Origin of the sequence: Pseudomonas syringae group sp. 243L2 (assembly GCF_032587875.1) — a bacterium.
GTDB lineage: Bacteria > Pseudomonadota > Gammaproteobacteria > Pseudomonadales > Pseudomonadaceae > Aquipseudomonas > Aquipseudomonas amygdali.
The window spans coordinates 1-115,343 of the sequence record NZ_JAWHPL010000004.1; the positions used below are offsets into that span (position 1 = coordinate 1).

At 58.6% G+C, this 115,343-nt stretch carries 88 protein-coding genes and 1 pseudogene (1 of these 89 running past the window's edge); 23 read left to right on the forward strand and 66 right to left on the reverse strand.

The genetic code is table 11. The annotated features are described in order from the left end of the window. Positions 1-522: 522 nt before the first annotated feature. The 3 genes from RYB66_RS02680 to RYB66_RS02690 form a co-directional block, all read right to left on the reverse strand. On the reverse strand, positions 523-1,488 hold the full coding sequence (locus RYB66_RS02680; RefSeq protein WP_316893731.1) for a L,D-transpeptidase family protein: 966 nt from the start codon (positions 1,486-1,488) through the stop codon (positions 523-525). A gap of 112 nt (positions 1,489-1,600) precedes the next feature. After that, positions 1,601-1,882, reverse strand: a complete 282-nt coding sequence (locus RYB66_RS02685; protein ID WP_316893733.1) for a hypothetical protein — start codon at positions 1,880-1,882, stop codon at positions 1,601-1,603. Between the two features lie 56 nt (positions 1,883-1,938). Then, entirely contained in the window at positions 1,939-2,544 is a 606-nt protein-coding gene (locus RYB66_RS02690; RefSeq protein ID WP_005753444.1) for an arylesterase, read from the reverse strand. 10 nt (positions 2,545-2,554) lie between these two features. On the opposite strand from RYB66_RS02690, the gene RYB66_RS02695 reads away from it, so the two are divergent. Both RYB66_RS02695 and RYB66_RS02700 read left to right on the forward strand, forming a co-directional pair. After that, positions 2,555-3,238 (forward strand): ABC transporter ATP-binding protein, encoded by a 684-nt coding sequence (locus RYB66_RS02695; protein WP_004664748.1) that lies wholly within the window; start codon positions 2,555-2,557, stop codon positions 3,236-3,238. Next, on the forward strand, positions 3,238-5,754 hold the full coding sequence (locus RYB66_RS02700; RefSeq protein ID WP_316893735.1) for an ABC transporter permease: 2,517 nt from the start codon (positions 3,238-3,240) through the stop codon (positions 5,752-5,754). Before RYB66_RS02695 ends, RYB66_RS02700 begins: the two co-directional genes overlap by 1 nt. Positions 5,755-5,791: 37 nt before the next feature. On the opposite strand, the gene greB is transcribed toward RYB66_RS02700, so the two are convergent. The 5 genes from greB to RYB66_RS02725 all read right to left on the reverse strand — a co-directional run bounded on the left by greB (position 5,792) and on the right by RYB66_RS02725 (position 9,260). Beyond that, positions 5,792-6,265 carry a transcription elongation factor GreB gene (gene greB / locus RYB66_RS02705; protein WP_002553012.1) on the reverse strand — a complete coding sequence of 158 codons (474 nt, stop codon included), beginning with the start codon at positions 6,263-6,265 and terminating at the stop codon, positions 5,792-5,794. Between the two features lie 47 nt (positions 6,266-6,312). Further along, the gene (locus tag RYB66_RS02710; protein WP_002553011.1) at positions 6,313-6,642 is read right to left on the reverse strand and encodes a hypothetical protein; all 330 of its coding nucleotides are present in this window, start codon (positions 6,640-6,642) and stop codon (positions 6,313-6,315) included. A gap of 104 nt (positions 6,643-6,746) precedes the next feature. Further along, positions 6,747-7,055, reverse strand: a complete 309-nt coding sequence (locus RYB66_RS02715) for a hypothetical protein (RefSeq protein ID WP_005746096.1) — start codon at positions 7,053-7,055, stop codon at positions 6,747-6,749. A 242-nt stretch (positions 7,056-7,297) separates the two neighbouring features. After that, positions 7,298-7,732: a DoxX family protein gene (locus tag RYB66_RS02720; RefSeq protein WP_002553009.1), complete on the reverse strand. Its 435-nt coding sequence runs from the start codon at positions 7,730-7,732 to the stop codon at positions 7,298-7,300. 106 nt (positions 7,733-7,838) lie between these two features. After that, positions 7,839-9,260, reverse strand: coding sequence for a transglycosylase SLT domain-containing protein (locus RYB66_RS02725; protein ID WP_016981047.1), 1,422 nt, complete (start codon positions 9,258-9,260; stop codon positions 7,839-7,841). A gap of 180 nt (positions 9,261-9,440) precedes the next feature. Here RYB66_RS02725 and RYB66_RS02730 point away from each other — a divergent pair, with 180 nt between their 5' ends. The 3 genes from RYB66_RS02730 (at position 9,441) to RYB66_RS02740 (ending at position 12,204) form a co-directional block, all read left to right on the forward strand. Then, positions 9,441-10,277, forward strand: a complete 837-nt coding sequence (locus tag RYB66_RS02730) for a TatD family hydrolase (RefSeq protein ID WP_057404355.1) — start codon at positions 9,441-9,443, stop codon at positions 10,275-10,277. A gap of 84 nt (positions 10,278-10,361) precedes the next feature. Further along, complete coding sequence (locus tag RYB66_RS02735; protein ID WP_057404354.1) at positions 10,362-11,837, forward strand: methyl-accepting chemotaxis protein; 1,476 nt, start codon at positions 10,362-10,364, stop codon at positions 11,835-11,837. Positions 11,838-11,961: 124 nt separating this feature from the next. Continuing rightward, the gene (locus RYB66_RS02740; RefSeq protein WP_005732441.1) at positions 11,962-12,204 is read left to right on the forward strand and encodes a hypothetical protein; all 243 of its coding nucleotides are present in this window, start codon (positions 11,962-11,964) and stop codon (positions 12,202-12,204) included. Between the two features lie 13 nt (positions 12,205-12,217). Here the strand turns inward: RYB66_RS02740 and RYB66_RS02745 are convergent, their stop codons facing one another. The 12 genes from RYB66_RS02745 to kdpF all read right to left on the reverse strand — a co-directional run bounded on the left by RYB66_RS02745 (position 12,218) and on the right by kdpF (position 26,496). After that, entirely contained in the window at positions 12,218-13,015 is a 798-nt protein-coding gene (locus tag RYB66_RS02745) for a thioesterase family protein (RefSeq protein WP_316893740.1), read from the reverse strand. Positions 13,016-13,136: 121 nt separating this feature from the next. Then, positions 13,137-13,898, reverse strand: coding sequence for a CHAD domain-containing protein (locus RYB66_RS02750; protein WP_016981042.1), 762 nt, complete (start codon positions 13,896-13,898; stop codon positions 13,137-13,139). Positions 13,899-13,922: 24 nt separating this feature from the next. Then, positions 13,923-15,932 carry a DUF3488 and transglutaminase-like domain-containing protein gene (locus RYB66_RS02755; protein ID WP_316893742.1) on the reverse strand — a complete coding sequence of 670 codons (2,010 nt, stop codon included), beginning with the start codon at positions 15,930-15,932 and terminating at the stop codon, positions 13,923-13,925. Next, entirely contained in the window at positions 15,929-16,912 is a 984-nt protein-coding gene (locus tag RYB66_RS02760; RefSeq protein ID WP_316893744.1) for a DUF58 domain-containing protein, read from the reverse strand. Before RYB66_RS02760 ends, RYB66_RS02755 begins: the two co-directional genes overlap by 4 nt. After that, positions 16,882-17,799: an AAA family ATPase gene (locus tag RYB66_RS02765; protein ID WP_002553000.1), complete on the reverse strand. Its 918-nt coding sequence runs from the start codon at positions 17,797-17,799 to the stop codon at positions 16,882-16,884. The genes RYB66_RS02760 and RYB66_RS02765 overlap by 31 nt, the downstream gene beginning before the upstream one ends. Before the next feature lie 393 nt (positions 17,800-18,192). Beyond that, complete coding sequence (locus RYB66_RS02770) at positions 18,193-18,471, reverse strand: hypothetical protein (RefSeq protein WP_002552999.1); 279 nt, start codon at positions 18,469-18,471, stop codon at positions 18,193-18,195. 97 nt (positions 18,472-18,568) lie between these two features. Then, positions 18,569-19,261 carry a response regulator gene (locus RYB66_RS02775; RefSeq protein ID WP_230018263.1) on the reverse strand — a complete coding sequence of 231 codons (693 nt, stop codon included), beginning with the start codon at positions 19,259-19,261 and terminating at the stop codon, positions 18,569-18,571. Continuing rightward, positions 19,258-21,921: a sensor histidine kinase gene (locus RYB66_RS02780; RefSeq protein ID WP_029240882.1), complete on the reverse strand. Its 2,664-nt coding sequence runs from the start codon at positions 21,919-21,921 to the stop codon at positions 19,258-19,260. Before RYB66_RS02780 ends, RYB66_RS02775 begins: the two co-directional genes overlap by 4 nt. A gap of 66 nt (positions 21,922-21,987) precedes the next feature. Continuing rightward, positions 21,988-22,560 carry a potassium-transporting ATPase subunit KdpC gene (gene kdpC, locus RYB66_RS02785; RefSeq protein WP_004664723.1) on the reverse strand — a complete coding sequence of 191 codons (573 nt, stop codon included), beginning with the start codon at positions 22,558-22,560 and terminating at the stop codon, positions 21,988-21,990. 54 nt (positions 22,561-22,614) lie between these two features. Beyond that, positions 22,615-24,693 carry a potassium-transporting ATPase subunit KdpB gene (kdpB, locus tag RYB66_RS02790; RefSeq protein WP_005746105.1) on the reverse strand — a complete coding sequence of 693 codons (2,079 nt, stop codon included), beginning with the start codon at positions 24,691-24,693 and terminating at the stop codon, positions 22,615-22,617. A gap of 10 nt (positions 24,694-24,703) precedes the next feature. Continuing rightward, the gene (kdpA, locus tag RYB66_RS02795) at positions 24,704-26,398 is read right to left on the reverse strand and encodes a potassium-transporting ATPase subunit KdpA (protein ID WP_316893747.1); all 1,695 of its coding nucleotides are present in this window, start codon (positions 26,396-26,398) and stop codon (positions 24,704-24,706) included. A gap of 2 nt (positions 26,399-26,400) precedes the next feature. Further along, the gene (kdpF, locus tag RYB66_RS02800) at positions 26,401-26,496 is read right to left on the reverse strand and encodes a K(+)-transporting ATPase subunit F (RefSeq protein ID WP_003406089.1); all 96 of its coding nucleotides are present in this window, start codon (positions 26,494-26,496) and stop codon (positions 26,401-26,403) included. A 242-nt stretch (positions 26,497-26,738) separates the two neighbouring features. Between kdpF and RYB66_RS02805 the strand changes: the two genes are divergently transcribed. Further along, positions 26,739-27,002 (forward strand): helix-turn-helix domain-containing protein, encoded by a 264-nt coding sequence (locus RYB66_RS02805; protein ID WP_316893749.1) that lies wholly within the window; start codon positions 26,739-26,741, stop codon positions 27,000-27,002. Positions 27,003-27,081: 79 nt separating this feature from the next. Here RYB66_RS02805 and RYB66_RS02810 read toward each other — a convergent pair. The 4 genes and pseudogenes from RYB66_RS02810 to RYB66_RS02825 all read right to left on the reverse strand — a co-directional run bounded on the left by RYB66_RS02810 (position 27,082) and on the right by RYB66_RS02825 (position 42,050). Then, positions 27,082-31,884 (reverse strand): annotated as a pseudogene (locus RYB66_RS02810) (RHS repeat domain-containing protein). Between the two features lie 91 nt (positions 31,885-31,975). Beyond that, a complete protein-coding gene (locus RYB66_RS02815; protein ID WP_005753400.1) occupies positions 31,976-32,461 on the reverse strand; it encodes a hypothetical protein in 486 nt (161 codons plus the stop codon). Between the two features lie 51 nt (positions 32,462-32,512). Next, positions 32,513-37,702, reverse strand: coding sequence for an imidazole glycerol phosphate synthase (locus tag RYB66_RS02820; RefSeq protein WP_316893751.1), 5,190 nt, complete (start codon positions 37,700-37,702; stop codon positions 32,513-32,515). Between the two features lie 49 nt (positions 37,703-37,751). Then, positions 37,752-42,050, reverse strand: coding sequence for a hypothetical protein (locus RYB66_RS02825; RefSeq protein WP_316893753.1), 4,299 nt, complete (start codon positions 42,048-42,050; stop codon positions 37,752-37,754). 281 nt (positions 42,051-42,331) lie between these two features. On the opposite strand from RYB66_RS02825, the gene RYB66_RS02830 reads away from it, so the two are divergent. The 5 genes from RYB66_RS02830 to RYB66_RS02850 all read left to right on the forward strand — a co-directional run bounded on the left by RYB66_RS02830 (position 42,332) and on the right by RYB66_RS02850 (position 53,044). Continuing rightward, the gene (locus tag RYB66_RS02830; RefSeq protein WP_316893755.1) at positions 42,332-47,563 is read left to right on the forward strand and encodes an RHS repeat-associated core domain-containing protein; all 5,232 of its coding nucleotides are present in this window, start codon (positions 42,332-42,334) and stop codon (positions 47,561-47,563) included. A gap of 356 nt (positions 47,564-47,919) precedes the next feature. After that, on the forward strand, positions 47,920-48,474 hold the full coding sequence (locus RYB66_RS02835; RefSeq protein WP_029240880.1) for a fimbrial protein: 555 nt from the start codon (positions 47,920-47,922) through the stop codon (positions 48,472-48,474). A 107-nt stretch (positions 48,475-48,581) separates the two neighbouring features. After that, a complete protein-coding gene (locus RYB66_RS02840; protein WP_031594897.1) occupies positions 48,582-49,328 on the forward strand; it encodes a molecular chaperone in 747 nt (248 codons plus the stop codon). 36 nt (positions 49,329-49,364) lie between these two features. After that, a complete protein-coding gene (locus RYB66_RS02845) occupies positions 49,365-51,881 on the forward strand; it encodes a fimbria/pilus outer membrane usher protein (protein WP_057404351.1) in 2,517 nt (838 codons plus the stop codon). A 47-nt stretch (positions 51,882-51,928) separates the two neighbouring features. Further along, entirely contained in the window at positions 51,929-53,044 is a 1,116-nt protein-coding gene (locus tag RYB66_RS02850; RefSeq protein WP_016981028.1) for a fimbrial protein, read from the forward strand. A gap of 41 nt (positions 53,045-53,085) precedes the next feature. On the opposite strand, the gene RYB66_RS02855 is transcribed toward RYB66_RS02850, so the two are convergent. From RYB66_RS02855 to RYB66_RS02865, 3 genes are all read right to left on the reverse strand, one after another. Then, positions 53,086-54,618 carry a hypothetical protein gene (locus RYB66_RS02855; RefSeq protein ID WP_316893758.1) on the reverse strand — a complete coding sequence of 511 codons (1,533 nt, stop codon included), beginning with the start codon at positions 54,616-54,618 and terminating at the stop codon, positions 53,086-53,088. A gap of 89 nt (positions 54,619-54,707) precedes the next feature. After that, a complete protein-coding gene (locus RYB66_RS02860; protein ID WP_081003807.1) occupies positions 54,708-56,903 on the reverse strand; it encodes an autotransporter outer membrane beta-barrel domain-containing protein in 2,196 nt (731 codons plus the stop codon). A gap of 321 nt (positions 56,904-57,224) precedes the next feature. Next, a complete protein-coding gene (locus RYB66_RS02865; protein WP_316893760.1) occupies positions 57,225-59,273 on the reverse strand; it encodes a hypothetical protein in 2,049 nt (682 codons plus the stop codon). Between the two features lie 372 nt (positions 59,274-59,645). Between RYB66_RS02865 and RYB66_RS02870 the strand changes: the two genes are divergently transcribed. The 3 genes from RYB66_RS02870 (at position 59,646) to xopAW (ending at position 62,291) form a co-directional block, all read left to right on the forward strand. Next, a complete protein-coding gene (locus RYB66_RS02870) occupies positions 59,646-60,395 on the forward strand; it encodes a response regulator (RefSeq protein WP_005745271.1) in 750 nt (249 codons plus the stop codon). Next, on the forward strand, positions 60,392-61,417 hold the full coding sequence (locus RYB66_RS02875) for a sensor histidine kinase (RefSeq protein ID WP_004664713.1): 1,026 nt from the start codon (positions 60,392-60,394) through the stop codon (positions 61,415-61,417). Before RYB66_RS02870 ends, RYB66_RS02875 begins: the two co-directional genes overlap by 4 nt. 115 nt (positions 61,418-61,532) lie before the next feature. After that, positions 61,533-62,291 (forward strand): XopAW family type III secretion system calcium-binding effector, encoded by a 759-nt coding sequence (gene xopAW / locus RYB66_RS02880; protein WP_005779923.1) that lies wholly within the window; start codon positions 61,533-61,535, stop codon positions 62,289-62,291. 45 nt (positions 62,292-62,336) lie between these two features. Here xopAW and RYB66_RS02885 read toward each other — a convergent pair whose 3' ends face one another. The 8 genes from RYB66_RS02885 to RYB66_RS02920 form a co-directional block, all read right to left on the reverse strand. Then, the gene (locus RYB66_RS02885) at positions 62,337-63,386 is read right to left on the reverse strand and encodes an AI-2E family transporter (RefSeq protein WP_004664709.1); all 1,050 of its coding nucleotides are present in this window, start codon (positions 63,384-63,386) and stop codon (positions 62,337-62,339) included. A 91-nt stretch (positions 63,387-63,477) separates the two neighbouring features. Then, on the reverse strand, positions 63,478-64,296 hold the full coding sequence (locus RYB66_RS02890) for a DUF4892 domain-containing protein (RefSeq protein ID WP_316893762.1): 819 nt from the start codon (positions 64,294-64,296) through the stop codon (positions 63,478-63,480). Positions 64,297-64,435: 139 nt separating this feature from the next. Further along, positions 64,436-65,290, reverse strand: a complete 855-nt coding sequence (locus tag RYB66_RS02895; protein WP_316893764.1) for an alpha/beta hydrolase — start codon at positions 65,288-65,290, stop codon at positions 64,436-64,438. After that, entirely contained in the window at positions 65,287-66,096 is an 810-nt protein-coding gene (locus RYB66_RS02900) for an alpha/beta hydrolase (protein ID WP_316886760.1), read from the reverse strand. The genes RYB66_RS02895 and RYB66_RS02900 overlap by 4 nt, the downstream gene beginning before the upstream one ends. 119 nt (positions 66,097-66,215) lie before the next feature. Next, positions 66,216-66,659 carry a hotdog fold thioesterase gene (locus RYB66_RS02905; RefSeq protein ID WP_004664705.1) on the reverse strand — a complete coding sequence of 148 codons (444 nt, stop codon included), beginning with the start codon at positions 66,657-66,659 and terminating at the stop codon, positions 66,216-66,218. Between the two features lie 60 nt (positions 66,660-66,719). Beyond that, positions 66,720-67,175, reverse strand: a complete 456-nt coding sequence (sixA, locus tag RYB66_RS02910) for a phosphohistidine phosphatase SixA (RefSeq protein WP_004658919.1) — start codon at positions 67,173-67,175, stop codon at positions 66,720-66,722. Then, entirely contained in the window at positions 67,172-67,516 is a 345-nt protein-coding gene (locus tag RYB66_RS02915) for a DUF4389 domain-containing protein (protein ID WP_004658921.1), read from the reverse strand. The genes sixA and RYB66_RS02915 overlap by 4 nt, the downstream gene beginning before the upstream one ends. Before the next feature lie 25 nt (positions 67,517-67,541). Then, positions 67,542-68,567, reverse strand: coding sequence for an NAD(P)H-dependent glycerol-3-phosphate dehydrogenase (locus RYB66_RS02920; protein WP_002552991.1), 1,026 nt, complete (start codon positions 68,565-68,567; stop codon positions 67,542-67,544). Between the two features lie 285 nt (positions 68,568-68,852). On the opposite strand from RYB66_RS02920, the gene RYB66_RS02925 reads away from it, so the two are divergent. From RYB66_RS02925 to fabB, 3 genes are all read left to right on the forward strand, one after another. Then, complete coding sequence (locus tag RYB66_RS02925) at positions 68,853-70,790, forward strand: ATP-binding protein (protein ID WP_316893767.1); 1,938 nt, start codon at positions 68,853-68,855, stop codon at positions 70,788-70,790. Positions 70,791-71,011: 221 nt separating this feature from the next. Continuing rightward, entirely contained in the window at positions 71,012-71,527 is a 516-nt protein-coding gene (fabA, locus tag RYB66_RS02930) for a 3-hydroxyacyl-[acyl-carrier-protein] dehydratase FabA (RefSeq protein WP_002552989.1), read from the forward strand. Between the two features lie 10 nt (positions 71,528-71,537). Next, a complete protein-coding gene (gene fabB / locus RYB66_RS02935; RefSeq protein WP_016982437.1) occupies positions 71,538-72,761 on the forward strand; it encodes a beta-ketoacyl-ACP synthase I in 1,224 nt (407 codons plus the stop codon). Between the two features lie 289 nt (positions 72,762-73,050). Here fabB and RYB66_RS02940 read toward each other — a convergent pair whose 3' ends face one another. Continuing rightward, positions 73,051-73,779, reverse strand: coding sequence for a dienelactone hydrolase family protein (locus RYB66_RS02940; RefSeq protein ID WP_016982436.1), 729 nt, complete (start codon positions 73,777-73,779; stop codon positions 73,051-73,053). Positions 73,780-73,869: 90 nt separating this feature from the next. After that, a complete protein-coding gene (htpG, locus tag RYB66_RS02945; RefSeq protein ID WP_005745258.1) occupies positions 73,870-75,777 on the reverse strand; it encodes a molecular chaperone HtpG in 1,908 nt (635 codons plus the stop codon). A 313-nt stretch (positions 75,778-76,090) separates the two neighbouring features. On the opposite strand from htpG, the gene RYB66_RS02950 reads away from it, so the two are divergent. After that, positions 76,091-76,351: a lipoprotein gene (locus RYB66_RS02950; protein ID WP_002552985.1), complete on the forward strand. Its 261-nt coding sequence runs from the start codon at positions 76,091-76,093 to the stop codon at positions 76,349-76,351. Positions 76,352-76,459: 108 nt separating this feature from the next. Here RYB66_RS02950 and brnQ read toward each other — a convergent pair whose 3' ends face one another. The 10 genes from brnQ to sdhC all read right to left on the reverse strand — a co-directional run bounded on the left by brnQ (position 76,460) and on the right by sdhC (position 89,605). Then, positions 76,460-77,773 (reverse strand): branched-chain amino acid transport system II carrier protein, encoded by a 1,314-nt coding sequence (brnQ, locus tag RYB66_RS02955; RefSeq protein ID WP_005745257.1) that lies wholly within the window; start codon positions 77,771-77,773, stop codon positions 76,460-76,462. A gap of 371 nt (positions 77,774-78,144) precedes the next feature. Further along, the gene (gene sucD, locus RYB66_RS02960) at positions 78,145-79,026 is read right to left on the reverse strand and encodes a succinate--CoA ligase subunit alpha (protein WP_004664700.1); all 882 of its coding nucleotides are present in this window, start codon (positions 79,024-79,026) and stop codon (positions 78,145-78,147) included. After that, complete coding sequence (sucC, locus tag RYB66_RS02965; RefSeq protein WP_002552981.1) at positions 79,026-80,192, reverse strand: ADP-forming succinate--CoA ligase subunit beta; 1,167 nt, start codon at positions 80,190-80,192, stop codon at positions 79,026-79,028. Before sucC ends, sucD begins: the two co-directional genes overlap by 1 nt. A 208-nt stretch (positions 80,193-80,400) precedes the next feature. Beyond that, positions 80,401-81,837: a dihydrolipoyl dehydrogenase gene (lpdA, locus tag RYB66_RS02970; RefSeq protein ID WP_002552980.1), complete on the reverse strand. Its 1,437-nt coding sequence runs from the start codon at positions 81,835-81,837 to the stop codon at positions 80,401-80,403. Positions 81,838-82,007: 170 nt separating this feature from the next. Further along, the gene (odhB, locus tag RYB66_RS02975; protein ID WP_005732400.1) at positions 82,008-83,243 is read right to left on the reverse strand and encodes a 2-oxoglutarate dehydrogenase complex dihydrolipoyllysine-residue succinyltransferase; all 1,236 of its coding nucleotides are present in this window, start codon (positions 83,241-83,243) and stop codon (positions 82,008-82,010) included. 41 nt (positions 83,244-83,284) lie between these two features. After that, complete coding sequence (locus RYB66_RS02980; protein ID WP_004658941.1) at positions 83,285-86,116, reverse strand: 2-oxoglutarate dehydrogenase E1 component; 2,832 nt, start codon at positions 86,114-86,116, stop codon at positions 83,285-83,287. Between the two features lie 259 nt (positions 86,117-86,375). Then, entirely contained in the window at positions 86,376-87,080 is a 705-nt protein-coding gene (locus RYB66_RS02985) for a succinate dehydrogenase iron-sulfur subunit (RefSeq protein WP_004658943.1), read from the reverse strand. A gap of 12 nt (positions 87,081-87,092) precedes the next feature. Beyond that, positions 87,093-88,865 carry a succinate dehydrogenase flavoprotein subunit gene (sdhA, locus tag RYB66_RS02990; protein ID WP_002552976.1) on the reverse strand — a complete coding sequence of 591 codons (1,773 nt, stop codon included), beginning with the start codon at positions 88,863-88,865 and terminating at the stop codon, positions 87,093-87,095. A 3-nt stretch (positions 88,866-88,868) separates the two neighbouring features. Next, a complete protein-coding gene (sdhD, locus tag RYB66_RS02995; protein ID WP_003382006.1) occupies positions 88,869-89,237 on the reverse strand; it encodes a succinate dehydrogenase, hydrophobic membrane anchor protein in 369 nt (122 codons plus the stop codon). Next, complete coding sequence (gene sdhC, locus RYB66_RS03000; protein WP_002552975.1) at positions 89,231-89,605, reverse strand: succinate dehydrogenase, cytochrome b556 subunit; 375 nt, start codon at positions 89,603-89,605, stop codon at positions 89,231-89,233. Before sdhC ends, sdhD begins: the two co-directional genes overlap by 7 nt. A gap of 362 nt (positions 89,606-89,967) precedes the next feature. Here sdhC and gltA point away from each other — a divergent pair, with 362 nt between their 5' ends. Continuing rightward, positions 89,968-91,257, forward strand: coding sequence for a citrate synthase (gene gltA, locus RYB66_RS03005; protein WP_002552974.1), 1,290 nt, complete (start codon positions 89,968-89,970; stop codon positions 91,255-91,257). Between the two features lie 66 nt (positions 91,258-91,323). Here gltA and RYB66_RS03010 read toward each other — a convergent pair whose 3' ends face one another. From RYB66_RS03010 to RYB66_RS03050, 9 genes are all read right to left on the reverse strand, one after another. Continuing rightward, on the reverse strand, positions 91,324-91,935 hold the full coding sequence (locus tag RYB66_RS03010) for an START domain-containing protein (RefSeq protein ID WP_005745251.1): 612 nt from the start codon (positions 91,933-91,935) through the stop codon (positions 91,324-91,326). 57 nt (positions 91,936-91,992) lie between these two features. Then, positions 91,993-92,250: a YkgJ family cysteine cluster protein gene (locus RYB66_RS03015; RefSeq protein WP_004664678.1), complete on the reverse strand. Its 258-nt coding sequence runs from the start codon at positions 92,248-92,250 to the stop codon at positions 91,993-91,995. A 94-nt stretch (positions 92,251-92,344) separates the two neighbouring features. Continuing rightward, positions 92,345-92,986, reverse strand: coding sequence for a translation initiation factor 2 (locus RYB66_RS03020; RefSeq protein WP_316893771.1), 642 nt, complete (start codon positions 92,984-92,986; stop codon positions 92,345-92,347). A 116-nt stretch (positions 92,987-93,102) separates the two neighbouring features. Beyond that, a complete protein-coding gene (locus RYB66_RS03025; protein WP_002552970.1) occupies positions 93,103-94,542 on the reverse strand; it encodes a PLP-dependent aminotransferase family protein in 1,440 nt (479 codons plus the stop codon). Positions 94,543-94,759: 217 nt separating this feature from the next. Next, complete coding sequence (locus RYB66_RS03030; RefSeq protein ID WP_011168312.1) at positions 94,760-95,575, reverse strand: OmpA family protein; 816 nt, start codon at positions 95,573-95,575, stop codon at positions 94,760-94,762. Continuing rightward, entirely contained in the window at positions 95,572-95,925 is a 354-nt protein-coding gene (locus RYB66_RS03035; protein ID WP_004658957.1) for a DUF4398 domain-containing protein, read from the reverse strand. The genes RYB66_RS03030 and RYB66_RS03035 overlap by 4 nt, the downstream gene beginning before the upstream one ends. Positions 95,926-95,935: 10 nt before the next feature. Continuing rightward, positions 95,936-96,763 (reverse strand): substrate-binding periplasmic protein, encoded by an 828-nt coding sequence (locus tag RYB66_RS03040; RefSeq protein WP_316893772.1) that lies wholly within the window; start codon positions 96,761-96,763, stop codon positions 95,936-95,938. Between the two features lie 119 nt (positions 96,764-96,882). Continuing rightward, positions 96,883-97,812, reverse strand: coding sequence for an electron transfer flavoprotein subunit alpha/FixB family protein (locus RYB66_RS03045; RefSeq protein WP_005779946.1), 930 nt, complete (start codon positions 97,810-97,812; stop codon positions 96,883-96,885). Then, positions 97,813-98,562: an electron transfer flavoprotein subunit beta/FixA family protein gene (locus RYB66_RS03050; protein WP_002552966.1), complete on the reverse strand. Its 750-nt coding sequence runs from the start codon at positions 98,560-98,562 to the stop codon at positions 97,813-97,815. A 519-nt stretch (positions 98,563-99,081) separates the two neighbouring features. Between RYB66_RS03050 and RYB66_RS03055 the strand changes: the two genes are divergently transcribed. Continuing rightward, complete coding sequence (locus RYB66_RS03055; RefSeq protein ID WP_005745246.1) at positions 99,082-100,737, forward strand: electron transfer flavoprotein-ubiquinone oxidoreductase; 1,656 nt, start codon at positions 99,082-99,084, stop codon at positions 100,735-100,737. A 47-nt stretch (positions 100,738-100,784) separates the two neighbouring features. On the opposite strand, the gene RYB66_RS03060 is transcribed toward RYB66_RS03055, so the two are convergent. Then, on the reverse strand, positions 100,785-101,678 hold the full coding sequence (locus RYB66_RS03060; protein ID WP_005732389.1) for an AraC family transcriptional regulator: 894 nt from the start codon (positions 101,676-101,678) through the stop codon (positions 100,785-100,787). A 179-nt stretch (positions 101,679-101,857) separates the two neighbouring features. Here RYB66_RS03060 and RYB66_RS03065 point away from each other — a divergent pair, with 179 nt between their 5' ends. Further along, positions 101,858-102,910, forward strand: coding sequence for an NAD(P)-dependent alcohol dehydrogenase (locus RYB66_RS03065; RefSeq protein ID WP_005745245.1), 1,053 nt, complete (start codon positions 101,858-101,860; stop codon positions 102,908-102,910). A gap of 11 nt (positions 102,911-102,921) precedes the next feature. Here RYB66_RS03065 and RYB66_RS03070 read toward each other — a convergent pair whose 3' ends face one another. The 9 genes from RYB66_RS03070 to leuC all read right to left on the reverse strand — a co-directional run bounded on the left by RYB66_RS03070 (position 102,922) and on the right by leuC (position 112,938). After that, the gene (locus RYB66_RS03070) at positions 102,922-103,731 is read right to left on the reverse strand and encodes an IclR family transcriptional regulator (protein ID WP_316893775.1); all 810 of its coding nucleotides are present in this window, start codon (positions 103,729-103,731) and stop codon (positions 102,922-102,924) included. A 76-nt stretch (positions 103,732-103,807) separates the two neighbouring features. Beyond that, positions 103,808-105,118, reverse strand: a complete 1,311-nt coding sequence (locus RYB66_RS03075; protein WP_002552961.1) for an MFS transporter — start codon at positions 105,116-105,118, stop codon at positions 103,808-103,810. 303 nt (positions 105,119-105,421) lie between these two features. Beyond that, positions 105,422-106,600 (reverse strand): galactonate dehydratase, encoded by a 1,179-nt coding sequence (gene dgoD / locus RYB66_RS03080; protein ID WP_255872618.1) that lies wholly within the window; start codon positions 106,598-106,600, stop codon positions 105,422-105,424. Between the two features lie 23 nt (positions 106,601-106,623). Further along, the gene (locus RYB66_RS03085; protein ID WP_005753318.1) at positions 106,624-107,259 is read right to left on the reverse strand and encodes a 2-dehydro-3-deoxy-6-phosphogalactonate aldolase; all 636 of its coding nucleotides are present in this window, start codon (positions 107,257-107,259) and stop codon (positions 106,624-106,626) included. Position 107,260: 1 nt separating this feature from the next. Next, the gene (locus RYB66_RS03090) at positions 107,261-108,265 is read right to left on the reverse strand and encodes a 2-dehydro-3-deoxygalactonokinase (RefSeq protein WP_316893777.1); all 1,005 of its coding nucleotides are present in this window, start codon (positions 108,263-108,265) and stop codon (positions 107,261-107,263) included. Between the two features lie 180 nt (positions 108,266-108,445). After that, on the reverse strand, positions 108,446-109,558 hold the full coding sequence (gene asd / locus RYB66_RS03095) for an aspartate-semialdehyde dehydrogenase (protein WP_002552957.1): 1,113 nt from the start codon (positions 109,556-109,558) through the stop codon (positions 108,446-108,448). A 73-nt stretch (positions 109,559-109,631) separates the two neighbouring features. Continuing rightward, entirely contained in the window at positions 109,632-110,714 is a 1,083-nt protein-coding gene (leuB, locus tag RYB66_RS03100; RefSeq protein ID WP_004658980.1) for a 3-isopropylmalate dehydrogenase, read from the reverse strand. A 147-nt stretch (positions 110,715-110,861) separates the two neighbouring features. Further along, a complete protein-coding gene (leuD, locus tag RYB66_RS03105) occupies positions 110,862-111,503 on the reverse strand; it encodes a 3-isopropylmalate dehydratase small subunit (RefSeq protein ID WP_005753311.1) in 642 nt (213 codons plus the stop codon). 10 nt (positions 111,504-111,513) lie between these two features. After that, entirely contained in the window at positions 111,514-112,938 is a 1,425-nt protein-coding gene (leuC, locus tag RYB66_RS03110; protein WP_002552954.1) for a 3-isopropylmalate dehydratase large subunit, read from the reverse strand. Between the two features lie 145 nt (positions 112,939-113,083). Between leuC and RYB66_RS03115 the strand changes: the two genes are divergently transcribed. Both RYB66_RS03115 and RYB66_RS03120 read left to right on the forward strand, forming a co-directional pair. Continuing rightward, positions 113,084-113,953 (forward strand): LysR family transcriptional regulator, encoded by an 870-nt coding sequence (locus RYB66_RS03115; RefSeq protein WP_002552953.1) that lies wholly within the window; start codon positions 113,084-113,086, stop codon positions 113,951-113,953. Positions 113,954-114,023: 70 nt separating this feature from the next. Then, positions 114,024-115,343 carry the 5' portion of a putative bifunctional diguanylate cyclase/phosphodiesterase gene (locus RYB66_RS03120; protein WP_004667509.1) on the forward strand. The gene runs 870 nt beyond the window's last position, so only the first 1,320 of its 2,190 coding nucleotides appear in the window; its start codon is at positions 114,024-114,026; the stop codon falls past the right edge of the window.

Genomic DNA, 115,343 nt, shown 5'->3' on the forward strand with positions numbered 1-115,343 from the left:
TCCCAGACGCCGCTCGTTCCTCACGCTCCGCGTGGGAATGCAGTTCGTGACGCTCCGCGTCACACAGCGGTTCCGAGACATCAGTGATATATGTTTCTAGCTCAGGTCACCTTTGCGCCCTTACGGCGCCCTACTTTGAGGGACCAAAGTAGGCAAAGTCCTCGCTCCTGTTTCCGGCCCGACTTCGTCGGGTTCCTTCGCCCTGTCACTGATCCGGGGGCCGCCGCAACGGGCCATCCTTGGCCCGGTGCGGCTTGCTCGGCGTCCTGCCTCGCATCCCCCGGATCAGCGTCAGGGCTCAGCCGTCACTAACGTCGCACTCTGCGTCGTCTGTGCCATCGCGGTTGAAAAGCACTGCTCTGGCGGCGGCTGCGCGTAAGGCGTGGATGTTGTGCGGCAGCACAGATGTGACGCGGAGCGTCACGAGTTGCGTGTCTACGCGGAGCGTAGGCACGATGGTCATTCGCCTGATTTCGCAGAACCGTTGTGTAAGGCATAGCATTGGCGCGCGAACAGGTTGGACTACTGAAAAATCACAGGCTCTTCAGCACTCGCAGGCGCTTTGCCCGGTTCTGCGATTTCCACCGGCATGCCGTCTTCGGCCGCAACTACATCGCGTACTACGTCCCAGTTCATGCGCAGGTTGGTGGCCAGGTCGTCACGTTTGAGCAACGCATTAATGACCGCAGTGTGCTTGTCGACAACCGACGGGTTGCCCAGATCATCTACCGGTGTGTGTGCTTCAAGGTAAATCTTGCCGCCACTGATGCCGAATTTGTAGGGCTCGCTGATGATTCGCACGGTCGTACCGACCGGAGCCATGTCGGCCAGTTCCAGCACGTTGTTGTTGTACATGCGGAAACAGCCATGACTGGTGCGCATGCCAATACCGAACTTCTTGTTCGAACCGTGGATCAGGTAGCCGGAAAGCCCAAGACCGAATTTGAACGGCCCCAGCGGGTTATCCGGACCGGCGGGCACTACGTCAGGCAGCGGATCACCATCGGCAGCATGCTCGGCCTTGATCGAGGCAGGTGGCGTCCAGGTCGGGTTTGGCGTCTTGGCCGTTATCTTGGTCACCCCGATGGGCGAACCCCAGCCTTCACGACCGACACCCAGCGGATAGGTATGCACGACATTCTGCCCTTTGGGGTAGTAGTACATGCGGTACTCGGCAAGGTTGATGACTATCCCTTCGCGCGGGCCCGGCGGCAGAATGAAGCGGGTCGGCAGCACGATGTCCTTGCCTGCACCCGGCAACCAGGGGTCAACACCAGGGTTGGCCGCGATCATTTCCAGATAACCCAGATCGTATTTTGTGCCCAGATCAGCAAAGGTGTCCTCGTATTTGGCCTTGATGACCTGCACCTGGCCCACGATGTCCTCGCCGGGCGGCGGCAACGGAAACTCCAGAGCATGGACAGAGCTCGCCGCGCACAGAGCAGCAAGCGACAGACAGCGGGTAACGGCTGGTATGCGCGACAACATCCGGGAAGATCCTTCGGGTAACGACTAAAGAGATGGAAACAAGACCTGAAGTGTACACCGGCCCTTGCAGGATCGGGGATATCTGCGGTTGGCCTTCAGGCAGTCATGACAGCTAGAGCTCAGGCCAGATCGGATTCATGCCCCTGCGCTGCGCATCCATGATGGCCTTGCATAGCGGGCACAGGCGCTCATCGCGCATGGCTTGCAGTTCGACGGCGCGCATCTGCGGCTGGGCAGGCAACAACGTGCCACACAACGTCCGGTCGATCGAGCCGCCCAGCTCCAATTGGCGAGCAATCAGATGGACGCGCACTTCCTGACAGGCGAACAGATCCAGCTGCTCATGGGGCTCAAGCATTTGATAGGCATACAGGGACCAGGCGCGACGCGGCATGGGGGGCTCCAGATCGGGGGCGCCACATTAGCCGAAAGCCCCCGTCCGGGAAAGCCTCAAAGCAGCGGTTTCAGGCTCGGCCAGACATTTTCCAGCAACTTGCCCTGAGCAGCCGCCGCCGGATGCAGACCATCAGCCTGCATCAGTTCGGGCACTCCGCCCACACCTTCCAGAAAGAAGGGCACAAGCGGGACTTTTTTCTGCTCGGCCAGGTTGCTGTAAACCTCTTTGAACGCGTTGGTGTAACGCGGCCCGTAGTTGGGCGGTATCTGCATACCCAGCAGCAACACTTTCGCACCGGCTGCCCGAGAGCTGTCGATCATCGATGAAAGGTTTTGTTGCAATTGAGCGGGCTGCTGGCCACGCAGTCCGTCGTTGCCACCCAATTCGAGAATAACCAGTTCCGGCTTATGCTCTGCAAGCAGCGCAGGCAAACGCGCCTGGCCCCCGGCACTGGTGTCGCCACTGATCGACGCATTGACCACCTTGTCGTCGAATCCCTCCTTGCTCAGACGCTGCTCCAGCAGGCTGACCCACCCCACGCGGGTATCCAGTCCGAAAGCCGCACTGATACTATCCCCAACGATCAATACCGTGCCCGCCAACGCGCCCTGTGACAGCAGCAGTAACCCCAGGCCAGCACTTAAAAACAACGCACGCATCGGATTCTCCATGAGTGAAAGTATTCTCAGTGCCCAAAGCCTCAGCAAAGTAGTCCCCAGCACCGAAGGTGACCTGACCATCCTGCACGAACTCTCCCTGGAACTAAACAAGGGCGACACACTGGCCATCGTCGGTGCATCCGGTTCAGGCAAATCCACCCTGCTCGGCTTGCTTGCCGGGCTTGACCTGCCCAGCTCCGGTTCGGTCATCCTCTCGGGCCGCAACCTGAGTGAGCTGGATGAAGACCAGCGCGCCAGAGTACGCGCCGAGCACGTCGGTTTTGTATTTCAGTCATTCCAGTTGCTCGACAGCCTCAATGCGCTGGAAAACGTCATGCTGCCGATGGAGCTTGAAGGCCGCAAGGACGCCCGCGAAAAGGCTCGCGACCTGCTGGAGCGCGTAGGCCTTGGCCAGCGCCTGACCCACACACCGCGTCAGTTGTCCGGAGGCGAACAACAACGTGTCGCCATCGCCCGCGCGTTTGCCGCCGACCCGGACGTACTGTTTGCCGACGAACCCACCGGCAACCTGGACAGCCACACTGGCGAGCGTATCAGCGACCTGCTGTTCGAACTGAACAAGGAGCGCAACACCACGCTGGTGCTGGTGACTCACGATGAGCGTCTGGCGCATCGCTGCCGCCGCCTGATCCGTCTTGAAGGGGGCCGACTGGTCGCCCCGCTGGAGCCTTGATGGCACGTTTGCCTTTTGCCCGTCTGCTAAGCCTCGCCGCCCGCCAACTGCTGCGCGATGCACGCGCCGGAGAGTTGCGGGTGTTGTTCTTTGCCCTTTTGGTAGCCGTGGCTGCCAGCACCGCCATCGGTTACTTCGGCGCGCGCCTGAACGGCGCAATGCTGTTGCGGGCGACCGAGTTTCTTGGCGCTGATCTGATTCTTGAGGGTTCCAGCCCGGCGCGCGCCGAGCAGGTCGAGGAAGGCAAGCGCCTGCAACTCAAGCATGCGCAGATCGTGATCTTTTCCAGCGTGATCGCCACCGATGCCGGTATCCAATTGTCCAGCATCAAAGCAGTGGATGACGTTTACCCACTGCGCGGCGAGCTTAAAAGCGCAGCGGACCTGTATCAGACCGAGCAGGCTGGCAGCGGCCCCAGGCCCGGTGAAGCCTGGGCCGAGGCACGACTGTTTCCAGCCGTTGATCTGAAGGTCGGTGATGATATCGACGTCGGCTCGAAAACCCTGAAACTGACTCGGGTACTGACGTACGAGCCAGACCGTGCGGGCAACTTCTACAGCCTGACCCCGAGGGTGATGATCAATCTCCAGGATCTCGCCGCTACCGGCGTAGTGCAACCGGGCAGCCGAGTCAGCTACCGGGAAATGTGGAGCGGCCCGCCCGAAGCGCTGGCCGCCTACCGTAAAGCCATCGAGCCGACTCTGGAACCGCATCAGGAAATCAAGGACGCCCACGATGGCAGTCAGCAGATTGGTGGCGCGCTGGGCAAGGCTGAACGTTATCTGAATATGGCGAGCCTGGTGGCCGTACTGCTGGCGGGCGTTGCCGTGGCGCTTTCGGCATCCAGGTTTGCCGCACGGCGCTTCGATGCCAGCGCCCTGCTGCGCTGTCTGGGCCTGTCACGCGGCGAGACCATGACCCTGTTCAGCCTGCAACTGGCGATCATCGGCCTGCTGGCCAGCCTGAGCGGCGCGCTGCTGGGCTGGCTGGCGCAATTGGGGTTATTTGCACTGCTGCAAAATCTATTGCCGGCCGCGGTACCTCCGGGCGGCCTTTTGCCTGCGTTGGCAGGCATGGGCACCGGGCTGGTGGCGTTGGCCGGTTTCGCCCTGCCACCGCTGGCAGCACTGGGTCGCGTGCCGCCGCTGCGCGTGCTGCGCCGTGACATGCTGCCGATCCCCGCCAGCTCATGGCTGGTGTATGGCGCGGCGCTGTTCGCGCTGGGCCTGATCATGTGGCGCCTGAGCCTGGACCTGGTGCTGACCTTTGCCCTGTTGGGCGGTGGCGTCGTCGCCGCGCTGATACTGGGCAGCCTGTTGCTGCTGGCGCTTAACAGCCTGCGCCGCCTGCTGGCCGGTGCGTCGCTGCCCTGGCGGCTGGGCCTGGGGCAACTGCTGCGTTACCCGCTGGCCGCTGCCGGTCAATCTCTGGCCTTCGGCCTGATCCTGCTGTCGATGGGTTTGATCGCGCTGCTGCGCGGTGAACTGCTCGACACCTGGCAAAACCAGCTGCCCAAGGACGCACCAAACTATTTCGTGCTCAATGTGTTGCCATCAGAGAAAGAAAACTTCGCCCAGACCCTGAGCAAGCTGTCCACCCACTCGGCTCCGCTCTACCCAGTAGTGCCGGGACGTCTGACCAGCATCAACGGTGAACCGGTGGGCAACTTCGTGACCAAGGACTCGCGTGGTGAGAACGCCACTCGCCGCGACCTGAGTCTGACCTGGGCCGCCGATTTGCCCGAAGGCAATACCCTGACTGCCGGTAACTGGTGGAAGGCGCTGCCGGCCTCAGGCCAGAGCGACGCGACGCCCGGGGTATCGATCGAGACCAAGCTGGCCGAGAGCCTGAAGATCAAGCTGGGCGACCGCCTGAGCTTCATTGTCGGTGGCCTTACGCGTGAAGCCGTAGTCACCAGCCTGAGGGACGTGAACTGGGATACCTTCCAGCCCAACTTCTTCATGATCTTCCAGCCTGGCACCCTGGCGGATTTGCCCACCACTTACCTGACCAGTTTCTACTTGCCGCCTGGCCAGGATAAACAGATTGTCGAGCTGTCGCGGGCCTACCCGTCGATCAGTATTCTGGGAGTGGAGGCCTTGCTGGCGCAGGTGCGCAGTATTCTTGATCAGGTCACGCTGGCCGTGCAATTCGTGCTGCTGTTTGTTCTGGCGGCCGGTATTGCCGTGCTGTTCTCCGGGTTGCAGGCGACCCTGGACGAACGCATCCGTCAGGGCGCGCTGCTGCGTGCACTCGGCGCAGAGCGGGCACTGCTGATCAAGTCACGGCGCATCGAATTCGGTTTGCTGGGGGCTGCCAGCGGCGTGCTGGCGGCGCTGGGCTGTGAGCTGGTGAGCTTCGTGCTGTACCGCTACGCCTTCTCACTGGAATGGCAGCCGCATCCGTGGCTATTGCTGCTGCCGGTAATCGGTGCCCTGCTGGTGGGTGGCGCTGGCGTATTCGGCACACGCCGCGCACTGAACGTCAGCCCGTTGACCGTACTGCGCGAGGGTTGAGGGCGACTGGCCGGACCACGACGCTGTGCGTCCGGCCTCACTTCTCGTAATCAATGGAATTCACGAACCACAGTTTTTCGCCTTCCGGCGTGTTGACCAGCACCTCATCGCCCTCTTCCTTCTTCAACAAGGCGCGCGCCATGGGCGAGTCGATGGAAATGTAATCGTTGCGCCCGTAGATCTCGTCATACCCGACAATGCGAAATTTCTTGAGGTCGCCCGCTTCGTTCTCGATCTCGACCCAGGCACCGAAGAACACTCGCCCTTCCTGCTCCGGCGAATACTGGACGACACGCATGTCTTCAAGGCGCTTGCGCAGGTAGCGCACGCGCCGGTCGATCTCGCGCAGCAGTTTCTTGTTGTACTGGTAATCCGCGTTCTCGCTGCGATCACCCAACGACGCTGCCCAGGCGACCTTTTGAGTAATGTCAGGCCGGTGCTCTCGCCACAGGTAATCGAGTTCTTTCTTCAGGGCTTCATGCCCGCCCCTGGTGATGATCTTTGTACTCAAGACGTTTCTCCAGCCCTGCAAAAATCAGTTCGACAGGCATAAAAAAGTCAGCGACGCGCCACCTCATGCTGGATGCAGCCGTCGTAATACACCTTGCTGACAGCATCAGGCTTCAAACGCGACTCGCTGTCGTAGGTCTGCTCGGTGATACGCAATGCCATGGGTCGCATCCACTGTTTGGCGAACTTGCGCGCCTGCAGCTTTTGCCGCGCCCCGTAACGGGTAACGCCTGACAGCTTGGAAGCCTGCGCACCACCGGCAATGGTCGAGCCCCAGCGACAAAGATAACGCTCGTTCTCCGTCGCGTTTCTGGCCTGAACGGAAAAAGCCAGCCCGGAAAGCGTCAGGCACGCCAGAGCACAATAGACCAAACGCATGCGAAAACCACCTAATCCTTTGATAAGGCGGCGATTTTGCCTGTCAGTTCACAGGCTGGGGGCCAGCAATATGCCTTCTATGCCAATTGAATACGTCCGCCGTTTCAACCCAGCGTAATCAGGCCCTGACGGGCTATACGCGTCAGCTCACAAATGAGCTGCTCGACGTCGTCAGCCTGCGGCGATTGCACCACCGCCAGGTCGAACTCATCGTTGCCAAAGTGGCTCAACGACGAGTTCGTATCGACAAACTGAATTAGAAACGCACAGTTACCAGCGCCCCGACGAGGCCAGCCATCGAGATAGCGCAACAGCGTAGGCTGATGAGAGCCGCTCAGAAGGATTTTCGGGTTCTTGCGTGACAAGACCGTGCTGATAGGGGAAAGACGAATGAGGGGGCGCAGGTTGTTCATGGTTATATCTCTGCCTCGCAAGATCCGCTGGGCAGCGGTGAGAGGCAACACCGAACCAACGTTTTAGCGGTATTTCGACAAGACCTGAGCCTTGCCAGGCGCCCCGCAAGTAGTTGTTAAATCGGCGCTTGAGCACGCATCCTAGAGAAACGCCCCATTCATTGTCAATTGTCATCCGTGACGCGAGCCTGCAAACGCACAAGGCCCGCCAGAAGCGGGCCTTGCAGGACAAGCATAGCCGGTTATCGGGAGATGACGCGGTCCAGCGACAACTTGCCTGCACCTTCGATAAGCACTGCCAGAGCGCCGCCGAGCAACGCCAGCGCATACTCATAACCGTTATTGGCCATGAAGAACCCGTTATGGATATGCACGGTAAAGATCGCTACCAGCAACAACAGGATCACCACTACCGCAGCCGGACGAGCCAGCAGCCCCAACAGCAGGCCCAGACCGCCAAAGAACTCGGCGCTGCCAGACATCAGCGCCATCAGATAACCCGGTGTCAGGCCCAGGCTTTCCATGTACTGCGCAGTGCCTTCCAGGCCATAACCGCCGAAGGCCCCGAACAGCTTCTGACTACCGTGAGCGATAAAGGCAATACCGACAATAACGCGCAACAGGGTAAGGCCGTAACCGGCGCGAGTGCTGAGAACCGATTTGATCATTGTGTTCATGTGGGTAATTTCCGGGATTGATTAAGTGAACGTGGCGCCATCATAATCAAATTTACTTATGTGAAAACCGCAAATAACAGCACTTAACAATCCAATAAATCGATGATTAGCGTTTTACGGCGGTTTTCGGCCCACTCTTTTCAAGCGAGTCCCGCTCGCGATCAAATGCCAGGTAATACTTGTTCACGCTGTTGACGAACGCGACGACGTTGGCACCGCCCTGCTCCATTGCCACGCGCTCGGTCTGGAAAAACCACTGATCTGGATTGAGCCCCCGCCGCCGCGCTTCCTCGCGCATGCCTTGCACACGCTCCGGCCCCAGGTTGTAGGCGGCCATCACAAACGCCATACGCTCGCGCTCGTTGACTCGGCTGCTGGAGAAATACTTTCGCTGGATCAGCGCCATGTAACGCGAACCTGCACGGATGTTGTCGTCAGCGCTCTGAATGCTCGGTACTCCGACGCTTTTTGCCGCCGACGGAGTGATCTGCAACAGCCCTGTCGCGCCGCCACTGCCCTTGGCCGCCGGGTCGAGCTTCGACTCCTTGAACGCCAGGGCAGCGAGGTCCAGCCAGTCCATACCCTGCGCATCGGCGTGGCGTTGCAGCATCGGACGCAGTTGCTCAAGACGTTGCAGGTTGTTGCGGACCAGCGGGTTGTTGACCTTGTAGGTGTTTTTGTAAGCCTTGGCGAGCACCTGATCCTGCTGAGCCGAAGGTTTATAGCCTTTGAGGAAATCATCGATACTGGCCCGCAGCTGGGTTGCGTTGTCGCGTACAAACCAGCTGATGTCGCCGTGGGTCTGCAAGGTCAGGCCGCGCTCGATACGCAGCTTGGGCATGATCTTCGCCCAACGCTCGGCAATAGGCTGCTCGACCAGTGTCATCGGGTAAATACCGGCCTGGACCATTTCCAGCACATCTTCGACTGCCAGGCTAGGGTCGACCCATTCGATCTTGGCCAGCGGCAGCTTGCGCAGCTCCAGTTGCCGATTGACCTGATGCAGGGCCTCGTCGGCCGCGCTGCCGGTGGGCAGGCTCAGTGTATGTCCCGACAGTTGCTCCACACGCCGTACGTTGCGCTGGCCACGCGTGCCGACCAGCACCAGAGGCACATCATGAATGATCGGCGCACTGGCCTGAACACCTTTGGCTTCGCTGACATCAAGCAGTTCGCCAGGCGCGATCATATCGCCTTCGCCGCGCTGCAACGCTGTCAGTAACTGGTTCTTGGCCTTGGGTATGACTTTGAGTGTGACCTTCTGAGCGCCGCGCGAATGGCTGTTGAGGTACTGTTCGAAGGCTTGCAGGCGATGATATTCGATGCCGATTTCCTGACCCTTGACGTCACCGGAGCTGTTGCGGCTTTGATTGACCAGCACGCGCAGCACCTTGCTGCTGCGAATGGCAGGCAGATCGCGCACCTGCGCGTTGTGCTGCACGGCCTGTGGGCCAGTCTGACGAGCAGAAACCTGCAGCGGCAGCAGCGCCAACAGACACATAAAAGACACAAGCGCGGATCGGATCATTCACTTCCCCAGGGCAACGCCGGAAAAAAACAGGAAAAAGGAAATCTTGAGGTCACGCAGCAGCATCGAACAGCGAAGGAAATCGTTGAACCATCCGGCTCAATCGCTTGAATACCCAGCGTTTTCTTATTGTGGCCGGAGCTCTGGTATGCTCGACAGCCTTCAGCTGGAGGTAGCACCATGCAACTCATCGACATCGGCGTCAATCTGACCAACGCAAGCTTCGCCTCGCAACGACAGGCGGTACTCGATCGCGCCTATGCCGCAGGCGTCGAGCAACTGGTGGTGACCGGCACCAGCGTCGAGGGCAGCGAACACGCCTTGCAGCTGTGTCACGAGCTGGATGAAAGCGCGCAACGCCTGTTCTGCACGGCAGGCATCCACCCGCACTCGGCGAGCGATTGGACCGGTGACACCGAGAAACAGTTGCATGCGCTGCTCAAGGAAAATCGCGTTCGCGCCGTGGGTGAATGCGGCCTGGATTTCAATCGCGACTTCTCGCCTCGTCCGCAGCAGGAAAAGGTTCTTGAAGCGCACCTGGCCATGGCGGTGGAACTGCAATTGCCGGTGTTTCTGCATGAACGTGACGCCAACCAGCGCCTACTGGAGATTCTGCGTGACTACCGCGACCGTCTGCCGGCTGCGGTGGTGCACTGCTTTACTGGCGAACGCGCCGCGCTGTTCAGTTATCTGGACCTCGACCTGCACATCGGTATCACCGGCTGGATCTGCGATGAGCGACGCGGCACGCATCTGCACCCGCTGGTGGGCAATATTCCTCGCGGTCGGCTGATGCTGGAAAGCGATGCGCCCTATCTTCTGCCACGCAGCCTGCGCCCGAAGCCGAAAAATGGCCGCAACGAACCCGCTTACCTGCCGGAAGTCTTGCGCGAAGTGGCTTTGCATCGCGGCGAAAGCCAGGAAGATCTCGCCCGTCACAGCACGGCCTGCGCGCGGGAGTTTTTCGATTTACCCCCCCTGGAACAGATAACCGGCGAAAATCTGCAGCTTTCTTGACCCGCATCAAGGGTCTCTTTGATGGCTGAGGCATCGTGATGGCATCTTGCTGCTACCTCACACGACCATCAAAGAAGACCGCTCATGGGCTCATGGCTTGGCAACCTGTCACTGAAATATAAATTCTGGGCCGTGAATGCGGTCGCCTTCGTCACAACCCTGTTGCTGGTGCTTTACGCCATGCAAGCAGAACAGCAGGCACGAATAGATACGTCACGTCAGGCAGCGCAAGCTCAGGCCCGCTTGCTGGCCGCGTGGCCTGCCGACGCAGTGCTGCCCGCCAGTGATACGTTGCTGACTTACAACAGAGGTCAGACACCGACCTTCAATACCCTCGCGCTGCCGGAACTGGCTGACGCCCGCGACTGGGTTGCGCTGAATAAACCAGCCAACGACAGACTGCTGAGCGGTGCGCAGATCTTCACCCGCAGCACCGGCCAGCAGGTCGCGGTGCTGGCTTTTGCTCCGACCTTCCTGCAGGTATTTCAAGATCGCTTCAGCCATTACGCAGCCGCGGTTTTCGTGCTGATGCTGTTGATGCTCTGCGCCTCGCAACTGCTGATCCGTTTTCTGCTCAGCCAGCTCAACGCGCTCAAGGATGTGATGCTGCACGTCGAAAAAAGCGGCGATCTGGCGGCCCGCGTGCCTAACCGCAGTGACGATGAGGTCGGGCAGATGGCCAAGGCGTTCAATGCCATGCAGGCCGGGTATCAGCGGGTGGTCAATACAGTTTCGCAAACCGCAGGCCGACTCGATCAGGGTGCCGCGCATCTGGCTGCGGGCATGAAGGATGTGCGCCAGGGCATGCTCGGTCAGCAAAGCGAAACCGATCAGGTAGCCACGGCAATCAACGAGATGACCGCCACGGTCCATCACATTGCCCAGCACGCCACGGCCACACGCGACCAGTCGCAGACCGCCGACGCGTTGGCGGGCAGTGGCAAGGAAGTGGTCGACCGCGTGCAGGTATCCATCGCCGGGCTCTCCAGCGGCGTGCAACAGACCGCCGAAATGATCCAGCGCATGGCCCAGGACAGCCAGAAGATCAACGGCGTGGTCAACGTGATCCACAGCATTGCCGAACAGACCAACCTGCTGGCCCTGAATGCCGCCATCGAAGCCGCACGCGCCGGAGAAATGGGTCGCGGCTTTGCCGTGGTAGCCGACGAAGTGCGCAATCTGGCCAAACGGGTGCAGACCTCGACCGATGAAATCACCACGATGGTTTCGACCCTGCAAAGCGGCACCCGCGATGCGGTGGATTTCATGCAGGAAAGCTCGTACAAGGCCGATGAATGCGTGCAGCAGGCCAAGGAAGCGGGCGAAGCGCTGGCGGCCATTGCCGGTGCCGTGGCACAGATGCGCGAAAGCAATACGCAGATTGCCGTCGCCGCGCAGCAGCAAAGTCAGGTGGCCGAGGAAATGAACCGTGCGGTGGTGAGTATCCGCGATGTCACCGAACGCACGGTGGTGCAGACCGTGGACTCGGCCAGCACCAGTGACGAACTCGCCACGCTGGCGGGCGAGTTGAATGCTGCAATCGGCCAGCTCAAGTTGTAACAGGCTATCGCGGCGATAGACAGGCTTGAGTCGTCAGCGATCAGCAAGCGGGCCTATGCTTCAGGCATTGAACGGCGCTTTACGCACCGTCCTGAACAAGCGCTATCTTTAAGAGGACCGCAGCATGAACAAGCCACTTTCCGATCTGCAGCTCAATCAATGGCGTAACAACAACGACAATCAGGAGCACTCGGCCAGCCTGGCCATGTACCTGATTGCCGTACCATTGTTCATTCTGGCGGCCCTGCTGATACTCAACGGCCTGTTCTCCGAGAGCCTGCCATCGATTGCCATCGGTGTGATCGGCCTGCTGGCTGCGCTGGGTTTTCAGCGCAAGGACGCCGCCCGCTCCGCCCGGAAATATTGACCTGCCTTGTCAGTCAGCCAAACACCGTCACCGTCTGGCGGCTGATTGCGATCAGTTCGCCGTCGGGGCTCCACAACGCTGCTGCGGTGTGACCATAGCCATCCCGGGCGTGTTCGATGACTGCGCGATAACTGCACCATTGCAGCGTATCGAGCAATGGCTGTGGCTGGACGAATTCGATGGTCCAGGTCAGCGAACTGCCCGGTGCGGGCTTGTTGAGGTGCGGCAATACCGCAGGCGGCCAGGTGTCGACCAGCGCCAGAATATGGGCCTCGCTCATGGGGCTGGCATGCGCCTCATCACGAAAACGCACATGACCACCAATTGCCGGTGACGGGGTATTGCTGAATGGCATGCCGCCCAGCGCCCAACGAATGTCCATGAAACGCAAGTAGTCGGGCATCACGCCCTTGGCAAAAGGCAGCTCCGGGCATTGTTCTACCGGCTTGAGCACTGGCGCGGCCTCTGCTGCAACCGCAATCATCGACACACGGGGTGCGCCGAAGCTGCCTTGTATCAGGGTCATCACCTGACCGTTCTGCATGGCGCGCCCCGACACCTGACTGACAGCCTTGCCGTGACGCAGAATTTCAACGTCAAAGGCAATCGGTACGCCCGGCTCGGCCGGCCCGACAAAGGTAATCGCCAGCGAGCGAACCGGGCGCCCTTCCGGCACCTCGGCACGCATCGCTTCATAGGTCAGCGCCGCCATCAACCCGCCAAAGCAGGCGCGCCCCTGGGACCATTCGGCAGGGATCGTGACAGCACGCGGGTCGCGACGCACCGCATCGATCAATTCGGAAAAGGTCATGCTTACTCCAGCAAGTCGACACACAAGTGGATGGATGATAACCATCCTCTTAGTCAACGACATGCCGCATATTGGCCATTATTGCGGCCTGAATGACCTATTTCATAAAAAAGCCACTGCCTTAGAAACAGGCCTTGGCCAGCCGCTTGAGCGACGCCTCGGCCTTGCGCTCGGCACGCACGATGCCGATCTGCCAACCCGCAATGCACGGCGCCAGATCCGGCTGCTCTGCAGCCTGCGCCAGCCATTGCAAATGATCATGCCAGTCGCCCAGCTCGCCTTGTGCGGCCTTGAGCCGGGCCTGCATGTTTTTCGGCTGGTGGCTGAGTTCCGGGTACGCTTCGGCGGCGTAACGCACGCGTTTGATCAACAGGCGCAGGTCATGCCGATCATGCCCAGGCTCGGCGATGGCCACACGTAGCTTGCTCCATTGTTTGTCCATACGCTTTTCGATGGTCTTGCGCAGGCCGCGCAACATTCCCTGACGCTGTTGCAAACGCAGTAGCTCCGGGAATTGGTCGATCAGCTTGAGCAGGCGGCTCAGTTCAGGCGACGTCGCAACCCTGGGGCAGGCATTTCCCAAGTACTGGTTGCGCTTGAAAGCGGCCTCGTTCAGGCCCTGCTCTTCGAGAAACGCGGCGAGCACCTGCATGTCACGCAAAGGCGTGGTCAGTTGCCCTACCGCTTTTGCGGCCTCTTCCAGTTCTGCGGCAGCCGGGTTTTCCCGCAGGGGCCGCAGTACGCTACGCAGACGACGCACGGTGGTACGCAAATCATGCAGCGCTTCGCTGTCCGTCGAAACCGCAAGGCGTGCCTGGCACGCGAGCAATTTGACATCCAGCGCCAGCACCTCGGCCACCAGATGATCCACCATTGAAGACATGCAATTCCCCTTCGACACACTCATTCATGAATGCCTGTCCCTGACGGCTGACAACCTCCATGGCAGACGACGACGCAACGTGCTTAATGCATGCCTCAAGCGGCTGGCCGAAGCAAGCCGCCCGGCATAGCGCTGCGCCTGAAATTCGCGGATGAAAGCTTCGATGGCCTCGGCATGCTGCGGAAAATACAGCACCGCTCTGCGGCAGAATGCGTCAGCGCCTTCACCCGGCATACGACGCAGACCATGACGGGCGAGCAAGCGTTCAAATGCGTTGAACACCCGCAGTTGCGAGTCGCTTTCGCGTTGCCAGGGTTTGAACAGCCATAACGCTACCAGCCCCAGTGAAAACAGGGTTCCCAGGACGAAAACCGGCGCCTGGAAGCCAGAAAACCAACGGCCGAGAATTTGTAACTGCTGTTGTCCCTGATAGCCCAGCACCCAGCGCTGCCAGCCATAGTTGAGGTTGTCCCAGCTCAGGCGTATGGCGTTGACCCAAGGCACATTGCGATAGCGTAACGCTGAATAGGGCGAGTCCTGCAGAAAGGCTTCGTCTGCTGCCAGCGCTTGCTCCAAGCCCTGTTCGATACGCTGCGGTGCAACTGCTGCGGTGGGGTCGACACTGAGCCAGCCGATACCCGGCTGCCAGTATTCGACCCACGCATGCGCGTCGAACTGGCGCACGGTCAGGTAGTGCCCGTCGGGGTTCAGTTCGCCGCCTTGATACCCGGCCACGACACGCGCCGGAATACCCGCAGCGCGCAGCACAAAAGTCATTGCGCCGGCGTAGTGGGCGCAAAAACCCTGACGACTCGCAAACAGAAACTCATCAATACTGTCATTGCCCAACGGTGCGGGCTTGAGGGTGTAGTGAAACGGCTGGTCGCTGAAATAACCCAGCATCGCGGCGACCATCGCATCCGCCGTAGTGTAGCGACGGCGCAGTTCAGCCGCCCACTGCCGGGCCTGATCATTCCCCTTGGCGGGCAATTGCAGGTTTTGGCGCTGGACCTGTTCGCTGGATTGCGGGTCGCGAATACTCAGCGGCCAGGAATTGACGGCATATAACAGCGATTGCTCGACGGGACGCCGGCGTTGCAGGCGGAAGTCGCTCATCTGCCGAACGTCCGGCAACGTGGTCTCGGCCACGTCGAGGCTCGGCAACCAGGGCCGACCGCTGGCTTCCATGACAATGCTGTAAGCCAGTGGATCGCCGCGCTTTTCCCACTGCGGGATCTGCACGGTCTGGGCACGTGCCGACTGTGACCAGCGCCGCCCATCGAACTGCTCAAGGGTCAGACCGCGCCAGTACAACTGATTACGCGCCGGTATCGGCCCTTCAAAACTGGCCCGAAATACCAGTGCCGGCGACTTGCTCAGCTCGGCCATGTCGCCCGGTGCCATGTTGTCGGACAGCCCAGTGACGCCCTTGTTGCTCGGTTGCGGCAATGACCAGAGCGGGTCGAGGCGCGGAAAAAACAGAAACAGCACAAGCATCAACGGCACAGCCTGCGCCATCAGCTTGAACGCCAGCTTGAGCGTATCGGTTGATCTGCCAGCCAGATCCGCGTGCTGCAGACCAATCAACGCGGCCAGCAGCGCGCCGACCGGCAGCAGGCTGAAAAGCGCCCACAGCAGGTTGTTTTCAAACAGATAGCCGACCGCCACGCAAAAGAAACCGAGGAAGATCAGCACCCGAGCGTCGCGATGGTTGTTCATTTCCAGCATTTTCAGAACGAATGCCGCCACCAGTAACGCCGCACCGGCATCCAGCCCGACCAGACTGCCACGCGCCAGATACACGCCACCGGCAGTGCCCACCAGCACCCCTGACTTGATCCAGGTGCCGGGCAGCCGCGCGCGCATCCGGAACACCTGAACCCGCCAGCATGTGCAGCCCAGCCACAGAAGCGTGATCGATACCGGCACGTGCAGCGCGAACGGCAACACGACCAATGCCTGCGCCAATAGCAGCCAGGTAAGGCTGACACGCGGAATGGGTGCGCCTGCGAGCGCCTTATTCTTGTCACTCATGATCGATGACCATAAAGCGCCAACGCACGCAGGCAGGCTTCACGGTGCGCATCACCGCTGTCGACCGTGGACAGAAAACCTGGCAGGCGCAAGGCAAACGGCTGACGACGCTGGGACAGCTCCAGTACCCAATAACACAGGCGCGACAAACGCTCCTCGATATCGCCGCCCAGCGCCATGAAGTCCAGGCACAGATCGTGGCCGCTCAAATCAGTGAAGTCCTTGACCAGCAACCCCTGACCACGGGAGTAGGCTTTCCAGTGCAGACGACTGAGGTTATCGCTCGGCTGGTAGCTGCGCAGCCCCTGATAATCATCGACACCGGCACCCTGAGTGGCCTGACCGTCGTCCTCGGCGTGGGGCTGCACGCCTTTTAGCAGCGGCATGGCACCCGACAGTGGTCGCGGATAGATCAAGGCGCTCTGCTCCAGATCCAGCCAGCTCCAGGCGCGGAAAATGCCCAGCGGAAACACACTCTCGACCCGCAGCCTTGGCGCATGCAGCCAGCCGCGCTTTTCGGCAGGCAGGGTCAGTTCCACATCGGTCAGCCCGCGAGGCAGTACATCGCCGGATTGCAGAGCTGTCGCAGTCCAACCCACGCCCAAGGCGTGGTGGGCCTGGCTGGCACTTTCCAAGCGCAGGCGCAATTGCACCGGTTCGCCGACAAACACTGAACGCGCCACACCCGCACTGAGAATCAGGCCGCTGACGTTGCGATACGTGTGCAAAATGGCCAGCACGCCAATCGACAACAACAGAAAGGTCAGCCCGTAGGCCAGGCTGTTTTGATAATTGATCGCCACCAGCAGCATGAGCACGATCACGACCGCAAAGGTCATGCCGGTGCGCGTCGGCATGATGAAGATGCGTCGATGGTCGAGCGTGATGCGTGACGCCGGAGGAATTCGTCTTGCCAGCCAGCGTTGCCAAAACGGTTTGAGCGGCTCGATCAAAGCACCGGCACCTCGCGCAATAACCACTGCACCAGCGCCCCGCCGCCATGCCCGGTCGGGTCGCTGCGCTCGCGCAGCCGATGGCCGACCACCGACGGCAATACCGCCTGCACATCCTCGGGAATGACGTAATCACGCCCCAGCAACATCGCCCAGGCCCGCGCTGCGGCCAGAATCGCCAGGCTCGCCCTGGGCGACAGTCCATAGGCGAATTGCGGCTGGCTGCGGGTTGCCTCGACCAGGCGCAGCACATAGTCGACCAGCGCATCGCTGGCCCGCAACTGCCGCGCATGCGCTTGCAACTGGCCAAGCATGGCGTGGTCCAGAATCGGCTGCAGGCGCGGTAAAAGTTCGCGACGTGACTCGCCAAGCAGCAACGCTTTCTCCGCCGCTCTCGCCGGATAGCCCATGGAGATGCGCATCAGGAACCTGTCCAGCTGAGACTCGGGCAAGGCAAAGGTGCCACCGGAACTGAACGGGTTCTGCGTCGCAATCACGAAGAATGGATCGGGCAACAGACGTGTCGCGCCCTCGATGGAGACCTGCCCTTCTTCCATGGCTTCCAGCAACGCGCTCTGACTCTTGGGCGTGGCGCGGTTGATTTCGTCGGCCAGCACCAGTTCGGCGAAGATCGGCCCGGGATGAAAGGTGAATTGCCCGCTGTCCCGATCAAATACCGAAGTCCCCAGGATGTCACCCGGCAGCAGGTCGGAAGTGAACTGAATGCGCTGATAACTCAGGCCCAGAATTTTCGCCAGCGCATGGCTGAGCGTGGTCTTGCCCATCCCCGGCAAGTCTTCGATCAGCAAATGCCCGCCGCCGATCAGGCAGGTCATCGCCAGCCGTACCTGCACTTCCTTGCCCAGTACCACTTCATTGATGGCGCTCAGGCATGCATCGAGTTTTCTACCCATCGAAAGCCCCTTCCGGCAACTGCTTAATGACTGTGGGACTGCAAGCGATGCTAGTGTCCGAACACTTTAAGATGAGCGTAGGCCGTTTCGCTAGAGTCGGTAGGGATTTGATGTGATGCGAGCATACGGAGCGAGAGGTATCTGGACAAACACTGTGCGGAACGGGCGACGGTTCGCTAGTCCGCGAAGGTGATGTTGAGAGCGATACATCTCCTGCGAATTTAAGGCCCTTTTCGCGGACAAGTCCGCTCCCACGACTTGAACTAGCGTAAGACGCTCCGCGTAAGCATGCCGTTTGCGGCTTTTGATTATCGTGCGACGCTCCGCGTCGGCATGCCGTTCTGGACGCTCTGCGTCCACGATGGCATGTACAACGCGGTGCAGGCTCAGCTATCAGCGGCCAGCGCGGGACTCGCGGATGTAGAAGCGGGCTTTTTCGGCTTTTTCGGTGCAGCCTTCAAATGCTTCGAACTGTTGCTGGGTCTTGGCACCGGTCAGCAGCGACAGGGCCTTGGAGTAACTGACGGTGCCGGCGAAGCCTTCGGCCTTGGCCAGATCAAGCTCGTGCCAGGCAGCGTCTATCTGGGTGGCGCAGCTGTCTCGATACCCGGTCTTGCCAGCGCAACCTGCAAGAACCAAGACAAGCAATGGCAGACAGATAAAGGCTTTCATGGGGGGTGTTACCTCAGGAGTGAATATGGAGTGTGCGGCTTTGACGGTTCGATGCAGTAAAAGTGCCGTGCCACGGGGGTATGGTCGCTTTTTTCATCTAGTGGTCGGCCAGCAAACGATACCCTATTCCAGGCTCGGTGAGGATGAACCTCGGGGCGGTCGGATCGTCTGCCAGTTTCTGACGCAAATGCCCGACCACAATGCGCAGGTAGTGGCTGTCATCGGTGTGGGTAGGCCCCCAGATATCCTTGAGCAACTGCTGCTGGGTAATGACCCGCCCAGGGTGGCGTGCCAACTGCGCCAGCACCGCGTATTCCTTGCGCGTCAGCGCCACTTCGTGACCATCGAGCAGCACCCGGCGATAGGCCAGGTCGACGGTCAGCGGACCGAATTGAAGGGCCGACTCCGGCTTGTCGCTACCGGAAACCTGCCTGAGCAGCGCCCTGATTCTGGCCAGAAACTCCTGAATGCCGAACGGTTTGGTCACGTAGTCGTTGGCCCCGGCGTCCAGTGCCTGGACTTTCTGTGCTTCGCTGGCGCGTACCGAAAGCACCAGTACCGGCACCGCTGACCACTCGCGAAACTCGCTGAGCACTTGCTGGCCGTCCATGTCCGGCAGGCCAAGATCAAGCACCAGCAAATCCGGCTTGTTCAATGCCGCCTGGGTCAGGCCATCCCCGCCAGTGGCCGCTTCCAGCACCCTGTAGCCCTGAGACACCAGACTGATACGCAAAAATTTGCGAATCTGCGGCTCGTCATCGATGACCAGAATGGTTGCCGCCTGGCTCAAGCTGACTCCTCCATTTCCACATCGGGCTGCGCCTGCAATGGCAGGAACAAGGTGATGCGCGTACCCTGCCCGTCAATGCCTTCCTCTACCGTGAGCCGTCCACCATGCGCGCCAATCATTCCCTGACAGATCGCCAGCCCCAGGCCCGTGCCCTGCCCGCCCCGATCACCGCGTGCCGCGGTATAGAACATGTCGAAAATCTTCGCCCGTTCATCCTCCGGAATGCCCGGCCCTTCGTCACTGACCGAGAAGAACAGCTCGCTGTCGAGCACACCCGCCGCCACCTGCAAGCGCCCGTCGACAGGTGAAAAGCGTGCAGCGTTTTCCAGCACATTGACCAGCGCCTGCTCGATCAGCGCCGCATGCACGTACAGCAATGGCAGCTCGCCGGTCACCTGGGTGCTGACCTGCAAGGGTGCCAGCACGGCGCGCAGCCGGTTGAGCGCACTGCCGACGATATCGGCAGGCGACACCCAGTCTCGTGCAAGTTTCAGCGCGCCATGCCCCAGGCGCGTCATGTCCAGCAGGTTCTGGATATAGCGATCCAGACGTTCGGCTTCGTCGCGTGTACCTTCCAGCAGCTCGCGGCGATCCTCCAGCGGGATGGCTTCGCCCAGCGCCAGCAGGCTGTCGATGCTGCCGCGCATGGAGGTCAGTGGCGTGCGCAGGTCGTGGGACACAGAGGCCAGCAAGGCGCTACGCAATTGCTCGGTTTCACCATGCAGACGCGCGGCTTCAAGCTCTTGCGCCAGTTGTGCGCGAGCCAGCGCCTGCGCCAGCGGCTGGGTCAGCGCCGCCAGCAGACGCCGGTGTTGCGCGGTGAACGACTGGCCTTCACGCGCACTGACACCCAGCAGGGCCAGTGGCCCTTCTTCCGCGGTAATCGGCCACCACCACCAGCGCCCGGACGGTAGCGTGCCGGTGCCGCTGCCAGCCGGTTGATCGTGCTGCCAGGCCCAGTCGGCGGCGGCACGTTCGGCTTCCGAGAAGGTCAGCGGCCCACCAGTCTCAACAACCAAACCGCCCTGACCGTCACGATCAACCAGGCACAGATACAATTCCTTCCAGCCGGAAAAATGCTGTTCGGCGGCATTGAGCACCGCTTTGCGATCCGTGGCAGCGGTCATCTTGCGCGACAGGTCGAGCAGTTCGCTGGTCTGTTCCTGAGTATCACGCAACGCCTGCAACTGCCTGCGCTGGCGCGCCGCAAGCTTGCCGGTCAGCGCCGACATCAGCAGGAAGAACAGCAGCGTCAGCACGTCTTCTTCGCGCTGTATGTTCAGGGAAAAACTCGGTGGAATGAACAGAAAGTCATAGGCCAGAAATGACAGCCCGGCACACGCCAGCGCCGGTCCCATGCTGCTGCGCACCGCAACCAGTAACACCGCCGCGAGAAAGATCAGGGAAATGTTGGGCAGCGCCAGCACGCCCGACACACCCCAGGCGACCAGACTGGCAAGCAGCGTGGCCACAAAGGCCAGGCCGTAATCGAACCACACCACTTCGCGAGCCGGGCGTGCGCGAGGCGGTTGATCGGGTAGCTCTTCACTGTCGTCGAGCACCGAGATTTCCAACCCGTGCCCTTCACGCAGCAAACGTGCGGCAACGCCGCCGCCAAACACCCGGCGACGCCAGTGCCGACGCGACTGGCCGACCAGTACCACGCTGGCACGCCGTTCGATGGCATGCTGCACCAGTGTTCTGGCAACCTCTCCGGCACGTAATGAAACCGCCTCGCCACCCAGCCGCTCGGCCAGTTGCTGAGCGCTTTGCAGGCGCGCGCGGGACTGCTCGTCGAGGGTTTGCCCGTCGTCCACATGCACGGCGCTCCACGGCAGGTGGCGACGCTGAGCAACCCGACTGGCGTGACGCACCAGGCGCTCGGCATGGGTATCACCGTCGATGCCCACCAGCATCCGCCCACGAACTGCCGGAGCCGACTGGCCCAATTGCCGGTAGCCCTGCGCCAGATCGTTATCGACCTGCGCCGCAGCGGTCTGCATGGCCATTTCGCGCAGTGCAGTGAGATTGGTTTGCGTGAAGAAAGCGTCGATGGCCGCGCGCGCCTGCTCAGGCACGTACACCTTGCCGTCGCGCAGGCGCTCCAGCAGTTCGCGCGGCGGCAGGTCGATCAGCACCAGGTCGAAAGCTTCCTGCAACACCCAGTCCGGCAGCGTTTCACGCACCTGCACCCCGGTGATACCGCGCACCTGATCATTAAGGCTTTCCAGGTGCTGGACGTTGACCGTGGTGTAGACGTCGATGCCGGCAGCGAGCAGTTCCTGAATGTCCTGCCAACGCTTGGTATGCCGACTGCCGGGCGCATTGGTGTGCGCCAGCTCGTCGACCAGCACCAAAGCCGGTGCCGCCTTGAGCAAGGCATCAAGGTCCATTTCTTCGAGGGTCATGCCGCGGTATTCGGTGCGCAGCAAGGGCTGTTGCGGCACGCCATTGAGCAGCGCTTCGGTTTCCGCACGGCCGTGGGTTTCCACCACGCCCGCCACGACCCTGACGCCCTGACGCAACTGCGCATGGGCCGCCTGAAGCATGGCGTAGGTTTTGCCCACGCCCGGCGCGGCGCCGAGAAAAACCTTCAGCCGCCCGCGCCCTTCGCGGGGCAGCTGGGCCAGCAGTGCATCAGCTCGACCGGAATCACTCACCTTGGTTACCACCCCTCTCTAATCATCTACAGCTTAGTGAATCTGCTGCGAACACGGCGCACTTTGTTACAACTGCGCGTTGCGCGGTGCAGACGGTAACTGATTCAGGCTCATATTCAAGGCCAATACGTTGACCACGGGCGGGCCTATCAGCGGACGTTGCGTGTTGGCGTCGATCAGCGCCTGTACTTTCTCCAGCGGCAACTGGCGCGCCGCGGCAACGCGACCGGCCTGCCAGGCAATGGCTTCAGGCGAGAGATGCGGGTCCAGACCGCTGCCGGACGTGGTCAGCAAGGCCAGTGGCACCGGTTCCTGCGAGGCATTGGCCAGTTTCGCAACGTCCTCTTTCACGCGTGTCACCAGTGCCGGGTTGCTCGGCGCGAAGTTGCTCGCGCCACTGGCTACCGTCGCAAACGCGCCTGCCGAAGGACGCGACTGAAACCACTCATCACCCGTAAACGACTGGGCGATGAGTGCCGAGCCGCGCACTTTGCCCGCCGCGTCGTACACCAGGCTGCCATTGGCCTGCGCCGGAAACGCCACTTGCGCAACCCCGGTGACTACCAGTGGATAGGCCACGCCGGTGATCAGGCTCATCAACACGATCAGGCTCAAGGCCGGACGCAATACATTGGACATCTGCACATCCTCAATCAGGTGAGGCTGCACGCCGACCGGCGTGCAGCACAGGCTTCAAACAAGGCCGAGTGCGACTAGCAGCATGTCGATCAACTTGATGCCGAGAAACGGCACAACGATGCCGCCCAGGCCATAGATCAGCAGGTTGCGACGCAACAGATGCGCCGCGCTGGCGGCCTGAACCCGCACGCCACGCAGGGCCAGCGGGATGAGCACAACGATGATCAGCGCGTTGAAGACGATGGCCGAGACAATCGCACTTTGCGGGCTGGCCAGCTGCATGACGTTGAGCACGCCCAGTTGCGGATAAATCGAGGCAAACAGCGCAGGCAATACGGCGAAGTACTTGGCCACGTCATTGGCAATCGAAAACGTCGTCAGCGCACCGCGTGTGACCAGCAATTCCTTGCCGATCTGCACCACGTCCAGCAGCTTGGTAGGGTCGCTGTCGAGGTCAACCATGTTGGCCGCTTCACGTGCGGCCTGGGTGCCATCGTTCATCGCCATACCGACGTCCGCCTGCGCCAGTGCGGGCGCATCGTTGGCACCGTCGCCGCACATCGCCACCAGTCGGCCTTCGCCCTGCTCCTGACGAATCCGCTCCAGCTTTTTCTCTGGTGTGGCTTCGGCCAGCACATCATCGACACCCGCTTCAGCGGCGATGGCTGCGGCAGTCAATGGGTTGTCGCCAGTCACCATTACCGTGCGAATCCCCAGCTTGCGCAACTCCTCGAAGCGCTCGCGAATACCCGGCTTGACCACGTCCTTGAGATGAATCGCACCCAGCAAACGACCGTTGGCGCAGACCAGCAGCGGCGTGCCGCCGGTCTTGGCAATCTTGTCGACTTCCCGCGCCAGGGCAGGCGGCAGGTCGCTACGCTGCATGTTGATGAAGGCCAGCAGCGAATCCACCGCGCCCTTGCGGTACACATGGCCCTGATAATCCACACCGGACAGACGTGTATCGGCGCTAAACGGTACAGCGGTTACCGAACTCAGGGTGGGCTCGTTCATCGGGTGCAGGTCGCGCAGGAACTCGACGATGGATTTGCCTTCCGCCGTATCGTCGGCCAGCGAGGCCAGCAAGGCGCCCTCGCCCAGTTCCTTCGGGGTCACGCCGGGTGCTGCGTAAACGGCAGCGCAGCGGCGATTGCCGAAGGTGATGGTGCCGGTCTTGTCCAGCAACAGCACATGCACATCGCCCGCAGCTTCCACGGCGCGACCGGACTTGGCGATCACGTTGAGGCGCACCAGCCGGTCCATGCCGGCAATGCCGATGGCCGACAGCAGGCCGCCAATGGTGGTCGGGATCAGGGTGACCAGGAGTGCTACCAAAAACACCAGCGGCAGGCTGCCCCCGGCAAAGTGGGCGAACGGCTGCAAGGTGATGACCACCAGCAGAAAGATCAGGGTCAGGCCGATCAGCAGAATATCCAGCGCGACTTCGTTAGGGGTCTTCTGCCGCTTGGCACCTTCCACCAGCGCAATCATGCGGTCCAGCGTCGATTCGCCGGGGTTGGTGCTGATGCGTATCAGCAGCCAGTCGGACACCAGTCGGGTGTTGCCGGTGACGGCCGAGCGGTCGCCGCCGGATTCACGAATCACCGGGGCTGACTCGCCGGTAATCGCCGCCTCGTTGACCGCCGCGATGCCTTCGATGACTTCGCCGTCGCCAGGGATCATTTCCCCGGCGTCGACACGCACCACATCGCCCTTGCGCAACTCGCTGGCATTAATGGTGCGCAGGCTGCCGTTCTCATCGCGAATGCGCGCCTTGAGCCCTTCGCTGCCGGCCTTGAGACTGTCGGCGCGGGCCTTGCCACGACCTTCGGCCAGCGCTTCGGCGAAGTTGGCGAACAGCACGGTGAACCACAACCACAGGGCGATCTGCACGCAGACCGAAGTTGGCACCTGCGGGTTGGGGATGACGCACAGCACGGTGGTCAGAATGGCAGTCAGTTCCACCACCAGCATCACTGGCGAACGCTTGAGCTGGCGCGGGTCGAGCTTGACGAACGCCTGCACTAGCGCCGGACGCCACAGGGCAGCGATGCCGGTCTTGGCTGACTCGCTGGCGGCCTGAGGCTCGGCAGTTTTTACAGCATCACGTCTTGAAAAATCAGTAGTGCTCATGATCGGTTCCTCAGAAACCCAGGCTCAGGTGTTCGGCAATCGGCCCCAGTGCCAGGGTCGGCAGGAAGGTCAAACCACCCACCAGCAAAATGGTGACGGTCAGCAGAGTGACAAACAGCAGGCCGTGGGTCGGGAAGCTGTTCTGACCCTGTGGTGCGGTTTTCTTCATGGCCAGGCTGCCAGCCAGTGCCAGCACCGGCAGGATGTAACCAAAGCGGCCAATGAAGATCGCCAGGCTAAGCATCAGGTTGTGGAACACGGTGTTGGCACTGAAACCGCCGAACGCCGAGCCGTTGTTGGCCGTGGCCGAGGTGTAGGCGTACAGCAACTGGCTGAAACCGTGCGGGCCGGGGTTGCTGACCGCACCGGCCGGGCCAGGCAGGCTGGCAGCAATCGCGCCCAGCACCAGCACGCCGACCGGCATCACCAGCAAGGTGGCGACCAGCAGCCGGACTTCCTGCGCTTGCAGCTTCTTGCCGAGGTATTCCGGCGTGCGGCCAATCATCAGGCCGGAGAGAAATACCGCAATCAGTACGTTCAGCAGCATGCCGTTGAGGCCCACACCCACGCCGCCGAAAATCACTTCACCGACCATCATGTTGACCAGCGCAACCATGCCGGTCAGAGGGTTGAGGCTGTCGTGCATACCGTTGACCGAGCCGTTGGAGGCCGCAGTGGTAGCGACTGACCACAGCACCGTGCCGGTGGTGCCGAAGCGGGTTTCCTTGCCTTCCAGCGGTGCGGTCTGCTCGACACCGGCGATGTTCAGTGCCGGGTTGGGCTGGTACTCGGCCCACAGCGACACCGCGCCGCCGATCAACAGCAGTGCCAGCATGCAGCCAAGAATCGCGCGGCTCTGGCGCATGTCCTTTACGTAGTGGCCAAAGGTGAACACCAGCGCTGCCGGGATCAGCAGGATCGACACCAGTTCGAACAGGTTGCTCCACGCCGTCGGGTTCTCGAACGGGTGCGCCGAGTTGACGCCGAAGAAGCCACCACCGTTGGTGCCCAGCTGCTTGATCGATATCTGGCTGGCCGCAGGGCCCATCGGCAGGCTTTGATCCGCGCCTTGCAGGGTCAGCGCATCAATGTAATGACCGAAATTCTGCGGCACGCCCTGCCAGACCAGAAACATGGCCAGCACGATACTGATCGGCAACAGCCCATAGAGCGTGGCGCGGGTCATGTCGGCCCAAAAGTTACCGAGGCTCTGCGACGAGCGACGGCTGATACCGCGACATAGCGCGACCAGCACGGCGAGACCGGTGGCAGCGCTGACGAAGTTCTGCACGGTCAGGCCGACCATCTGGCTCAGGTAGCTGAGCGACGCTTCGCCGCTGTAGGCCTGCCAGTTGGTGTTGGTGATAAAGCTCATCGCCGTGTTGAAGGCCAGCGACCACTCCATGCCCGGCAATTGCTGCGGGTTGAGCGGCAGCATGCCTTGCAGCATGAGGATGGCGAACAGCACGACAAAGCCCGCCAGGTTGAACGCCAGCAAGGCCCACATGTATTGCTGCCAGGATTGCTCGGTTTTCGGGTCGACGCCGGAAATTCGGTAGCAGGCCCGCTCGACCGGCCCCAGCACCGGGCTCAGCCAGGTGCGCTCGCCTTCCATGACCCGATAATAGAAACGCCCCAACCAAGGCGCGGGTGCCAGCAGCAGGACCAGAAAGGCCAGGATCAACAGATAATCGTAACTGTGCATGATCACTCCTGACTCTGGTCGGCGCGCAACAGCGCCACCAGCAGATAGATGAACAGCCCGACTCCCATCAGCAGCGAGATACCATCCATAACGCTCATTGAAATTTCCCCCATCAGGCAACACCGATACGGCACAGGCCGCGTGGGGAGATTGTCCGCAGGCAGGGCGTAAAGGCGCGAGATCGACAGGCTGGTCGGGGCGTAAAGAAGCTGTAAAAAAGCGCTACAGCCTTGACGGCGCAAGGCCTTCGCGAACCTCCAGCGCTGTCATTTATGTCAGGTTCGCGTTGGGGATTGCGGGGGTATCGTGGTGCGGCGATCTTCAGGAAAAGGACTTCACCATGCTTCGCGACAACGGAAAACCACCCGGCACCACGCCGCCCTCCCACACCACACCCGCCACTGTCCAGTTGACTGTCAAGGAACGACAAGTCCTGGAATGGGTGGCGATCGGCAAATCCGCGTGGGAGATATCCCGTATTCAAGGGTGCACGGAAGCGACCGTGCACTTTCATACCAGCAATATCCGCCGCAAGTTCGGGGTGACGTCATTGAAGGCGGCGCTGGTGATGGCGATCAGGCAGGGGGTTATTTTGGCGGAGTGAAGTATTTAAAACCGGTGCACCCCACAGGAGGTAATCCCCTGCGTTGTGCACTTGGATGGCGGATCAGCACTTATATTTATTAGTCTGAGTCGAAGGTATATTTATCCTTAGGTTTTCCACGCAGGTACCGGTCCAATCCTACTTTTCCAGGAGCCAGTTTTGGATGCCTTATGTTTTCTACGGTGGGAATTTTTTTAAGCTCTTTTCTGGCAAGTGATAAATCTTTTTTAATCACAGAACGCGCATGAGCAGTCATTCCGGTTTTATCGATATTCTTCCGCATGTATCCTAATGCTTCGACAGCGTTGACTTCTTTGCCAGTAAGAAATTCTGCTGTTTTAAGCTCGTAATTACTTATGGCAGAATCAATTCTACGGCGATAACTTTTGGTAGTCTCAAGCAATCTAGCTACGTCTTTTTGCCTGATGGTTTTTAATGCTGTTACGCTTTTACTCCCACGAGTGGTAAGTAGCTCAGGAATTTGTTCGACGCCTGGAGATTTTGTGGTCAGAGTAGGAGTCTGCTTTAAGGCTCGGTACAACAGCTTGAATGGAGTAAATATCCCAAAGTGCCCCGACGGATCCACCCTGTTCACCGGATCGCCCTCGACATACGCATACCCATTCACCCCTCCCTTGCCAAACGGACTCCAACTATCGGGACTGTTGAAGCGCATCAACACCGGGCTGTAGGCCCGATAACCATTCCCCAGCATTTGCCAGCCGCTATCCGCCTCGGCCAGTTCGCCATTGAACCCCAGTTTACCGAGTGGTGGAGCTTCACCGCTGGCATGGCCGTAGGCCGTATACCTCCTCCGGTTGATCCCGTCGCCACCCACCTCGCCCAGCACGCTATCGCTGCCGTCGGTGGCAAGCAGCAGCGTGTGACCACTCTGCTGTTCGGCCAGCAGGTAGTCGTCGCCACGCATGAAGGTGCTCTGGACATGGCTGCCAAGTTGATTGGCCAGCCCTGCGTCGCTATAGAAACGCAGGTCCCTGTCGTCGCCACGGGTCTCCCCGGTCAGTTGGTCCTGGGGGTCATACTGGTAATGAATGCCGGCCGAGGGCGTGCCTACTTCGATCAGGCGGCCGAGGGGATCGTATTTAAGCGTGCGCCCGGCTTCGTCGGTTTTGAGGTTGCCGTCCAGGTCGTACTCAAGTTTGATTTCAGACGGGTAGTATTTATCATTACTGTTCGTCACCCGGCTCAACTGCACCGGGTCGTCACCTTCGTAAAAATACCTGGCATTGTTGCTCTCGACATTGCTGTCGTCGTCGCTGCCGTCATTGAAGCGGGTCGTGACGACCGTCAGGTTGTTCGCGCCATCGAAAGTGAAAGCCTGCGCGCGGAGGGTCCTGCCATAGGGGTCCACTGGCCGCTGAGTTCCCGTGCATTGGTATTGACCCAGGCGACCGGACGTATCGTAAAGGTAGGTTTCGTCACGGAGTGTTTCCGTGCCTTGGCGCAGGGTACGCTGGACCATGTTATCCACATCATCATAGACCTGAACCATCTGTTGCTCGACTCCGTCGAGGTCAAACGTACGCTTTACTTCCCGACCCAGATCATCATATTCAAGGCTGATCGCGACGGTTCTCTCGCGGCTGCCGTCGGTCTTGTCGGTGGTGGTGATTTTTGCGAGGCGACCAAAGACAGTGTCGTAGTCGAACGTTGAATAGACCTCACCCAGCGAGGTTTCGTAAAGACGACCGCAGCTGTCATAGCGATTGACCTGCTCCTGTCCCAGTACGTCGGTGTAAGACAGCAGCAGGCCCAATCGGCTGTAGCTGTAGAACATGTCGTAGGTCTTGCCTGCCGAGGTGCGCTTCTCGCTTTTCAGCGAGCCGGTACTGTAATACTCGCGATCCAGTATCTCGCCCTGCTCCGAGGAATGAAGCAGACGAGCATTCTGCTTATCGTAACTGTAATCGGCAGCCAAACCCGGCTCCGCAGTCCGGACAGGCCCGGACTCTTTCAGCGGATCAACTTCGCAGGTGGTTTCAGGTTCAGGCACAGCTTCGGACTGCACCCTGCGCCACGGCTCATCGCCCACCTGGGGCTTGTATTCGTAGTCGATTTTCCGCTTGCTGGGCAGGGTTATCGTTTTGGGCTGCAGCAGACCGGGGTCGTAAACAAACGTACGTTTACGCCCCCCGGTGACAGAGCTGACCAGACGATCCAGCCCATCGAACTCCTGCTCTCCCAACACAATGCTTTTGTCGTTGTGCTCGATGCCGATACTGACGGGCAAGTCTTCGCTGCTGTAGCCAGCATAGCTGCGACGCACGATGGCCCTGCTTGGCAATGTGGACTCGATCACCCGATCAAAGACGTCGTAAACAGAGGTGGTGCGCCGCTCGCCGCCCGCTTCCCCGACAATTTCCTCGACACGGCGGCCAAGGCCGTCGTAATGGTACTGGCTCAGACTGACCGAGTTTTCAACCTGATCCTTTCGCTCGCTGCGGGTCGGCTGTTCGAACAGGTTCATCCAGGTCTCGGTGAACTCGCTTTTACCGCCACCGTTGCCTTCGATCCAGCTACGTTGAATCGGGCCCTGCGATTGCGCCGTACCAATAGGGTCGGTCTCTTCGAGCGTCTTGACGCCATCCGGCCCGGTGACGCAGCGCTGCTTGCCCCAATCGTCGTATTCGAAGACGCTCTTGAGCGCCAGATCCTGCTGGCCCAGCCAGTCAAACTCGGTCTCACTGACCATAAGCCCCCACGCATCGTAAACAGCCTCGTAGGTCTGTCGGGGCTTATCGGCGCGTGCAGGATTATCTGCGTCATCCCGTTCCTCACGGACGACTCGGTTGAGGCCATCGAAGTGGCTGCAGGTTTTTACCCCTTTGACGTCGATGAGCGTCTGCATGGCCTGATCAGTCGCGTTGGCACATAGCTGATACTCGTAACTTCTGGTCGCGTTGTAGGTTTCATCATTTGGCGCCACGGTTTCACTCAGCACACGTCGCAGGCTGTCGTAGACATAACTAATTTCCACGTTGTTGTCGTCGCGATTGAGCAAGGGTTCGCCATCGAGCAGAGAATCCTCCAGCGTAATGACCTTCTTCGCGCCATCGAAGCCGGTTACGGTCTGTACGGTTTGCAGCACTGTCGCGGCATAACGGCTGCTCTCAGGGACGCTTTCGGAAGTGTTCTCGGGAGCACTTTCAGTGGTGTTCTTGAGGAGGCGCACAGGAATGCTGTAGGCGTACGCTGTGCTGGTCACCTTCCCACCCATGATCACTTGCTGCAATTTGAGCCGACCGTGCAGGACTGCATTGTTCGGCTCATCGAAGTATTCGTAGGTCGTGCGTTGCTGTTCCTGCTCACCGTCAGTAGCCTGCATCAGTAACGTCTCGCTTTGCGGTGCAAGCCATTTCTGTAGCTGGCCGCCACCCACTGCTGGCAACGCAAGGTAGCGATAGCGGGTGATCAGGACCGGTGCCTTGCCGTAGCCGGATATCGCCGGGGTGACCTTGCTGCTTTTCATCCAGCGGACGAAGCCTTCAGGGTCCTTCGGGCATCCGTCCTCGCCGTCGGCCAGATACCACTCACTGGCCTCGACCACACCGTTGGCCTGAGTCTGAGTGAGCAGATTACCGTGCTCGTCATACGTGCTGCTGACAGTCTCACTGCGCGGCACACTGCCGTCTGACGACAGCCGCCAGGTGGTCTGGATCTCTTTGGGCAGCTGACAGTAGGCAAGCTGAGTCGAAAAGGGTTTTCCCGGCTCGATGTAGTAACGAGTGTCCACCTGCATGACGCTAAGGTTCTTGCGCGTGGTTTCTCGAGTGAGCAGGTGAAACTGGTTGAAGGTTCGTTCGATGCTGCGCTCGGCATCAGCCTTGCCCGCGACCTCGACACGCAATGTTTCGGTGGACGAATACTCGTATAGCTCCGCCCCGAGGTACAGATACAGATTGTCCAGACCATTGTCTTCCCAGGCGATATCCAGCCCTGCGCCCAGAAAATTGTGCTCGCGCCCGGAGCTGTCCTAGTAAGTGTAATAAACGTCCATTTGCGCCTGCCCCACGCCGGGCGTCGTGCGATGGCGCGTGACTCTGGGGAGAGGCACGCGTTCCGCCCTCTCAGGAAACTGATGGCCGCTGTCGGTATAAAAAATCTCTTCCCGGCCGCCAGCGGGTGTTTCCACCGCCGTCATGCATAAATGCTCACGGATCGTGTCGTATACAAAACGCCAGGAGGCAGCATTGTCGGTCGGCAATTCGATACGGTTGACACGGTGATCCGATCCACCCAGCACCATCACGAATGTCGCATCCGGTTCCTCGCCAGCGATCATCCGCAACGTTACCGACGTTTCGTCGCGGCTGATGCCGAGCAGGAGCTGATCCGAGTCATCCTTGATTTCGCTGAGCATTTGATGCCCGCCGAAAGAAGCGTAATCCAGCGTGATACTGTGACCTTCAGGGGCAAATACGCGCACCGGCAGCGCGACTCTGTGGGTGCCGCTGCCGCGCATTTCGAGCTGCTCCACCAGACCGGACTTGTGCATCACCCGGTAGTGATTATCGTCCTCCTTGTACAAGTGAAAGCTGTCGATTTTCTTTTCCGACATCAGCATCTGGCCGTTGCCGGTTTGATCGACCTTGAATGTCTCGCCGCTGCTCAGCGATACGATCTGCTTACCCGGATCGTACTGCGACAATTGCAGGTTCCAGCCAAGACCAAAGCCGCTGTCCTGACGGTTGAGAGGATTATAGTTGAGTGCCAGTGGCATGCCCGGGCCACGCAACCCGTTGGTTTTGACATCGGGCAGGGTGATCGCCACTGTGTATTGCCCGGTGCGGGGGTCAACGCCGCTCTGTACATAACTGAGGAAGTTGAACGCGTTGGAGTGCACTGAAGTCGATGCTGTCATGTTCCATGAACCTCGAACTTTATGTATTAAGATAACCGCCGCCCACGGGGCAACGGTTAAGCAGGTCTGACAAGTCCAGTTGTACTAACAGCTAATCCGATACATCGACACGCACGCAGGACAACTTGCCTTTTATATTTTCATCACCGTCATACGCCTTGATCACAACAACGCCGCGACTGACGATGGTGTCGACCGGTTTGCTTCTGAGCTGGTCGATGGATATCCAGGGTGTTGTAAGGGGGTCGATATAAGTCTCGAGCCCAAATACCCAGCCTCCCGAATCATTACAATCTCTGGATTCCAGGTATATCTTCATGGCCGAGCGCACATTATCCAGCTTGATAAAACTCATCTCATCGTTCGTGCACCCATGATCTTCTTTGTTGAGATAAACCGTGTCGTCCTTGGCGGTAAAGTTGCAGTTCTTGCCTCCGCCATCAGCGTTTGCTGCGAGCATGATCAGTCGAACCGCCTGTGCCGGGGGCTTTGGCACCGGGCTGTGGGACGGGACGAGCGTACAGCCTGTCAAACCCGCAAGCACTACACAGGCAAAGGTTTTACTTAGCGCATTCATAATAATAATGACTCCCTGTCGGTGTGTGGCATCAATGCCTTATTCGGGCTTCTATACCGAATAGAGGGTATGCATGAGACGGTTGCGCCTGCCGACGCCGGTGGCCAGAAAACCGATTCGTCGTTTATGGGCATTGCCCTGCTTATCGAGCAACAGGACTACTATTTCCCCCATCAATTTGTCGCGTGAGTCACCTACCGGGATATATTTAAGGCCCCGGAGGCGGTGCAGGCTGATGACCAGTTTGCCGGTCTCGAATAAGGACATCTTGACGTCAATGTCCAACGTGTGGACATCCCCCATCACGTCCTGGAGCGCTTCGTCAAAGTTCACCTTGCTTACATCACCGATAACCGCAGGGTCGTCGAAAATAAAACCCGTCCAGCTGAACATTTTTTCTTCTTCCAGCTCGCTCTCCCAGAGAATGATCGACGTATTGATCCCGTCACCGTCAGGCTTGGAGGGCAGAAACTTCAGCGTCTCGAAATTCACCCATTGCTGGGTTTCGGGGTTAATGACAGTCAGCGTCCAGTAATCAGTGGTCTCGAACTGGTAATCGAAATGCACATCTTCCCCAAAGTCCGGAGCCCCACTCGACGGCGGATCAACCGGAGGATCTCCGCCATCCCCATGTGCACGCCGCGGAATGAAGGTGTAACTGCGGGCATCGAACCTGGGCAAGTTTCGCGGGGTGATTTCAACCTTGCTGTTGATCTCTTCAACCATCAAAGAGGTCCACCACTTGGCGTTGTCATCCTGAAATTTCGCGTGGAAGACTTTGACGAAACCCGATACCGCCCGGCTGTGCAGGAAGAAGTACTGCGTGATTGTCCGTGACGCATCCAGGCCCGATTCAGCAGCCAAGACGCCGGCCCCGGATAGCTCGAAGCGGTTATATTGACTGCGCACGCGCCACGTTTGGCCATCCCCCTCGGGTATGCCTTCGAGATGGGAGAGTACTGACTCGATACATTGATTGGATTCATCGTCTACCAGACGCATGGAGGCCCTTTCGGTGGGACTCAGCTCGTACTCGATGTTGTTGTGCGGCCTTATCTGGGTCTTGATCTGCAGCCTGAGTTGCTGATAACCGTTGGGGTACAGATTGCCTGTATTACCGTAAGGCGGTGACGAGCCAGGAACCGTGACGATAAACATCGACATTTCTTGCCAACTTTCTTCATCGATGACTTCGGATAATTCGATGACGCTATAGCCGTACGCCATAACCACCCCCTTGCTCAGCACTTCACAGCTCACCACGCTACTGGCGACAAACGCCTGATCGGGCGGCATGAAAAGCCCCTGCTGATCAACAGTGCCTAGCCCACCCGCCACTTTCCAGCGTCGCTCAAACCCAAGCAGCAGTGCGCTGTCATCGTGTAACTGCACCGCTACCTTTGGCCGTGCTCTGGGTACGAAAGCTGGCTCGATACGCAGCGTTTGCTGCCCTTTGGCAATAAGCACCGTAGCGATGCCACGGTCATTACCCAACGCCTGTATCTGTTGCACCGCCAGTGCTCTTTTTCCGGACCTGGCATCCGGACTGAAGAGCGCGCCCTTGTCGACCGTACTCAAACTGCCAAGCTCAGTGCCCAACAGCGCCCAGCTCACCGGGCTGCCGTCAAGCGTCGAAGCCGCCAGCGAGACCGGTTGCAGCGCATCCCCCCCTGGCACTACCGTTACACTTGGCGCCAACTCCATGCTGCGTGATACCACACCCACCAGCGCCGAGACCTTGACGACAGCGCCTGACTCTTCATACGTGGCTGTGATGACCACGCGCAACGCGTCATGGCCAATCGCCTCAAGCCCCGGCGCCGTGTAAACACCGCTGGAAGAGATGCTGCCGCTTCCCGCAGCCAGGTGGCTTTTAATGCTTAACGCACTCCAGCTGGTGGCCGGTATTTCTTCGCCTTGCGGGTTGTGCAGGGCAAATCGCTGAGTCTGCCCGGCCTTCAGGGTCGAAAACAGGGGTGTAATGCTGGCCTGTGTCGAACGAAGGCTGCCAAACAACAGCAGGTCATGTGGACGGTATTGCTCAAGTGGTTCGAATACGCGTCCACCGGTGAACTTCAGGCAGTCCGCCACGTGCAGACGTTCACGCTCGATCATCGACTGAGTCTCTTGCGAGAGCATCAGCACCGTGCCATAGGTTGGCTGACCGTCTTCCCCACGATCATCAGGTATCGGATAAACGAAATCATCTGTCGGTGCAAACACGCCTTCAGCGTCGCCATCCTGCGCGCCCATGAACAGCACAAGCGCGCCATCACCGGTAGTAGTGTCCATACGCGCATCGCTTGAACGCGGCGCAGCGCGGGTAACAAGCCGCAAGCTGGCTGGCGTCTGAACATGATAGCGATTGAGCTGTGCCTGCAGCACAGAGAAAACCCGGCGATGAAGTGCAATCTGCTTGAACTCCTCAGCAAAGAAATCTGCCAGCCGCAGATTGATCACATCATCGAGCCCCCCCAGATTACAGGCAATGTCAACCCCGCCGGCCAGATCGAGCAGCACATGCCCCTCATCACCCACGAAGAGGTCAACAGTCATTGCCAGCCTGAAGCCCATGGGCTCGCTGATGATGGAGCTGCCGGACACGGTGGTTGCACTCCCCTCCGGCTGATGCAAGCCGCTGTAACGGCCAGACACCATGTTCATCGTGACGAGGACACTGCCGGAGCCCGGCGAGTCAGGCAGAAACGACAGGACCGGCACGCCCAGCTCGACCTGTTTCAGACGAACAGTGTCGCCTTGTCGCTCATCCACCACGATGTCGCCGGTGAACAACGGCAAGAAGGCCAGATCCTGATAGCGCTCGATGTATTGTTGCTCTATATGCCGGTTGAGCTCGCTGCGACTGACCGCCGCGACGGCTCCCCAGCCTTGGGTCAAGGTACCTGCACCCGCTCGCTGCACAATACCGCTCAATGAACGGGGCATTGCATTAGCCGCCGAGCCCCCCGCTGTCCCGGTCAGTGCCTGCACCACACCGGAGGAACCACTCAATGGCAGCGGCAGAATCAAGTGCCCGGCCATTGTGCCCAAAGCGTCGTCTTCAAATTCTGCAAACACGACAACGTAGCGTTCGGGTGCTTCGGCATCACAGCTGTACACGCCAGTGGCGTCTATAGAGCCCGGCCCATCAAGACTCCAGGTGACTTGAAGGTCATGACCATTGACGACGACTTTCAGCTCGGCACGCTGATCATTGACGCTGACAAGCGTGATGAACAGCATCGGTGAGTGGCGAAGAACCAGAACCTGAATTGACTGGGTGTGCTGATCGTCGCTGACCGTTATTGTGTCGAGGACATAGGTATTCCCTGCCCCCCCTGCACCGGCGACGTAAAACTTCTCATGCGGTGCATCGACGCCGTCCTCAAGCGTCCCGCTTTCTCCGGCTACCGGATCGACCACCGTCCATTTCAGGGGAGTTGCACGCGAACTGCGTGCTGAAAGCGCTATCCGTTCACCGTAATTACACACCTGAATCAACGGGCTGACGCTGACGCTGCTGGTGAGCACCGTCAACACTGCGGTACTCTCATGCTCCGACACCGGGTCAATAGCCTTGATCAGTACACGCTGAAAACCCTGCCTTGCGGGCAGCGTTGCGGGAGCCGTATACCGGCCCTGCATATCGATTTTTCCCAGTCCTTCAGCATCGCCACCCAAAGGATCTTCCAGAGACCAGGCGATGCCCGCCCGCGCAGGCCGGGTGGTCAATTGCAGCTCTTCGCCTATACCGATCAGTGCCTGGTGCCCGGCGATACTGAACGTGGACGCACCGGGATCGATACGACCGAACACGGCCAGGTCATAAGGCAGACGCTTGAGTACGGGTTGCAAAACTTGCTCGTCAGGCAATAACCAGCCGCCCAGAAAACGCTCGGCGCCGGTAGCATCCAGAGTTTTGCTCAACCCTTGAAGCACAGCGTGTTTGACGGTGTAGGCCACGAAGCCGTTGACCTGCTCCAGCTCCCTGACACTCAGGTTGTCCAGCGTTCCTGGAACGGCGCTGACCTCATGATCGAACAGGTAAGGTGTATAAAGATGCCCTTCCACTGCTTGATCATCTGACTCACCTTCCAGCAGATGAAACTCATGCTTGAGGCTGATGTTGAAGGTAGCGTTGTGCGATTGCCATTCATCGCTGTCCAGCGCTCTGTAGCGAAAACCCAGCGTGCAGGGAAATTCCCAGGTCTGCGTGGTCTGGGCGTACTCGAAGTCAATGGTCAGGGGATGCTCGGCGTTGAAGGCCTGAACGTTGAAGGATTCCGATTCAAAGACGAATTCCGCGCTGCGATATTCTCCAGCCGGAACTTCAAACGTGCCGGCCTGAGCGACCATCTGCTTCAGTGGTTTATCGTTTGGAACGTTGTAGCTGAATTCAGACGCTTGCAGCATCTGTATCGCCGCATGACCAAAGGCAGCACGGTGCAGTGCGTGAGAGGAAAACACGGCGGTCGCCGAATACGAATGCTGAGTATCGTTGGGAATCAGGTAACGGAAGTCGGAGTCGCCACCCGGAATCCCGCCCGACACGCCGTATTGCATGGTCGTGAACAGCAGCAACGCGCCTTTTTTATGGACTGATACAGCATTGGGGCTTTCAAGCTGTGATCGCACATCAATTCTACGTACATTGAGCAATTCGTTGCTGTGCTCGTTGAAAATACCCAGCCTGAACTGCTGCTCCTGATTTTCCGGGTTGCTGAACCAATCCTGAAAAAAGTCGCCGATCGTCTCTCGTTCGGTAGAACCGCCCGGAAAATCCAGTGAAAGGTTTTTAGCCAGACCAAGGTCCACCACCAGATCCGCGCTTTGACTGCTCATTTCCAGATCGAAATCCAGGCCCGGCGCATTCAGTGGGTCGTAGGCTGCGATTCTGTGAACATTGTGCTGCCCTAGAGCGTTCTCTACCACGGTATGCAAACCGGCGATAACCGGAATGCGCCAGGCCAGCAGCGAATTCTCCAGAACGCTGTGCTTGAACGACAAGGTTGGTGCCCCGAGAACACAGCCCGAGAAAAAATGGGAATCAATCGTATCGGGAATCGTGATACTTCCGTCCGGCACCGGACGCGACATTTCCTGAGCCAGACTCTGTTGGTAAACATGGTCGAGGAGCTCGTTGACCTTGTCGCCATCCAGAGCAATGATCGCGTCCCAGCCTCTGAGACGCGTGTTATCTTTCATCCATGCCAACAGACTTTCCGCTGAATAACCAGCCATGACATCACCTCCTGTGATGTTGATATAGATAAGACCGATGTGCCTTGGGTCAGGACGCCGGTACTTCTTTGCCCTTCATCAATTCCAGCTCCGTGGCAAACCCGTCCACCGGTAGCGGCAATATGATATGCCCCTCAATGACGTCAAAGACTGAATGATCGGCCTCGGCAAAAATAAGCACAAACCGGTCAGTCGACGATATGTCGGGGGTGTACAAGCCGTCACTGATGCTCCCGCTCCCGGCGCCTATTCTCCACTCGACGCCGGCCGGCGTAGCGCCATCGGCAAACGCTTGCAGTTGAACCTGATCGGCACGAATGGTCACAACGTCCACGGGCTTGCCGACCTTCGCAACCTCCAGAACTTGCGAAACCTCCACGGTTCTTACGACTTTCACGGTTAACAGTGGGATTTGATGCTTTACCAGCACCCACGACGAAACACTCGCCTGCCCACTGGTCACGACTATCTGATCCAATAGGTAGGTTTTGCCGGACACCTGCTGCGCCGCGACGTAACGGTGATCACCATCAGCCAGTTGGCTGGGCTCCAGGACACCGCTTTCGCCGGGAACCGGATCCTTGAGCGACCAGTGCATTTCTTCTGTGCCGAGCGAGCCTGCCTCGAGCTCCACAATCTGCCCGGCGTCACACACCTGAATCAACGGATTGAGGGCGATCGGGTTGGTCACGATCGTAACCAGCGCCGAACTCTGATAGTTGGAGTTCATGTCAGTGGCCGTCACCCGAACACGTGTGAACGGAAACTCGGTTGCCGAGCTTTCTGGCGCGTAATACCGGCCGGCACCATTGATGGCACCGTAGTTCTGCGTATGACCATCCAGACGTTCGACACCCCACGTCACACTCAACGCCAGCGGTTGAGTGGTGAAGGTGGTGAAGGTGGTGGAACTGTCGACTACCATCAGATGCTCCGCCGGGCTGACGACAAAGTCTGCCCCGGAACTATTGATGCGCCCGAAGGCGGCTATGTCTCTGGGCGCACGCAGTACATCAGGCACAATGGCTTCGTTGAAATTGAGATTGATACTGTCCCGGATGAACGAACTGATCGGCACACGGGTAGCGAGTTTGCCCTTTAGTACGGCCCTGATCCCGGACTCGAACGGATGAGTGTCCAGACTCTTGAAATTCGCCTTTACTATCTCTATCAACACCTGTAATTCGACGCTCAATGGTGGTGGATCCAAATCTCCGAAAGCCGGTTCACCGCTGGTGGTATTTATCGTGAGGCTGGGGGTCAGAACGAGGTCGTTGTTTTCTTCGGCGAAGGTATAAATGCACCGTACATCGACCGTGATGACCTTGGTCATGACCAGTACCGTCTTGCCTAGCAACGTAAGCACAACGCTGGGTGTAGCTTTGGGCTTCCAGGTCAATGCCACCGTGCCATCGCAAATGAGTTCCACTGACAAAGGCGTGCTCTCCAACGCCTCAAGCCAGGTCTCGGGTTTGTAAACATTTGCCATGACTGGCACGCGATCGATTTCAACCTCAACATCCCGGCTGCTCGACTCGGACGTCTTCAATCTGCCCGACTTGGCCGTCGCCTTGACCAGTCGGCCGGAGCCATCATGAACAAATTCGAAATCCACGTCTGCAATAACCGAAGCAATGGTCTTGGTCACCTCGCCGATGAACAGTGCCGCCTTGAACGTACGCTCAGCACTGAACAAAACTGTTGCTGAGTAATCTTTCCCGACATCATCCGGTATCAGGTATTGATACTCTACCGGGATGTCGCCGTCTTCCTGACTGCCTTCCAGACGAATGAACACCAGCACGGCCCCGTCGCCATAGTTGGCGGCATCCGGGTCGAGAGGTGCTGCAGGATTGGTCTGGGTGCGCAGTTTGAAAGACTGAGGGTGCATCAGATCATTGCTGCCACGCTTGATCACGCCAAGCGTCCATATGCGCTCATCGTCCGGCAAATCATTGAACAGGGCTTTGAAAAAATCTCCGCCGAGTGCCCGGTCAGCCCTGTCAGCCGCGAAGGTAAGAATGAAATTGTCACTGTCCTTGAGGTCGAGCCGCACCCGGCCATCGCTCTCGATATTGCCCGGGACCATTTCCAGCGCGAGATCCAGTGTCAGCTTCGGACCTTGCAGCGCATCGATATGGATAACCCTGTAGGCTTCCCAATTATCGACGTTATTCTTCATCGTCAATTGGGTTCCGCCCAGAATCGAACAGGTCAATGTCGCACGAGAATAACCGAGGTTATCGTTCGAGAAGGCCAGTCTGGGCGCATCCAGAATAAAATTGTGAATACATTCTTTAAACCCGTCGCTCAGTATCACCTCTCCGCTCACAGGCTTTATACAGGTGTCCGACGAAAAACGCGCAACATACTCCTGAAGCAACAGGTTATTCACCTCGCCTCGGGCCATTGCAGCGATGGAGTCCCAACCCCACATAACATTGTTAGCGGGGTCTTTCATCCACTCGGTCAGGTGGTTCAGCGTGTTATTGGCCATAGGGTTGCGTCCTTGCATGTGTGGGGTCATACCAGTGGCTGTTGCGTCCTGCGCCAGCCCGCCGGCCTGTAAAGAATGACCGTCCAGTACCTCGAAATTGATAGACGGAAACTGTGTGTAAGTCGCCCCGTCATCAAAGCTGACTTCAACCGCCACGGTGTTGGTCAGATTGTTTCTCTGCAGACTCTCCAGAAAGTCCCTCGGGATGATCACCGACACCTGCTTGGATTGGTATTCCGCCTCACTGAGCGGTTCGGCTGCGCCGGTACGTAGCCCGAGCGCTTGTGGCGAACCCGATTGTGACAAGCCAATGGCCTTGATTCGTACCCGTTGCCCGGGTGCCATATAGGGCCAGGATGCGAGGTCCAGACCCGCACCTTCTGACGGCACAAGGTCGAGGTAAAGCTTGGTATCGGTAATGCGTGGTCGCATGATCTGGATAACCGGCCAAACACCGACAAGGCCTCTGACTTCCAGTTCGAATACTGGCGAAGTGCCTGACTGCGACAGCGAAACGACCTTGTAATACACATCTACCCACTTGCCCATATTGGCCGGAACCGCCGTGGACGGGATGATGAACAGGCGCGGATCGTCTGGTGAAGGATCAGCGATAAAGCTGCCCGTGCTTGTATTGCCATCCCAGTGCATCTGTACCGTGGAATCGTCACCGATGAAAGCATTGTCCGGTATGCGAATTTTCACCCCGCTCTGCAGCCACGAGGCATTGATATAGCCCTTTACTCCCCATTCTCCAGAGCTCTCGATCGTGGCGTGGTCGATAACGGGCACAGGAAGATCGAGCGCAAGACTCAGCATGACCTTGCGCGGCAACGAGCTGGCGGCATGGCCTGGTCGCGCGTACTGATACACCAGCTCGATTTCCTTGCCGTTATTGGCGCAAAGCCAGGCATTCGCCAGCGAGAACTGCAGTACGCCACTGTCGAGATTGGATATGTCAGCCCTGAGGGTCTGCACCAGCATATTGCCGCTGGAAACGTAAACCACGACATCGTCATCGATCTGCATGCCCGAAGGATCGATCAGCAGGGTGATGCCGCCAGGAAAGGCTTCCGGATCCAGTGAGCCACCGTTGAAATCCTTGATCCTCAATGCCGGCAATAACGCCGCTGACGGTGCGACGATGGCCAGTGACTGGGTGACTGAATCCGTTATCAATGTGGAATCGGCATACTCGATGCGGTAGCTCATCAGCGCGACGCCATTTGCAATTGGAAAAAATACGCTAGTGGTTATCGACCACCGCAAAGGCTGGCCCACCTCGTCCCCAGTCAATAACCGGGACTCGACCCAAGGGTCCGAGGGGCAGCCGTCGTCGAAATAAAGATCCAGTGTGAGGATCACTTTGTCGCCCTCGCGCATGGCCAGATACGGCGGCGTCACGATCGACACCTGATTGACTCCCCACAGCAGGTCGGGATCAAGCTTCAGATCGTGAGACTCCTTGCATTGCGGCACCCCCAGCCCGGCAGCCGTTGGTGGACGTTTGCCAACATAGAAAAACAGGCGCTGGGATTCCTCGATGCTGCCTTCGACTATGTACGAGTAAAACACCCAGCCATTGTCAAGCCTCGTCAGCAACGGGTTATTGATCTTCAGCAGCATGCCTTCAGGCTCCAGGTCCCCGACCTCGACAAGTTCGCCGACATAGTCCTCCACTGCGCCCAAGGCGCTGCAACCTCGCCAGTTGGGCATGAACCAATCACCTTTTTCGATACCTGGATAGTTGATCCAGGTGAGCAGGTCGGCGCCGCCCAACTGATCCAGGTCGAGGTAATTCCCGGGCTGCTGCAGGTCGGGCACCTTGGGGGCGGGAAAATCCAGCGCCATGAGTGAGACTCCTTTCTCGTTTCCGCCTGAATGGGTGTATCGCAAGGGTTGACCTTGCAAATGCGGATAGGACTTTTTTACGCCGGTGCCCACCAGTTGCCCACTAGCACTACTGCTAGGTTGTTGCCCGGGTTCGGACTGTTAGGGTTAGGCAAGACCTCCAGCCACACGGACGCCTCAGGGAGTTCAGGCTTGGGGGGCGTCAATGAACAGAGCGCAAGGACTGCACAATCGTCAGACACCGCAGCGCTTGTCCCGCATCAATCAGCGAGGTCCGCTCCATGGCTGCTTCTACTTCCGTGCACTCCAACGCGTTCAATTTCATGAGTTGTCTGAAAAGCGGCGTTGACCCGCGCACCGGGCTGTACAACATATCGATCAGCATGCCCGAACTGCAAAGCAATGACCTGCGCGGACCAGGGTTCCGACTCGACCTGTCCTACAGTCAGCTAAATACGCTGGACAGCGGCTATGGCATGGGCTGGAATCTACAGGTTTCACAATACAACCCTGCCACTCAGATCCTGTCCCTCAGCACAGGCGAGACCTTCCTGGTCGACGGCACCGGCAGCAACGGCCTACGGACGATGACCGAGAAGAAAATTGACACCTTCCACTTCTACAAGCAGGACGATACGTCCTACCGGGTGGTGCACAAATCAGGTCTGGTGGAAATCCTCGAGTTGCACATCAGCGGCAATAAAAGAATGGCCTGGGCGGTGAAAATCATCGCGCCGTCCGGGCACAGCATCACGCTCAAGCACAAGCTGTTCAAAAGCAGCACCTACATGCTTGCTTCGATCACTGACGACCTGGGTCAGACGCTGTTGGAAATTGCACGCAGCGACGATTTCGTCGAGCTGAAACTGCATCCGTATGAGGGCATTGGCGGTGCTCCACTGGCGCGCTTTTTGATGACCCTCGTCGGCACCGACAGACGCGTATCGCGCATCACCCTGCCCACCGAGAATAATGCGTCATGGCGCTTTGAATATACCCTGGAGAACGACCATCAATGGTGCGTGAAGCATGTAGAGACACCGTCTGGAAGCAGCGAAGATGTTTACTACGAGGATGAAGGCCATGCGTTTCCATACAGCGCCGGTCGCCCGCCCCTACCCAGAGTGACCAAGCACGTCATCGATCCCGGCCTCGGTCAGGCAAAGGTCGATGTGCGATATACCTATAAGGACGGCCAGCAACACTCACGAAATTTTCTCGGTGCAGAGCTGCGCATCGTCTGGGAAGACGACGGCCTGGACAACCTTTACAAAACCTTGCAGGACTACAACTATGTCTGTACCGAAAGCCTGTGGGTCGACAGCAAGGCCGTGCGCAGCATAGAGCGGACCTTCAACCGCTTTCACTTGCAGACCCTTGAAGTCACCACCCAAAACAACAACCAGCAAACGGTCGCGACCGCCTACAACATTCTGCCGGGCGAGCGTTACTCCATGCAGCCCAACAATTGTCAGCTACCCAGCGAAGTCACCACCCGTTGGCAACGGCTGGACGAGCCTGAGCGGACGCGCACAGAAACCGTCACCTATACCTATGACCTTTACGGCAATCCGCTGGTGCATACACGCGCCGACGGGATCCAAGAAGTCAGCAGTTGGTACCCGGCCGGCGGTGGCGACGGTTGCCCGGCCGATGCGGAAGGGTTTGTCTCCCGACTGAAAGAAAAAGTGGTCGAACCCGCGCCATCGTCGCAGTCCGGGGCCCCTACCCTGTCCACACGTTATCGCTACAGTACGCTGCCTGCACTGACGGGCAGCGAGTTACCCGACTGGATCGTGCCGGAAACCGAAACACTGCTGCAGCTTGAAAGCGGTGGAACCTCTGTGGAGTTGCAAAAGATCCTGCTGGAGCACATCAACCAGCCGGACGCGCCTTTCCAGCATGGTCGGATCGCGAAAAATATCGAGTCCGTGAACGGAAAGGACACCGTTACCGTCTACGAGTACAGCCACGCCAGCATCAGTCACAGCGACAGCAACAGCACCAATAGCAGCAGCCGCAAGAAAAAGGGTAAGGGCAAGATCAGGATCAAGATCAAAGGCAAGGGCAAAGACCGGATCAAGATCAAGATCAAGATCAAGGGCAACAACAAGGGCAACAGCAAGGGCAACAGAAAGGGCAACAGCAAACACTTGCAGGTCCCGGTACAGCTGATAGAGATCACCACTATCGGCTTCGACAACACTCGCATAAGCAAGCAGCAACAGCAGTCGTTGTTGACCGGCCAGGTGCTGCTGATCCTGGAAGAAGGCGTGGAGATCCGCTATGTCTATGACGCGCTCAACCGGCTGACCAAAGAAACGATCGCACCGAATTCAAGTGCTGGCTATGAAGCCAGTCGCGAGTACGAGTACACCCTGTGTTCCGATACGGGACAGTGCGCAGAACAAGTGCTGACCGACGCCCGCAAGGTCAAGATCCGCTCTGTCATGGACGGCCTGGGCCGGGTAATACTCGAGGAACGGGACCACATCGACAGCAATGATCCGCAAGCAATGTGCATGATCCATAAAACGCAATACAACGCCTGGAACAATGTGCAATACGAAACGGATTACGACTGGTTCGACAACCAGCAACTGTTCGCTATGCGAAACACCTACACCTACGACGACTGGAACCAGCAATCTGTCATTGCCTCGGATCACGGCATGCAGACTCACCAGTACCACGACCCCATCGGCAGTAAAGAACATAACGGTCCTGTTCAGAAGACCTGGGTGCAAAGCGGTGACGCAGAACCTCTGATCAGTGGTCGTAGCGAGACCTGGCTGAACATGTTCGGCAAACCGGACAAGATCAAGAGCCAGGACGCAGCAGGAAGAGATCTGGGCTCACAAACCTTTCTCTACGACGGAATTGGACGCTGCACGGAACAGACCGATGCGTCAGACCACAAAACGCAGTTCAGTTATGACGCCTGGTCGCGCATGGTCAGCACACGCTTGCCCGATAGCAGCGAGGCACATCGTGAGTATGAACCGTTCAGCACCACCGAGCTGCCGACCAGCCTGAACGTGATTCATCCGGACGGTATTACCAAAACCGCGGCAGGCAAACAGACGTTCGACGGGCTCGGGCGTCTGACACTGGCCCAGGCAGGGCAACGTATCGAGCATTACGAGTATGAGGACGGTCACCGGCAGATCAAAACCCGTAAAACGGCCAAGGGTGATGACATTAGCTACACCTACAACCTGGCACTCACCGATCAGATCGTCTCCAGTGTCTCCAGTACTGCACCGGATGACGCTGCCCGTTTCGAGTATGACAACGTCAGTGCCCGCCTGATCTCTGCCACCAATAAGCAGGGCAAGCGCACTTACGCTTATGACGCGCATAACCAGCTGACCAAAGAGACCTGGGAAGATCTGCAAGGCCGGACCTGGCAAACCCTTCATCGGACATCCTTGCAGGGCCGTGCGATGTATCGCACCGATGTCGAACAAAAAGACGTCAAAAACCCGGTTAAAGGTGTAGTCAAAGGCCGGAGCAAAGGCGGCGTCAAAAACAGTGTCAAAGGCGTTGAAACGATTTACCGGTATGACACGTTCGGCCGACTCGAAAGTGCCGTTCAGGGCAACGTGGAGGTGACCACCCGTTATGACACACTGGGTCAGCCCTGCGAGATGACGACCCATGACACAGTAGCCGGAACCAGCCTGGTAAACCGTATTGAATATGACGACCAGGGACAGGAAGTTCTCAGAACGCAGAATGCCGGCAATCACCCTGTACGTACGCTGACACAGCAATGGCAACCCGACGGGCTCATGCAAAGCCGTCATTTGCAGGAAGCGGGCAACCCGCTGCTGCTGGAAGAGTTCCAGTATGACGCTCGAGGTCGTCTGAGCGGCGTCGCCTATTCAGGCAGTAACCGGCCAGTGCACGCATCCGGCAAAGCGATCATCAACCAGAGGTTCATCTTCGACGAGCTGGACAACATGACCCTGACCACTACCAGATTTGACGACGTCAGCAATGAGGCCTGCTTCAGCACTGAGACGGCCATTTTCCGCTATGGCAAAGAAGGGGACCCCGATTCCAGGGACCGATGCCAGTTACTCGGCATCACCTACCTGCCTCCACGGGACACACCGCCCCCGACGTTCAGCTATGACGCCAACGGCAATCAGTCCGCTGACGAGCATGGCAACCTGTTGTACTACGACAGTGAAAGCCGCCTTGTACGGACGGACAAACCGACAGGTGAGCCGATCAACACATACGCTTACGACAGCAATGATCATCTGGCCACCACCCGCAATGGCAGTGACAGCGAAATACTGCGTTTTTATCAGGGCCAGCAGTTGAGCAGCACGGTGCAGGACGACCGACGAACTCAGTTTCTGCACATTGACGAGCAACCCATAGGCCAGCAGACCATCGGAGAACCTGCCGAAACCCTGCTGTTGCTGACGGATGCGAACCAGAGCGTTATTGGTGAGTTCCAGCAGGACACGTTGCGAACAGCTGTCTACAGCGCCTACGGAGAACGCCACAGCGATGACGCGCTGCTCAGCGTCGCTGGGTTCAACGGCGAGGTATGCGAAAAAGACACGGGCTGGTATCTGCTGGGCAATGGCTACAGAGCCTACAACCCCGGCATGATGCGTTTTCACAGCCCCGATTCCTTGAGCCCCTTTGGCGCAGGTGGGGTCAACCCCTATACCTATTGCCTGGGCAACCCCATTGCCTGGCGCGACCCCACCGGGCATGACGCCAGCTCCCAGAGCGGCAGGCTGCGACGGCCCGATGAGGATGCGATACCGGCAGAGATGCGGGGTGACCTGGGCCTATGGACCTGGGTCTCGCTCGCGGCTGGCGTAGTGTTCACGCTACTCAGTTACTACGCGACAGTTACCACGTTTGGAATAGCCACCCCCGTCACGGCCCCTATAGCATTTCTAGGCTTATCGATGACCTCATACGCGGGCGCCAGCATTACAACCGCAGTGTTGGCGACAGGAACCTTTATCAGTGCTGCATCAACGGCTGCCAGTACTTATGGTGCGGTGACGGGAAACACCAAAGCCATGCAAGCAGGGCAATACCTCGGCTATATCGGGGCCGCTGTAGAGATCAGTGGGGGGATATTGAGACATACGCTTAAAAGAGCGGTCCATGCTGCGGTCCACGTTGGGGACGATGTAACTAAGCCGGTATTGACGGGCAGACTATTCAGGTTTTTGAACAGGTCGAAGTCCACGTCTGAGGATGGGGCTGCTCCAACGAATCCAGCGAATTCAGGCGCAGGTAACTTAGCAGAGAATACGTTGATTCCAAGAGCGGTCGGGAAGTCAAAGCCTGTGCCACCGCGACCCAACCCGCGGCCAATGACAGGCCCTTACGCCAGGCGCGACCAGCAATTGGTAACTAATGAAGCATCACCCAGCAGCCCTTCATGGCTGGCACGAAGCACAGCTTTTACAAAACAGCTTGGCAAATTAGGACAGAACGTATACATGCTTATATACGAGATTCGCAGGTGAGAGAACCGAACTTCCCGCCGCCGATAAAAAGCCCATCGCTGTCGGCGGCATTTCAGTCAACGCCTGTATTTCCATACCGTTACATTTGCCCCTTCGGATTCTCTGCCCGAACAGACAAGCACAGCCCGATGAAAAACCCGGAACAACGTAAAACTCAAGATTTTAAATGTATGACACTAATTTAGGAAATGTCCTACACCTCCCGCCACTAACCAAAGCCCGCCAGAGACTTCGCAACTAACGCACCTGCTGTAAACTCCCGCCCCGTCATGACGTACAACACAAACCGTCTCTCAAGACACCATAAATAGTTACATTTCCACTCTTGTAACGTTAATACTTATAAGGTTTTTATCGTGAATAAAATGCTATCCGTACTAGGCCTTGCTCTGGCAACCACACTGACCGGCACTGTCGCATCCGCCAACTCCGGCACCATCCGTTTCGAAGGCAAGATAACCTCCACCACCTGCCCTATCGAAGTGGTCAATCCGGGCGATGGCTCTGCCGGCAACCTGGTTAACATGGGCTCTATCGAGGCCAGCCGCTTCACCGGCATCGGTGACGAACTGTCTGGCAAGAGCTTTGCCCTGCGCGTCAATGACAACGGCAACTGTGGCCTGGCGAGTGGTAACTTGAATACGGCCAAAGTCACCTTCACCGGTGATGCGGACAGCAGCGGCGACTACTTCGACGTCACCCCTACTGCCGACGGGGCAAAGGGCGTTGCGATTGTCATCAAGGACCAGACCGGGGTCTCGATCAAACCAGGCGACATGTCGGCGCCTTACACACTGGTCGAAGGTGGTGTCACCGACATGGTGTTCAACGCCTACTACCGTTCGACAGCAGCTACCGTTGAAGCCGGTGCTGCCTCGGCGGATGTCCAGTTTGTTGTCGCGATTAACTGATACATCGACCCACTCGCTCACTGTGTAAGGATCAATAGTCTTTTCACGTGAAGCATCTTCAATACGTTCAGGTCCGTTTCGGATCTGAACGTACAAGGTAACTTTTCATGATGTGCCAACAGTCTTTTAAAAGACCTGCCCTCGCGGGGTGCACGATATTATTCATGTGCGCAGCCTATATACCTGCCAGCCAGGCAGCACTGACCGTCAACGCAACGCGCATAGTATTCGATGGCGACAAGCGCAGTACGTCGGTGGTCATATCCAATCCAAGTGATCGGCCGTTCGCGGTACAGACCTGGGTAAATACGGAGGCAGACGACACTGTCACCGTCGTTCCATTCGCACCTTCGCCGCCACTTTTTCGCCTTAATCCGGGCAAGGAACAACACGTACAGATCAATGGCCTGCCCCAGGACCTGCCCTCCGATCGTGAATCATTGTTCTACTTCAACGTGCAGGAAATACCTCAGGCCAACTCTTCGCAAGGCAATGTACTGAATATTGCCCTGCGTACCCGTATCAAACTGTTTTATCGCCCGGCTCTGCTGACTGACAACCCCACTGCCCGCCTCAAGGACCTGCAATGGTCGGTCCGGCAGATTGCCGGCAAGGCAGAGCTGACCGCCATGAATCCGACCCCCTTTCATGTGTCGTTCATTCGCCTCGACGTCTCCGGCGGTGGCAGGACTGAAAAGGTCAGTGAAGTCGCCATGCTTGGCCCGTTCAGCTCTCGCCATTACAAGCTCAACGAAACGAAAGCGGTACCGGGCCTTCAGGTGGTGTTTGCCGCGATCAACGATTACGGCGGCTACAGCCAGCCGCTGACAGCTACGGCCACGCTGACTGACTGAAACAGCGCAAGCCCGCTTCATCCCAGGACATTGAACATGACCCTATTACCCGATTCCGGGTTCATACCAGTGCGCCTGCGCTTTATGCAGGTGCTGATTGTGTGCGGCAGCGTTACCGTTGTACTGGAGCCGACCAGAGCGGCAACCGCCGTCAATTTCCAGCCCGGCTTCCTGCGTCAGGGCCAGGACTATGACAGTGCAGCCGCGGCCAGCGTGCTGAACCATTTGTCAGCTGTCGAGAGCCTCGGGCCAGGCGAGCATTGGGTAGAAATCCACGTCAATATGCGCTATTTCGGCCAACGTCAGATCCGTTTCGATGCCGACCCACAAGGCAACGGCCTGCTACCCTGCCTGTCGCCGGAGTTGCTGGAGCAGATCGGCGTACGTCTCGGCAGTCTGGCCGACCCGGCCTTGTTGCAAGTCGCCTGTGTCGCGCTGGGGCAACTGATTCCGGACGCCAGGGTCGTACTGGACGGGGGCAGACTGCAACTGTCGATCTCAATACCGCAGATCGCCATGCGCCGCGATGCCAACGGGCGAGTGGACCCGGCGCTTTGGGATTACGGCATCAACGCCGCCTTCATCAATTACCAGACCTCGGCGCAACAGACGACCCACAGGGAGACAGGCACCAGCAGCAGCGCAGACCTGTACCTCAACACCGGTATCAACCTGGGATCATGGCGATTGCGCAGCAATCAAAGCGTGCGTCAGGATGCACAGGGACATCGCGAGTGGACCAGAGCCTATGCCTATGCACAGCGCGACCTGCCCGGCACGCACGCTAACCTGACCCTGGGTGAAACCTACACCGGCGGCGATGTCTTCCGGAGCGTGCCGATCAAGGGCGGGTTGATCAAAACCGATCAGGAGATGCTCCCCGATTCCCTGCAGGGTTACGCACCGGTGATTCGTGGCGTTGCGCAAAGCAGGGCCAAACTGGAAGTGCTGCGCAACGGATACCCGATCTACTCCACATATGTCAGTGCCGGCCCCTATGAAATAGATGACCTGAACACGGCGGGCAGCGGCGAACTGGAGATCGTGCTGACCGAGGCCGATGGTCAGGTACGGCGCTTTACCCAACCTTACTCGACCATGAGTAACCTGTTGCGCGAAGGCGCCTGGAAATACAGCGCCGCCCTGGGCCGCTTCAACGGTGCCTACGCCACCGAGCATCCCTGGCTGTGGCAAGGCACGCTGGCCGTTGGAACAGGCTGGAACTCGACACTTTATGGCGGACTTATAACCAGCGACTTCTACCACGCAGCTGCACTGGGCGTGTCACGGGACATGGGCACGCTGGGGGCGATGGCATTCGATGTGACCCGGTCAAGCGCCAGCATCGACCAACCCGGTCAGTCCAGCGCGCAAGGCATGAGTTACGCCATCAAGTATGGCAAGGCGTTCACTACCCAGACCAATCTGCGCTTCGCAGGTTATCGCTATTCCACCGAAGGCTATCGGGATTTCGACGAAGCCGTCAGTCAGCGCAGCAACGACGCTACGTTCACAGGCAGCCGCCGAAGCCGCCTGGAAGCTTCGGTTCATCAGAGAATCGGCTTACGCAGCAACGTTGGTCTGACGCTGTCGCAACAGGATTACTGGGGCAGCGATATCGAACAGCGACAATTTCAATTCAATTTCAACACCCATCGTGCCGGGATCACCTATAACTTCTACGCCTCACAGTCACTGAGCGCAGCCAGTAGTAGCCGCGGCAACGACCGGCAGTTCGGCCTGAGCATCTCGATGCCCCTCGACACCGGCCATTCGAGCAATGCCACATTCGACCTGCAAAGCAGCGCCAATCGCCACAGTCAACGGGGCAGCCTGAGCGGCAGCCTCTATGAAAACCGCGTCAACTATCACGCCAGTCTGAGCAACGATGACGGCAAGCAGCAAAGTGCAGGCCTTGCGGCCGGCTATCAGGCGCCCTTCGCCAGCCTCGGCGCCGGTGTGACCCAAGGCAATGATTATCGAAGTGCATCAGTCAACGCCAGTGGTGCCTTGTTGCTGCATGCGGACGGCATCGAGTTCGGCCCGAATCTGGGCGACACCATCGCCCTGATCGAAGTACCCGATACACCCGGCGTTGGCATACAGAACGCTACCGGTGTCAGGACCAATAGTCGCGGCTATGCATTGATGCCCTATCTGCGTCCCTACCGCCATAACCCGATCACCTTGCAAACCGACCGACTGGGGCCCGAGGTGGAAATCGATAACGCCAGTACTCAAGTAGTACCTGCCAGGGGTGCCGTGATCAAGACCACTTTCGCTGCGCGCACGGTGACACGCCTGATCATCAATGCAACCACTGACGGTGGCAAACCGTTGCCATTCGGTGCCCAGGTGAGCGATGCGCAGGGCAACATTCTGGGCATCGCAGGTCAGGGCGGGCAGATTTTGCTGTCCACCGGCATGCAGGCACAAACCCTCGATGTCCGTTGGGGTGAGAAAAGCGACCCTCAGTGTCATCTGCACATAGACCCCGCCGGCATGACTCTGGCCAAGGGCTACCGAATGCAAGACATGACGTGTGCCCAGTGACATCAGGTCTGAGCCATCCGCGACATTGTTATTTCAGGAATCCCCCCATGAACTCTGCATTGAACGCCCTGCTCCCCAGTCTGATCCTGTTGGGGACCAGCTATAGTGCTGCGGCTTATTCCGACGTACCGGATGACATACCGAGCAACGATTGCTATTGGATTTCCCCACCGGGAATAAAAGATTACCGGCGCGACATCGGCACGCTCTACGTCCCGAAAGACGCCCCAGTGGGCACCTTTATCGGTAGCATCGATATGCTTCAAGCCACGCCAGACAAGGCAGGTCTGGAGGCGGCCTGCAGAAATGACGGCACTGCTCTTCTGGAATTCAATGCAACGGCTACGGTTCCGATATTTCCTGGCACGCTGGAGCCGATAAACGGGGAAGACCTCACAGGCAAGATACTGCAAACCAATATTCCGGGCGTCGGAGTGCGGATAAGACTGGGGTATCCGTATGACAGGAACTGCAGCAATTGCTTCACGCCTGTAGGAGGAAGCGCCTCCGTTCCGTTCATCGGCCTCAACGACCACCAGAAAATGCTCACGAGCCTGCCTTTGGTTCATTTGCACAACTATGTAACGCTGGTCAAGACCGGACCGATCCCCTCCGGCCCCAATGTGCTCAATGGCAGCGAACTGTTCTCCGGAAGCGTGACAACGCTTGGCAGGATCATGAAGTACGGGCTAACCGGCACGATACTTCAGGCACAGTGCAGCGTTGGTGCAGATCCGGTCAGTGCCGACCCGGTGCAGTTGGGTGAGTGGGACAGCGCGGACTTCACCGGTCCCGGCTTCACCACACCGGCGGTGCCCTTCAGTATTGCGTTGAGTAACTGCGAGACCTACATGGACGCAGGCTTCGTGGCAACGGCGCATATCCAGCTCGATGGTGTCGAAGGCTCTGTTCCCGAGGGCCCTGTCGGCAGCGGGGTTTTCACCCTGACCAGCGACTCGGACGCCAAGGGCATGGGGATTCAGATTCTCAAAGGTGATGGAGTCACGCCCATGGAGCTGCAGACCGAAGTGCCAATGATGGTGATCACACCCGGTAACGTTGTGCTGAACTTTTACGCCCGCTTCTACCAGACACAGGCCAGCAGCGCGATCCGGCCGGGCAAGGCCAAAGGGGCCCTCAGCTTCACGATGACCTACAAGTAGCAATGCGCCGTGGACTGCCAACCTGGCGGTCCATGACCTCCTCAGGGGTACAACATTAGTCTGAGCGAAGGGAAAGACTGCCAGGAGAGCGTCTGGTCGAAACTCACACGCACCCGGACATCCAGCTGAGTTTCGATATTAAACGCCTTCAAATCCGTTTTGCTGATAACACCGGCGTCGATTCTATCGGCCACCCGCGGCACCGGGTATTCATCCAGAACGTTAACGATCAACAACTCATTATCAGCACCGCTGACACCACGCACATCAATGGTGATGAACTGATCAGTGCCCATGAATGACCAACTGTCGAGCGTGAACTGTGCGTAGCCTCCCTCGGGAATGTCCTGCAGGCTCAGAATCGCTCCGGAGACCTTGTCACACTGCACGACTGGAAAGCCTGTCATCCCCAGAATAGTCAGAGTATGCCGGTCCGAAAGATAAGGTGGGTCGGCGCTATTTTCGAACACCTCGTAGTACACCGGGATCGACTTGCCGAAATGCTGGGCAATCTGAGTGGAAGGCACGTTGAACAGCCTCGAGTCTGCTACCTCCGTAAGAAAGGAACCCACACTACCGGGCTCGGCCCACTGAACGCGGACGGTGTCACCGGGAGCAATCACGGCATTCTCGGGTATCGATACCACTGCGCCCCGATAAGCATTTACCGGATCGAGCGTACTGGCGCTTGGCCGGCCTGTGGCCTTCTGAACCTGAGGGGGTGGCAGCACACGGGGTACTGGCCGAGCGCACACCAGCAGCGAAACAGCCAGCGCACGGGGCCCGGCATTCCCCGAGCGATCCTTCAGCCTGTAGGACACATAACGCATGCCGTCGCCACTCTCTAGAACCATTTGCTTGTCGAAGGCAATACTAATCGTGCTACCGATGTCGGACGCTTCAAGCGTCAGGGTTCCGGTGTGCTCCGAGCCCGTCAGCGTACTGCTCCAGTACCAGATAACGAGATCCCCGGGGCTCGGCGAAAAATACGCGGGCACTTCGGCCAGCACGGTGTCGTCATGAGTGTTCAGCCAGGCCGCGGTAAGACCGTCGCTGACGATTTCCTGCGGAAAAATCAGCGCCTCTTCGTCTGCGAATACCGGTGCCGTTTTATCAATGACAAAGGCCAGTGTTTCGGATTCAGTCAGCATCTGGTTCGCGGTCTGGACGCTATAACGGAGTCGATGCCGGCCTTCGCCAAGGTGTTGCTGCGCGATCATGATGAACAGATCGTCAGGCTGTACAGGTCCGGTCCAGACCTTCTCGTCCAGCAGCACGTCATTCCAGTACACGCGCAGATACTCAGGGTAGTCCAGGCTGGGCCCGGAGTTTTGCCACATGGGAAAATCGACCCGCAACGGCACGAGCCAGGCACTGCTGGGAAGCAGATTGGGTTCGCCGCCGGGTACGTCAGGGAGGAGTTCGGCGATCAAGGGCGGCGCAAGCAGCACGCTCTTGCGCCATGAAGCCGGCCAGAAAAGGATTCTGATCCGTTCGATCCACTTTGAAATGACAGACATGAGCCGGGCCTCCAGCACGAGAAAGCGGTGGCCGACCCGTTTGCCGACCGCCATGCCTGTCAGTTAACACCCTGTTTTTTTTTGCGGATACTGGCACAAGTGATAGGACCGTTGGCGCATCAGCGCCAGTCGCTTCACTGTCACTACCAGCTGTAACGCAAGCCTGCACTGGCACCCCACGGCTGTTCGATGGCATCGCTGTTGCTGTAATCGAAATCAGCATGCAGCTGCAGGTTGTCAGATAGCGACACCGAAACGCCCGCACCCAATTCGCCACGGGAACCAGAGAGGTCGTTATTGAACATGTTGTCGTTGACCTTGACCTCGTTCCTGTTGACGAATTCGTGAGCCACGGCAACCCGCACGTAAGGTTGTAGCGTACGCCCCTTGCCCACATCAAAACTGCGCCCCGCCGTCGTACCGACCTTGCCGAGCAGCGACCGGCTGCGGTCACCTTCAGCATGCATACCGTTATCCAGTGCATAGTCCTTGCCCTGAACGACCAGGCCCGCCAGTTGGGTATAGGGTTCGAGAAAATAACCGTTGTCCAGTTTGATGTGCCGCCCCAGCTCCAGTGACGCGCCAACCCCCAGATTGTCGTAGTTGCCGCGCGTGCGGGAACCATCGCTGAGATTGACTCTGGCCTTGTTTTTGAACTGATTGAGTTTGATCACGCCATCGACGTAGTAGCCGCTCTCGCTGTCCAGCCAAGTGCTGTAAGCGCCCAGCGAGTAGCTGTCGACCTTGCCACTGGCACCGTGATCCAGGCTGAGGTCGGACGTGCTCTGTCCGATCATGACACCCGCCAGCCATTGCCCCGACCCCACAGGCAGCTTGCCATCTGCGCCAAGAGCAACACCGCTCTGAACCTGCTGATATCCGAAGCCCGAGGCGTCGGCGACATTGAATTTGTTGCCGTAGGTACGCATCCAGCCACCGGAACGGGCCTGGTCCATGCGCAACTCACCCATGCGCGAACGTAACGTGCTCAACTCTCCGTACCAGACAGTCGGTGCGGTATTGAACAACGCCATGACAGTCTGTGCGCCCGGGCTGATGGTTCGGGTGGCGGTGTCCAGATACCAGTCGTTTGCGCCATGCTTGATCAGGTCATAGGACCATGCCCCCAGATCCACGGCGCCGCCTGCCAGGGAAAAACTGGCATCGCCGGCTGCGGCATGTACTACGTGCAGAGAGGTGTCACTGAGAGGATCGGTACCGGTGCTGCCGATAAGCAAGGAATGGCTGCCGGTTGCATTGCCGGTGATATCCAGAAAGTCTGTGGCCGCGCCGCCGAAATCCACGTCCATCATGAACGTGCCGCTCCCTGACAGGCTTGCAAGTGACAAGGTGTAAAACGAGGCCGCGTCACCAAACCTGACCGACCCGCCATTCATGGAAACGTTACCCACCTGGCTGTTTTCGACCATCGTCCACTGCCCCCCGCTGGCAAGCGAAAAACTGGCGACGTTCTGCAGACGTCCGGTCAGGGTTGCATTGTTTTGTAATACCAGGCCAGCAGTACTGCCTGCGTCAGCGAATATGTCGCCCAGCAATTGACTGTTGTCGACGGTCATATTGGCTGTAGAACCGTTGATCAGCTCCAGTATCTTGCCGTTGCCGCCGGTCAGCGTGGAGCCATTTTTGACGAAAATAGTGGCAGTGGCAGGCGCCCCGGTGGGCGTTCCGACAATCAGTGCCGAATCCGTGACACCTTCGACCCGGGTCCCTTCCAGGGTCAATAGATTGCTCGAGGGCACGCCGGGGTCGGCACGCATACGGATCCCATATTGCTGCCCGGTGATGGTGCTGTCGGACGCCTTCACAGTGGAGTCAAACATCTCCACGCCTCTGCCGTTGGTGCCCGTGGCCGTTACTGCGCTGTGCTCCAGTGTCAGATTGGCGAGCGAGCCGGCATTAACGCCACGATTGGTTGCCGTGATCGTGCTGCCGATAACCGTTGCCGTGGAGCCAACCAGTTGCGCAGTGTTATTGCCCATCCCCATACCATCCGCGCCACCCGTCAGCTGGCTTCCGGTAATCAAGGCATTTGCCCCGGTCAACGAGACTGCTGTGCCGGTAGCCGCGCTGACCTGACTGCCATTGAGTGTCAGCTGCGCGCCGGTGACTGTAGATATTTGCAGGGTGGTCGCGCCATTGGCGGTCAGCACCCCATTGCTGCCCACCCGATAGCTGTCCAGCGGGGTCGTGGCCTCAATGGTCACGGGGCCATTGACAGAGGTTTGCGCAAAGACAGAACTGCTGGACAGGAAGGGGGAGAGAAACGCCATGATCTTTAGTGTTCGTGAGAGCGGAAGCAGCGCGAATGGAGCATTCATTATGGTGTATTACCTGAATGAAACGGCGTTGAACCCCGTGGTCTTTGCCCGAACCTGGCCACGAGAAAGAGGCCGGAAGATTACGGGGATCAAACTGAATGCTCTGTAGGACGTTTCCTATGTAAATGTAGGGAGGTTCTGGTATTGAGGCTCTGCCAGTCGTTAATTTACGGGGAGGTACCGGTAAGCGTAGGCAAAATGCCCCCATACGCACAGCTTCATTAAACTGTTTGGGAGCAACCTGGGCCGGCGCAATAACTGAAAACACGGCGCGCAGAGGATCGCAGGCACCTTCTGCCTGTGATCCGTCTTTAAAGCCCCCTACACGATAGGACACGATCCATTTGCCCAGTACATACCCACCTCGGCAGTGGTTTCCAGTGAGGTAATGGTGGAGCCCTTCAGAGTGAACGAATACTTGATCTTCCCGCGCGCGTTTCTGCCATGACCAGCAGGGTCATAAGTGGGCAGAAGATGTATCTCGTATGGCGTGACCAGCCAAGTAAAGCCCGTGACTGGATAATCGTCCCCCAACACAATATGTTCGGTCTTTTCGACACCTGAGATAGGCGTATCGTCTTGTGGATCCTGCGGAAAAGCGTTCCAGTACAGAGTGACGGTATCGCCTGCCGCCAGATAGTTCGATAGATCAGGAACGACCACCCGCACACCTGGCTCTCCTGAGGATGGATTGGCAGGATCCTTATAGAGCGAGGTGCAATTCAGCCATCCGCCTGAACTGGTACCTTCAAAGACCGGGGCATCGGGAGTGATGACCACAGCACTCACGTCGACCCGCGTATCCGGCGATTGTTGCGAATTCTCTGAGTCGGCGGCACGAATGCTGTAATGAACCGGCAAATCAGGGCGATTACCTTCAAATTCGATATAACTCCAGGGTATTTCGACCTCGAGCTCGTCTCCGGCCGCATCAGTGTCTGCCACGGTGTATTGCACCTCAGGCACATGGCTTGCGCCCCAGTAGAAATCTACAACTTCGCCCGGCAGAAGCGGGTCATAAAGTTTGAATCTGACACTGGCATCCTTCTTATCGTCCGACGGCTTCAAGACATTCAGCTCGTTGGAAACTTCGCCGTAGACCTCGACCGGTAACAACTGATCGTTGATTGGATCAGGCCAGTCAGGATCAGGAAAGGGATCAGGTCCGATAGTGGAGAAATTGACATTGACACTGATGCTTTTCACTTCGGACGGAACAACGCCACGCAGGACTCGATAACTCACTGTAGTCGGCTGATCACCGCCAGTCGCTTGAACGTACTGATCACGCAACACCGTGTCAGGAACCCTGACCGAAAACGGAAACTGCGGGACCTCTCCCATGTATTCAGGCCACAGTACTGCTGTACCCCAGGTAACCTCGATACGATCGGTAGGCTTCCAGTTATCGAACGACTCGATCTGCACCTCGACGCCCATTCGTGCGTCAGGCAGGTTGATCAGATTATCCGGAGGCGACGCCAGTGGCACCAGCGGGTCCTTCAGATTGTCGGGCAGCAGACCCAACGCTACTTCTATGCGCTTGTAGTTGGAAAGCGGACTGCGGTTGGTCGCTTTGTCCACCAGAAAGTAAGCGACATAGTAGGCCTCATCCTTGGAGTCGCCAATTATATCAACCGGGAATGTCACCTTATTACCCGTCGCGCTGGCCACGTCAACGACATCGACAGGAGCCGGCAGATCTGCGGGCTCGTCGGGAAACGGAGTGCCAACCCAATAGAACGCTACCTTGTCGCCGGGTTTCCAGTCGTCGTAGTCAGGCAACGTGCCGACAATACCGCCCGGATTGTCATCCAGAAACGCCTGGGTCAACTGATCTGTATTCAGACTCATCTGCCCGGGCTCAACATGCCCGCCGGGCGGCGTGGTATCGACGATCAGCTTGAGCAGCGGGCTGACAGTCTCCTGGTCGTTCGGCTGCCTGATCCGATAGCGAAGACTGTAAACACCGTCTGCCGGTTTGGGGAATCCAGGCGAAAGGGTGGCCAGCGGAATGTTGATCGTCTTTGGGAAGGTGCCAACGGCCACTGGCGCAGTGACCGTATCTGTAAACACTTCCACGAATCCGTCGTCAGCCGGTACTTCACCCACTGCCCAATCGATGAAAAAGGTATCGGATGCGCCATCCTCAGTGACCAACTGCGCCCACTGGGCGAGAGTAACGTCAAGAAATGTACCGAGCAAAACGTCCTTGTTCAACGTCCCGTCCGTCGGGTCCACGATGTTGGCCACTTGCGCCACTGCGAGCTCTGCCTTGAGGTCCATACCCCGCAGACTGCGCGCCAGCCGGTACGCGATGCGCGCCGCCTGGCTTTGTTCAGGTGTCAGTGTTGTTTTCGAATCGACCATAATCAGCACTCCTTTGCTACCGATTGCCGCCCCCCTCCCTTCACAGGAGCCCCGCGGCAGGTTGATGTGTGAAAAGCTCTCTCGATGAGCGCTTCTCTTTCAGCACACAGGTCATCCGGACCTGCGCTCCATCTGATTAAACGGCAGTTACCTGAGACGGGATACTGTCAGAACTACCAGTAGCCAGTAGCAGGGGCGAGCCGGAAAGCACATTCGACAGTTTTTGTATCAGGCCGGATACATTTCTGAAATGCCCCCGACATTCGATCACGTCACCCTTCCGCCGCAACTCCCGGCGAAGTAGCATGAGGAGCAGCGTTGATCTTCAACAGCGGCCGGACGACGGCGGCACACGCAGGCGACAGACGCACTATGCAAGCACTTCCCGATAACCCCCTGGATGCCACATCGACCGAACAACGCTGGAGCGTTCGCGCGCTGATTGTCGATGACGATGTGGCCATTCGCGAACTGCTCTGCGATTACCTGACGCGCTTCAATATCAACGCTCGTGGCGTCACCGACGGCACGCAGATGCGTCAGGCATTGACCGATGAAACCTTCGACGTGGTGGTGCTCGACCTGATGCTGCCCGGTGAAGACGGCCTGTCGCTGTGCCGCTGGCTGCGCAGCACCTCGGACATACCGATTCTGATGCTGACCGCACGCTGCGAACCGACTGACCGGATCATTGGTCTGGAACTGGGTGCCGACGATTACATGGCCAAGCCGTTCGAGCCGCGCGAGCTGGTCGCGCGTATTCAGACCATTCTGCGCCGGGTACGCGACGAACGCAGCGATCAGCGCACCACCATTCGCTTTGACGCCTGGCGGCTGAACAGCGTGCTGCGTCAATTGACAGCCGCCGACGGTCTGGTGGTGCCGTTGTCCAACGCCGAGTTCCGTCTGCTGCGCGTATTTCTCGAACGGCCGCACCGGGTGCTTAGCCGTGAACAGTTGCTGGACGCCGCCCGAGGCCGATCGATCGAGGCGTTCGACCGCAGCATCGATTTGCTCGTCTCGCGTTTGCGTCAGAAGCTCGGCGACGATCCGAAGAACCCGCAGTTGATCAAGACTGTGCGCGGTGAAGGCTATTTGTTCGATGCCAGGGAGCTGGGTTGATCCGCCGGTTCGACACGCTGTTTGCGCGCCTTTTCGGGGGCGCACTGCTGGCTATTCTGCTGGCGCATTTACTGGCTTTCATCTGGTTCACCCAATACGGCATGCGCCCTCCACCTGATGACCGCCCAGACGCGCAGCATTCGCAGGATGATCAAGGGCGACGTCATCGACCGCCACCGGGTGGCCCGCTGGTGCTGCTGTTCTTTCAGTTCGTCACCCTCATTGTTGCTGCATGGTATGGCGCCAAGGCACTGAGCCGCCCGGTACAGCGCCTGAGCGAGGCCGCCGAGCGCCTCAGTGAAGACCTGGACAGCCCGCCCCTTGAAATAAGCGGCCCGCAGGAAGCACGCCAGGCTGCGCAGACCTTCAACCTCATGCAGCGCAAGATCCGCGAACAGATGCAGCAGCGCGGGCGCATGCTGGCTGCGGTATCCCATGACCTGCGCACTCCCCTTTCGCGGCTCAAGCTGCGTGTTGAACAGATCGAAGAGCCAAGGCTGCATGGCCAGATGACTCAGGACCTCAACGACATGATCAGCATGCTCGACGCCACGCTCGCCTACCTCAATGAGCATCGGCGCAGCGAAGCGTTGCAGCAGTTCGACCTGCAGGCGCTGATCGAATCCCAGGCCGAGAATGCGCAGGACAATGGCGATGATGTGCAGTACCAAGGCCAGTGCAAGCCGCTCAGAACACAACCGATGGCACTGCGTTCGTGCCTGCAGAACCTGGTCGACAACGCGCTTCGCTATGCCGGTAGCGTCCATATCGTGATCGAGGACAGCGCCGAACGCGTACGCATATCGGTCGTTGATCACGGACCGGGCATTGCCCCTGAATTTCACGAAGCGGTGTTTGAGCCGTTCTATCGCCTGGAAGGTTCGCGCAACCGCAACTCCGGCGGTATCGGCATGGGCATGAGCATCGCCCGTGAAGCTGCGCGAAGAATCGGCGGCGAGCTGACGCTTGCGCAAACACCGGGTGGCGGCCTGACCGCGATACTGAATCTGCCGCGCCTCTGACACATTCTGTATCACACCGCGTACAAAGCTTAAATCTCCAGGACAACTGACGCCCCGAGGCTGCAAAAGCCGGTACACCGCTACCGGACACATTTATCTCAGGGGAGTGAGACTCATGATCAACGGGATCAGCAGCAGCTTTTCCAGCTACACCAGCTCGACCAGTGCCACCGCCAGCACCAACAGCAAGAAGTTTCAGGAAGAGTTGCTGGCAAAACTGGACACCGATGGCGACGGCAGCATCGGCAAGGATGAGCTGAGCTCGGCCTTGTCGTCGAACAGCAAGGACGGCATTACTGTCAGCCTGAGCAAGGCGTTCAGCGATCTGGACAGCAATGACGACGACAGCCTGGATGCCGATGAACTGGCCGCCATGACGCCGCCACCGCCGCCGCCCATGCAGTCGGTCGATGAGCAGGCAGAAGACCTGTTCGGCTCGCTGGACAGCGATGGCGATGGCGCGATCAGCAGCGACGAGCTGACCACCGGCCTTAGCAATGCGGGCAGCACGGCGAACAGCAACCAGGTGTTCGATGCACTGGACACTGACGAAGACGGCACAGTCAGCCTTGAAGAGCTGGTCGCCGGTATGCAACCGCAACAGCCTCCTGCCGGTATGCCGCCTGCGCAAAAGAGCACCTCCGGCAGCACTGACGGCGCCAGCCTGTTCAGTACCCTCGACAGCGATAGCAACGACAGTATCAGCGCCTCCGAGTTGTCGGCCGCGTTGAAACAGAGTGACAACACCATTGATCAGGGCAACACCAACCAGATTGCGACTCAGGCCTTGAACAAGATGATCGCCGCACTCAGCGAAAAATATGACACCCAGAGCAGTAAGCCAGTCGGTAAGTACCTGAACACCGCTGCGTAAAGCGAGGCTCCGCCGCCCGTCCTGGTGCGGCGGAAACTTTCGCCGTCAGCGGCTGCTGCGGGCACGCTCGCTGCCGACCCAGTCGGTCAGCAGGCTATAGGCTACCGCCAGCAGGGTCGGGCCGATGAACAGGCCGATGAAGCCGAACGCCAGCAATCCGCCGAACACACCCAACAAGACAATCACCAGCGGCAGATTGCCGCCCCTGCTGATCAGGTATGGCTTGAGCACGTTGTCCACGCCACTGATGATGAACATCCCCCAGATGCCCAGAAATATCGCCATGCCGTACTCGCCCTGCCAGACCAGCCAGGCAGTGGCAGGCAGCCAGACCAGGGGCGGGCCCATCGGAATCAGACTGAACAGAAAAGTCAGAATACCCAGCACCAACGCGCCGGGAATGCCCGCGATCAGGAAGCCGATCAGCGCCAGTACCGCCTGGGCCGCTGCCGTACCGATGACCCCGTTGACCACGCGTTGCACCGTGCCAGCGACCAGATCCAGATAATACTGGGCGCGATCACCGATCAGACGCTCAAGCAGGCTGAGCACGAATGCGGCCAGGCGCGGACCGTCCCTGTAAAAGAAGAAGGCGAAGACGATGCTCAGGGTCAGTTCCAGAATCCCGCTGCCAATCTGCGCACTGCGTGCCAGCACCCAGTTACCGACCTGACCCAGATGCGGTTTGAGCGTCGCCATGAACGCCGCGCCTTGCTGATCGATGGTGGTCCACAGCGCTACCAGTCGTTCGCCCACCAGCGGAATACCCGCCAGCCACTGCGGTGGATCGGGCAAGCCGTCGACCTGAATATCCTTGATCAGGCCTGTAGCGTCACGCACATGGTCGGCGAGATTGAAGCCCAGCCATACCAGCGGCGCCGCGACCAGCAGCATCCAGCACAGGCACATCACCAGCGCGGCCAACGACTCACGGCCCTTGAACCAGCGGGTCAGCAAACGCATCAGCGGCCAGCTGGCAAACGCCAGCACCGCGCCCCAGATCAGTGCCGACCAGAAAGGTGCCATCACCCAGAGGCAGGCACCGAATAGCGCGAGCAGCAGAATCTGCACCAGTAAACGATCATTGTTGAACATGCGGCATCCACGAATAGGCTCGGAGGTCACGAGCATAAGGCTGAACAAGGCTGACGTCAGCCATTGTTCGCCATAACCTTACGCATCAGGGTTAGCGGATGACCTCGATCACCAGCCCCTGGCTATCGGCAGCGCCCGCTTCCAGACGCGCAGCGCGCACGCCCTTGGCCACCAGAGCGTCGCGCCATGCACTTGCACTCCGGCCGGAGACGGTTGCGCGCAGCGTGCTGTCCAGATTCAGACCGCGGGAAATCAGCGTGACCCAAGCTTCCTGTGGCTCGCCACCCAGCTTGGGCAATACCAGCTTGCCCGTGCTTTTCAGTTGGCGCAGCAATGTCGCCGAGGTTGGCAGCAGTTCACCCAGCGGCGCAGCCGATTCAAACTGCTCAACATGCAGGTACGCCCGACGGTTACCACGAGTGATGCTGTATAGCGCGACGAGGGTTTCACTCCGGGGCTCGGCCAGACGCAACAACAAGTAGGCCTGCCGGTCGTCCGCACCATACAGCTTGGCATTACCAAACACCTCGTTGGCCCACAGACTGCTTTCTCCGCAATCACGCGCCTGGCACCAGAACAGCAATTCTGCACCCTGCTGCTGCAAGGCTTCACGCGCGGCGGTAAAGGCGTCGTCGGATGCATGTTCGGCAGGCAGTTGATAGGTAACCGACGTCAGAGTGCCGCGTGCACTGATCTGGCCGTCGAAACGCAACTGACCGCTGATCTTGCGGATCGAGCCCATCGGATAGACACGCTCAAGCTCGGCGGCAGGACGATAGTCTACGATTTCGGTATCGGTCAGACGGGGCAAAATCTCCAGATCACGACTGCCCGGCGCATCGGCAGCGAAAAGGACAGCGCTGAACAGCGACATGCACAACGCCGCAACGGGAACACTTGATAAACGCATGAGTGCTCTCATCGGCAGGCAAGCAGGGGGCGAGAATAAAAAAGATCGCCGACAAGGCGGTCGCGAGAGGCTGCGGATTGATCCATCACGGTTGACTCCTGTTTCAACCCGCTCAGCGTCGGCAGTTGCCGGTCTCAAGTCAAGAAGCAGCGAAAAAGCGATTGATACAGTGTGCAACAGAACGTGCTCCGTGCTCATCGTTCAGGTGCAAATGATGCCCGCCGACCAGCCGTTCGACGTCAAAAGGCAGCGCTGACAACAGCTCCTGCCTTTGCGCCAGCATGCCATCGGAGGCAACCACCAATTGCGTCGGGCAACGAATGCCGTGAACGAACGCCATGGCCTGTTGATCCGTGAAGCGTATTGCGGAGGGCAAGGTCAGGCGGCTGTCGCTGCGCCAGGTGTAACCACCCGGCACCGGCATCAAACCCCGCTGAGCCAGCAGCTCAGCCGCCTCGCGACTGACCGCCACCACGCCTTTCATTCGCGCCTGAATGGCTCGATCCTGATCCTGATAAACCGGTTTTTTCTTGTTCGCCAGTTCGAGTTGCGCCTGCATGGCGGCACCCATTCGCTCGGCGGCGGATTCGGCCTTGCCCGTCAATGGCAGCAGACCGTCGATCAGCGCCAGGCGCGTGACCCGCTCGGGTAGCGAGCTTGCCAGCAACACAGAGATGATCGCGCCCAGCGAGTGCCCCAACAGGGCAAAGCGCTGCCAGCCAAGTTGCTCGGCGACGCGCAGCACGTCGAATGCATAATCAGCCAGTGTATAGGACGAGCCTGCCGGTCGGTGATCAGAATGACCGTGCCCCGCCAGGTCCAGCGCCACGACCTGTAGCCCCTCAAGACGTGGTGCGAGCCGGGCGAAACTGTTGGCGTTGTCGAGCCAGCCGTGCAGCGCGATAACCGGCTGACCGTCCTTGGGGCCGTACAGATGAGCCGCCAGCTCGATATGCCCCAGGCTCAGGCGCACTTCCTCCACCGCAAGCGTCATGCACTGGCCCTGGAGGCGCTGCGGGCGTTCCAGCGAGCAAACAGCGTCTTGAGCAGCAACGCCGTTTCATCCGGTCGTTCAAGTGGAAACATATGCCCTCCGGGCATGGACAGGTATTCGCCTTCGCGCATGCGTCGGGCAAGGTAACCATGATGAGGCATGATCACCCGGCTGTGTTGGCCACGCACCATGGCCAGCGGTACCTTGAGCTGCCGCGATGGTATTGGGCTGGTGTGAGGAATGCTGCGGTAAATACTGATTTCCGTCGCCGGGTCAAAGCGCAGACGCAACTGCTCGCCATCCTGCTGCAGGCCGTGTTCAAGGTAAGCGGTCAGGCAGTCGGGATCGAAACGGCGAAACAGGGTCTTGCTGGCAAAATAGGTGCGGGCTGCGTCCAGATCGGCAAATGCCTCGCGACGGCCCAGTGTGCGGCCCGCTGGCGTGATGCGGTCAATGAAGCCCAGACGTTTGGCTGCGCGGATGAACAACTGATCAGCCAGACCCAGCACCGGCGAATCCAGCATCACCACGCCACGGTAAAGCTGCGGACAGCGCAGCGCGGCATGCAGGTGCAGAACCCCGCCCAGCGAGTGCCCTACACCCCATACCGGGCCGGGCTGCTCACGCAGATGATGGATCAGCTCATCGACCAGGTTCAGCCAGTTGTCATCCACCGGAAAGCGCGGGTCGTGAGCATGCTGATCAAGGTGCATGACGGCATATTCCGGTGCCAGCGCGCAGAACAGCTTTCCATAGGTAGCCGATGGAAAACCGTTGGCGTGAGCGAAGAACACGGGCTGCGACATACCGATACTTCCAGAGGCCGTACGAGCCGCAATTGTGCGCAGCCGCTTCAAGCAACAGCAATGACTGGAACTGCCATCGCAGATGGCACTCCGGCCATCCACAAATCAGGCGCATGAACTCAGCGGGCAGGCGGCTCCTGGCCATGTGGCACAACCGCCACGGTCAGACGCGATATGCAGCTGAGCTTGCCTTCTTCGGTGCTGATGCGGATGTCCCATACATGGGTGGTGCGGCCGATGTGCACGGGACGTACAACACCGGTTACACGTCCGGTACGCACGCCGCGCAGATGGTTGGCGTTGACCTCGAGCCCGACGCAAAAATACTTGCTCGGGTCGACAATCAGGTAGCTGGCCATCGACCCCAGAGACTCGGCCAGCACCACGGATGCACCGCCATGCAGCAGCCCGAAAGGCTGATGGGTACGCTGATCGACGACCATGCTGGCCGTCAGGGAATCGTCCGTGAACGATTCGAAGCGGATATCCAGCACCTCGCCAATAGTGTTTTTCTGAGCCGCCATAAGGGCTTCGATATCAGGAGCCTGACGCCATACACTCATGTTAAATCCTTTTTCAAAGTGGGCCGCGTTCGCGGTGGTTCATTACTCGAACAGACCGTTTCAAACGTGTCGAACGCTGTTGAGCTGCATTGCGCCAGCCAGCACGAACTCGCCTTCCAGCTCGGCCAGACTGGCGGTACTCATAGGCTCGGCCTGCTGCGGACTGCCGTGAGCCAGTACGCCGATCAATTCGCCCACCAAGGGTTGATGACTGACCAGCAGCACTTCATCGACGCCCAGCTTGTCCAGCTGGAGCAACACCTCACGCGGGCTGCTGTCCGGCGTCAGCCAGGGCACCGTCACGACCGGGTCATTGAACCCCAGCGACTGACGTACCAGCTCGGCAGTCTGCTGTGCACGAACATAGGGACTGGCGATGATCCGCTGCACCGACTTGTCACTCAGGTGCACTGCACTTTTGAGCACTTCTTCACGCCCGTGTGCCGTAAGCTCGCGTTCGGCATCACTGCGCGCCCGCGACTGCGCTTCGCCGTGACGCAATACCCAGACCTTCACAGTTTTGGCTCTTCGTCACGCACCGGATGCGGCGCTGGCGGAACATGATGAGCCGCCTCGCCTTCAGGGGCGCGCGGCGCTGGCCAGTCGGCGAAGGGCCAGGGCTTATGGTCGCTGTGAAACGTCCCGAAACGACCAATCTGGGCCAGGTACTGGCTGACACTGTCGCCGAAATTCATCAGGCCGCCATTCGGTGCGCCATAGATAAGGCGATAAACCAATTGCACCAGCACTACGCCCGCCAGAATGATCTGTGCAACGTGCCATACACCCAGAAACAGCAGCATCCACAGAATGCGCAGCAGGATCGATTCGTTATGCTGGATTTTCGACTCGTTCAAGACGTTCTCCCTGATCGGAATGAGTTCAATTAAAGCCGGTAATCGAAATGAAATCGACGTCCGTCTTGGGCTCGGCACGCATCAACGCCTCGATGACCTGACTGAGCGTACGGCCTTCAAAAAGAATCGCATGCAGCCCGGCGACCAACGGCATATAGACCTGAACCTCCTGTGCTTTGACCTTGAGCACCTTGAGCGTGTTCACGCCCTCGGCTACTTCGCCCAGACGAGTGACCGCCTCCTCCAGCGTCAGCCCCTGGCCCAGCGCAAACCCGACCTGATAATTGCGACTTTTGGGTGAGGAACAGGTGACGATCAGATCGCCCACCCCGGCCAGGCCGAGAAAGGTCATCGGGTTGGCACCCTGACTGACCGCAAAACGGGTCATTTCGGCCAGCGCCCGGGTGATCAGCATGCTCTTGGTGTTTTCGCCCATGTCCAGCGCTACGGCCATGCCAGCGATAATTGCGTAGACGTTCTTCAATGCCCCACCCAGCTCTACACCAAACCGGTCGTTGCTGGCATAGACCCGAAAAGTACGACCATGCAGCGCGGCCTGGACCTGCTGACACAGCGCCTCGTCTTCGCTGGCAACCACGGTGGCGGTCAACGCATGCTCGGCGATCTCCCGGGCCAGGTTGGGCCCGGACAATACGCCGATACGCGCCTGGGGAACGATCTCTTCGAGGATCTGGCTCATCAATTTGAAGCTCTGCGCTTCAATACCTTTGGTCAGGCTGACCAGCATCTTGCCGTTCAGGCGCTCGACATGGGGCGAGAGTACCGCGCGCAGTGCGCTTGAAGGCAGAGCGACGAAAATCAGCTCGCAGGCCTCAAGCGTGGCGGTGATGTCGGTTACCGGCTCGACTTCGGGCCGAACCTTGATGCCCTTGAGGTAACGGGGGTTCTCACGGTTGACGCGAATCGCCTGCGCCTGCTCCGGATCACGCATCCACTGGAGAACCTGATGGCCGTTCTCGGCCAGCAGATTTGCAATGGCAGTGCCGAAGCTGCCACCACCAAGAACCGCGACTGGTTGCTGTGTGGTCATAAAACTATCCATCCAGAGCCATTCAAGTGGCGATGCCAGCATTATACGGAGCGCCGCGGTATCGGCCAGCAACAAAGCTGATCTGTCGAGCATGCAGGGCGGCATGCGACAACAAGTTCGCTGGAAACGCGCGCTATCTCGGTTAACATGCGTGCACAGCATGAATTATCGAGACACCCGGCACTGCGCTGCACAGCCGGACCGGGTCGCGACCAACGGGCGAACAGGCATGGACGCATCAATCGAGTCACCAGCGCAAAGCATTGCGCGCAAGGCACGCAGCCGATGAAATTTCGGCACTGGGATATCAATACCCGCACTCAGATCATCAGCCTGGGCCCTGCCCTGTTGTTGACGGCTCTGCTGATCAGTTTTTTCACTTTCGTGCGTATTCAGGACTTGCGTCAGGAGCTCAATCACACCGGGCAGCTCATCGCCAATCAATTGGCCATGGCCGTCGAACCGGGTGTGGCGACAGGCGATATCGACGGGTTGAAGGCGTTGATGCGCGCCACCCTGTCCATGCCCAGCGTTCGCTATGTAGAGATTCAGGACAGCTCCAATACGGCCATGGTCTACATAGATCAGCCCCGCGAAACCGAGCAGGCGGCACGGCAGATGGAGATATTCCAGGCCCCTGTCTACCTTCAGCGCACAATGGCTAACAGACACTCCGCCACGTCGCCCAAAGGCAATCGCCAGGCACCTGATAATGCTTCGCAGAGCTATATGGGACGAGTGTTGGTCGGGATGTCCAATGAAGCCTTCAGTCGACGGCAACAGGAAATATTGCTCAAGGCCGGTGTTCTGGCGCTGGGCGCGTTGCTGTTCGCTTTTTTGCTGGCCCGCGGCCTGGCCTTGAGCCTGTCAAGACCCGTCAAGGAAATGGGCGAAGCCCTCAAGGCGATTCAGCAGGGCGACTACCATGTGCCCCTGCCGGTCAGCGACGATGCCGAGTTAGGCGCACTGGCGCGGCACATCAACAATCTGGCAGAGAACCTGCACCGCACCAGCCTTGAACAGCAGCGCTCGGTGGCGCAGTTGATCCAGACACGTGAGGAAGCCGAACAGGCCAACCGCGCCAAGTCGGATTTTCTGGCAATGATGAGTCACGAGTTGCGAACCCCCATGAACGGCGTACTGGGCATGCTGCAACTGATGGAAACCACGCGCATGACCGCTGAGCAAAGCGAGTATGCGACGCTGGCGACCGAGTCAACCGAGCATCTGCTACGGGTCATCAACGACATTCTCGATTTTTCCCGCATTGAACGCGATGCCCTGCAAATGGAAGGCATAGCGTTCAACCTGGCCGAACTGGTCAGTGCCTCCACCCACGCGTTCAACCACAGCGCGCTGCAACGCGAGCTGCTACTGGAACTGCATATTCAGCCTGGACTGGACACAGTGACCGTCACAGGCGACCCGACCCGGATCAGGCAGATCCTGGTGAATCTGATCGGCAACGCACTTAAATTTACCGAGCAAGGCAAGGTCAGCGTTGTCGCCCAATGGGCGATGCTCGACAATGACCAACTGCACTTTACCTGTGCAGTGCATGACAGCGGCATTGGTATCGACGCGGAGCGACTGGAGTCGATGTTCGATGCGTTCAAACAGGCCGACAGCTCGATTTCCAGGCGCTACGGCGGCACGGGGTTGGGACTGCCGATTGCCCGTACGCTTGCCGAACGCATGGGCGGCACATTGCGTGCCGAGAGCCAGGAGGGTTCGGGCTCTGTGTTCACGCTGCAAATCCCGCTGCCCGTTTCACGCGATGTTTCAGTGGATATCGCCAAGCCGCTGTCTGTACTCGATGCACATGGCAAGGAGCGCAGCATATTGCTGGTCGAGGACAACCCGGTGAATCGCACCGTGGTGCAGGCCATGTTGCGTAATCTGGGTTGCGAAGTCGACGTGGCGGTGGACGGCGCCGAAGCGGTGATGAAGGCAAGTGCGGGAAACCACGCACTGATTCTTATGGATTGCCGACTGCCGGTCATGGACGGCTATGAAGCCACACGTCGAATCAGGCAACTTTCCGGCCTGGAACGAATCCCAATCATTGCCCTGACTGCCAATGCACTGCAGGGTGATCGGGACGCGTGTTTACAGGCAGGTATGGATGATTACCTGGCTAAACCTTTCAAACACGCTGATTTACAGCAGGTTTTACACCGCTGGCTGCCCTTTGACGCACCTGTGACTGGCGATAAATGTTAAATTGCGGCAGTCTTGGCACGCAAATCAGCCAGCAAAATCGGCTGAATGACAAAATTCAGTGAACAGGTGTACCTTGATTTCCACCTGAGCTGTGACTTTCATTACAACGCAACAGTCTATGAGTAGGCTGCCGGACAGGGTCCTGGCGAATTGGTACGACAGGACCAGCGTTCTAGCCAGTGACGCCACAACCTGCCGCACGAGATTATTGAGGAGCTCGCATGACCAAACAACACGCCTTTACCCGGGAAGACCTGCTGCGCTGCAGTCGTGGCGAGCTGTTCGGCCCAGGTAATGCGCAACTGCCCGCCCCCAACATGCTGATGGTCGATCGCATCACACACATCAGCGACGAAGGTGGCAAGTTCAGCAAGGGTGAATTGGTCGCCGAACTGGATATCAACCCGGACCTGTGGTTTTTTGCCTGCCACTTTGAAGGTGATCCGGTGATGCCTGGATGCCTGGGCCTTGACGCCATGTGGCAACTGGTTGGTTTCTATCTTGGCTGGCAGGGCAACCCCGGCCGTGGCCGCGCCCTGGGCTCGGGCGAGGTGAAGTTTTTCGGTCAGGTGCTGCCTACCGCCAAAAAAGTCACCTACAACATTCATATCAAGCGCGTCCTGAAAGGCAAACTGAACCTGGCCATCGCCGACGGCTCAGTGAGTGTCGACGGTCGTGAAATCTATACCGCCGAAGGCCTTCGGGTCGGCGTGTTTACTTCCACTGAAAATTTCTAAGGGTACTCGCATGCGCCGCGTCGTTATCACTGGTCTGGGTATTGTTTCCTGCTTGGGCAATGACAAAGAGACCGTCACCGCTAACCTGCGTGCTAACCGCCCTGGCATCCGCTTCAACCCGGAATATGCCGAAATGGGTCTGCGCAGCCAGGTTTCCGGCTCCATCGACCTGAATCTGGAAGAACTGATCGATCGCAAGATCTTTCGCTTCGTCGGTCATGCGGCAGCTTATGCCTACCTGGCGATGAAAGACGCAATCACTGATTCGGGTCTTACCGAGGAACAGGTTTCCAACGTGCGTACCGGCCTGATCGCTGGCAGCGGCGGCGCATCGACCCTGAACCAGATGGAAGCGCTGGATACCCTGCGCGAAAAAGGCGTCAAGCGCGTCGGTCCTTACCGTGTCACGCGGACCATGGGCAGCACCGTTTCGGCCTGTCTGGCCACGCCGTTCAAGATCAAGGGCGTGAACTACTCCATTTCGTCCGCCTGCGCCACCAGCGCTCACTGCATCGGCAACGCTGTCGAGCAGATCCAGCTGGGCAAACAGGACATCGTCTTTGCCGGTGGCGGCGAAGAAGAGCACTGGAGCCAGTCGTTCCTGTTCGACGCAATGGGCGCACTGTCCACTCAGTACAACGAGACGCCGGAAAAAGCCTCCCGCGCTTACGACGCCAAGCGTGACGGTTTCGTCATTGCCGGTGGCGGCGGCATGGTCGTTGTCGAAGAGCTGGAACACGCTCTGGCACGCGGCGCTAAAATCTATGCCGAAATCGTCGGCTACGGTGCTACATCCGACGGCTATGACATGGTTGCGCCAAGCGGTGAAGGTGCAATTCGCTGCATGCAGATGGCCTTGGGTGATATCAACTCCGGCGACATTGACTACATCAACACCCACGGCACCTCGACTCCGGTCGGCGACGCCAAGGAAATGGAAGGCGTGCGCGAAGTATTCGGCGCCAAAGCTCCGGCGATCAGCTCCACCAAGAGCCTGTCGGGCCACTCCCTGGGTGCCGCCGGTGTTCACGAAGCGATCTATTGCCTGCTGATGATGGAAAACAACTTCATCGCAGGCTCTGCGAACATCGACGAACTGGACCCGGTAGTTGCCGACATGCCGATCCTGCTCAAGACGCGTGAAGATGCGAAGCTTGACCTGGTCATGAGCAACAGCTTCGGTTTCGGTGGCACCAACGCTACGCTTTTGTTGAAGCGCTGGGCAGGCAAGTAATACTGCTTTTGCGACAAACAAAAAGGCGCCTTTCGAGGCGCCTTTTTTATGAGTCGGGCAAAGTAGCTAGTGTTCTCCGGCATGCCCAGGCGGAGAATGGGCACGATGATGCTCTCCGGTGTACCTAAAATCTTCAGAACACCTCTCGTTCCTCACGCTCCAGCGTGGGAATGCAGTTCACGACGCTCTGCGTCGAAAGAGGACGCAGAGCGTCCAGACCGGCATGCCCACGCGGAGCATGGGCACGATAGTGTTCCCCTGCACGCCCTAGGGGACGATAGGTGTTCCTTCAGCCGAACACTTCGCTCAACAAATCATGCATCGACTTGAACGCACGGCTCGACACTTTGGCGTCGTACATCATCATGCCGGGAACATTGGCGTGCGGGTCGGTGAAGGAATGGAATGCCCCACCGTAACTGTGCAACTGCCAGTCCACACCAGCGGCGTTCATTTCCTCTTCAAAAGCAGGTAACTGCTCTTTTGGCACCAGCGGGTCCGACGCGCCGTGGAGAACCAGCACCGAGCCCTTGATGCTCTTCGCATCAGCCGGGTTGGGCGTATCCAGCGTGCCGTGGAACGAAATGGCGGCCTTCAGCTCTGCCCCGGTACGCGCAAGCTCCAGCGAGCAGCAGCCACCAAAGCAGAAACCGAATGTTGCGATCTTGCTTGAGTCCAGAGACACATCCGCCTGGCTCAACAACTGGTCGAGGCCTGCTTGCATACGCTTGCGCAACAACGCGCGATCGTCCTTGAGCGGCATCATGGCAGCGCCCGCCTCGTCATTGTTACTCGGGCGAATCTGCTGACCGTAAAGGTCAGCCAGCAGCACCACATAGCCCTTCGCAGCGACCGCTTTGGCGATATCTTCAGCGCCCTGACTGACACCCATCCAGTTAGGCGCCATCAGCAACCCTGGCTGTGCAGCGCTAGCTTTCGGGTCGTACGCAAGACGGCTTTCATAAGTCTGGCCATCGATCTGATAGACCACAGAACGAATTTCAATGTTGCTGCTCATTACTGACTCCTGATCGTTAGGGAGATGAAAAACGTGTCGCGGGAACTGAAACAAAAAACCCGCCGAGGCGGGTTTCTTGTCAACCGGCTATCAAACCGACAGTTCTACCAACAGCTTGTTCAGACGACGCACATACGCAGCTGGATCCTTGAGGCTGTCACCGGCGGCCAGCGCCGCCTGATCGAACAGGATGTGCGACAGATCGCCGAAGCGCTCTTCGCTCTGCTCGGCATCCAGTTTGCCGATCAGCGGGTGAGCCGGGTTGAATTCGAAGATTGGCTTGGAGTCCGGAACCTTCTGCCCGCTGGCTTCCAGAATCTGACGCATCTGCAGCCCCATGTCCTGCTCGCCAATGGCCAGAATCGCAGGCGAATCGGTCAGACGATGGGAAACACGCACCTCACTCACAGACTCACCCAGCGCAGCTTTCAGGCGCTCGATCAGGCCCTCTTTGTCCTTGGCGATCTCTTCCTGTGCCTTCTTGTCCTCTTCGGAGTCAAGATTGCCCAGATCAAGGTCGCCACGCGCCACATCCACAAAGCCCTTGCCATCGAAATCGCTCAGGTAGCTCATCAGCCACTCGTCGATACGGTCGGTCAGCAGCAGCACTTCGATGCCTTTCTTGCGGAAGACCTCAAGGTGCGGGCTGTTCTTGACCTGTGCGTAGGATTCGCCAGTGAGGTAGTAAATCTTGTCCTGACCTTCCTTGGCACGCGCCAGGTACTCGGCCAGAGAAACGCTCTGTTCACCGCTGTCGTCGGACGTCGATGCGAAACGCAGCAGACCGGCGATTTTTTCCTTGTTGGCGAAGTCTTCTGCCGGACCTTCCTTGAGGACCTGGCCGAAGTTTTTCCAGAAACCCTTGTACTGCTCGGGTTCGTTTTTCGCCAGCTTCTCCAGCATGTCCAGCACGCGCTTGGTCAACGCCGACTTCATCGAGTCGATGATCGGGTCTTTCTGCAGGATTTCGCGGGAAACGTTCAGCGACAGGTCATTGGAGTCGACCACGCCCTTGACGAAGCGCATGTACAGCGGCAGGAACGACTCGGCCTGATCCATGACGAAGACGCGCTGCACGTAGAGCTTGAGGCCGCGCGGTGCTTCACGCTGATACAGATCAAACGGAGCACGCGCAGGCACGTACAGCAGCGAAGTGTATTCCAGCTTGCCTTCGACCTTGTTATGGCTCCAGCTCAGCGGGTTCTCGTAGTCGTGCGCGACATGCTTGTAGAACTCCTGATACTCCTCATCCTTCACCTCGGTGCGCGGACGGGTCCAGAGGGCGCTGGCGCGGTTGACGGTTTCCCACTCCAGCGCCGGTGCCTCCTCGCCTTCGGCTGCCGGAGCCTGCTCTTTGGGCAGCTCGATCGGCAAGGCGATATGGTCGGAGTATTTCTTGATGATGTTACGCAGGCGGTAGCCGTCAGCGAATTCCTCTTCACCGTTTTTCAGGTGCAGAACAATACGGGTGCCACGATCAGCCTTGTCGACGGTGGCGACTTCGAACTCGCCTTCGCCCTTGGAGGACCAGTGCACGCCTTCATTCGCTGGCGTGCCGGCACGACGGCTGAACACTTCGACCTGATCGGCAACGATGAATGCCGAATAGAAACCCACGCCGAACTGACCGATCAGGTGCGAGTCCTTCTTCTGGTCGCCCGACAGGTTTTTCATGAAATCAGCGGTGCCGGACTTGGCGATCGTGCCCAGGTGGGTGATCACGTCTTCACGGCTCATACCGATGCCGTTGTCTTCAAGCGTAACGGTCTTCGCGTCCTTGTCGAAGCTCACGCGGATCTTCAGCTCGGCGCCGCCTTCCAGCAACTCCGGCTTGGACAACGCTTCAAAACGCAATTTGTCGACCGCGTCAGACGCGTTCGAGATCAATTCGCGAAGGAAAATTTCCTTGTTGGAATACAGCGAATGGATCATGAGGTGCAGCAGTTGCTTTACCTCGGTCTGGAAGCCCAGGGTTTCCTTTTGAGTTTCCACACTCATAATCATCAAACTCCGATCTGGATGGTATAAGCCGTCACGATCAGGCATAAGCCCGTGTGACAGCGGGTAGTCATCAAGGTGGGGGCTGGGTCGGGGATTTCAAGAGCCAATGATGCGCGGAGCGTGTTTCATGCGCCGGATACCGCACGCATTGCGTTGGTGGGTGCTCGCCAGAACTGTCCGCAATCGGCACAGCGCCATCGGCCTGTAACGACCGCGAAACAACGGCCTCCGATATTGTCATCACGGGTGGAACTTAACTCACGACGGCAGGCTCTTAGCCTCGTGAACACTCAATAAGGAGAAACACCCCATGCGTAAATCTTTAGCCTATGCCTTGATGCTTTCTGCCACCCTGGGCCTTGCCGCCTGTGACAAAAAGTCCGAAAACACTCAGCAAGATGCCAACAAGGCAGCTCAGCAGTCCCAGGAGTCGATGGAAAAGGCTCAGGAAAAAGTGAATGACGCGGCCAAGGAAAGCCAGGAAGCCGCTCAGAAGAACGCTGAAGCCGCTCAGCAGCGTACCAATGAGAACGCCAACAAAGCGCCAGAAGCAGCGCCAGCCACCAAGTAAGGCTGAAACGCTTACAGAACTAAAAAAGCCCGCTTAAAGCGGGCTTTTTCATTTAACTCGTTTCACTTGGCACGTAACGTCAGTTCGACATTGCATCGTGTACCGACTTCAAGCCAGCGCCTCGCTGCGCTTGCCCATGAGCCTGTCAACGGCTACAGCGCCCGCCAGCGTGATTATCGAGGGCACCAGCCATGCCAGGCCTTGATCACTCAGCGGCAGACTGGTCAGCACACCCGGCAGATAGTCAGTAAAACCGGCACCCTTCAGCGCGTCGATCAGGCCAAAGATGAGCGATACCAGCATCACCGGTGCAACAACCCGTCCCTGGCTCTGCCAGAGGCCTTTGCAGAAGCTCAGCGCCACCAGCACGATACACGGTGGATAGATAGCGGTGAGTACCGGAATCGAAAACTGGATCAGCTTGGTCAGCCCCAGATTGGATACCAGCAGCGAGAACACCGCCAGGATGATCACTAGCGTCCGGTAGGACAGCGGCAGCACCTTGGCAAAGTATTCAGCACAGGCACAGGTCAGGCCTACCGCAGTCACCAGACACGCCAATGAAATCAGCACGGCGAGAAAACCGCTGCCCAATGAACCGAAGGTGTGCTGCACGTAAGCATGCAGAACCGCCGCGCCGTTGCTTGCGCCTGCCGCGACCGCATGGCTGCCGGAACCCAGGCGAAACAGGCTGACATACACCAGCGCCAGCCCGACACCGGCAATGAGCCCGGCAATGATCGCGTAGCGCGTAATCAGACGTGGTGACTCGACACCACGAGAGCGAATGGCATTGACGATGACAATCCCGAAGACCAGCGCCCCGAGGGTGTCCATAGTCAGATAACCATTGATGAAACCCTGGGAAAACGGCGCAGCGGCATAGGCGGGCTCAGCCTCGCCTATTCCGCCTGCGGGTAATGCGAATGCCGCGATCCCCAATACTGCCAGGGCGATAATCTTGAGCGGTGCCAAAAAGCGCCCGACCGTGTCGAGCAAGCGCCCCGGATACAACGAAACCCAGAACACCACCAGAAAATACGCCAGGCTGTAGAGGAACAACGCGACTGGAGTGTCACCGGTCAGAGGTGCCAGGCCGACTTCAAACGAGACGGTAGCGGTACGCGGGGTCGCGAACAGCGGGCCGACCGCCAGATAGCAGACGGCTGCGAGCGCCCCGCCGGCAATCTTGCCGATCGGGCTGCTCAGGGCATCCATTGCTCCCCCTACCCTGGCCAGAGCAATCACCGTAACGACCGGCAGCCCGACCGCCGTGACCAGAAAGCCCAGCGCCGCCATCCAGACATGTGGTCCGGCCTGCAGGCCGACAATAGGAGGGAAGATAATGTTGCCAGCCCCGACAAACAGGGCAAATGTCATAAAACCGAGTGCCAGGATGTCCTGGCCTTTCAACACTTTCATTACGAGGGACCACACGGAATCGAAATAAGGGATGGGACGTCACCCATGAATGGGGCAGACGCAGCCCGTCGGCGTAAGACGTGGCAGTACCTTGCGAAACGCCCCTCGTGAGGGCAACGCAAAAACGGCGGACAGGGTAGCCAACTTCGACCGAAAATGCACTGTCTCAGGGCGCGCCAGCCGACGACGCACCGTTTGTTGGCGGTTGGAAAGCCCCAGACAGTTGGAAATGCCGGCAATGAGAGGTCCAGGTGAACCAGACCGGGTAAGGCGAACCTTTTCAGGCGCCCAAACAAAAGCCACCCGAAGGTGGCTTTTGTCGATTGCTCGAATCAGGCGAGCGAGCTTACCTGATCAGCAAACAGTGAAGCTTACTTGGTTGGCCAGCCAGTCAGCTCGGCCAGGGCCTTGCCGATGTCTGCCAGGGAGCGCACGGTTTTTACACCAGCGTCCTGCAGTGCAGCGAATTTCTCGTCTGCAGTACCTTTACCACCCGAGATGATTGCACCGGCATGGCCCATGCGCTTGCCCGGAGGAGCAGTCACACCAGCGATGTAGGAAACAACCGGCTTGGTCACGTGTGCCTTGATGTAGGCAGCCGCTTCTTCTTCAGCCGAACCGCCGATCTCGCCGATCATGACGATCGCTTCGGTCTTCGGGTCTTCCTGGAACAGCTTCAGGATGTCGATGAAGTTCGAACCAGGGATCGGGTCACCACCGATACCTACACAGGTGGACTGACCGAAACCGGCGTCAGTGGTCTGCTTCACAGCTTCGTAGGTCAGGGTGCCGGAACGCGACACGATGCCTACCTTGCCTGGCAAGTGAATATGACCTGGCATGATGCCGATCTTGCACTCGCCCGGAGTGATGACGCCTGGGCAGTTAGGACCGATCAGGATCACACCCAGCTCGTCGCACTTGACCTTGGCTTCCAGCATGTCGATGGTCGGGATGCCTTCGGTGATGCAGACGATCAGCTTGATGCCGCCGAACGCTGCTTCAAGGATGGAATCCTTGCAGAAAGGAGCCGGAACATAGATGACGCTGGCAGTAGCGCCAGTGGTGTCTACGGCTTCTTTCACAGTGTTGAACACTGGCAGGTTCAGGTGCGTGGTGCCGCCCTTGCCTGGAGTCACGCCGCCAACCATTTTGGTGCCGTAGGCAATGGCTTGCTCGGAGTGGAAGGTACCTTGCGAACCAGTGAAACCCTGGCAGATAACCTTGGTGTCTTTATTGATCAGGACGCTCATTACTTGCCCTCCGCGGCTTTGACAACTTGTTGAGCAGCGTCGGTCAGGCTGGTCGCAGCGATGATGTTCAAACCGCTTTCTGCCAGTACTTTAGCGCCCAGTTCAGCGTTGTTACCTTCAAGGCGAACAACAACCGGGATTTTCACGCCGACTTCTTTCACTGCACCGATGATGCCTTCGGCAATCATGTCGCAACGAACGATGCCGCCGAAGATGTTGACCAGTACTGCGGCGACGTTGGTGTCGGACAGGATGATCTTGAACGCTTCGGTAACGCGTTCCTTGGTGGCACCGCCGCCAACGTCAAGGAAGTTTGCAGGCTTGCCGCCATGCAGGTTGACGATGTCCATGGTACCCATGGCCAGGCCAGCACCGTTGACCATGCAGCCGATGTTGCCTTCCAGCGCTACGTAGTTCAGTTCGAACTTGGCAGCGTGAGCTTCGCGAGGATCGTCCTGCGAAGGATCGTGGAAGCCCTTCAGCTTGGGCTGACGGTACATGGCGTTGGCGTCGATGTTGATCTTCGCGTCCAGACAGTGCAGATCGCCGTCAGCCTTGATCACCAGCGGGTTCACTTCCAGCAGGGCCAGGTCATGGTCCTGGAACAGCTTGGCCAGACCGGTGAAGATCTTGGCGAACTGAGTGACCTGCTTGCCTTCCAGACCCAGCTGGAATGCCAGATCGCGGCCCTGGAACGGCTGAGCGCCGACCAGTGGGTCGATCGTGGCCTTGAGAATCTTTTCAGGAGTGTCGTGAGCGATCTTCTCGATGTCCACGCCACCTTCGGTGGAAGCCATGAACACGATACGACGGCTGGAACGATCGACCACAGCGCCCAGATACAGCTCTTTGGCGATGTCGGTGCACGATTCGACCAGGATCTTGGTCACTGGCTGACCGTTGGCGTCAGTCTGGTAAGTCACCAGGCGCTTGCCCAACCACTGTTGAGCGAACGCTGCAGCGTCTTCCTTGCTGCGAACCAGCTTTACGCCGCCCGCTTTACCGCGACCACCTGCGTGAACCTGGGCTTTGACGACCCACTCGGTTCCGCCGATCTTGTCGCAGGCTTCTGCTGCTGCTTCCGGGGTGTCTACCGCGTAACCCTTGGATACTGGCAGGCCGTACTCAGCGAACAGCTGCTTACCCTGATACTCGTGAAGATTCATGCTTATTACCGTCTTCGTTTAGGTACTGCGCATTCGGTGCTGCACGTCAGCGTGCCGCACCACCTGTGACCGCTACTCCGGGTGGACTCCGCAAGTGCCGTGGGACACTCGTGAAGCCGCCTGAGAGGTCGAGTCCGGCGCAGATTCCGCGGTAAGCCCTGCTTGCAAGGCCAACGACGGGCACTGCGCCGTGGTTTCTCTTGTTGTCTCAGCGTTTCTTGCGATTCTGGATATGGATGGCACCGCCATTCACAGCCAGTGCAGCTTCATGCAGCGCTTCGGACAGGGTCGGGTGCGAGAAGACCATCATGCCGATGTCTTCTGCGCTGCTGCCGAATTCCATCGCGATTGCGCCCTGCTGTACCAGTTCGGCAGCGCTTGGACCAATAACGTGAACACCCAGTACGCGGTCAGTCTTGGCGTCGGCAATGATCTTGACGAAGCCGCCGGTGTCGTTGGCTGCCATGGCACGGCCACTGGCCGCGAACGGGAACGTACCGACATTGACTTCAACGCCTTCGGCCTTGAGCGTCTGCTCGGTCTTGCCGACCCAGGCGATTTCCGGGTGGGTGTAGATAACCGACGGGATCAGGTTGTAGTTCATCTGAGCCTTGTGGCCCTTGATGCGCTCGACAACCATGATGCCTTCTTCCGACGCCTTGTGTGCCAGCATCAGGCCACGCACCACGTCACCGATGGCGTATACGCCAGGAACGCTGGTGGTGCAGTAGTCGTCAACGTAGATGAAACCGCGCTCGTCCAGATCAACGCCGCTGTCCGATGCCAGCAGGTCAGTGGTCACTGGACGACGGCCAACGGCAACGATCAGACGATCAAAGGTAATCGACTGCTCGCCAGCGGCGTCGGTGTAGCTGACCACCACTTCTTCGCCATCGACCTTGGAACCGGTCACGCGAGCGCCCAGCTTGATGTCCAGACCTTGCTTGGTGAAGGTTTTCAGCGCTTCCTTGGAAACTGCTTCGTCAGCCGCCGGAATGAACTTGTCCAGTGCTTCCAGAACAGTAACCTGAGCGCCAAGGCGAGCCCATACAGAGCCCAGCTCCAGACCGATCACGCCAGCGCCGATGACGCCCAGACGCTGTGGAACCTGTTGGAATTCCAGAGCGCCGGTCGAATCGACGATGACTTTCTGGTCAACCGGAGCTGGCGGGATGTCGATAGGACGCGAGCCCGAAGCCAGAATCACATGGTCAGCTTCGATGATTTCAACGGTGCCGTCGGCAGCCGTCAGCTCGACCTTCTTGCCAGCCAGCAGTTTGCCGTGGCCTTGCAGAGTGGTCACGCCATTGGCTTTGAACAGGCTGGCAACGCCGCCGGTCAGGCCTTTGACGATAGTCGACTTGCGACCGATCATGGCCGGCACATCGATATTCACTTCAGATGTCGAGATGCCGTGCACGCTGAAGCCGTTCTTGGCTTCATAGAACTTCCAGGAGCTGTCGAGCAGCGCCTTGGAAGGAATGCAACCAACGTTGAGGCAGGTACCACCGAGGGCCAGTTTGCCCTCCTTGTCCTGGTACTTCTCGATGCAGGCAGTCTTGAGACCAAGTTGCGCAGCCTTGATGGCGGCAACATAACCGCCAGGGCCTGCGCCAATCACTACCACGTCGAATTTCTGGGACATAACAAAGAGTTCCTCTTTAGCTGCGAGCTTTTAGCTGCAAGCTGCAAGTCGATCCGCGATCAGGCAAAAACGACTTGCGACCTATTAATCAGGTAAAACACACCAGCCCCGGCTGCACGCTTTATCGCTTCTGACTTGAAGCTTGAAGCTTGCAACCGCGGGCTGCCTCATCAGATATCCAGCAACAGACGAGCCGGATCTTCCAGCAGGTTCTTGATGGTCACGAGGAAGGTTACCGCTTCCTTGCCGTCAATCAAACGGTGATCGTACGACAGTGCCAGATACATCATCGGACGAATCACTACCTGACCGTTGACTGCCATCGGGCGCTGAAGAATGTTGTGCATGCCCAGAATTGCAGCCTGTGGCGGGTTGACGATCGGCGTCGACATCATCGAACCGAAAGTACCACCATTAGTGATCGTGAAGGTGCCACCGGTCATCTCGTCGATGGACAGTTTGCCATCACGGGCCTTCTTGCCGAAGGTGGCGATGCCGCCTTCAATTTCAGCCAGGCTCATGTGCTCGGCGTTACGCAGAACCGGTACAACCAGACCACGGTCGCTGGATACTGCAACACCGACGTCGGCGTAACCGTGGTAGACGATGTCGGAGCCGTCGATCGACGCGTTGACAGCCGGGAAGCGTTTCAACGCCTCGGTAGCAGCCTTGACGAAGAACGACATGAAGCCCAGACGCACGCCGTTGTGCGACTTCTCGAACAGGTCCTTGTACTTCGAACGCAGTGCCATGACTTCGGTCATGTCGACTTCGTTGAACGTGGTCAGCATGGCCATGTTCGACTGGGCTTCGACCAGACGCTTGGCAACGGTTGCACGTACACGAGTCATCGGCACGCGCTTCTCGGTGCGGTCGCCAGCAGCGACAACCGGAGCGGCAGCGGCAGCAGGTTTGGCAGCAGGAGCAGCGGCTGGAGCGGATTTCTTCGCTTCAACGGCAGCGACCACGTCTTCCTTGGTGATACGGCCGTCTTTACCAGTGCCTTTGAGGCTGGCCAGGTTGATACCGTTTTCTTCAGCGAGTTGACGCGCAGCAGGCGCGGCAATCGGGTCTTCTTCGCCAGCGGCAGCCGGTGCAGCGGCGGGTGCCGAGGCAGGCGCAGCAGAGGCAGGCGCAGCAGCAGGTGCTGGAGCAGCAGATGCCGTGGCACCATCATTCAAAGTGCCAAGCACTTCGTTGGAGAGGACGATAGCGCCCTCTTCCTTGGTGATCGAGCCCATCACGCCGTCAGCTTCGGCCAATACTTCCAGAACAACCTTGTCAGTCTCGATATCGACCAGCATCTCGTCCCGTTTTACCGCATCACCCTCTTTTTTGTACCACTTGGAAATGGTGCCATCGGCAACGGATTCCGGGAAAGAGGGGGCTTTGATCTCGATAGCCATTATCTGTAATTCCTTAATTCGGTTTCTAATGCTCGAAGGCGTTAAACAGTGAAGGCATCTTGCAACAGTTTTTCCTGCTGCTCGGCGTGCATCGAAGCGTAACCACAAGCTGGAGCGGCAGAGGCGTCACGACCGGCGTACTCAAGAACGAGTTCACGTTTGTGGTTGCCCATGCTGCGACGCAGATGGTGCTGACTGCTGTACCAGGCACCCTGGTTCATCGGTTCTTCCTGACACCAGACCACATGCTGCAGGTTGGTGTACGGCGCGATGGTTTCCATCAGGTCGTCTTCAGGGAACGGGTACAGCTGCTCGATACGAACGATGGCAATGTCTTCACGCCCTTCGGCACGGCGTTTTTCCAGCAGGTCGTAGTAAACCTTGCCGCTGCACAGCACCAGACGCGTGACCTTGGCCGGATCGAGGGCATCGATTTCCGGAATGACGGTCTGGAACGAGCCTTCGGCCAGATCTTCCAGGGTCGAAACAGCCAGTTTGTGACGCAGCAACGACTTGGGAGTCAGCACGATCAGCGGCTTGCGCAGCGGACGGATGACCTGACGACGCAGCAAATGGTAGATCTGCGCCGGAGTCGTTGGCACGCACACCTGAATGTTGTGCTCGGCACACAATTGCAGATAACGCTCAAGACGTGCCGACGAGTGCTCTGGCCCCTGCCCTTCGTAACCGTGAGGCAACAGCATGGTCAGACCGCACAGACGGCCCCACTTGTGTTCACCGCTGGTGATGAACTGGTCGACAACCACCTGGGCACCGTTGGCGAAGTCGCCGAACTGCGCTTCCCAGATAACCAGTGCATCCGGCTGGGTGGTCGAGTAACCGTATTCGAATGCCAGCACGGCCTCTTCCGAAAGGAACGAGTCGTACAGGTCGAAACGCGGCTGACCGGAGTACAGATTCTGCAGCGGGATATAGGTCCCGGCGTCTTTCTGGTTGTGCAGTACGGCGTGGCGGTGCGAGAACGTACCGCGACCGATGTCCTGCCCTGTCATACGGATCGGGTGACCTTCGAACGCCAGCGTGGCGTATGCCATGGTTTCGGCGTAACCCCAGTTGATCGGCAAGCCACCGGCCTGCATCTTCTGACGGTCTTCGTAGATCTTCTGAACCTGACGCTGCACGACGAAGCCTTCAGGCAGTTCCATCAGCTTGGCGGACAGTTCCTGCAGGGTCTTGAGGTCGAAGCGAGTGTCGTGACGCGCAGTCCAGGCGTGGCCCAGATAAGGACGCCAGTCGACGAACAACTCCTTGTTCGGCTCCTTGACCAGGCTTTTCACTACGTGCAGACCATTGTCCAGCGCGCTGCGGTAATCATCGACCTTGGCCTGAACACGGGCTTCATCGAGAATGCCGGTCTTGATCAGATGCTCGGCATACAGCTCACGGGTGGTGCGCTGCTTGGTGATCTGCTGATACATCAGAGGCTGAGTGCCACTCGGCTCGTCAGCTTCGTTGTGACCACGACGACGGTAGCAGACCAGATCGATCACGATATCGCGCTTGAACTGCATGCGGTAATCGATCGCCAGCTGGGTCACGAACATCACGGCTTCCGGATCATCACCATTTACATGGAGGATCGGCGCCTGGATCATCTTGGCAACGTCGGTGGCGTACTCGGTCGAACGCGAGTCCAGCGGGTTGCTGATGGTGAAGCCCACCTGGTTGTTGATGACGATGTGGATCGTGCCGCCCGTCTTGAAGCCGCGGGTCTGCGACATCTGGAAGGTTTCCATGACCACGCCCTGACCGGCAAAGGCCGCGTCGCCGTGGAGGGAAATCGGCAGAACCTTGTCACCGTTAGGATCGTTGCGACGATCCTGACGCGCACGCACCGACCCCTCGACCACCGGAGAAACGATCTCCAGGTGAGACGGGTTGAATGCCATGGCAAGGTGAACCTCACCGCCTGCGGTCATGACGTTGGAAGAGAAACCCTGGTGATATTTGACGTCACCGGAACCCAGTTCCACTTTTTTCTTGCCTTCGAACTCGTCGAACAGGTCGCGCGGGTTCTTGCCAAAGGTGTTGACCAGTACGTTCAGGCGGCCGCGGTGGGCCATACCGATCACGACTTCCTTGGTGCCATAGGACCCGGAACGCTGAATCAGCTCGTCGAGCATCGGGATCAGGCTTTCGCCACCTTCCAGACCGAAGCGCTTGGTACCCGGATATTTGGTACCCAGATACTTCTCGAGACCTTCGGCTGCGGTGACACGCTCGAGCAGGTGGCTCTGGATATCAGCCGAGAACGCTGGACGGCCGCGAACACTCTCAAGACGCTGCATGAACCAGTTGCGCTGCTCGGAATCCACGATGTGAGTGAACTCGGAGCCGATGGTGCGACAATATGTCTGCTGCAACGCTTCATGAATTTCGCGTAGGCTCGCTTCCTCTTTGCCGATGAACAGGTCGCCGGCACGGAAGGTCGTATCAAGATCGGCATTGGTCAAGCCGTAATGATTGATCGACAGATCCGCAGGCGCAGGGCGCTGCCAAAGGCCCAACGGATCGAGCTGAGCAGCCTGGTGGCCACGCATCCGATACGCCTGGATCAGTCGCAGCACTTCAACCTGCTTCTTCTCGTGCTCGCTGCTCACACTGCCGGCGGACACCGGTTGAGCGCGGCGCTGGTTTTTGGCCAGCAACACGAAATGATCGCGAATAGTCGAGTGCGATACATCAGTGGCAGAGCTGCCGTCTGCTGGCAACTTCTGAAAGTAGGTGCGCCATTCTTCTGGCACAGCGTTAGGGTCGTGCAGGTAAAGCTCATAGAGCTCTTCCACATAGGCAGCGTTACCACCGGATAGGTGGGCACTGTTCCACATGCGCTGCATCACGCTTTCTTGCATGCTTGGTCACCCTCGGTAAGGGGACACCACCGGCGAAGACACCAGAGCAATCCTGAAATAGTCGTGTGCAGCGACTGTATCAAGTCACCAGGGATCACGCAGATAGTCCGGGTACCAGCCCGGATGCCCCTGCTGGTCTCATTTCTTCAAAATAAGAGCGGCAGCTTTGCGAGCTACTGCTCAGGTTAAAACTACGGCGCCGGTTGAAGCCTGCGCCGCAGCCACTTCAGTGCAACGGTGTAACAGATAAAACGATCAATCAGACGCCGCTTTGCAACAACATGTTGCGCACGTGACCGATAGCCTTGGTTGGGTTAAGGCCTTTCGGGCACACGTTGACGCAGTTCATGATGCCGCGGCAGCGGAACACGCTGAACGGGTCATCAAGCGAAGCCAGACGTTCATTGGTGCGGGTGTCACGGCTGTCAGCCAGGAAACGGTAGGCTTGCAGCAGCGCAGCAGGACCCAGGAACTTGTCGGGGTTCCACCAGAAGGACGGGCAGGAAGTCGAGCAGCAAGCGCACAGAATGCACTCGTACAGACCATCGAGCTTTTCGCGCTCTTCCGGAGTTTGCAGACGTTCGATGGCCGGAGCCGGCGTGTCATTCTGCAGGAACGGCTTCACCTTCTCGTACTGCTTGTAGAAGATGCTCATATCGACGACCAGGTCACGAATGACCGGCAAACCAGGCAGCGGACGTACGATCAGCTTGTTCTTGGCAACAACGGCAGACAGCGGCGTGATGCAGGCCAGACCGTTCTTGCCATTGATATTCATGCCATCGGAACCGCACACGCCTTCGCGGCACGAACGACGGTAAGAGAAGCCTTGATCCTGTTCTTTGACCAGGGCGAGCACGTCCAGCACCATCAGGTCCTTGCCACCGGTATCGACCTGAAACTCCTGCATGAACGGCGCGGCGTCCTGCTCAGGGTTGTAACGATAAACACTGACTTGCAACATATCGGTCACCCCTTAATAAGTCCGAATCTTAGGTTCAAAAGTCGGAACAGTCTTCGGCGAGAAGTTCACGGCACGCTTGGTCACGCGCTTGTCACCCGGGAAATACAGGGTGTGGCACAACCAGTTCTCGTCATCGCGATCTTCAAAGTCTTCACGGGCGTGAGCGCCGCGGGACTCTTTACGATGCTCTGCGGCGATCGCCGTGGCTTCGGCAACTTCCAGCAGGTTTTGCAGTTCAAGCGCTTCGATACGGGCGGTATTGAATGCCTGGCTCTTGTCGTTGATCTTGACGTTGGCGATACGCACGCGCAGGTCAGCCAGCTGAGCAATACCCTTCTGCATGTATTCACCGGTGCGGAACACACCGAAGTAGTTCTGCATGCAGCTTTGCAGCTCTTTACGCAGCGTGGCGACGTCTTCGCCGGTAGTGCGCTCGTTCAGGCCGGCAACGCGTGCCAGCGCAGCATCGATGTCGGACTCGGAAGCACGGGCGTAGTCGATACCTTCGCTCAGCGCTTTCTCCAGGTGGATACCCGCAGCGCGACCGAACACAACCAGATCGAGCAACGAGTTGCCGCCCAGACGGTTTGCACCGTGAACCGATACGCAAGCCACTTCACCTACCGCAAACAGACCCGGAATGATCTGATCGACACCGGCGGCGTCCTGAGTGATCGCCTGACCATGAATGTTGGTGGCAACGCCGCCCATCATGTAATGGCAGGTAGGAACTACCGGAATCGGCGCTGTTGCAGGGTCGACGTGAGCGAAGGTCTTGGACAACTCCATAATGCCTGGCAAACGGCTGTGCAACACTTCTTCGCCCAGGTGATCGAGCTTGAGCATTACATGGTCGCCATCCGGACCGCAGCCGTTACCGGCAATGATTTCCTTGACCATGGAGCGCGCAACCACGTCACGACCTGCAAGGTCCTTGGCGTTAGGAGCATAACGCTCCATGAAACGCTCGCCGTGCTTGTTGATCAGGTAACCGCCTTCACCGCGGCAGCCTTCGGTGACCAGTACACCTGCACCGGCAATACCGGTCGGGTGGAACTGCCACATTTCGATGTCCTGAACCGGGACACCGGCACGCAGCGCCATACCGATACCGTCACCGGTATTGATCAGGGCATTGGTGGTCGAAGAGTAGATACGGCCTGCACCGCCGGTTGCCAGCACGGTAGCGTTGGCACGGATGTAGGAGGTTTCGCCGGTTTCAATGCAGATGGCGATGATGCCGACAAAGGCACCGTCCTGATTCTTGACCAGATCCACGCCGTAGTATTCGTTGAGGAATACGGTGCCAGCCTTGAGGTTGGCCTGATACAGGGTGTGCAGCAGTGCGTGACCGGTACGGTCGGCAGCAGCACAGGTACGTGCAGCCTGACCGCCCTTGCCGAAGTCCTTGGACTGACCGCCAAACGGACGCTGGTAGATGCGACCCTGTTCGGTACGGGAGAACGGCAGACCCATGTGCTCGAGTTCGAAAACAGCTTCAGGGCCTACGGAACACATGTATTCGATAGCGTCCTGGTCACCGATGTAGTCGGAACCCTTGACGGTATCGTACATGTGCCAGCGCCAGTCATCGTTCGGATCGGCAGAGGCAATTGCGCAGGTGATGCCACCCTGGGCAGAAACGGTGTGCGAGCGTGTCGGGAACACCTTGGTGACCACGGCAGTCTTGTGACCGCCCTGAGCGAGCTGCAGGGCAGCGCGCATACCGGCACCGCCACCACCAATGATGATGGCGTCGAAGGAAAGCGAATTTATGTTAGCCATGAATCAGATACCCCAAAGAATCTGCACGCCCCAGACGAAGTAGGCGAACATCAGAACGCCGCATACCGCCTGAAACAGAAAACGTACTGCAGTGGCGGACTTGCCCAGCGCCATCGGCGTCAGGTAGTCGGTCGCGATGGTCCACATGCCGACCCAGGCGTGAGCGCCAAGGGCAACGAGGGCCAGCAGACTGAAGATACGCATTCCGTTGTGTGCGAACAGATCATGCCATTGGGCGTAACTCAGACCCGGATGAAAGACCATGTATCCGATCAGGAATATGAAATAAGCCGCGAGCACGACCGCAGAAACACGCTGAGCCATCCAGTCATAGAGGCCCGAACGCGAAAGGTTGGTGACGTTGGTTACCATATCCATACTCCCGCCAGAAGAATCAGTACCACGGAAACCGCGATAACGATTTTGGAGCCCAGCTTGCCGCCTTCGAGCGTCTCGCCTACCCCGGAGTCCATGATGAGGTGACGGATACCGGCCACCATGTGATACAGCAGGGCAGACAGAAGCCCCCAGATGATCAGCTTGGCCAGCGGGCTGGTCAGACACGCCTTGACTTCACCGAACCCTTCTTCGGACGCCAGCGACTTGTCCATTGCATACAGCATGATTGCAATACCGACAAAGAGGATGACACCGGAGATGCGGTGAAGGATGGACGTGTAAGCGGTGACTGGGAGCTTGATGGTCCTTAGGTCTAGATTTACAGGTCGTTGGCTATTCACGGCTTTTTTTCACACTGAAGAGCCCCTAACAATCAGGGCAAGTTGTTGGGAAGTGCACTGGTCAGGTACCCACCACCCAGGAAGTGACGACCCCCTTGAAACAGGCCAAAAAGCCTTTGGCGGTCGGACGCCGAGTATAGACAGTTAGGTTACTAATGACAACGCGCAGACTTACCGCCAATGGCGCATTGCGTTGCCGGGACAAAAGGCGTAAACGGCAGGAAACGGTCTGAAAAAATCCACGGCGGGCCCTTGCGGAACACGACTTTAGGCAAATTGACTTTAGAATTTATCTCACTATAGTGATGCGGGCCCTGCGTGGGGGGCCTGTCTGATGATTTGAAGCATAAATAGGAGGCCACATGGCTGACAAAAAAGCGCAGTTGATCATCGAGGGCGCAGCCCCCGTCGAGCTGCCAATTCTGACCGGTACAGTGGGTCCGGACGTGATCGACGTACGCGGCCTGACCGCCACCGGCCGCTTCACATTTGACCCTGGCTTCATGTCCACGGCCTCTTGCGATTCGAAGATCACCTACATCGATGGTGACAATGGCATTCTGCTGCACCGCGGCTACCCGATCGAACAACTGGCCGAGCAGTCCGATTACCTCGAAACCTGCTACCTGCTGCTCAACGGCGAACTGCCGACCGCCGAACAGAAAGCCCAGTTCGTGGCCGTGGTCAAGAACCACACGATGGTTCACGAGCAACTCAAGACCTTCTTCAACGGCTTTCGTCGCGACGCCCACCCGATGGCCGTCATGTGCGGCGTAGTCGGTGCCCTGTCAGCGTTCTACCACGACTCGCTGGACATCAATAACCCGCAGCACCGCGAGATTTCCGCTGTACGCCTGGTGGCCAAGATGCCGACCCTGGCAGCGATGGTCTACAAGTACTCCATGGGCCAGCCCATGATGTACCCGCGCAACGACCTCAGCTACGCCGAAAACTTCCTGCACATGATGTTCAACACCCCGTGCGAGATCAAACCGATCAGCCCGGTGCTGGCCAAGGCGATGGACAAGATCTTCATCCTTCACGCCGATCACGAGCAGAACGCCTCGACATCCACCGTCCGCATGGCAGGCTCTTCGGGCGCCAACCCGTTTGCCTGTATCGCTGCCGGCATCGCCGCGCTCTGGGGCCCGGCCCACGGCGGCGCCAACGAAGCGGTACTGACCATGCTGGATGAAATCGGTGACGTGTCGAACATCGACAAGTTCATCGCCAAGGCCAAGGACAAGAACGACCCGTTCAAGCTCATGGGCTTCGGCCACCGCGTCTACAAGAACCGTGACCCGCGCGCCACCGTGATGAAGCAGACCTGCGACGAAGTGCTCAAGGAACTGGGTATCACCAACGATCCTCAGCTCGAACTGGCCATGCGCCTCGAAGAGATCGCCCTGACCGACCCGTACTTCATCGAGCGCTCGCTGTACCCGAACGTCGACTTCTACTCGGGCATCATCCTCAAGGCCATCGGCATTCCGACCAGCATGTTCACCGTAATCTTCGCTCTGGCGCGGACCGTCGGCTGGATTTCGCACTGGAAAGAAATGCTCTCCAGCCCTTACAAGATCGGTCGCCCTCGCCAGCTCTACACCGGCAACGTGCAACGCGATATCGTCGCCCTGCAAGACCGCAAGTAAGCGTTACACGCAAAAACAAAGGGCTGCCACTGGCAGCCCTTTTTTGTGCGTACTGCATACTGCAGATTATTGCGTCTGCGCAGCCCGCTCTCTGAGCGCTTTCAGCGTATTGAACGGCGCGTCGACAACAAACTTGTTGGCCAGCATCGATGGCACACTACCACCCGGCTCGGTGTGAACCTGATAAGTCACCTCAGTCTGGTTCGGCCCCTTGGGCACCATCTTCCAGAACCCCTTGACCTCGGTCACACGCACGAAACCCTTTTCCTCGGGAATGTACGTGGGCTGCTCTTCAAGATTCCGGGTAATACTGCCGTCAGCCCCCTCCTGAGTAGTGATCAACAGCACCGAGTCACGAGGCGTCACCGGCCAGGGCGTGTTGAACTGGCTGTAGGTCCAGGTCTTGTTACCTTCATGCTTGAGTATCTTCTGTAACTTGCACTCATGAATCCAGGCGCAGGCCCCCGCAACATCCTCTTGAAGCGCGCGCAGCTTGCTCACGCTGGCATTGATCAGCGCAATGCCCTGATAGGCCTTGTAATCGGACCCAGGCACATCACTCAACGAAACCTTGATGCCATCCTCGTTCTTGACCACTTTCCAGTCGTCAGCCTGCGCCGTTCCGGCAAGCATTACAGTCAAACCACAAGCAACAGCGATGCGATACAGCGGACTCATTGTTTTATCCCTTGTTTTGAAGTTCCGACAAAGCACTAGCGCCCAAAAACCGCCCTTTCATGCAACTGCTGTAGCTTTTTCCCACCAGCCAATAAGGCGAATGGCATCCGCCTGATCGACTCCGCAGACATCTTCCGCCGCCTTGAACTGACTGCATACCGCAGGGCGCTCGGGCCTGCCGAACAAGGCGCACAGAAGCTCGACCGACAAGTGCAGGCATCGCTCACCTGCCGGTTTTCCATCGGGCATGCCGGGTATGGGAGACGTGATGGAAGGCGCTATGCAGCACGCACCACAATCGGAACGGCAGTCCATGACCAGACACCCTTACTGAAAAATAGAAAAAGAGGAAGAATATTAACCGTCAAAACGTCTGTTTGAAAACGCCGTATCGGACGATAGGCAGGGCTTACTGCTTGAATTTGAAATCCAGCGCAGCACCTTCGACATCGCGACGGTTTTCGTTGCGCATCTGCAATTGCATTTCGTTGGTCAGCAATCGACCTTCAAGCTCAAAGGGGCCGGGGTTGGCCGAAGCCCCCTTGTCGCTGAACATCTGCGGCAATATCGGCTTGCGCTTGCTGGTGATCACATTGGCAGGCGGGTCCAGTTCCTTGACAAGCTCGGGCGGCAAACTCAGGTCCAGCTTTGGCGACTTGATTCGCATATCCTTGGCACTGGCCGTTTTGACATCTTTGGCGTTCTTGCGCTTGCTCACAGGCGCCTTGGCGGCCACTACTTTTGAAGGCGACTTTTCAGAGGCTACCGCTTTGGTCACCGGAGGCGCTGAAGGTTGTGATTTTTCCTTGCCCACCACTACCGGAACCACCGGGACCCCCGGCATCAACTGATGCATGGTATCGGGCGCCTGTATCTGTTTTGCATCCGTCGCCACCGCCTCCACAGGGGCCTCGGTCTTCAAGTGCACTTCAGGCGAGACCGGAGCCGTAATAACCGTATCGGTTTTGGGCTTGGGCACAGACGGGTCCTGAGCATCACAACCACTCAGAAGCACAACGACAAGCAATCCCAGACAGCGAAAAACATTCATAGGCAAAAAGTCAGGCAAGACAGTGGCAAATAGCCGGAAAAGAAACACATGCTGTCCTTTTGAGGCCAACCTGACAAGCCAAGAGTTCAAAACAATTGACAAAAAATCTTTACAACTCAGTACACATGTACCGCTTCCTGACACAACTGCTTGGCCAGAATACCCAGCGTCATCAGTGCCCGCTCAGCCTCTTTGTTCCAAGGCATCCCGCAGTTGAGGCGGATGCAGTGATTGAACTGCTCGGTATTACTGAAGATCAACCCCGGCGCGATACTGATACCCTGCTCCAGCGCACGAACATGCAGCTCCTGAGTATTGACCCGGCCCGGCAGGCTGACCCACAGAATGAACCCACCCGCAGGGCGACTCATCTGCGTGCCCTCAGGAAAGAACTGCTGCACCGCCAATTGGAAGGCGCTGAGATTCTTGCGGTATTCCAGGCGAATGAAACGTAAGTGCCGATCGTAGCCGCCGTTTTCGAGGTATGCGGCGACCGCCATCTGCGTAACACTGCATGCAGAATGCGTGCTGAAAGTCTGCAGACGTTGAATTTCTGCCTGGTATTTGCCAGCAATGATCCAGCCAATGCGCACACCGGGCGACAGCGTCTTGGAAAAGCTGGAACAGTAAATCACCCTCCCCAGCCGATCGAACGCCTTGAGCGCCTTGGTCCTCCCGACTTCGAACATCAACTCACCGTAGACATCGTCTTCAACCACTTGAATATCGAAGTCCGAGGCCAGACGCAGCAGGTTCTTCTGCCGCTCCTCCGGCATGGTGCCGCCCAGTGGGTTGCTCAGGCGTGACGTCAGCACCAATGCTTTGATTGACCATTGATTGGCCGCCAGTTGCAGGGCCTCCAGGCTGATGCCGGTGGCCGGGTCGCTGGGGATTTCGATGACTTTCAAGCCCAATAGGTCGGCAAGTTGCAACAACCCGTAATAAGCAGGCGACTCGGCAGCGATCAGGTCACCCGGCCGGGTCAGCACGCGTAGAGTCATCTGCAGTGCATCCACGCACCCGTGGGTGATCACCACCTCGGACGGATCGACCACCACGCCGGCGTCGCGCATACGGATGGCGACCTGCCTGCGCAGCGGCTCGAAACCCGGACTGAACATATAGCTGAAGGCCCGCGGGCTGTGAAAACGCGTCACTTTCGCTAATTGCTGGTGCAGCGCGCGCACCGGCAGGTAGTCCACATGAGGCACAGCGGCGCCCAGAGCAAACACGCCCTCGCGTCGGGATTCCTCGAGCACTTGCTGGATGATACTGCTGCGCGTGACCAGACCAGGCCGCTCGACCCGCGCGATATCCGGGGTCGAAGCCGTAAGTGCCGGGGTTTGATGAACATAGTAGCCGGACTGAGGACGCGCCCGGATCAACCCTTGATCTTCAAGGTTCGCATAAGCCTGCAATACCGTCGCATGGCTGACATTGAGCTGCGAACTCATCTTGCGAACCGAAGGCACACGCTCACCGGGTTGATACACCCCACGACGAATATCTTCGGCAAGCTGCTGGGCGATACGCTGATAGAGCAAAAGATTGGTCATGACACAGCCTCGAAAAGACCGGTGATTTATTGTTTTTAAAAATACAGATACGGAATGACCGGCACAGTTCAGAAGTGTACGGGAACAGTTTACGTTCAAGCCAGCGGTCACGACCGCTGCACGAAAATAAACGCGGCTGAAAACGCCATATGCAAAGCCTTTAAAGCCAAAAAAGCCCGAGACCGTTTCCGGCGTCGGGCTTTTTGAAAAGTTTTTATCAGCGCGCTGCGCCTAACTGACCTTTTTCATCAGAAAAAACAATTTCCACACGGCGATTTTGCGCGCGCCCTCGTTCGGAGGCGTTGGCGTTCACCGGGAACTGCTGACCATAGCCCTCGACATGGATACGTTTTTCGTCGACACCCAGGTCCATCAGAACGTCTGCGACCGCTTGTGCACGATCCTTCGACAGCTTCAGATTCTCCTGACGGTCACCTGTGCTGTCGGTGTAGCCCTCGATCCGGACCACTCGACGCGGATTGATCTGCAAGAACTGCACAACCTTGAGAATGGTGCGACTGGCCGAGCTTTTCAGCTCGGCGTGCCCGGCGTCGAACAGCACATCTCCCAACGTCATGACCAGCCCGCGATCGGTCTCGGTGGTTGCCAGACTGAGGATCTGATCTTCCAGCCAGCGCCCCTGCTGCTGTGCGCTGGCCAGCTTGGCCTCACGCAGCGCCAATTGCAGACGCTGGCGCTCCATGTCCATTTTCGCCAAGCGCTCCTGGCTCAGCATCAAATTGCTGTGCTCACGCGCGATCTCGCTGTAGCGGCTGCTGAGGTACGCGTAGTGAGCGACATCGGCACCGCTCCCCAAGTAACTGGACAGACGCTCGGCGCGAGCCAGAGATTCGCCAGCGCGAATGACATCCTTGGGCGCGCTGCGCAGCACATCGGTATCTTCCTTGACCTTCTGGAAATCGGCACTGGCCTGTTGCAAGGCCTGCCCGCTGTCCTGATGACCGGCACACCCGTAAAGGCCAGCCGAACCCAGCAACAGGCACACACTCAGTACACGCGGAAGACGGTTCATTGCGCCTCTCCAAGTTGCTTGCGTAACCGATTGAGGCGGGTATTCAACTGATTGACCTGCTCCTGACTCTTGAGGGTGAGCACTCGGGCCTCTGCCAGCCGGGCATCCAGCTCGGCCTGCTCGGCTTTCATGCGCGCGTCCTTGTAGGCGTGGGTCGCCATGGAGGCGCGAGCTTCGGCAAAGCGGGCCAGAGCGACTTCCATCTCGGGCTGGTCATCACCCGCGCCAACAGCTTTGGCCTGCTCCAGCGCCTGCTCGGTCAGCTTGAACTGCTCGGTCGGTAGCGGGTCGCTGGCACAGCCAGCCAGCGTGGCGATGGCCATGACGGCGATTGAAAAACGAATACTCACAAAAACATTCCTACTTGTCTGGTGCGCTGGCGCTGGCAGGTTGCAACAGCTGGGCTTTCCACAACTCCAGGTTGTGCCTGATGACATCACCCGCAAGGCCGGAGGCGGCCGATTCTGTCATCTTTTTCGCCAGTTGTCCGCGCAACCATGGTTCGTTGCAGGCCGAATTGAACGACAACGCCAGATAAAACCCGGGTGTATCGACCGGCAAGGGTTGCGCAGCCAGGTCTGCAGAAAGACCCAGCGTCTGCACCATGACCATCCCGGCGTAACGACCGGCAAGCACGTAATCCACCTCACCCAGCGCCAGCTTCTGAAAAGCCGGGGTCAGGCCGGGCAGGCGTGTCAGGCTCAAATGCTGCTTGGCCGCAGCCTCAAATGAAGGCGTCAATCGGGTCTTTTCCGACATGGCACCAGGACGGTCGTGCAGCTCGGCCAGGGTATTGAACGGTACGCTGTGATCGTGGCGCGTCCAGACCATGATGTCGTTCTGCACGATCGGCGGGTGAATGTAATCAAGCGACTCAAGTTGCGCTGCATTGAACGGCGCGTCCGCCAACAGATCCATGCGTCCGGTGCGCACCTCTTCAAGTGCCTGACTGCGTTTGCCGCCGTACAGGAACTCGACCTTGATACCCAGCTCACCTGCCGCCTGCGTCAGCAGATCGGCATTGGCGCCCATCAGATGACGTGGGTCCTGAGGATCACGCCACAGATAAGGCGGCGCGTCCGGACTGCCGGTCACAATCAGACGCTCGCACTTGCCGGCAGCAAATGACAGCGTCGGCAGCATGATCAGCCCGAGAAAAAGCGAAGACAGCAGCCGGAGGTGCACCATGAAAAGTCCTTTGATACCCGATAAAAAACCCGCTCGATCCGGGACTATGTACCGCAAGCAATCTGCCGGCACACAAACCCCGAACGGAACGGGTTCTCTTTATAGTGGAAGCGCGTGGCTTAAACCAGCTTCTCCAGCTCGGGAATGGCTTCGAACAAATCAGCCACCAGCCCGTAATCGGCCACCTGGAAGATCGGAGCTTCCTCATCCTTGTTGATCGCAACGATCACCTTGGAGTCTTTCATGCCGGCCAGATGCTGAATGGCACCGGAAATACCGACAGCAATATACAGCTGAGGCGCGACGATCTTGCCGGTCTGGCCGACCTGCATGTCGTTGGGCACAAAACCGGCATCGACCGCAGCACGGGAAGCACCCACTGCAGCACCGAGTTTGTCGGCCAGCGTGTACAGGTGCTTGAAGTTGTCGCCGTTCTGCATGCCACGACCGCCGGATACGACGATCTTGGCCGCTGTCAGTTCTGGACGATCGGATTTGGCCAGTTCTTCGCCGACGAAGCTGGACTTGCCCGCATCGTGAGCAGCCGAAACCGCTTCGATAGAAGCCGAACCACCCTCGGCAGCGACCGGATCGAAACCGGTGGCACGCACGGTGATGACCTTGATCGCGGCAGTGGACTGTACGGTGGCAATGGCGTTACCGGCGTAGATCGGGCGGGTGAAGGTGTCGGCCGAGACCACCGAAACGATCTCGGATATCTGGTCGACATCCAGCTGCGCAGCAACGCGAGGCAGGATGTTCTTGCCGTTGGAGGTTGCAGCGGCCAGAACGTGACTATGGCCCGCAGCCAGCTCTACGACCAGTGGCGCAACGTTTTCAGGCAATTGATGTGCGTAGGCAGCGTTGTCGGCCACCAGCACTTTCGCCACGCCAGCAATTTTGGCGGCGGCGTCGGCAACGGCACTTACGCCTGAACCGGCAACCAGCAAGTGGATGTCACCGCCGATCTTCTGTGCGGCAGCCAGGGTATTGAGCGTAGCCGGGGCTACGGTCGCATTGTCGTGTTCAGCGATAACCAGGATCGTCATTTAGATTACCTTCGCTTCGTTTTTCAGTTTCTCGACCAGTTCAGCCACCGATTTGACTTTGATGCCCGCGCTGCGTGCAGCCGGTGCTTCAACCTTGAGGGTCTTGTTGGTCGAGGCCGTGGAAACGCCCAGTGCATCCGGGGTCAGCACTTCAAGCGGCTTCTTCTTGGCTTTCATGATGTTGGGCAGCGAAGCGTAGCGTGGCTCGTTCAGACGCAGGTCCGTGGTCACGATGGCTGGCAGGCTCAGGGAAACAGTCTGCAGACCGCCGTCGATCTCACGGGTCACGGCAACCTTGTCACCGGAGACTTCAACCTTCGAGGCGAACGTACCTTGCGGGTAGCCGCTCAGTGCGGCCAGCATCTGGCCGGTCTGGTTGTTGTCACTGTCGATAGCCTGTTTACCAAGGATAACCAGTTGTGGCTGCTCCTTGTCGACCACTGCCTTGAGCAGCTTGGCCACGGCCAGAGAGGTCAGTTCTTCGGTAGATTCGACCAGCACGGCACGGTCTGCACCCAGCGCCAGCGCAGTACGCAGTTGCTCCTGAGCAGTGGTAGGACCAATGGTGACGACCACGATTTCCGTTGCCACGCCCTTCTCTTTCAAGCGCACCGCTTCTTCAACAGCGATTTCGCAGAACGGGTTCATGGACATTTTGACGTTGGCAAGATCGACGCCGGAGTTGTCCGCCTTGACGCGAACCTTGACGTTGTAGTCGACCACTCGTTTGACAGCTACAAGAACCTTCATGGATTCCTCACTCTCCGGTGAAAAGAAGTCGCCTGGCGACACCAGGCGATCGATATGTGTCCTCAACAAGCAATCGCAATGCGTGCAGGCCGTCCGGACGACTTCAAAAAGCCATATAAAAGCCGGGATTCACCCATCAAGCTGCGGCAGGGTGTGTAAAATGCGCCGTGCGACGTTGACCTGTTGCCTGCACCGCGTCCGCCTGATGCCTTTTGAGAGACTTCCTGCAACGCAGGTGCCTCGTTTCAGCCTACGGCAAACGCAAAACCGCCCGTATATTGACCGCAACGCCTTTTCCGGTCAATACGCCAAATCGGCCAGTTCCGAGTCTGGTGTCTTTGATTTATCTGGGCTGCGGGCAATTCAAACAAACGTTTGTATTGGACCCATGCAGTGGTGTAGATATAATGCGTGCCATTAAAAGACGGGTGGTGCCCAACACCTCCTGTGTCGGCCTGCAGCGACTCATAAAGCAGCGCCCATAAAAATACCGTGAGCCTTGAAAGTAGGAGATAGCCTGTGGAACGCGAATACATGGAATTCGACGTCGTCATCGTCGGAGCCGGCCCTTCCGGGCTTTCTGCCGCTTGCCGCCTTAAACAGAAGGCCGCTGAAGCCGGGCAGGAAATCAGCGTCTGCGTGGTGGAAAAAGGCTCCGAAGTCGGCGCACACATCCTGTCCGGTGCCGTGTTTGAACCGCGCGCACTGAACGAGCTGTTTCCAAACTGGCAGGAATTGGGCGCTCCGCTCAATACACCGGTCAAGCGTGATGATATCTACGTCCTGCGCGACGCCGAAAAGGCGCAGAAAATTCCGGACTTTTTCGTCCCCAAGACCATGCACAACCAGGGCAACTACATCATATCCCTGGGCAATCTGTGCCGCTGGCTCGCCCAGCAGGCTGAAAACCTTGGTGTGGAAATCTACCCGGGCTTTGCCGCTCAGGAAGCACTGTTCGACGAAAACGGCGTGGTACGCGGTATCGTCACCGGCGATCTGGGTGTCGACCGCGAAGGCAACCCCAAGGAAGGCCTGTACACCCCCGGCATGGAACTGCGCGCCAAGTACACGCTGTTCGCCGAAGGCTGCCGCGGTCACATCGGCAAGCAATTGCTCAAGCGCTTCAACCTCGACGACGAAGCCGATGTGCAGCATTACGCCATCGGCCTGAAGGAAATCTGGGAAGTCGACCCGGCGAAGCATGAACAGGGGCTGGTGGTGCATACCGCAGGATGGCCACTGGACGACGCCAATCCGGGCGGCTCGTTCCTGTACCACCTGGAGAACAATCAGGTGGTAGTCGGCCTGATCGTCGACCTGTCATACAGCAACCCGTACCTGTCGCCGTTCGACGAATTCCAGCGCTACAAGCACCACCCGGTCATAAAACAGTATCTTGAGGGCGGCAAACGCATCAGCTACGGCGCACGCGCCATTGCCAAGGGCGGCCTGAACTCACTGCCGAAGATGGTATTCCCTGGCGGCGCGTTGATCGGTTGCGACCTGGGCACCCTGAACTTCGCCAAGATCAAGGGCAGCCACACGGCAATGAAGTCCGGCATGCTCGCAGCCGATTCGGTGGCAGATGCCCTGTTCGCCGGCAAGGAAGGCGGCGACGTGCTGACCTCCTACGTCGATGCCTTCAAGGCCAGCTGGCTGCATGCAGAGCTGTTCGCCAGCCGCAACTTTGGCGTGGCGATCCACAAATACGGCGCGATCAAGGGTGGTGCCTTCAACTTCATCGATCAGAACATTTTCGGTGGCAAGCTGCCGTTCACGCTGCACGACACCACGCCGGACTACGCCTGCCTCAAGCTGGCAGCGGACTCAAAGAAAATCGATTACCCGAAACCCGACGGCAAGCTCAGCTTCGACAAGCTCAGTTCGGTATTCCTCTCCAGCACCAACCATGAAGAGGAACAACCCTGCCACCTGAAGCTGACCGACCCGAGCATCCCGATCAGCAAGAACCTGCCGCTGTACGACGAACCGGCACAGCGCTATTGCCCGGCTGGCGTGTATGAAGTCATCACTAAAGAAGATGGCGAAAAGCGCTTTCAGATCAACGCGCAGAACTGCGTGCACTGCAAGACCTGCGACATCAAGGACCCTTCGCAGAACATTACCTGGGTTGCACCGGAAGGCGCTGGCGGGCCGACTTACCCGAACATGTAAGGCGGCGGCAAGCTACAGGCTTTGATCTTGCCGCTTGTAGCTTGCCGCTAAACCCTACAGCCCTCTTCTCCCGGACTGCGTTCAAAGTAGCGCTTGTATTCACGGCTGAACTGCGACGCACTTTGATAGCCGACCCTGAGCGCGACCTGCGACACATTCAGCCCGTCGGCCACCAGCAGTTGCTGAGCCTTGAGCAGGCGCAGACGTTTCAGGTACTGCACCGGTGACAACAGGGTGCTGCGCTTGAAGTGCTCGTGAAAGGTCGAGGTACTCATGTTTGCGCAACTGGCCAGCGTGTCGACATTCAGCGCGTGGTCATAGTGCTCATGCAGATAGGTCACCGCCGAGGCAATCCGTGCGAATTGCCCCTGTTGCTCGACCAGCGCACGCAATACACCTGATTGCGGTCCACGCAGCGCGGTGTATAACACCTCGCGAATCCTTGATTGCCCCATCGCCTGACACTCCAGCGGATCGTGCAGGCAACGCAGCAGGCGTTCGACGCTGTCACGCATTGCGGAGTCGATACGTACCGAGGTCATCGACTCCGGGGTCTGCATCTGGCTTTCCTGGCCGCTGGCCGGGCCCATCGCTTGCACCAACTCGCCAAGCAGCACACGGTCAATGGCTACAGATACGCCATACAGCGGCTTGTCCGGGGTGGCGAAGGTCTCGCATTTGAACGGCACAGAAAGCGCCTGAATCAGGTAATGCCCGGTGCCATACTCAAACGTACGCGGCCCCAGGCAGGCGACCTTGCTGCCTTGCACGACAATCATCAGGCTCGGCTCGTAAATCTGCGGGCTGCTGGCGACATAGCCGAACGCCGAAAGCACGCGAACCTCGGGCAAATGCGTCGCCACAAAGCCTGGACGCACTGCCAGCGGCTGGATCAAGGAGACAAGCGTGGCATTGCCATCGATAACAACAGGTAACGTCATGGGAACAGCCTGACAGAGAAACAGACAGCTCTATCATCGCAGATTTGCGCTTCATAGCCGACCCTGAAACGCCAGGTCGGAGGAATAGGCATGAAACACGTAGGATTCACCATAGCCGTGAGGGACGCATATCAGGACAATTGACCGCCTCTATTCCGTAACACCTTGCGAGGTCAAACATGTACACAGCTATCGGTTATGCCGCACAGTCCGCTACCGCCCCCCTCGCCCCGATGACCTTCGAACGTCGCGCTCCGCGTGCCGACGACGTTGCCATCGAAATCCTCTACTGCGGCGTCTGCCACTCTGACATTCACCAGGCGCGCAACGAATGGGGCATCGCCGTCTACCCGCTGATGCCTGGCCATGAAATTGTCGGTCGCGTCACCGCCACTGGCACCAACGCCAGCAAATACAAGGTTGGCGATCTGGTCGGTGTTGGCTGCATGGTCGATTCGTGCCGCGAATGCTCGGCCTGTAAATCGGATCTCGAACAGTATTGCCTGGAGGGTCCGACCATGACCTACGCCACGCCTGACCGCGTGGACGGCAGCAACACCATGGGTGGCTACTCCAACAGCATCGTGGTCGCCGAGCATTTCGTTGTGCGCATTCCAGAGAAACTCGACCCGGCTGCTGCTGCGCCAATCCTTTGCGCAGGCATCACCACTTATTCGCCACTCAAGCACTACGGTGTGAAGGCTGGCGACAAGGTCGGTATTCTGGGCATGGGTGGTCTGGGCCACATGGGCATCAAGTTCGCCAAGGCAATGGGCGCTGAAGTGACCCTGTTCACTCGCTCCGCAGCCAAGGCTCAGGAAGCACGTCGTCAGGGTGCAGATCATGTGATCGTGTCCACCGACGCTGAACAGATGAAAGCCGCTGCCGGTCATTTCGACTTCCTGCTCGACACCATTCCGGTCCAGCATGACCTGAACCCCTACCTGGAAACACTGCGCTTTGACGGCGTGCACATTCTGGTCGGTCTGATCGAACCGGTCGAGCCGCCACTCCATGCAGCCCACCTGGTGATGAGCCGTCGCGTATTGGCCGGATCGCTGATCGGCGGCATCGCTGAAACCCAGGAAGTACTGGATTTCTGCGCCGAGAACGACATCACCTGCGACATCGAAATGCTCGATATCCGCAATATCAACGAAGCCTACGAGCGCATGCTGGCCGGTGACGTGAAATACCGCTTCGTGATCGACATGGCCACGCTGCAGGCCTGATTCACTACGAATCAGCCGCCGAGATCGGCCGAGAGTTCCGCTGCTATCTGCTTGATCAGCGGGACCAGCTCGGCCATCTTCTCCAGCGGCATGTAGGGCACGGTACTGGCGACACTGATGCCGGCAACGATCTGTTTGCTGGCATCACGTACCGGCGCTGCAACGCAACGGATCGACGGTTCGTTGTCCTCCAGATCGAACGCATACCCTCCCTGCACGTATTCTTCCCTTCGCGCCTGCAACTGCTCCCAGGTTTGCTGCTCATGAGCAGGCCACAGCGCATTCCTGCCACTGCTCGGCATGCTGACGTCATACAACCGCTGCCACTCCGGCAACCCGCTGTCCAGCAGCAACGCCTTTCCGATACCGGTTCGCACCAGCGGCATGCGATGCCCGACCCGTGAGCGCATTTCCGGGCCATTGCGACCAGGGTTCTTGTGCAGATAAAGCACGTCGTCCCCTTCCCGCACCGCCAGATGCACCGTATCGCCCGTCAGCTCCGACAGCCGATCCAGATACGGCCGGGCGAGAATTGCCAGTGGCACTTCTTCGCGCGCCTGAAACCCCAGCTCAATCAGTTTCGGCCCAAGCAGATAACCCACTTGAGGCACCACCCGAAGATAGCGCTCCTCGACCAGGCAACTGGCCAGCCGGTGCGTGGTACTGCGTGTGGTGCCGATCAGCCGGGCGATTTCCTTCAGGTCGCGTGCGCCACCGGCCACCGCCTGCACAACGCCAAGCCCACGCAACAGAGTCTGGGTCCCTGTCGGCGCCGGTTCTTTGCCGGTAATTTTTTCAGGGATGATCGAATCGTTGTGCATGACAGGCCATTTTCATAAAAGGGGCGGATCGAAAAGCTGACGGCATTATCGCCGCCAGCGTCCAGATACGTCGACATCAGAGCTCGATACGCTCTACTTTGCCTACCAGCAGGATGTACGACAGCGCGCCCAGCAATGCCAGCACTGAAATGTAAGTGATGGCAGGCGCAAACGAGTCACCGGTTGCCAGAAAGCCGATCACGATCGGCGTGGCGATGGCGGCGAGGTTGCCGATGAAGTTGAACGTGCCGCCAGTCAGGCCCAGCAAGCGCGCCGGGGCCAGGGTCGACACCAGCGACCAGGTGATCGACGCCAGACCGTTGCCGAAGAATGCCAGCGCCAGAAAGGTGATAACCAATGGTGTGGAGTCAACGAAGTTGGCACCGATGATCGAGGTCGAGATCAGCAGCCCGGCAATGATTGGCAACTTGCGCGCAAAGCCCACGCTATGCCCGCGACGGATCAGCCAGTCGGAGAAGAACCCCGAACACAGCACGCCGACAAACGCCGCGAGAAACGGCAATGACGCCAGTAGCCCGGACTTGATGAAATCCATGCCGCGGTATTTCACCAGATAGGTCGGGAACCAGGTCAGGAAGAACCACAGCGTGGAGTTCAGGCAGAACTGGCCCAGATAGATCCCCCACAGCTTGCGCTTGCTCAACACAATGCCCAGGTCCAGCCAGCTGAAACCCTGCTTCTGTTTTTCGACATCCTTCTGGATGTCTACCAGACCGCCGCCCTCTTTGATCAGGTCGATTTCCTGCTGATTGACACCTTTGAAGTCACGCGGCTCGCGATAGACCGTATACCAGATCAACGCCCACAGCACACCGACACCACCTGTAGCGACAAACACCATGTGCCAGCCATAATGAGCCTGCAACCAGGCCAGCACCGGCGTCAGAAACGCCAGACCGACGAACTGCCCCGAGGTATAGACGCCAATGGCAGTAGCCCGCTCGCGCTCGGGGAACCAGGTGGTCACGACACGGCTGTTGATCGGATAGGCAGGTGCTTCCAGCGCACCGACCGCCATGCGCAGTACGAACAGCGCAATAAAGCTGGCCGCAAAACCAAGCATGATGGTCGCAATGGACCACAGCAGCAGCGCCGCAGTGTAAAGGATACGCGGCGGCACACGGTCCACCAGCCAGCCACCAGGCAATTGCATGGCGGCATAGGTCCAGCCGAACGCGGAGAAGATCAGCCCGATGTGAACCGTATCAAGGCCCAGCTCGGCGGTCAGCGCCGGAGCGGCAATCGACAGGTTGCTGCGGTCCAGGTAGTTGATCACCACCGTAATGAACAGCAGCACCATGATGAAGAAACGTTTGCGGGACGGCGTCACCAGGGATGCCGCACCCTCAAGAGTTCGAGTGCGCATGGAATGTAGCCTCTTGTTGGATTTATTGAGGTCTGTGTTTCGATTGGCGAGCTATCGTTCCCACCCTCCCGCGCTCAGTGCTATACAAATCCGCTTTTGATTCTGGCTGAAGGCCGTGGGAGCGAACTTGTTCGCGAAAGGGCCAGTGCATTCCCCAAAAACGCATCGGCTGAACTACCTTCTTCGCGAACAGGTTCGCTCCCACGCCCTCCGGGCAGAAGCCCGATCTACGGGCTTCTCAGGACTTATGTATAACGCTGAGTGCAGAGCGTGGGAACGATGGTTATGGGGATTTACTGTGCTCTACCACTCGGCAAAACTGCCATCGGCATGGCGCCAGATCGGGTTGCGCCAGCGGTGGCCGATGGCCGCGCGTTCGATGACATATTCTTCGTTGATCTCAATGCCCAGGCCCGGCCCGTTGGGAATCTTGACCATGCCCTTGTCGTAGTCGAAGACTTCCGGGTGCTTCACGTAATCGAGCAGATCGTTGCTTTCGTTGTAGTGAATGCCCAGGCTCTGTTCCTGAATGAAGGCGTTGTAACAAACCGCGTCCAGTTGCAGGCATGCCGCCAGCGCGATAGGTCCGAGCGGACAATGCAGCGCCAGCGCGACGTCATACGCTTCGGCCATATTGGCGATCTTGCGGGTTTCAGTGATGCCACCGGCGTGGGACGCATCAGGCTGGATAATGTCGACATAACCTTCGCTCAACACGCGCTTGAAGTCCCAGCGTGAGAACAGCCGTTCACCCAGGGCAATCGGCGTGCTGGTCAGCGGTGCCAGTTCCTTCAGTGCCTCATAGTTCTCGCTGAGCACCGGCTCTTCGATGAACATCAGCTTGTAGGCGTCCAGCTCCTTCATCAGCACCTTGGCCATGGGCTTGTGAACCCGGCCATGGAAGTCCACACCGATGCCCACATTCGGCCCGACCGCATCGCGCACGGCAGCCACGTTGGCCAGCGCCAGGTCGACCTTGTCGAAGGTATCGAGAAACTGCAGCTCTTCGGTGCCATTCATTTTCACCGCAGTAAAACCACGTCCGACCGCTTCTTTCGCAGCCCGCGCCGTGTCTGCAGGGCGGTCACCACCGATCCACGAATAGACGCGAATCTTGTCACGCACCTGACCACCGAGCAGGTCACTGACGGAAACGCCCAGGGCCTTGCCCTTGATGTCCCACAACGCCTGATCGATGCCTGCCAGAGCGCTCATGTGGATCGCCCCACCCCGATAGAAGCCGCCGCGGTACAGCACCGTCCAGATGTCTTCGATATTGCGTGGGTCCTTGCCGATCAGGTAATCGGAGAGCTCTTCCACTGCAGCGGCCACGGTGTGCGCACGGCCTTCGACCACTGGCTCGCCCCAGCCGACAACGCCCTCGTCGGTCTCGACCTTGAGGAAGCACCAGCGTGGCGGAACGATGAACGTGGTGAGTTTGGTGATTTTCATGGGTGCGGTTTCTCTTGTTGATTCTCTTATTGGATAGCGACTACCGGCGCCGGTCAGTCTGCAAGCGTTGCGCTGTGCTGCTTCCAGGCAGCAACATAGGCCTGGGCGCGCTCAGTAACGTCGGCGACGCTCATGCCTGGCTTGAATAGCCCGGAGCCCAGGCCAAAGCCTTTAACGCCGGCATCAAGGAACACCTTCATGTTGTCCGGCGAGATCCCCCCGACCGGCAACAGAATCGTGCCCTTGGGCAATACCGCCAGCCACGCCTTGACCACCGCGGGCGACATCTGCTCGGCAGGAAACAGCTTCAGCACATCAGCCCCTTCGGCCAGCGCGGCAAAGGCTTCGGTCGGCGTCGCCACGCCCGGTGAGAGGAACAGCCCGGCAGCCTTGGCTGCACGCAACACCTTCGCATCGCTGTGCGGCATGACAATCACTTGGCCTCCGGCATCCTTGACCTGAGTCACCTGCTCCGGGGTCAGCACCGTTCCCGCACCGATCAGGCAATCGGCTGGCAGTTGCTGGCGCAACAAGCGGATGCTGTCGAACGGCTGTGGAGAGTTGAGCGGCACTTCAATGACCCGAAAACCGGCCTCGTACAACACATCGCCAATCGCAGGCGCTTCTTCGGGACGCAGGCCGCGCAGGATTGCGACCAGACCGTTTTCCTTCAATGCTTGCTTGAGCATGTCAAACCTCTCGAATGTGTTGGGACGAGCGGCGCGCGATCAGACCGGCTTGAACGGCGACCTGCCAGAGGCCGCGCTCGGTCGCCTGCTCGGCCAATGTCACGCCGGGAAAGCCACAAACGGCCAGCCCGCGTGCATAGCGCGTGCACAGCGAATCGCTGCCGATGAGGATCACCGCAGGCAATTGTTCGTGGTTGTGCAGATGCAGCCTGGCGATGGCGCCCAGTTCATGGCCAATCAACAGGCCGGAAAGATAGTCAGGTTGCGCACTGGCAGCCAAATGCCCGGTAAGGCCGAGCGTTCGTGTGCTGAAAATCGTCGATAGCGGCCCGGCAGAGCCCGCGTCGGACAGGGCAATCGACAAGCCGCAGTCAAACGCCTGCTCGTCGAACGCCTCCGAAGGCTGCATGGTGCGTCCCAGAATAGTGTGCGCGCAGAGCGCGGCGTAGACCTCGCCGGTCATGAAGGTGTCGAAGTGAACAATGCGACCCCGTTCTACCTGCACCCATTTGGAGTGGCTGCCGGGCAGACCGATCAGCAGCTGCTGGCTGCTCTGCCCGGCGTCGAGGCCGGCCAGCACACCCAGCACCTGGGTTTCTTCGCCACGCATGACGTTGGGCAGGGTCGAGCGTTGCAGGACGCCGGGGATGATGTGCACCGTCACGCCGCGCACGCTGCGCACCGTCTGCAGCGCTGCGCTCAGCTCATTGACGCTGGCCGGCGTTTCCCGGTAAGCCGCCTCGCGCCAGCCCTGTGCGCTGCCGACCATGCCACAGGCAATCACCGGCAGGTCCGGTTGGGCGTCGAGCCAGTCGCCGCACGCCTGGTCAAAGGCCAGTTCGAAACCGTCACTGCAGAACTGCCCCGCGATCAGCCGCGGCGTGGTCGGCAACTGCATGATGCCCGCGCTCAATGCGCGCTGTTCCAGTACCTGGCCATGTTCGCCAAGTCGATAAGCACGAAGTGAGGTTGTCCCCCAATCGAGCGCGATCAATTGCGCCTGCATTGCGTCACCTGTTGTTTTTTTGGAAGTGAGTGCAGGACGACTATAAACCCGTTGTCACACTTATCTCAATATGTAAATTTCAATCCCATATATAGGGAAAAAAGACAGTCAATCAAAAGTATCAGGCACTAAAAAACCCGCCTTCCTTTCGGAAAGCGGGTTTGCTGTAAAACCGAAGCCTCAACGCTCCAGCAGGATTCTCAGCATGCGGCGCAGCGGCTCTGCCGCGCCCCACAACAGCTGGTCACCCACGGTAAAGGCACCCAGGTACTGCGAACCCATGTTCAGTTTACGCAAACGGCCCACCGGAATACTCATGGTGCCGGTTACGGCAGTCGGGCTCAGCTCGTGCATGCTGGCTTCACGGTTGTTCGGCACCAGCTTGACCCAAGGGTTGTGCTGGCTGATCAAGCCTTCGATGTCCGCAATCGGCACATCCTTGTTCAGCTTGATGGTCAGCGCCTGGCTGTGGCAACGCATGGCACCGATGCGTACGCAAATGCCGTCGACCGGGATCGGGCTCTTGAAGCGACCGAGAATCTTGTTGGTCTCGGCCTGGCCTTTCCACTCTTCGCGGCTCTGGCCGTTCGGCAGCGCCTTGTCGATCCACGGGATCAGACTGCCCGCCAGTGGCACGCCGAAATTCTCGGTCGGGAACGACTCGCTGCGCATGGCTTCAGCCACCTTGCGGTCGATATCCAGAATGGCGCTGGCCGGGTTGGCCAGATCATCGGCCACCGAGGCATGCACGGCGCCCATCTGCCTGATCAGCTCACGCATGTTCTGCGCGCCGGCTCCGGAGGCCGCCTGATAGGTCATGACGTTCATCCACTCGACCAGCCCGGCGTCGAACAGACCGCCCAGGCCCATCAGCATCAGGCTGACCGTGCAGTTGCCGCCGATATAGTTTTTGGTGCCCGCATCCAGCTGCTGATCGATGACCTTGCGGTTCACAGGGTCGAGCACGATAACGGCGTCATCCTGCATGCGCAGACTGGAGGCGGCATCGATCCAGTAACCCTGCCAGCCGGCTTCGCGCAGCTTGGGGAACACCTCATTGGTGTAGTCGCCACCCTGACAGGTCAGCACTACGTCCAGGGTTTTCAGCTCGTCGATGCTGTAGGCGTCTTTCAGTGGCGCAACATCCTTGCCCACCGAAGGCGCCTGGCCACCGACATTGGAAGTAGTGAAAAACACCGGCTCAATGAGATCGAAGTCCTGCTCTTCCCGCATCCGCTGCATGAGCACGGAACCGACCATGCCGCGCCAACCGATCAGACCTACACGTTTCATCGCAACTACACCTTGAATAAAAGTGGGACCACCGCTCTGCGCATGCACAGCAGGCGGCGGCGGGCCAGAGAGATTACAGATTCCGCAGCGCGGCGACTACTGCATCGCCCATTTCCTGCGTACCAACTTTGACTTTGCCTTCCGACCAGATGTCGCCGGTGCGAATGCCCTGATCCAGTACCACGCTGACCGCCTTCTCGATGGCGTCAGCCGCATCGGTCAGGTTGAAGCTGTAACGCAGCATCATCGATACCGACAGAATGGTCGCCAGCGGGTTGGCAATGCCTTTGCCGGCGATGTCCGGCGCCGAACCATGACAAGGCTCGTACATGCCCTTGTTGGCGGTGTCCAGCGAAGCCGACGGCAGCATGCCGATGGAACCGGTGAGCATCGACGCCTGATCGGACAGAATGTCGCCGAACAGGTTGTCGGTCACGATTACATCGAACTGCTTGGGCGCACGAACCAGCTGCATGGCGGCGTTATCGACGTACATGTGGCTGAGTTCGACTTCAGGGTAATCCTTGGCCACCTGCTCGACGATTTCGCGCCACAGCTGGCTGGACGCCAGCACGTTGGCCTTGTCTACCGAGCAGAGCTTTTTGCCACGCACCATGGCCATGTCGAAACCGACCTTGGCAATGCGGCGGATCTCGCTTTCGCTGTACGGCAGCGTGTCATAGGCCTGACGCTCGCCATTATCCAGCACGCGAGTGCCGCGTGGCGCGCCGAAGTAGATGCCACCGGTCAGTTCGCGGACGATCAGGATGTCCAGACCGGCAACGATTTCCGGCTTGAGGCTCGACGCATCCGCCAGTTGCGGGTAAAGGATCGCCGGACGCAGATTGCCAAACAGGCCCAGTTGCGAACGAATTTTCAGCAGACCGCGTTCAGGACGGATGTCGCGCTCGATGGTGTCCCATTTCGGGCCGCCGACTGCGCCCAGCAGTACGGCATCGGCCGCACGGGCGCGATCCAGGGTCTCGTCTGCCAGCGGCACGCCGTGTTTGTCGATGGCTGCGCCGCCGATCACGTCGTGGGTCAATTCAAAGCCCAGCTGATACTTTTCGTTGGCCAGTTCCAGCACCTTGACCGCTTCGGTCATGATTTCCGGACCAATACCATCACCTGGGAGAATCAGAATCTGCTTGCTCATAACATCCTCGATTTTGTGCATCGGCGTCGTGAACAACGCCTGTTTATAACGCTCGCAGCGGCGAAAAATTTATCACCTGTCTTAAACACTTTTGCCAGCAAGGCGCAGGGCCCCTTGCTGGCAAACAGACAGGTTGCGATGAATCAATCAGTCGCGGAACAGCCACGGCTGACCGGCGCGATGCCTGCTTTCGAAACTGGCAATGGCGTCAGCGTCCATCAGCGTCAGGCCGATGTCGTCCAGGCCGTTGAGCAGGCAATGTTTGCGGAACGCATCGATTTCAAAGCTCAGCACCTTGCCGTCGGGACGGGTCACGGTCTGTGCCTGCAGATCAATGCTCAACTGGTAGCCGGGGCTGGCCTCGACCTGCTTGAACAGCTCGTCGACCTCGGCTTCAGACAGAATGATCGGCAACAGGCCGTTCTTGAAGCTGTTGTTGAAGAAAATGTCCGCGTAGCTCGGCGCAATAATCGCGCAGAAACCATACTCTTCCAGTGCCCACGGCGCATGCTCGCGGCTGGAGCCACAACCGAAGTTTTCCCGGGCCAGCAGCACGCTTGCACCCTGATAACGCTCGTGGTTGAGCACGAAGTCATGGTTCAGCGGACGCTTGGAGTTGTCCTGATACGGCTGCCCCACATCCAGATAACGCCACTCATCGAACAGGTTCGGGCCAAAACCCGTGCGCTTGATCGACTTGAGAAACTGCTTGGGGATGATCTGGTCGGTGTCGACATTGGCACGATCCAGAGGAGCGACCAGGCCATTGTGCTGGGTAAAGGCTTTCATGCTGGATTCCTCAGAGCTGGATCAAGTCGCGAACGTCAATGAAACGGCCATTGACCGCCGCCGCGGCAGCCATCGCAGGGCTTACCAGATGCGTACGGCCGCCAGCGCCCTGACGGCCTTCGAAGTTGCGGTTGGACGTGGATGCGCAATGCTCGCCGGAACCCAGGCGGTCCGGGTTCATCGCCAGGCACATCGAACAGCCCGGCTCACGCCATTCGAAACCGGCTTCGATGAACACCTTGTCCAGCCCTTCCTTCTCGGCCTGCTCCTTGATCAGGCCCGAACCCGGCACTACGATGGCCTGCTTGATGGTCGCAGCCACCTTGCGGCCCTTGGCGACGTCGGCAGCCGCGCGCAGGTCTTCGATTCGCGAGTTGGTGCAAGAACCGATGAACACCCGGTCCAGCTGGATATCGGTGATCGGCTGATTGGCCTTCAGGCCCATGTACTTCAAGGCGCGCTCGATGGAGCCACGCTTGACCAGATCCGGCTCTTGCGCAGGGTCCGGCACGTTCTGATCGACGGCGAGCACCATTTCCGGCGAAGTGCCCCAGCTGACCTGTGGCTTGATCTGCGCGGCGTCCAGCCTGACCACGGTGTCGAATACAGCGTCAGCGTCGGAAACCAGATCCTTCCAGGCCTCGACTGCCAGGTCCCATTCTGCACCTTTAGGGGCAAACGGACGACCCTTGACGTACTCGACGGTCTTTTCGTCGGTGGCAACCATGCCGACCCGGGCACCGGCTTCGATAGACATGTTGCAGATGGTCATGCGGCCTTCGATCGACAGGTCGCGAATTGCGCTGCCGGCGAACTCGATGGCGTAACCGTTACCGCCTGCCGTACCGATCTTGCCAATCACGGCCAGCACGATGTCTTTAGCGGTCACGCCGAACGGCAGTTGCCCTTCGACCGAGACCAGCATGTTCTTCATTTTCTTGGCCACCAGGCACTGAGTCGCGAGCACGTGCTCGACCTCGGAAGTGCCGATACCGTGCGCCAGCGCACCAAATGCGCCGTGGGTCGAGGTGTGCGAGTCGCCGCAGACCACGCTCATGCCTGGCAGGGTTGCACCCTGCTCCGGGCCGATTACATGAACGATACCCTGACGCGGATCGTTCATCTTGAATTCGGTAATGCCGTACTCGTCGCAGTTGTCGTCGAGAGTCTGCACCTGCAGGCGCGACACCTGATCTTCAATGGCGTCGATACCCCCCTTGCGTTCCGACGTGGTCGGCACGTTATGGTCAGGCGTGGCGATGATCGAGTCGATCCGCCATGGCTTGCGCTTCGCCAGCCGCAGGCCTTCGAACGCTTGCGGCGAGGTCACTTCATGGATGATATGGCGGTCAATGTAGATCAGCGCCGAACCGTCGTCGCGCTGCTTGACCAAATGCGAATCCCAGAGCTTGTCGTAGAGCGTTTTCCCGGCCATCGGACGTACTTCCTCATCAGCTTGTTTCTATGCCTTGGGCAATCGTGACGATGACCCCTTGGCTTGTGCGGTCATCGTATGGAATATGCTTAAATAACTCAAATTCATAATTTTCATACTTTGGATAACCAAATGGAATCCGACCATGGATCTCGCCAACCTTAATGCTTTTATTGCCATCGCCGAGACCGGCAGCTTTTCCGGGGCAGGCGAACGCCTGTACCTGACTCAACCAGCCATCAGCAAGCGCATTGCCGGTCTGGAGCAACAATTGAATGTGCGCCTGTTCGACCGCCTGGGCCGGGAAGTCAGCCTCACCGAGGCCGGACGCGCCCTGCTGCCACGTGCCTATCAGATTCTGAACGTTCTGGATGACACTCGCCGCGCGCTGACCAACCTGACCGGCGAAGTCACCGGGCGGCTCACTCTGGCGACCAGTCACCATATTGGCCTGCATCGCCTGCCCCCGGTATTACGGGCATTTACCCGGACCTATCCAAAGGTCGCACTGGACATTCAGTTCCTGGACTCGGAAATTGCCTATGAGGAAATTCTTCACGGGCGCGCCGAACTGGCAGTCATTACACTCGCACCCGAACCGCATACGCTGATCCGCGCCGTGCCCGTGTGGGACGACCCGCTGGACTTCGTCGCGGCACCGGAACATCCGCTGGCCAACAGCGGCCCCATGAAACTGGAGGATGTCGTGCGCTATCCGGCAGTATTTCCGGGCGGTAACACGTTTACCCATCACATTGTCAGCGGTTTGTGCGAAGCCCAGGGCCTCAAGCCCAACATCGCGATGAGTACCAACTATATGGAGACTATCAAGATGATGGTCTCCATTGGCCTTGCCTGGAGCGTTCTGCCACGCACCATGCTCGACGAACAAGTGGCGCGCATTCCATTGCCGGGCGTGCAACTCAATCGCCAGCTAGGCTACATCCTGCATACCGAACGCACGCTATCGAATGCAGCAAGAGCATTCATGAAACTGCTCGATGCGCAGACATAGTAGGTAGACCATGCTGCAAACTGCAGACTGATCGCCCTATCGGTTCTTTCGATTAAAGGCTCGTGATCACATGTCCAACCCACCGGATAACTCCGTGCTGAAAGTCCCTGCACAGGCAGCCACCCCCAGCCTGCCGCCGACAGGCGCGGAGCGCGTCCTCCAGCAAACCCGGGACCGTCTGGAACTGGCGCTGGAACTGGCGCATATGGGCACCTGGGATCTGGACATTACCGGCAACCGGCTGCAAGCCTCGGCGCGTGCGTCTGCGCTGCACGGCATGGCGGCACTGCCCTTCGACGAGGATGGCCGACAGTTCTTCGGCAGCCTGCCCGCTGAAGAGCGACGACGCATGCGCGCAGTTTATGCTGCGGCACTGGAAAACCAGCAGGATTGCCTGCAGGTGACGTACCGTTTTCAGTTGCAAAACGGCACATCGCGCTTGCTTGAAAGCCGTGCACGAATCTATCGCAATGAACATGGCCAGGCCGTGAAGCTGTCGGGAACCGTGCTGGACATCACCCAACAGTGCGTCCAGTCAGCGCTGGAGGCCAGCGAGGAGAAGTTTGCCAAAGCATTTCACTCAAGCCCGGACTCGATCACCATCACTGAAATCGAGTCAGGCCGCTATGTAGAGGTCAATGACGGCTTCTGTCGCCTGACCGGCTTCAGCGCTCAGGAAGTCCTGGGGCGCACAGCCCACGAAATCGGTATCTGGTCCGACACTGTGCAGCGCGAATACATGATTGACGAACTACGCCAGAAAGGCCGCGTGCATCATCGGGAAATGAATGGTCAGGACAAGCACGGCGCGCCCCTGGTGCTGGACATCTCGGTCGAGTTCATCACTCTGAACAATACCGCCTGCCTGCTGATGAACGCCCGAGACATCGGCCAGCTGAAAACCGCCCAGGCACAGGTTCAGCATCTGGCTTATCACGACCCGCTCACCGGGCTGCCCAACCGCGCGCTGCTGATGGACCGCCTCAGCCAGCAAGTCTCGCTGCTCCAGCACCAGAACCTGCGCGGTGCCCTGCTGTTTCTCGACCTGGACCATTTCAAGCACATCAATGACTCACTTGGCCACCCGGTGGGCGACAGCGTGCTGAGCATCATCGCCGCGCGCCTGGAGGCCAGCGTACGTCAGGAGGACACCGTGGCCCGCCTGGGCGGTGACGAGTTCGTGGTGCTGATCTGCGGGCTGGACGGCACCCGTGATGAAGTCACTCAGCAGGTCCGCGTGCTGGCCGACAACCTTCGCGAGCTGCTGGCCGAACCGATGTTCCTCGACGGTCATCGCCTGCAGGTTACGCCGAGCATTGGCATCGTTCTGATTCCGGACGATGGCCTGGCCCCTGCCGATTTGCTCAAACGGGCCGATATTGCGCTGTAT

Bases quoted from the DNA above. Each gene is read 5' to 3' on its own strand.
- RYB66_RS03010 (WP_005745251.1), bottom strand. From the start codon at position 91,935: ATGAGTCCGCTGTATCGCATCGCTGTTGCTTGTGGTTTGACTGTAATG.
- RYB66_RS02870 (WP_005745271.1), top strand. From the start codon at position 59,646: ATGCAAGCACTTCCCGATAACCCCCTGGATGCCACATCGACCGAACAA.
- RYB66_RS02950 (WP_002552985.1), top strand. From the start codon at position 76,091: ATGCGTAAATCTTTAGCCTATGCCTTGATGCTTTCTGCCACCCTGGGC.
- fabA (WP_002552989.1), top strand. From the start codon at position 71,012: ATGACCAAACAACACGCCTTTACCCGGGAAGACCTGCTGCGCTGCAGT.
- RYB66_RS02850 (WP_016981028.1), top strand. From the start codon at position 51,929: ATGAACTCTGCATTGAACGCCCTGCTCCCCAGTCTGATCCTGTTGGGG.
- fabB (WP_016982437.1), top strand. From the start codon at position 71,538: ATGCGCCGCGTCGTTATCACTGGTCTGGGTATTGTTTCCTGCTTGGGC.
- sdhD (WP_003382006.1), bottom strand. From the start codon at position 89,237: ATGGTAACCAACGTCACCAACCTTTCGCGTTCGGGCCTCTATGACTGG.
- RYB66_RS02920 (WP_002552991.1), bottom strand. From the start codon at position 68,567: ATGACCACACAGCAACCAGTCGCGGTTCTTGGTGGTGGCAGCTTCGGC.
- RYB66_RS02885 (WP_004664709.1), bottom strand. From the start codon at position 63,386: ATGTTCAACAATGATCGTTTACTGGTGCAGATTCTGCTGCTCGCGCTA.
- sucC (WP_002552981.1), bottom strand. From the start codon at position 80,192: ATGAATCTTCACGAGTATCAGGGTAAGCAGCTGTTCGCTGAGTACGGC.
- RYB66_RS02710 (WP_002553011.1), bottom strand. From the start codon at position 6,642: ATGCGTTTGGTCTATTGTGCTCTGGCGTGCCTGACGCTTTCCGGGCTG.
- sucD (WP_004664700.1), bottom strand. From the start codon at position 79,026: ATGAGCGTCCTGATCAATAAAGACACCAAGGTTATCTGCCAGGGTTTC.
- RYB66_RS03045 (WP_005779946.1), bottom strand. From the start codon at position 97,812: ATGACGATCCTGGTTATCGCTGAACACGACAATGCGACCGTAGCCCCG.
- htpG (WP_005745258.1), bottom strand. From the start codon at position 75,777: ATGAGTGTGGAAACTCAAAAGGAAACCCTGGGCTTCCAGACCGAGGTA.
- RYB66_RS02735 (WP_057404354.1), top strand. From the start codon at position 10,362: ATGGGCTCATGGCTTGGCAACCTGTCACTGAAATATAAATTCTGGGCC.
- RYB66_RS02745 (WP_316893740.1), bottom strand. From the start codon at position 13,015: ATGACCTTTTCCGAATTGATCGATGCGGTGCGTCGCGACCCGCGTGCT.
- RYB66_RS02685 (WP_316893733.1), bottom strand. From the start codon at position 1,882: ATGCCGCGTCGCGCCTGGTCCCTGTATGCCTATCAAATGCTTGAGCCC.
- leuC (WP_002552954.1), bottom strand. From the start codon at position 112,938: ATGGCCGGGAAAACGCTCTACGACAAGCTCTGGGATTCGCATTTGGTC.
- RYB66_RS02805 (WP_316893749.1), top strand. From the start codon at position 26,739: ATGCTTCGCGACAACGGAAAACCACCCGGCACCACGCCGCCCTCCCAC.
- gltA (WP_002552974.1), top strand. From the start codon at position 89,968: ATGGCTGACAAAAAAGCGCAGTTGATCATCGAGGGCGCAGCCCCCGTC.
- RYB66_RS03020 (WP_316893771.1), bottom strand. From the start codon at position 92,986: ATGAATGTTTTTCGCTGTCTGGGATTGCTTGTCGTTGTGCTTCTGAGT.
- RYB66_RS02825 (WP_316893753.1), bottom strand. From the start codon at position 42,050: ATGGCGCTGGATTTTCCCGCCCCCAAGGTGCCCGACCTGCAGCAGCCC.
- RYB66_RS03060 (WP_005732389.1), bottom strand. From the start codon at position 101,678: ATGACGTTACCTGTTGTTATCGATGGCAATGCCACGCTTGTCTCCTTG.
- RYB66_RS02695 (WP_004664748.1), top strand. From the start codon at position 2,555: ATGAGTGAAAGTATTCTCAGTGCCCAAAGCCTCAGCAAAGTAGTCCCC.
- kdpF (WP_003406089.1), bottom strand. From the start codon at position 26,496: ATGAGCGTTATGGATGGTATCTCGCTGCTGATGGGAGTCGGGCTGTTC.
- RYB66_RS02725 (WP_016981047.1), bottom strand. From the start codon at position 9,260: ATGATCCGATCCGCGCTTGTGTCTTTTATGTGTCTGTTGGCGCTGCTG.
- RYB66_RS03040 (WP_316893772.1), bottom strand. From the start codon at position 96,763: ATGGTGCACCTCCGGCTGCTGTCTTCGCTTTTTCTCGGGCTGATCATG.
- leuB (WP_004658980.1), bottom strand. From the start codon at position 110,714: ATGAGCAAGCAGATTCTGATTCTCCCAGGTGATGGTATTGGTCCGGAA.
- kdpA (WP_316893747.1), bottom strand. From the start codon at position 26,398: ATGCACAGTTACGATTATCTGTTGATCCTGGCCTTTCTGGTCCTGCTG.
- RYB66_RS02840 (WP_031594897.1), top strand. From the start codon at position 48,582: ATGATGTGCCAACAGTCTTTTAAAAGACCTGCCCTCGCGGGGTGCACG.
- RYB66_RS02715 (WP_005746096.1), bottom strand. From the start codon at position 7,055: ATGAACAACCTGCGCCCCCTCATTCGTCTTTCCCCTATCAGCACGGTC.
- RYB66_RS03050 (WP_002552966.1), bottom strand. From the start codon at position 98,562: ATGAAGGTTCTTGTAGCTGTCAAACGAGTGGTCGACTACAACGTCAAG.
- RYB66_RS02770 (WP_002552999.1), bottom strand. From the start codon at position 18,471: ATGAAAGCCTTTATCTGTCTGCCATTGCTTGTCTTGGTTCTTGCAGGT.
- RYB66_RS02830 (WP_316893755.1), top strand. From the start codon at position 42,332: ATGGCTGCTTCTACTTCCGTGCACTCCAACGCGTTCAATTTCATGAGT.
- odhB (WP_005732400.1), bottom strand. From the start codon at position 83,243: ATGGCTATCGAGATCAAAGCCCCCTCTTTCCCGGAATCCGTTGCCGAT.
- kdpC (WP_004664723.1), bottom strand. From the start codon at position 22,560: ATGTCCAATGTATTGCGTCCGGCCTTGAGCCTGATCGTGTTGATGAGC.
- RYB66_RS02985 (WP_004658943.1), bottom strand. From the start codon at position 87,080: ATGTTGCAAGTCAGTGTTTATCGTTACAACCCTGAGCAGGACGCCGCG.
- RYB66_RS02755 (WP_316893742.1), bottom strand. From the start codon at position 15,932: ATGAGTGACAAGAATAAGGCGCTCGCAGGCGCACCCATTCCGCGTGTC.
- RYB66_RS02700 (WP_316893735.1), top strand. From the start codon at position 3,238: ATGGCACGTTTGCCTTTTGCCCGTCTGCTAAGCCTCGCCGCCCGCCAA.
- RYB66_RS02895 (WP_316893764.1), bottom strand. From the start codon at position 65,290: ATGACGCTTGCGGTGGAGGAAGTGCGCCTGAGCCTGGGGCATATCGAG.
- RYB66_RS03115 (WP_002552953.1), top strand. From the start codon at position 113,084: ATGGATCTCGCCAACCTTAATGCTTTTATTGCCATCGCCGAGACCGGC.
- RYB66_RS03065 (WP_005745245.1), top strand. From the start codon at position 101,858: ATGTACACAGCTATCGGTTATGCCGCACAGTCCGCTACCGCCCCCCTC.
- RYB66_RS03025 (WP_002552970.1), bottom strand. From the start codon at position 94,542: ATGACCAATCTTTTGCTCTATCAGCGTATCGCCCAGCAGCTTGCCGAA.
- RYB66_RS02730 (WP_057404355.1), top strand. From the start codon at position 9,441: ATGCAACTCATCGACATCGGCGTCAATCTGACCAACGCAAGCTTCGCC.
- RYB66_RS02860 (WP_081003807.1), bottom strand. From the start codon at position 56,903: ATGAATGCTCCATTCGCGCTGCTTCCGCTCTCACGAACACTAAAGATC.
- kdpB (WP_005746105.1), bottom strand. From the start codon at position 24,693: ATGAGCACTACTGATTTTTCAAGACGTGATGCTGTAAAAACTGCCGAG.
- RYB66_RS02980 (WP_004658941.1), bottom strand. From the start codon at position 86,116: ATGCAAGAAAGCGTGATGCAGCGCATGTGGAACAGTGCCCACCTATCC.
- RYB66_RS02815 (WP_005753400.1), bottom strand. From the start codon at position 32,461: ATGAATGCGCTAAGTAAAACCTTTGCCTGTGTAGTGCTTGCGGGTTTG.
- RYB66_RS02905 (WP_004664705.1), bottom strand. From the start codon at position 66,659: ATGAGTGTATGGCGTCAGGCTCCTGATATCGAAGCCCTTATGGCGGCT.
- RYB66_RS03085 (WP_005753318.1), bottom strand. From the start codon at position 107,259: ATGCTCAAGCAAGCATTGAAGGAAAACGGTCTGGTCGCAATCCTGCGC.
- RYB66_RS02720 (WP_002553009.1), bottom strand. From the start codon at position 7,732: ATGAACACAATGATCAAATCGGTTCTCAGCACTCGCGCCGGTTACGGC.
- RYB66_RS03090 (WP_316893777.1), bottom strand. From the start codon at position 108,265: ATGCAGGCGCAATTGATCGCGCTCGATTGGGGGACAACCTCACTTCGT.
- asd (WP_002552957.1), bottom strand. From the start codon at position 109,558: ATGAAACGTGTAGGTCTGATCGGTTGGCGCGGCATGGTCGGTTCCGTG.
- RYB66_RS02855 (WP_316893758.1), bottom strand. From the start codon at position 54,618: ATGGCGGTCGGCAAACGGGTCGGCCACCGCTTTCTCGTGCTGGAGGCC.
- xopAW (WP_005779923.1), top strand. From the start codon at position 61,533: ATGATCAACGGGATCAGCAGCAGCTTTTCCAGCTACACCAGCTCGACC.
- RYB66_RS02680 (WP_316893731.1), bottom strand. From the start codon at position 1,488: ATGTTGTCGCGCATACCAGCCGTTACCCGCTGTCTGTCGCTTGCTGCT.
- lpdA (WP_002552980.1), bottom strand. From the start codon at position 81,837: ATGTCCCAGAAATTCGACGTGGTAGTGATTGGCGCAGGCCCTGGCGGT.
- leuD (WP_005753311.1), bottom strand. From the start codon at position 111,503: ATGAAAGCCTTTACCCAGCACAATGGCCTGGTCGCTCCTCTGGATCGT.
- RYB66_RS02690 (WP_005753444.1), bottom strand. From the start codon at position 2,544: ATGCGTGCGTTGTTTTTAAGTGCTGGCCTGGGGTTACTGCTGCTGTCA.
- RYB66_RS02765 (WP_002553000.1), bottom strand. From the start codon at position 17,799: ATGGGTAGAAAACTCGATGCATGCCTGAGCGCCATCAATGAAGTGGTA.
- RYB66_RS02925 (WP_316893767.1), top strand. From the start codon at position 68,853: ATGAAATTTCGGCACTGGGATATCAATACCCGCACTCAGATCATCAGC.
- RYB66_RS03015 (WP_004664678.1), bottom strand. From the start codon at position 92,250: ATGGACTGCCGTTCCGATTGTGGTGCGTGCTGCATAGCGCCTTCCATC.
- RYB66_RS02890 (WP_316893762.1), bottom strand. From the start codon at position 64,296: ATGCGTTTATCAAGTGTTCCCGTTGCGGCGTTGTGCATGTCGCTGTTC.
- RYB66_RS03030 (WP_011168312.1), bottom strand. From the start codon at position 95,575: ATGAACCGTCTTCCGCGTGTACTGAGTGTGTGCCTGTTGCTGGGTTCG.
- RYB66_RS02845 (WP_057404351.1), top strand. From the start codon at position 49,365: ATGACCCTATTACCCGATTCCGGGTTCATACCAGTGCGCCTGCGCTTT.
- RYB66_RS02740 (WP_005732441.1), top strand. From the start codon at position 11,962: ATGAACAAGCCACTTTCCGATCTGCAGCTCAATCAATGGCGTAACAAC.
- RYB66_RS02820 (WP_316893751.1), bottom strand. From the start codon at position 37,702: ATGGCTGGTTATTCAGCGGAAAGTCTGTTGGCATGGATGAAAGATAAC.
- RYB66_RS02900 (WP_316886760.1), bottom strand. From the start codon at position 66,096: ATGTCGCAGCCCGTGTTCTTCGCTCACGCCAACGGTTTTCCATCGGCT.
- RYB66_RS02865 (WP_316893760.1), bottom strand. From the start codon at position 59,273: ATGGTCGATTCGAAAACAACACTGACACCTGAACAAAGCCAGGCGGCG.
- sdhA (WP_002552976.1), bottom strand. From the start codon at position 88,865: ATGGCTAACATAAATTCGCTTTCCTTCGACGCCATCATCATTGGTGGT.
- brnQ (WP_005745257.1), bottom strand. From the start codon at position 77,773: ATGAAAGTGTTGAAAGGCCAGGACATCCTGGCACTCGGTTTTATGACA.
- RYB66_RS03075 (WP_002552961.1), bottom strand. From the start codon at position 105,118: ATGCGCACTCGAACTCTTGAGGGTGCGGCATCCCTGGTGACGCCGTCC.
- RYB66_RS02940 (WP_016982436.1), bottom strand. From the start codon at position 73,779: ATGAGCAGCAACATTGAAATTCGTTCTGTGGTCTATCAGATCGATGGC.
- RYB66_RS02750 (WP_016981042.1), bottom strand. From the start codon at position 13,898: ATGTCTTCAATGGTGGATCATCTGGTGGCCGAGGTGCTGGCGCTGGAT.
- RYB66_RS03070 (WP_316893775.1), bottom strand. From the start codon at position 103,731: ATGCACAACGATTCGATCATCCCTGAAAAAATTACCGGCAAAGAACCG.